The sequence below is a fragment of the Methylobacterium sp. 17Sr1-1 genome (assembly GCF_003173775.1).
Taxonomy (GTDB): domain Bacteria; phylum Pseudomonadota; class Alphaproteobacteria; order Rhizobiales; family Beijerinckiaceae; genus Methylobacterium.
This window is the reverse complement of the sequence record NZ_CP029552.1, coordinates 1,440,146-1,555,488: the sequence shown is the minus strand read 5'-3', so window position 1 is coordinate 1,555,488 and position 115,343 is coordinate 1,440,146. Positions and strand designations below refer to the sequence as shown.

Sequence of the window (115,343 nt, the reverse complement as noted above, 5' to 3'; positions counted from 1 at the left end):
TACCGGGCGCTGCGCGGCCTGTCCCTGACCCTGATGCCCGGCGAGATGCGGGCGATCATCGGTCCGAACGGCGCCGGCAAGACCACGATGATGGATTGCATCACCGGCAAGACCCGGCCCGATACCGGCCAGGTGATCTATGACGGCGTGCACGACCTCACCCGCATGGACGAGGCGGCCATCGCCGAGCTCGGCATCGGCCGCAAGTTCCAGAAGCCGACGGTGTTCGAGAGCCAGTCGGTCGCCGACAACATCCTGCTGGCGCTCAAAGGCCCCCGCGCCGCGACCGCCTCGCTGTTCGGCTGGCGCAACCGGGTCGAGCGGGCGCAGATCGACGCCATCCTGGAGACCGTCGGGCTGATCGCCCACCGGGGGCGGCCCGCCGCCGACCTCTCGCATGGCCAGAAGCAGTGGCTCGAGATCGGGATGCTGCTCGCCCAGGACCCGAAGCTCCTCCTCGTCGACGAGCCGGTCGCCGGCATGACCGACGCCGAGACCGAGGCGACCGCGACGCTCTTGCGCCGCATCGCCCGGGACCACGCGGTGATCGTGGTCGAGCACGACATGCACTTCGTGCGGGCGCTCCAGTGCCGCGTCACCTGCCTGCACGAGGGCGCGGTGCTGGCCGAGGGCTCGATCGATTCCGTCTCGGCCGACCCGCGGGTGGTCGAGGTCTATCTCGGCCGCTGAGGGCACGCGACGGCGCGAGCCGGCTACGCGCTCTCATCGACACCCCTCCGCGTCATCCCGGGGCCGCGAGAGCGGAACCCGGGATCCATAGCCGCCGACGGTTCAGGCACTGTCGGACCGCGTTCCGCTCCATCTTGCAGTGTCGGCGGTAATGGATCCCGGGTTCTCGCCTGAGGCGAGCCCCGGGATGACGCGGAGGGTGGCAACTCCGTCGGGCGAGCCGCACAGGCTCCGAGGAATTCTCCCATGCTCTCCGTCGAGACCATCGATCTCCATTACGGCGCGGCGCAGGCCCTGCGCGGCGTCTCGCTCCAGGCCGAGCTCGGCAAGGTCACCGCGGTGCTCGGCCGCAACGGCGTCGGCAAGACGTCGCTCATGCGCGCCATCGTCGGCCAGCAGCCGGTGTCGAAGGGCGCGGTCAAGCTCGACGGGCGCGACATCAGCCGGCTCGCCCCCTACGACCGCGCCCGCCAGGGCATCGCCTTCGTGCCGCAGGGGCGCGAGATCTTCCCGCTCCTCACCGTCAAGGAGAACCTCGAGACCGGCTTCGCGCCCTGCAAGCGCGCCGACCGCTACGTGCCGGCCGAGATCTACGACCTCTTCCCCGTCCTCAAGGACATGCTGGGCCGGCGCGGCGGCGACCTCTCGGGCGGCCAGCAGCAGCAGCTCGCCATCGGCCGTGCCCTCGTCACCCGCCCCCGCGTCCTCGTCCTCGACGAGCCGACGGAGGGCATCCAGCCCTCGATCATCAAGGATATCGGCCGCGCGATCGACTATCTCCGCGGCAAGGGCGACATGGCGATCGTGCTGGTCGAGCAGTACTTCGAGTGGGCCCGCGACCTGTGCGACACCTACGCGGTGATGGACCGCGGCCAGGTGGTCGAGGCGGGGCCGCGCTCAGGGATGGTCGAGGCGCAGGTGCGGCGGTGGCTGTCGGTGTGACGGGCGGCGACCTGAGTATGTGGCTTGAACGTCGGCGGCTGCATTTCTCAATACGTGTTTGATGTGAGCCGGCCAATGCGGCGACGCTCCGCATTGGCAAGAGATCCGGGGCAGGGGGCCAGGGTGCTCGCATCAGGACGCAACTGTTTTTCCATTCCGGTCGAGGCGACGTGATGTGGACCTCGGCGCAGATCACCATCACCATCGAGGAGGTATACGGGAATACGGTTCTGGTCAGGATCGCACTGCCGGTCGGTGTGCTGGAGGTGATCGGAGAGGCGGATTTCCGCGGCCGGGAACTCCGCGTTACAAATGCCCATATCCAGGGCCTCTCCCCCGGCGCGCTCGGCCGGGCGGGCCTCAACTCTCTCGGTCGCAAGATCTTGGAGATCTACGATGTCGACGTCGTCCACGTTGCGGGAGCGTCTCGGACTACCGGCCGAAACCCCGACCGACCGCCCCGCCCCTTCCGGTATCCTCGCCGCCGCTGAGTTCCATCCGCTTGGTCCCATCACGGAGCCGGTGAGTCTTGCCCGCGTGCTGCGAGAACTCGGTCTCGATCTGTCCCAAGCTCATGGCATCGTAACGGAACTCGTAGCGGGGCAAGCCGCCGGGGCCGCCGGCATTCTCGATCTGCGAGCCGATGTTCTGTCGTCTATCGTTCGTCTCGGTGCTTTGGTTGTGCTTCAGGTAGGCAAGACAGATACGTATGAAGTGTACCGGCTCAAGGAAATATCACATCCGGTCAAGATTCTATCGTAGCGAGGCGGGGTGCATCGCGGAAGGCTGGAGCGCCAGCCATCCAAGGCTAGCGGGAGAAGACACAGACGGCGTGCCCGGCGATGTCCCGCGTCCGCGAATTCGCGACAGTGAGGTCCGACAGGAACTCGCTCTTAAGAGAGCACAGCACGTCCGCGTAGACCCCCGACCCCCGTTGCGTTTCGTAGCCGAGCAGCGGATCGAGCAGGCGCTCGTCGGCATTGTCGGGCAGCACCACGAGGATGTCCCAATCATTGTCCGGATCCGCGGAACCCTTCGCCCGGCTGCCGAACAGCAGCACGTCCTCCAGGACGTAGACGGCCTCGATCCACTCCAGAAGCGTCTTCAGCGCGGGGTACTCGGCCGTGGCGGGCACGAGTTCCGCGACGGATGCCGGCGTGGTCATCGTTCGATCCCCACCTCCCCATTTTAGCAAGCGCACGGCCCGCCGTCATCGAGTCTCGACTCGGACGGGATGTCGGGCTGCGAAGGCCGAGGTGCACGCCGGGGCCGTGCTCCGACGAAGGTCCTGTCAAGCTTTCATATCCCGTACCTACCGTCCGACTCCGCTCACCAACCACCTTGCATTCCACCCGCACCCGGATTATCTCCCCGCTCAACAGTTCTGTTCGTGGCCGGTGAGGCTGCGGTGCGGGAGTGGGTCCCCCCGGGGCCCGCTCTTTTTTATTGCCGCGACGCCTCCCCCGGCGCGAGCCGAACGCCAGATTGCCTCCCCTCAAGGGCGCCCCTCGGGGGAGCCGCGGCACAGACACCCATGACCGACGCCCCAGACCAGAACCCGGCCGAGAAGCGCCTCATCACCGAGACCGGCATCGCCGCGCGCGTGGCGCAGATCATCGAGCCCGCGATCGAGGGCCTCGGCTTCCGCCTCGTGCGGGTGAAGGTCTCGAGCCAGAACGGCTGCACGGTGCAGATCATGGCCGAGCGGCCGGACGGCACCATGTCGGTCGACGAGTGCGAGACCGTCAGCCGCACGATCTCGCCGATCCTCGACGTCGACGATCCGATCGGCGGTGCCTACTACCTCGAGATCTCCTCGCCGGGGATCGACCGGCCGCTGGTCCGGGCGGGGGACTTCGCCCGCTGGGCCGGCTACGAGGCCAAGGTCGAGCTGGCGATGCCGCTCGACGGGCGCAAGCGCTTCCGCGGCATCATCCGGGCCCCGCAAGGAGACACGGTCCGCATCGACCTGCCCGACGTGAAGGAGGGCCTGCCGTCCTCCTACGACATTCCGCTGCGCGACATCGGCGAGGCCCACCTCGTCCTCACCGACGCCCTGGTGCGCGAATCCCTGCGGCGCGGCTCGGCCCCGCCGCAGGACGACGAGGAGGATGACGAGGACGAGGGCCACGGCCCCGCCGTCAGCCACTAAGCGGAGTTGCACGGGGCAACTCTGCTCAGATCCTTGTTTTGCATCATTTTTCCGCCGAACCGGTGACCACTTCGGCGAATGATGCGTAGAACCGCCCCAGACCCATCAACGAACGAGAAACCAGGAAGGACTGATCCGATGGCCGTCGTCAGCGCCAACAGGCTCGAACTCCTCCAGATCGCCGAGGCGGTCGCGCGCGAGAAGGTCATCGACCGCTCGATCGTGATCGGCGCCATGGAGGAGGCGATCGCCAAGGCCGCCCGCTCGCGCTACGGCGCCGAGACCGACGTCCACGCCGAGATCGACCCCCGCACGGGCGCCTTACGCCTGTCGCGCCACCTCCTGGTGGTGGACGAGGTCGAGAACGACGCCCGCGAGATCGACCTGCCGGCGGCCCGCCGCCACAACCCGGCCGCCCAGGTCGGCGACGTGATCTCCGACACCCTGCCGCCGTTCGATTTCGGCCGCGTCGCCGCCCAGTCGGCGAAGCAGGTCATCGTCCAGAAGGTCCGCGACGCCGAGCGCGACCGCCAGTACGACGAGTACAAGGACCGCATCGGCGAGGTCGTCAACGGCCTGGTCAAGCGCGTCGAGTACGGCAACGTCATCGTCGATCTCGGCCGCGGCGAGGGCATCGTGCGCCGCGACGAGTCGATCCCGCGCGAGACCTTCCGCCCCGGCGACCGCATCCGCGCCTACCTGTTCGACGTCCGCCGCGAGGTGCGCGGGCCGCAGATCTTCCTCTCGCGCTCGCACCCGCAATTCATGGCCAAGCTCTTCGGCCAGGAAGTGCCGGAGATCTACGACGGCATCGTCGAGGTGAAGGCGGTCGCCCGCGATCCGGGCTCGCGCGCCAAGATCGCGGTGATCTCGCGCGATTCCTCGATCGACCCGGTCGGCGCCTGCGTCGGCATGCGCGGCTCCCGCGTCCAGGCGGTGGTCGGCGAGTTGCAGGGCGAGAAGATCGACATCATTCCGTGGTCGCAGGACCAGGCGACCTTCATCGTCAACGCGCTCCAGCCGGCCGAGGTGGTCAAGGTGGTGCTCGACGAGGAGGCCGACCGCATCGAGGTGGTGGTCCCCGACGACCAGCTGTCGCTCGCCATCGGCCGGCGCGGCCAGAACGTCCGGCTCGCCTCGCAGCTCACCGGCTGGGACATCGACATCCTGACCGAGGCCGAGGAATCGGAGCGCCGGCAGAAGGAGTTCGTCGAGCGCACCAACACCTTCATGCAGGCCCTCGACGTCGACGAGACGGTCGGCCAGCTCCTCGCCGCGGAGGGCTTCCGCTCGGTCGAGGAGATCGCCTACGTCGAGCCGACGGAGCTCGCCAACATCCAGGGCCTCGACGAGGAGACCGGCGCCGAGATCCAGGCCCGGGCCCTCGACTACCTCAACCGCATCGAGGCCGAGAACGACGCCCGCCGCATCGAGCTCGGCGTCGCCGACGAGCTGCGCGAGATCGACGGCATCACCACCCCGATGATGGTCGCGCTCGGCGAGAACGACGTGAAGAGCGTCGAGGACCTCGCCGGCTGCGCCACCGACGACCTCGTCGGCTACACCGAAGGCCGCGGCCCCGAGGCGGTGCGCCATGCCGGCTATCTCGACGGGTTCGAGGTCTCCCGCACGGAAGCCGAGGCGATGATCATGGCCGCCCGCGTCCATGCCGGCTGGGTCGAGGCGCCCCCGCCGGAGGAGGTGCAGGAAGGCGAGGAGTCCGAGGGTGAGGAGGCCGAGGGCCAGGACGAGGCCGAGGAATCCGAGACCGTGCCGGTCGAGGAGGATGCCGCCGCGACCGCCGAGCGGCAGCCGACCTGAGGCTCGGCCCGAGGATGGACCCGACCATGCAGGACGACACCCAGGATGCGGACGCGCTGCCGCCGGACGTCCTCGACGCCGGCGCCGGGCGCGGCCGCGCCAATGCGGAGCGCACCTGCCTGGTCACGCGCGAGGCGGGCCATCCGGATCGGATGATCCGCTTCGCGCTCGGCCCCGACAACCAGGTGGTGCCGGACCTGCGCGCCCGGCTCCCCGGCCGCGGCGCCTGGGTCACGGCGACCCGGGCGGCGGTGCAGGAGGCGGTGAAGAAGCGGCTGTTCCAGCGCGCCTTCCGGCAGAAGGACGCCCGCGTGGCGCCCGATCTCGCCGATGTGATCGAAGCGGGGTTGCGCGAGGACCTGCGTCAGGGTTTCTCGCTCGCCAACAAGGCGGGCTGCGTCGTCACCGGCTTCACCAAGGTGGAGAGTGCCGTGGACAGCCCGACCGGGGTCAAGGCCCTGGTTCATGCCAGCGACGCGAGCCCGGACGGGCGCCGCAAGCTCGCCCAGGCATTGCGAAGGCGCTACGGCGATGCCATATCGAGGATCCCGGTGCTCGACGACCTGTCCGGTGAAGAATTGGACATGGCCTTGGGCCGGGATCATGTGATACACGCTGCCCTCGTCGCGGGAGCCGGTACTGCCGGCTTGCTCGCGCGTTGGCGTCGGCTCCACGTCTTCCGCGGCGGGACGGCGACGTCGGGAAGTGCCGGAACGGAGTCGTCAGACTCCGACGCGGCGCTCCCGGACGCTGTCCAGGATGGTGGACCATCGCTGCGGACCGGCCCCCCGGAGGCCGGTGGTTGAACGAATCGAATGGGATCGGCCCGGTTGCTGGGTGCGCTCCCGGGAACACGATGGGAGGCGGCCACCGGGAGGCCGGGTCCCGGGACGGACGAGAACCCCCAGGGTCTGAACTGAATGAGTGAGACGAAGAATCCGGGCGACAAGACGTTGCATACCGGTCCCGCCAAGACGCTGTCGATGAAGCGTCCGATCGAGCAGGGCACGGTGCGCCAGAGCTTCTCCCATGGCCGCTCCAAGTCGGTCGTGGTCGAGACGGTGAAACGTCGCCCCGGCGGCGCGCCGGCCCCGGCTGCGCCGAAGGAAGCCGCACCGAACCAGGCGCGCTCCGCTCCCCAGGGGCAGGGCGGCCGTCCGGGCGCCTCGCGCCAGGACCGTCCGGGTGCCGCGCGCTCCGGCGTCGTGCTGCGCACCCTGAGCGATCAGGAGCAGAGCGCCCGCATGGCCGCCCTCGTCGACGCCAAGCGTCGCGAGGAGGAGGAGCGCCGCCGCGCCGTCGAGGAGGCGCAGCGCCGCGCCGAGCGCGAGGCCGCCGAGATCCGCGAGCGTGAGGCCGCCGAGGCCCGCAAGCGCGAGGAGGAGGAGCGCCGCCGCCAGGAGGACGCGCGCAAGCGTCGTGCCGCCGAGGAGGCCGAGCGCCGCGCCCAGGAGGATGCGGTCGCCCGTGCGGCTCCGGCTCCGGCGCCCGCCCCGGCTGCCCCCGAGGCGCCTGCCGCCGCTCCGGCGGCTGCGGCTGCCGCCCCGCGTCCGGCGACCCCGGTCGCTTCCCGCCCGGCCGCTCCGGCCGGTGCCCGTCCTGCCGCCGCAGGGGCCCCCCGCCCCGCGGCTGCCGGCGCGCGTCCTGGCGCTCCGGCCGGCGTGCGTCCGGCGGCTCCCGCCGGCACCCGCCCGGCGACCCCGAGCACCGGGATCACCCGCCCGAGCGCCCCGGCCGAGCCGCGCCGCACGCTGACGGCCGATGCCCGCAAGCCGCGCGACCTGAACTTCATGGCCCGCCCGGCACCGAAGCCGGAGCCCGAGCCCGCCAAGCCCGAGCCCGCGGCCGCCAAGACCGCGGCAGCGGCCAAGCCCGCGACGGGCGCCGCCGCGACCGCGCGCCCCGCCACCGGCCGTCCGGCCGCGGCGGAGGAGGAGGCCGAGACCAAGCGGGTCATTCGCCGTCCCGGCATGCCGCTCAAGGTCATCACCCCGCCCAAGACGCCGAAGTCGCCGGGCGGCGACCGCAACCGCGGCCGCCTGACCATCGCGACCGCGACCTCGGGCGAGGACGAGCGCACCCGTTCGCTCGCCTCGTTCCGCCGCCGCAACCAGCGCCTGACCGGCCACCGCCAGGTGGAGCAGAAGGAGAAGCTGGCCCGCGAGGTGGTCATCCCGGAGACGATCACCATCCAGGAGCTCGCCAACCGGATGAGCGAGCGGGCGGTCGACGTCATCCGCATGCTGATGAAGCAGGGCCAGATCCACAAGATCACCGACGTGATCGACTCGGATTCGGCGCAGCTCATCGCCGAGGAGCTCGGCCACACCGTGCGCCGCGTCGCGGAGTCCGACGTCGAGGAGGGCCTGTTCGACGAGCCCGATACCGACGACGACACCCAGCCGCGCCCGCCGGTCGTGACCATCATGGGCCACGTCGACCACGGCAAGACCTCGCTGCTCGACGCGATCCGCAACGCCAACGTCGTCTCCGGCGAGGCGGGCGGCATCACGCAGCATATCGGCGCCTATCAGGTGACCTCGCCCTCCGGCGGCAAGATCACCTTCATCGACACCCCCGGCCACGCGGCCTTCACCTCGATGCGCGCCCGCGGCGCCCGGGTGACGGACATCGTGGTGCTGGTGGTGGCGGCCGATGACGGCGTCATGCCGCAGACGATCGAGGCGATCTCCCACGCCAAGGCGGCCGAGGTGCCGCTGATCGTGGCGATCAACAAGATCGACAAGCCCGACGCGAACCCGCAGCGGGTCCGCACCGAGCTGCTGCAGCACGACATCCAGGTCGAGTCGATGGGCGGCGAGACCCTCGAATTCGAGGTCTCGGCCAAGACCAAGGACGGCCTCGACGAGCTCCTGGAGGGCCTCGCCCTCCAGGCCGAGATCCTGGACCTGCGCGCCAACCCCGAGCGGTCGGCCGAGGGCACGGTGATCGAGGCCAAGCTCGACCGCGGCCGCGGCCCGGTGGCGACGGTGCTCGTCGAGCGCGGCACCCTGCGCACCGGCGACATCGTGGTGGCGGGCGCCGAGTGGGGCCGCGTGCGCGCCCTGGTCGACGATACCGGCCGCAACGTCAAGGAAGCGGCGCCGTCGGTTCCGGTCGAGGTGCTGGGCTTCAACGGCACGCCGGAGGCGGGCGACCGCGTCGCGGTGGTCGAGAACGAGGCCCGGGCCCGCGAGGTCACCGAGTACCGGGCCCGCGTGAAGCGCGAGCGCGCGGCGGCCACCGGCAGCGGTGCCGGCCGGACGCTGATGGACATGATGCGCGACCTCAAGGAGGGCGCCGGCCGCAAGGAGTTCCCGCTCGTCATCAAGGGCGACGTGCAGGGCTCGGTCGAGGCCATCGCCGGCTCGCTCGAGAAGCTCGGCAACGACGAGGTGGCGGCCCGCATCCTGCACACGGGTGTCGGCGGCATCACCGAATCGGACATCACCCTGGCCCAGGCCTCGGGTGCGGTCGTGGTCGGCTTCAACGTCCGCGCCCACAAGGAGGCGAGAGAGGCCGCCGAGCGGGCGGGCGTCGAGATCCGCTACTACAACATCATCTACGACCTCGTGGATGACGTGAAGGCGGCGATGTCGGGCCTGCTCCCGCCGACGCTCCGCGAGGAGCGCCTGGGCGAGGCGCGCATCCTCGAGATCTTCAACGTCTCGAAGGTGGGCAAGATCGCCGGTTGCCGGGTCGAGGATGGTCGCGTCGAGCGCGGCGCCCATGTCCGCCTCATCCGCGACAACGTGGTGGTGCACGAGGGCAAGCTCTCGCAGCTCAAGCGCTTCAAGGACGACGCCAAGGAAGTCTCGGCCGGCCAGGAATGCGGCATGGCCTTCGAGAACTACCAGGACATGCGTCCGCGCGACGTGATCGAGTGCTACATCGTGCACGAGGAGCGTCGCACGCTCTGACGCGACCCCGCTGCCATCGGCCGTCCGCCGTCATGGCGGCGGCCGCCAAGAAGACTGCGAGCCCGGGACGCCAGCGTCCCGGGCTCGTCGGTTCATAAGACGACAGCCGCGAGGGCCTGACGGCCGAGAAGGCCAGACCCGGATGACCGCCTCGCGGCCCGGTCCGAGCCCGGAGAGACGATGGTGCGCAAACCCCAGGAAACCGCAGGCCCCTCGCAGCGCCAGCAGCGCGTGGCCGAACTCGTGCGGCACGCTCTCGCCGAGGTGCTGAGCCGCGGCGACATCCAGGATCCGGTGCTGAGCCAGCACGTGATCACGGTGCCGGAGGTCCGCATGTCGCCGGACCTCAAGCTCGCCACCGCCTACATCATGCCGCTGGGCGGCCAGGACGAGCGCCCGGTGATCGAGGCGCTGGAGCGCAACAAGAAGGTGCTGCGCCAGGAGGTGGCCCGCCGGGTGGCGCTGAAATTCGCCCCCGACCTGCGCTTCCGCCGCGACGAGACGTTCGATGAGGCGGCGCGCATCGACGCGCTCCTGCGCAGCGACAAGGTCCAGCGCGATCTCGGCTCCGAATCGGAATCGGAAGAATAAGGCATCGCCCGGCGCGCCGAACCTGCGCCCGGCTGACGACTTGACCCATCAGGACCGGCATGGACGAACGCGGGCGGGAGTCCCGCGGCGACCGCCGTTCGAGAACGGACACAGGATGACGATGCACGAGGATCAGCCCGCAGAGCCCGCGCCGCAGGTGACCCGCCCCGCCCGCGAAGGCCGCGACGGAGCCCCCCGTCAGGACCGGCCCCGCGGCCGCGGGCGCCCGCCGGGCGACCGGCCCAAGCGCCGCGAGATCAGCGGTTGGGTGATCCTCGACAAGGGCGTCGGCATGACCTCGACCCACGCGGTCGCGGCGGTCAAGCGCGCCCTCAACGCCAAGAAGGCGGGGCACGCCGGTACCCTCGACCCGCTCGCCTCCGGCATCCTGCCGATCGCGCTGGGCGAGGCGACCAAGACCGTTCCCTTCGTGATGGACGGCCGCAAGGCCTACGTCTTCTCGGTCACCTGGGGCGTCGAGACCGACACCGACGACGCGGAGGGGCGCCCAGTCGCGACCTCCGACGACCGTCCGTCTCAGGAACAGGTCGAAGCGATGCTGCCGCGCTTCGTCGGCGCGATCGAGCAGGTGCCGCCGCGCTACTCAGCGATCAAGATCCAGGGCGAGCGCGCCTACGACCTCGCCCGCGACGGCGAGGTGGTGGAACTGGTCGCCCGGCCGGTGCAGATCGACCGGCTGGCCATCGTCGCCCATACGCCTGAGCGCACCGTGATCGAGGCCGAGTGCGGCAAGGGCACCTACGTGCGCGCCATCGCCCGCGACCTCGGCCGGGCGCTCGGCTGCTACGGCCACGTCTCGGCCCTGCGCCGCACCCGCGTCGGCCCCTTCGCCGAGGACCAGTCCTGCACCATCGGCGCGCTCGAGGCCGCCGAGGCCGAGGCCAACGCCGCGGTCCTGCGCCCGGTCGAGACGGCCCTCGACGCCGTGCCGCACGTGCCGGTCTCCCGCGACATGGCGATGCGGCTGATGCGCGGCCAGCCGGTGATCCTGCGCGGTCGCGACGCGCCGACCGAGGGCAAGGCCTACGCGACCTGCGGCGGCGTGCTCGTGGCGGTCGGCGACGTCGAGCGGGGCGAGCTCGTCCCGCACCGGGTGTTCCATCTCGGCGGCACTGCCCCGCGCAACGGCTGAACGAAGAGGGCAGGGGGCGATGACCGACGGGCTGATGGCCGATCCGCGGGTGCTGTGGAGCGAGGACGTCCTGCGCTACCGCGACACCGACGCCAACGGCCACGTCAACAACGCGGTCTTCGCCGCCTTCTGCGAGAGCGGCCGGGTGCAGTTCTTCGCAACCCACCTGACCCCGCTGCTCACCCCCGACACCTTCTTCGTCATCGCCCGCTTCGTCATCGATTACCGGGCGGAGCTGCACTATCCCGGCCGGGTCCGCACCGCGACCTGGCTCGCCCGCGCGGGCCGCACCTCGCTCGGCTTCCATCACCGCATCCTCACCGGGGACGTCGTGGCGGGCGAGGCGGAGTCGGTCTGCGTGCTTCTGTCGAAGGAGACGCGGCGGCCGGCGCCGCTCGGCCCGGCCGGCGAGGCGGCGGCGCGGCTGGTGATCGGGGGGGCTTGAGGGGACGCGCCGGCCGAATCCCTGCCGGGTGACGACATGTTCGGTCACCCCGATCGACGGCGCCGCCGCGCGATATCGACGGCAGGCGGAATGAACCTTGCCATGGGTCAGTCATCGCGTCGTCCCCGGACGGCCGCGCACCGACCCGGGGAGGCCCCACATGGACGATCGCATCGACATCGACCTGTCCATGGCGCAGGCCTCCGCCGAGCGTGTCCGGGCGGCGCTGATCAAGCTCCGCGCGACCCACGATCTCGGCCGCTACGAATACACGAGACGAATCAGGATCGCTCCGACCGGGCCGGCCTACAGCCACCCGGTGCTGACCTTGAACACCAGCCTCTGGGCCGAGCCGGCGATCCTGTGCACCTATCTGCACGAGCAGATGCACTGGTACGCGACGTGGTACTCGCACGCCAACCCGTCCGGCTGGCGCGAGGTCTGGCGGTCGATCCGGGAGGCGGTCCCCTCGATGCCGATCGGCTTCCCGGAAGGCGCGAACGACGAATTCTCCTCATATCTCCACGTCATCGTGAACTACCTCGAGATCGAGGCGGCCGGCTGCGTCCTGGGCCCGGACGTCGCCCGCGACCTGGCAGCCAAGAACTTCATCTATCGCGGCATCTACGCGATCGTGCTTCAGGACTGGGAGCCGCTGACGGCCCTCTATCGTCGGCACGGGCTGGTTCCCATCCGCCCGGCCAGGGAGATGTCCGAGCACGACCTGCAACTGGCGGCGAGGATGGACGAGGCGCCGCAGGACTGACGGGCGGCGGGCGTGGACGCCGGCCCTGCCGCACCGTACTCCATGAGGCGGGCCGCCGCGACGGCCTATCGACCGTCAGGATGGTGCGTGCCGTGCAGCTGCGGGCCCTGATCTACTTCAACGAGCTCGCCCGGCACGGCTCGATGCGGCGGGCGGCGGAAAAACTCGGCATCGCGCCGACCGCGATCAGCCGCCAGATCGAGAACCTCGAATACCATTTCGGCGCGCCCCTGGTGGAGCGCGACCCGACCGGGATCCGGCTCACCGCCGCCGGCGAGCTTCTGGCCGCCCGCTCGGCCCGGTCCTTGCGCGAGCTCGACCACGTCCGCACCCTGATCGACGACCTCAAGGGCCTGCGGGCGGGCCGCGTCACGGTCTATGCCAGCGGGGCGGCGGCCTCGGGCCTGCTGGTGCCGGCGCTGGCGGATTTCGCCGCGAGCTACCCGGACGTCCGCTTCGAGGTCGTGGTGGCGAGCGTCGGGCGCACCATGCAGGCGCTCGCCGACGGGGAGGCGGACCTCGCCGTCACCCTGTTCACGCCGCAGCAGGCCGAGATCGTCGTGCGCTGCCGCGCGCCGGTCGACCACGCCGTCGTGATGGCGCCCGATCATCCCCTCGCCGACCGCCTGCAGGTCGACCCGCGCGACCTCCTCGCCTACCCGGTCGCGGTGCCGGACGCGACCTTCGGGGTGCGCCAGGCCCTCGACGGGCAGATGCGCGAGGCCGGCCTGCCGGCCCTCGATCCGGTCTTCACCACCAGCGCCCTCGAGATCCAGCTCGAACTCGCCCGCCGCGGCCGGGCGGTGCTGGTCCTGCCGCCCTTCACCGTGCGCCGCGACGAGGCGGCGGGCACGCTGGCGACGCGGCCCTTTCGCGATCTGCGCGTGCGCACCCATCTCGACCTGTCGCACCTCAAGGACCGGCCGCTCTCCTTCGCCGCCGCCAGGCTGGTAGCGGTTCTGGAGCAGCATATGCCCGGTTTCCATGCAGACGGCGAGGTGTAGCGGTTTCGGCTACGGGGTGCGCAACAGATCGCTGTTGCGGCCACACCCGAAAGTCTGATCTCCTAGCGGAACCGACGAAGCCGCACGGGAGAGGCGGCCGGTTCCAACGCCAATCGAGGGGTTCCATGGTCTCACGCACGCGCTTCCCCCGTCGTTGCCTGCTGACGGGCGCCCTTCTCGCCGCGCTCGCCCTGCCGGGGCTCGCCGGTGCCGCCCTGGCCGCCCCGCGCACCGACCTCGTCCTCGGCATGCCGGTCGAGCCCCCGGGCCTCGACCCGACCAGTGCCGCCCCGACCGTGATCGGCCAGGTGGTGTGGCAGAACGTGTTCGAGGGCCTGACCCGGGTCGACCGCGACGGCAAGGTGCAGCCGCAGCTGGCGAAGAGCTGGACGATCTCGCCCGACGGCCTGACCTACACCTTCGCGCTCCAGCAGGGCGTGAAGTTCCACAACGGCGAGCCCTTCGACGCCAGCACCGCAAAATTCGCCCTCGACGCGATCCGGGCGCCGGGCTCGGTCAACCCGCAGAAGGCGCTCTACGCGGTCATCGCCGACGTCAAGGCGCCGGACCCCGCCACCCTGGTCCTGACGCTCTCCAAGCCCTCCGGCAACCTGCTGTTCTGGCTCGGCCTGCCGGCGGCGGTGATGGTCGAGCCGAAGTCGCGCGACGGGCTTAAAAGCAATCCGGTCGGCACCGGCCCGTTCCGCTTCGCCGCCTGGCGCAAGGGCGACCGGGTCGAGCTGGCGCGCAGCCCCGATCACTGGAACACGGCCCGCAAGGTCCATCTCGACAAGGTCACGTTCCGCTTCATCGGCGATCCGCAGGCCGCCGCCGCGGCGCTCCGTGCCGGCGACGTCGACGCCTTCCCGCTCCTGCCGGCGCCGGAGCTCTACGCCGCCTTCCAGAAGGACAAGGCGTTCAAGGCGGAGCCGGGCCTGACCGCGAGCAAGGTCGTGGCCGGCATGAACAATGCGGGCAAGCCCTTCGCCGAAAAGCGCGTGCGCCAGGCGCTGATGATGGCGGTCGACCGCAAGCTCCTGATCGAGGGCGCCTATTCGGGCTACGGTGCGCCGATCGGCAGCCACTACACGCCCAACGACCCGGGCTACAAAGACCTGACGGGGGTCTACCCCTACGACCCGAAGAAGGCGAAGGCGCTGCTGGCGGAAGCCGGCTACGCCAAGGGCCTGACCTTCACCTTCAAGTCGCCGCAGATGGCCTACGCCACCCGCACCGCCGAGATCCTGCAGGCGATGTTCTCCGAGGTCGGCGTCACGATGAACATCGTGCCGACCGAGTTCCCGGCGAAGTGGGTGCAGGAGGTGATGCGCGACCGCAGCTTCGACATGACGGTCATCGCCCATGCCGAGCCGCTCGACATCGCGATCTACTCGAACGACCCGTACTATTTCGGCTACAAGAACCCGGCCTTCAACGAGGTGGTGGCCCAAGCCGCGCAGGCGACCGACGAGGCGACCCGGCTGAAGCTCTACGGCGACGCGCAACAGATCCTGGCCGACGACGTGCCGGCCCTGTTCCTGTTCGTGCTGCCGAAGCTCAGCGTGTGGAAGGCCAAGCTCACGGGGTTCTGGAAAAACGAGCCGGTGCCGTCGAACGACCTGACGGACGTGCGCTGGACGGAGTAGGCACCGCGACTCCCCTCTCCCGTGTGGGAGAGGGGCCGGGGGTGAGGGTGCTACGGCTCCGCAGAAGACTCGGACCGTACCGCTGCCAGCACGACGGTCAGAGCTTTACACGGAAGCGTGTCACCCTCACCCCTACCCCTCTCCCACACGGGAGAGGGGATCCCGCGGCTAGTTCGTGCTGTGTACAGCACAGTAAAAGTCCGGTTTCTCCGATGCTGAGACCCACCCCATGTTGAGGCACCTCGCCCGCCGCGCCGCCGGCTTCGCGGTCACCTTCCTGCTGATCTCGGTCCTGGTCTTCTGCATGATGGAGATCGTGCCGGGAGACCCGGCTTCGGCGATGCTCGGCACCTCGGCCACGCCCGAGACGCTGGCGGCGCTCCGCGCCCAGATGGGCCTCGATGCCCCGGCCGTGATCCGCTACCTGCGCTGGCTCGGCGGCCTCGCGACCGGCGACATGGGGGTGTCCTACACCTACGGCGTGCCGGTGGGCGCGCTGATCCGGGAGCGGCTGGCGGTGACGCTGCCGCTCACCGGCTTCGCGGTGCTCCTCGCCGTCGGCATCGCCCTGCCGCTCGGGGTCACCGCGGCCTCGCGGCCCGGCGGCGTGGCCGACGGTGCCGCCACGCTCTACGCGCAAGGAGGGATCGCGGTGCCGAATTTCTGGATCGGGCTCCTGCTGATCATGGTGGTGGCGCTCGGCCTCGGCTGGCTGCCGGCCGGCGGCTTTCCGGGCTGGGATGCGCCGGGCTCGGCCCTGCGCGCCCTGCTCCTGCCGGCGCTGGCGCTCGCCATCCCGCAATCGGCGGTGCTGACCCGGGTGACGCGGGCCTCGGTGGTCGAGGTGATGAACGAGGATTTCGTGCGCACCGCCCGGGCCAAGGGCGCCTCGGTCTCCCGCGCCCTGTGGCGCCATGCCGTGCCGAACGCGCTGGTGCCGGTCATCACGATGCTCGGCCTGCAGATCTCGTTCCTGATCGGCGGCGCGGTGCTGGTCGAGAACGTGTTCACCCTGCCCGGCATGGGCCGGCTCGCCTGGCAGGCCCTGGCGCAGCGCGACCTGATCGTGATCCAGAACGTCGTGATGGTGTTCGCCACCATCGTCATCGTGGTCAATCTCGGGGTCGACCTGCTCTACACGGTCGTCGATCCCCGCCTGAGGAAGCGCGCATGACCGCCCTCGCCTTGAAGCTCCGGGGCGGCTGGCGCCCCGGCAGCGTCACCCTCCTCGTCGGCGGCGTCCTGACCGCTCTCCTCGTCGGGATCGCGCTCACCTCCCTGGTCTGGACCCCCGAGGATCCGGCCCGGATGCGCATCCTCCAGAAGCTCAAGGGGCCGCTGGTCTCGGGCCTGCTCGGCACCGACCATCTCGGGCGCGACGTCGCCTCGATGCTGATGCGCGGCGCCTTCAACTCGCTGACCACCGCCTTCGCGGCGGTGGCGGTCGGGGCGGTGCTCGGCACGCTCGCCGGCGTCGCGGCGGCCGCGAACCACACCTGCGACGCGATCCTGATGCGGGTCTGCGACGCACTGTTCGCCCTGCCGCCGATCCTGTCGGCGATCATGCTCGGCGCGCTGCTGGGTCCCGGCGCGCTCACCGCCATCGTGGCGATCGGGGTGTTCATGATCCCGGTCTTCGCCCGGGTCACTCGGGGCGCGGCGATGCAGATCTGGGCGCGAGACTACATCATGGCCGCCCGCATGGCCGGCAAGGGCATTCCGCGCATCACCCTGGAGCACGTCCTGCCCAACATCGCCGGCCAGGTCATCGTCCAGATCACGATCCAGCTCGCCATGGCGATCCTGACCGAGGCGGGCCTGAGCTTCCTCGGCCTCGGCCTGCCGCCGCCGGCCCCGACCTGGGGGCGGATGCTGGCGGAGTCGCAGACCTACCTGCTCCAGGCCCCCCACCTGGCGCTCGCCCCCGGCCTCGCCATCGCGGCCGCGGTGCTCGGCCTCAACCTCCTGGGCGACGGGCTCGCCGCCCGCCTCGACCCGCGCCGCCGGCAGGCCTCCTGATGCTCGCGATCCGCAACCTCTCCATCGCCTTCCCGCGGCCCGGCGGCCCGGTCCGCGTCGTCGACGACGTCTCGGTCGCGGTCGGCCGCGGCGAGAGCCTCGGCATCGTCGGCGAGTCGGGCTCCGGCAAGTCGATGCTGTCGCTCGCCACCATCGGGCTCCTGCCGAAGAGCGCCCGCACCTCCGGCGAGATCCTGCTCGAGGGCCGCGACATCCTGCAGATGAGCGAGCGCGAGCTGTGCTCCTTGCGCGGCCGGCGCATCGGCATGATCTTCCAGGAGCCGATGACGGCGCTCAACCCCGCGATGACCGCGGGCCAGCAGATCGCGGAAGGCATCCGCCTGCACCGCGACGTCGGCGGGCCTGAGGCCCGGGCGGAGGCGCTCCGCCTGCTGGAGCGGGTGCGGATCCCCGATCCGGCCCGGCGCATCGACAGCTACCCGCACGAGATGTCCGGCGGCCAGCGCCAGCGCGTCGGCATCGCCATCGCGCTCGCACTCAAGCCCGACCTCCTGATCGCCGACGAGCCGACCACGGCCCTCGACGTGACGGTGCAGAAGGAGATCCTCGACATCCTCGACGAGCTGGTGGCCGATCTCGGCCTGTCCCTGATCCTGATCAGCCACGACCTCGGGGTGATCGCCCGCAGCACCGACCGGACCCTGGTGATGTGCCGCGGGCGCGCGGTGGAGGAGGGGCCGACCGAGCAGGTGCTGCGCCACCCCACCGCGCAATACACGCGCGACCTGATCGCCGCCCTGCCGCGCCGGGCCCGGGCGGGACTGGGGGAGACAGGGTCGGGCGAGGACACGTCCGGCGGCGTGCCGCGCCGTGCCGCGGGAGGTGCCCGATGACCGCGCTCCTCTCGATCGAGAACCTGACCCGCGACTATGCGCTCAGGGGCAAGGGTGGCGTCACGCGGTCCTTGCGGGCCGTCGACGGCGTGAGCCTCGACGTCGAGGCCGGCAGCATCTTCGCGGTGGTGGGCGAATCGGGCTGCGGCAAGTCCACGCTCGCCCGCATCGTCATGGCCCTCGACCGGCCGACCGGCGGCGCGGTGCGGCTCGGCGGCGACGACCTGTTCGCGCTCGCGCCCAAGGCGCTGGCGCGCAAGCGCCGCGACTTCCAGATGGTGTTCCAGGACCCCTACGGCTCGCTCAACCCGCGCCATTCGGTCGGGCGCATCGTCGCCGAGCCGCTCCACCTCCTCGACGACGCGCCGCGGGGCCGCGACCGTGCCGCCCTGGTCGCCCGGGCGCTGGAGGATGTCGGGCTGCCGGCGAGCGCCGCCGAGCGCTATCCGCACGAATTCTCCGGCGGCCAGCGCCAGCGCATCGCCATCGCCCGGGCGCTGATCACCAACCCGAAGCTCGTCGTCGCCGACGAGGCGGTCTCGGCCCTCGACCTGTCGATCCAGGCCCAGATCCTGCGCCTGATCCTGTCCCTGCGCGACCGGCACGGCCTGACCGTCCTGTTCATCACCCACAATATCGGCGTCGTCGACGAGATCGCCGACCGGGTCGGGGTGATGCAGTCGGGCCGCCTGGTCGAGGAAGGCCCGGTGCGGGAGGTGCTGGACCACCCGCGCGAGGACTATACCCGCACCCTGCTCGCCGCCGAGCCGACCCTGGCGGTGCTGGGCCAGAGGCGGCGGCGGGCGTGAGGGGAGGGGCGGCCTAGAGCGCTTCACGATCGCGTTGCAATCGCGAAGCTCTCTAGGTCATTGATTTTACCGCATTTTCTACGACGAACCGGTATCCACTTCGTCGGAAAATGCTCTAGCGTCATGTGGTTGACGCATGGCGGGCCCTCCATTCCGGCGCTTGCGATCGGCGCCGCGATGTGTGAAATCGATTTCATGCACCGCGGCGATGGCGTCGCGGCGGTGCTGCCCTTCTTGGGCGTTTCCTCCCTAGACTTCGGGCCGCCTCGCAAGGGCGGCCTTTTTTCTGCCCGGGAGTCGCCTGCCGAGCTTCACGCCGCGAGGATCACCCGGTCCCGGCCGTCGCGCTTGGCGGCGTAGAGCGCGGCGTCGGCGCGGCGAAACAGGGATTCTCCGTCTTCCTCGGGCTGGCGCGTGGCGAAGCCGAGGCTGACGGTGGCGGCGACCGTGCGTCCGTCGCCGACCGACACCGCCATTGCGCCGACAGTGGCGCGCAAGGCGTCGGCCATCTCCGCCGCCTGGGCCGGATCGATCCGCGGCATGATGATCACGATCTCCTCGCCGCCGATCCGGCACACCGTGTCGGCGTTGCGCATCCCAGCCATCACCGTGTCGGCGACGTGCTTGAGCACCACGTCCCCGATCGCGTGGCCGTAGGTGTCGTTGACCCGCTTGAAATGGTCGATGTCGAGCACGACCAGCGACAGGGGCGCACCGGTCTCCCGGGCGCGGGCGGTCTCCTCCTCCAGCCGCTCGGTGAACAGGCGCCGGTTGCCGAGCCCGGTCAACCCGTCGGTGAGGGCCTGCGCCTCGAACCGCGCGAGCCGGACGACGTCGAGGGCCGTCCGGCGCGCCAGCTGGGCGAAGGTCGTGATGATCGCGGCGCCGACGAGCTGAAGGATCAGCTGCAGCGCGGTCGCGGTGTCGAGGGGGGGAGGGAGCCCCCGGACGGCCTTGACGGCGACGAGCAGGATGCAGAACGCCACCGCCGCCAGAAGGGCCTGCCAGGCCCGCTTCGCCGCCGGCTCGCGCGCCAGCCGCGCGACGTCCCGGAGCGGCGCGAGGGAGAGCAGCGCGACGCTCACAGCCAGAAGATCGAGAACCGGGCTGATGGAGACCATGAGGCGCGGATCCCGGATTCGGCAGAACGGTGAGCCAGTCCAGGTCCTGAACCAGGACCGGGCCGAGACGATGTCTGTCGTCCTCGACTTTCCCTTGGGGGATATATCGCGAACCTATTTTTCACACAAGACTATGGGCTGCGATATCGGCGAAATCGTAAAAATCAACGCCACAAGCCGGTCGGAGCATCGATCAATTAAAAAACGGGATCATCGGTCGGCGGTGGTATCCGGTGTTTGTTCTTGGACGCAATCGCACGATCACAGTGCAAAAAGACGCTGCGAAGACATGGCGGCGGATCGACGCAAATCGCTCGTTCGCGCGCGCCGCGAGCCCGGACCGGCCGTTTCCCGCGAGGCGCGCGCTCGCATCCCCGGCTGTCGCGGACGAAAAATGGGACCGCGCGGGGCGCGGTCCCTGGTTCGACCGATCTCGGGCGGGGCCGCCGGCCCCGCCCGTCCGCGCGTCGGTCAGCGCATGGTCGGCATCACGAACTCGGCGCCGGCGCGGATGCCGGTCGGCCAGCGGGTCGTGATGGTCTTGAGGCGCGTGTAGAACCGCACGCCTTCCGGACCGTGCATGTGGTGGTCGCCGAACAAGGACGCCTTCCAGCCGCCGAAGGAGTGGAACGCCATCGGCACCGGGATCGGCACGTTGATGCCGACCATCCCGACCTGGATCTGGTGCGCGAATTCCCGCGCCGCGTCGCCGTCGCGCGTGAAGATCGCCGTGCCGTTGCCGAATTCGTGCTCGTTGATCATCCGCGCGGCGGTGGCGTAGTCGGGGGCGCGCGCCACCGCCAGCACCGGCCCGAAGATCTCCTCCTTGTAGATCGTCATCTCGGGCGTCACCCGGTCGAACAGCGTGCCGCCGACGAAGTAGCCGTTCTCGTAGCCTTGCAGCGTCAGGCCGCGCCCGTCGACCACCAGCTCGGCGCCTTCCTCCACGCCGCGGTCGATGTAGCCCTTCACCTTGTCGCGGTGCTGCGCGGTGACGAGCGGGCCCATCTCGGCCTCCGGATCGGTGCCGGGGCCGACCTTGAGCGCGCGGACCTTCGGGATCAGCTTCTCCATCAGCCGGTCGGCGGTCTCCTCGCCGATCGGCACCGCCACCGAGATCGCCATGCAGCGCTCGCCGGCCGAGCCGTAGGCGGCGCCCATCAGGGCGTCGACCGCCTGGTCCATGTCGGCGTCGGGCATCACCACCATGTGGTTCTTGGCCCCGCCGAGGCACTGGGCGCGCTTTCCGGTGCGCGCCGCGGTCTCGTAGATGTACTTCGCGATCGGGGTCGAGCCGACGAAGGACACGGCGGAGATGTCGGGGTGGTGCAGGAGGGCGTCGACCGCCTCCTTGTCGCCCTGGACCACCGAGAACACGCCGTCGGGGAGCCCTGCTTCCTTCAGCCACTCGGCCATCACCAGGGCGGCGGAGGGGTCGCGCTCGGAGGGCTTGAGGATGAAGCAGTTGCCGCAGGCCAGCGCGACGGGGAACATCCACATCGGCACCATGGCGGGGAAGTTGAACGGCGTGATGCCGGCGACGACCCCGAGGGGCTGGCGGATGGCGCTGCTGTCGACGCGGGTGCCGACATTCTCGGTGATCTCGCCCTTGAGGAGCTGCGGCGCGCCGGTGGCGAACTCGACCACCTCCATGCCGCGCTGGATCTCGCCCTTGGCGTCGGACAGCACCTTGCCGTGCTCGGCGGTGATCACCGCGGCGAGCTCGTCGATGCGCTCTTCGAGGAAGCGCAGGAACTTGTTGAGGATGCGGGCGCGGCGCAGGGGCGGCGTGGCGGCCCAGGCCGGGAAGGCGGCGCGGGCGGCGGCGACGGCCGCCCCGACCTCGTCGGTGCTGGCGAGCGCGACGGTGCCCGATTGCTCGCCGGTGGCCGGGTTGAAGACTGGCGCGGTGCGGCCCGAGCGGCCGGCCGTCTGAGCGCCGCCGACGAAGTGTCCGATGGTGGTCATGGTGGTCATGGTTTTCCGGTCGTGAGTTGAGGCGAGCTTGCTCACACCCTCCATCGTCATTCCGGGGCTCGCCGCAGGCGAGAGCCCGGAGTGCCGGAGGCACGCCCAGAGCCGCAGAGGACTCAGAACGAAGCGGGATAGGGTCCGCCTCATTCTGATGGACCTGCGGTTCTGGATTCCGGGCTCCGCTTCGCGGCCCCGGAATGACCCTGTGGGTGACAGGACTGTCGGTTGATCCGAGGTGATGCTTACGCCGCCCGCCGCAGCGCCTCGCCCAGCATCGAGGCCATCGTGTCGATGTGCTCGGGCTCCGCGATCAGCGGCGGCGACAGGGCGATGATGTCGCCGGTGACGCGGATGAGCAGGCCCTTCTCGAAGCAGTCGGTGAAGACGTCGTAGGCCCGCGCCCCCGGCGCCCCGTCGCGGGATTTCAGCTCGATGCCGGCGATGAGGCCGATGGTGCGGATGTCGATCACGTTCGGGCAATCGCGAAGCGCGTGCATCGCCGCGTGCCACTGCGCCTGGACCTGGGTGGTGCGGGTGAGGAGGCCTTCCTCCTCGTAGATCTCCAGGGTGGCGAGGCCGGCCGCGCAGGCGACCGGATGGCCCGAATAGGTGTAGCCGTGGAAGAGCTCGATCGCGCCCTCCGGCCCGTGCATCAGCGCGTCGTGCACCTGACGCGTGGCGAAGACCGCGCCCATCGGGATCGTGCCGTTGGTGAGGCCCTTCGCGGTCGTGATGAGGTCGGGCGTCACGCCGAAATAATCGGTGGCGAAGGGCGCGCCGAGGCGGCCGAAGCCGGTGATGACCTCGTCGAAGATCAACAGGATGCCGTGGCGGGTCGCGATCTCGCGCAGGCGCTCGAGGTAGCCCTTCGGCGGCACCAGCACGCCGGTCGAGCCGGCCACCGGCTCGACGATCACCGCGGCGATGGTCTCGGCGCCGTGGAGCGCCACCAGCCGCTCGAGGTCGTCGGCCAGATCGGCGCCGTGCTCGGGCTGGCCCTGGACGAAGGCGTTCTGGCTAAGGTCGTGGGTGTGGCGCAGGTGGTCGACGCCCGGCAGGAGCGGGAACATCCGGCGGTTGTTGACGAGGCCGCCGACCGAGATGCCGCCGAAGCCGACGCCATGATAGCCGCGCTCGCGCCCGATCACCCGGGTCCGCGTGCCCTGGCCGATGGCGCGCTGGTAGGCGAGCGCGATCTTGAGCGCGGTGTCGACCGATTCCGAGCCCGAGCCGGTGAAGAACACCCGGTCGAGGGCGCCGCCCGGCGCGAGGCCGGCCAGGCGCTCGGCGAACTCGAAGGCGATCGGGTGGCCCATCTGGAACGAGGGCGCGTAGTCGAGGGTCGAGAGCTGGCGCTCGACGGCCTCGGCGATGCGCCGGCGGCCGTGGCCGGCATTGACGCACCACAGGCCGGCGGTGCCGTCGAGCACGGTGCGGCCGTCGTCGGCGGTGTAGTGCATGCCCTCGGCGGCGACGAGGAGGCGGGGTGCGGCCTTGAACTGGCGATTGGCCGTGAACGGCATCCAGTAGGCGTCGAGGCTCGGGCGGTTCAGGCGCGGCGGATGGGCGTTCATGATGGGGGTCTCTCGGCGGGGTCCGTCTGGGGCGCGATGGCCGAGAGACAAGCCCGTTCCGGCAAGCGCAACAAGTCCTTTTCTGTTCACCCGTAACCCGTTGACGGAGCAGGCCACCGGGATAGGGTGTTGCCCGATCCGCAACAGCCTCAACAGGGGAGCCGGCGTGACCAACGACGAGGTGGGGGCGCGCCTGCGCCACGTGCGCCTCCTGCACGGCCTGTCGCAGCGGGCGCTCGCCAAGCGCGCCGGGGTGGTCAATTCCACCATCTCGCTGATCGAATCGGGCCAGACCAACCCGTCGGTCGGCGCCCTCAAGCGCATCCTCGACGCGGTGCCGATCGGGCTCGCCGAGTTCTTCTCGCTCACCCCGGAGCGGTCCGAGAAGGCGTTCTACGCCAGCGAGGAGCTGGTCGAGATCGGCAAGGGCCGGATCTCCTACCGCCAGGTCGGCGACAACCTGTTCGGCCGCGCCCTGCAACTCCTCAAGGAGCGCTACGAGCCGGGTTCCGACACCGGCCGGGTACCGCTGGTCCATGACGGCGAGGAGGGCGGCATCGTGCTCTCGGGCCGGCTGGAGGTGACGGTGGACGACGAGCGCCGGGTGCTGGGACCGGGCGACGCCTACTACTTCTCCAGCCGCCGGCCGCACCGCTTCCGCTGCGTCGGGCCGAACCCGTGCGAGGTCGTCAGCGCCTGCACGCCGCCGACCTTCTGACGGCCTTGCAGCCCTCGATCGTATACAATATTCATCAGCGTGAACGAGTGGAGTCGAGAGCATGGCCGTGACGGCGCGCGCGCGGGGATCCCGATCCGTCGCCGGAGGGCTCGGCCACCGGACGGTCTCTGCGGCGGTGGCGGAGGCCCTGCGCCAGCGCATCCTCTCGGGCGCCCTGGCGCCGGGATTCCAGCTGCGCCAGGACGCGCTGGCCGAGGAATTCGGCATCAGCCGGATCCCGATCCGCGAGGCGCTGCTGCAGCTCGAAGCCTCCGGCCTGGTGAAGATCGCGCCGCATCGCGGCGCGGTGGTCACCGGGCTCTCGGTCGAGGAGATCGAGGACGTGTTTCAGCTCCGCGTCTCCCTGGAACCGCAATTGCTGATCCTCTCGGCCCGCCACCTGACGCGGGACGATTTTTCGGAACTACGCGCCCTGCGCGACGAGTACAGCGCCGCGCTCAAGGCTGGGACCGTCGAGACCTGGGGCGAGCTGAACCGGCGCTTCCATCTCGGCCTGCTGCGTCATGCCGGCCGGCCGCGCTCGCTCGCCATCGTCGCCGGCCTGCTCCAGGATTGCGACCGCCCGACCCGCCTCCAGCTCTCCGTCTCCGGCGACGTCGCCCGTGCCGACATGGAGCACACCACGATCCTCGACCTGTGCGAGGCCGGGGAGGTGGTGGCGGCGGCGAACCTGTTGCGGATCCATGTCGAGCATGCGGGGCATTCGCTGGTCGAGATCTATCGCAAGTCGGCGGTCGTGGAGTGAAGGTTGCCTGCAGGCAATCCTGGTCGGCAGTGTCGATCAAATCTTTTGTTTGCAAATTTCTCTGCGTCATGCCAAGTACAAACTTGGCGATGAACACGGATGTCGCTGAGCGTGTACTACGATGTTCAATTGATTGACTTCAAACATATAGAGCGCGGGATCCCCTCTCCCGTGTGGGAGAGGGGTAGGGGTGAGGGTAGCTCGGCTTCAGGATAAGCCGCCAAGAGTCGAGCTGCGCAGCTGTGCGCTCGGCGATCTATTCGGAACCCAAGCCACCCTCACGCGGGATCTTCGATCCCCACGGCCCCTCTCCCACTCGGGAGAGGGGAGGCGCGCTCTATCCTGAATGCGAACGGATCGAGCGGAAGCCGTGTGACACGCGCATCCCGGCGAGCGAATTACCGTAAGGTCGCTTGACCCGATCGCATATTTTATACAATCTACGAATCGAGGCAGCGCAGGGGATCGCACCGTGCCCGACACCGCACTCGAGACCAGGGGGCTGACCAAGGCGTTCGGCGGCTTCCGGGCCGTGCGGGGGCTCGACCTGAAGATCCGCCGCCACGCGATCCACGCGCTGATCGGCCCGAACGGCGCCGGCAAGACCACGGTGTTCAACCTGCTCACCAAGGTCCACGTGCCGACCGAGGGGCAGATCCTCTACGAGGGCGCCGACATCACCCGCGAGAGTTCGGCGGCGATCGCCAGACGCGGGCTGGTGCGCTCGTTCCAGATCTCGGCGATCTTCCCGAACCTCTCGGTGCGCGACAACGTCCGGGTCGCGCTGCAGCGCCGCCTCGGGACGCAGTTCCAGTTCTGGCGCTCCGGCCGCACGCTCCGGGTGCTCGACGAGGAGGCGATGCGGCTGCTCTCCGAGGTCGGCCTGGCTGAAGCCGCCGAGGCCCGGGCCGCCGACCTCTCCTACGGCCGCAAGCGCACGCTCGAGATCGCCACGACGCTCGCCCTCGACCCGCCCTTCCTGCTCCTCGACGAGCCGACGCAGGGCATGGCGATCGAGGATGTCGACCGCATCAAGCGGCTGATCCGGCGGATCGCCAAAGGCCGCACCATCCTGATGGTCGAGCACAACATGTCGGTGGTGGCCGACCTCTGCGACACGATCACGGTGCTCCAGCGCGGCGAGATCCTGGCCGAGGGACCTTACGCCGCCGTCTCGACCGATCCGGCGGTGCGCGCCGCCTATCTCGGAGGCGGGCATGCCTGAGACGGTCCTCGAGACGCGCGGCCTCCAGGCCTGGTACGGCGAGAGCCACGTGCTGCACGGCATCGACCTCACGGTGCGCGAGGGCGAGTGCGTCACGCTCATCGGCCGCAACGGCGCCGGACGCACCACGACGCTGCGCGCCATCCTCGGGCTCACCGACCGGCGCGCCGGTTCGGTGCGGGTGCGGGGTGCCGAGGCGATCCGGCTGCCGCCCCACCGCATCGCCCGCCTCGGCCTCGGCTACTGCCCGGAGGAACGCGGCGTCTACCGCACGCTGACCACCCGCGAGAACCTGACCCTGCTGCCGCGCCTCGGCGAGGGCGGCCTGCCGCTCGACGAGGTCCTGGCGCTGTTTCCCAACCTCGCCGAGCGGGCCGACAGCTATGGCGGTCGCCTCTCGGGCGGCGAGCAGCAGATGCTGGCGCTCGGGCGCATCCTGACGACCGGCGCCCGCATCCTGCTCCTCGACGAGATCACCGAGGGGCTGGCGCCGGTCATCGTCGAGGCCCTGGGGCGCGCCGTGGCGCTCCTGAAGAGCCGCGGCTTCACCATCGTGCTGGTCGAGCAGAACTTCCACTTCGCCCGCCACCTCGCCGACCGCCACTACGTCGTCGAGCACGGCCGCATCGCCGCGGAGATCGCGGCGCACGAGGTCGCGGCACGGGAGGAGGAGGTCGGGCGGCTGCTCGGGGTGTGACGGGAACACAGAACAGATAACTGGCCAATCCGTCTCCAACACACAGGGTCATCCCGGGGCTCGCCGAAGGCGAGAGCCCGGGATCCAGAACCGCGGATGGTCCAGGATCAAGCGGAATGCTCTGCGCCTCTTTCTGAACGGCCTGCGCGTCTGGATTCCGGGCTCCGCTGCGCGGCCCCGGAATGACGCGGAGAGTGCAGGAACTGGTGTTTGACGAGGGATATCGGACGAGTTCGGCAGGAGCCCGTCCCCGAAAACCAGGCGTCGTTCAGGCAAACAAGGAGGCGGGAATCATGCGGTCGCGTGTCATCGGGTGCACCCTCGGGCTGTCGCTCGCCGCTCTGGCGTCGGGGGCTCTCGCCGCCGAGAAGGTCAGCGACGGGGTGGTGAAGGTGGGCATCCTCAACGACCTGTCGGGGATCTATTCCGATTTCACCGGCCGCGGCTCGGCGGTGGCGGCGCAGATCGCCATCGACGAGATGGGCGCCAAGGTGCTCGGCGCGCCCGTCGAGCTCGTCGCCGCCGACCACCAGAACAAGCCCGACATCGCCGCCAACCTCGCCCGCGAGTGGTTCGACCAGGGCAAGGTCGACATGATCGCCGACTTCCCGACCTCCTCGACGGCGCTCGCCGTCATGGAGATCGCCAAGCAGAAGAACCGGGTGACGATGCTCTCGGCCGGTGTCGCCATGGCGGCGATCACCGACAAGTGCTCGCCGCTCAGCGCGCAATGGATGGTCAACACCTACGCGCTCGCCGCCGGCACCGCCAAGGCCTTGCTCAAGGCCGGCAAGAAGAGCTGGACCTTCGTCACCGCCGACTACACCTTCGGCCACTCGCTGGAGAAGGACGCCGCCGCGGTGGTCGAGGCCGAGGGCGGCAAGGTGCTGGGCGTCTCGCGCCATCCGTTCCCGGGCGGCGACTTCTCGTCCTACATGCTGAAGGCGCAAGCCACCGGCGCCCAGGTGATCGCGCTGGCGAACGCCGGCAGCGACACGATCAACGCCGTCAAGCAGGCCGCCGAGTACGGCATCGGCCGCAGCGACAAGCAGGTGATCGCGCCGCTCCTCACCTACATCACCGACGTGAAGAGCCTCGGCCTCGCCAAGGCCCAGGACATGTACCTCACGGAAGCGTTCTACTGGGATTACGACGACCGCTCGCGCGCCTTCGCGGAAAAATACTTCTCCAAGATGAAGCGGATGCCGAGCGCCTCGCAGGCCGCGATCTATTCGGCGGTGCTGAGCTACCTGAAGGCGATCGAGGCCGCCGGGACCGACGAGGCCGGGGCGGTGATGAGCCAGCTGCGCTCCATGACCATCGACGACGCGGTGATCCGCAACGGCAAGCTCCGGGCCGACGGGGCGCTGGTGCACGACCTGCTGCTGCTCCAGGTGAAGAAGCCGGCCGAGTCCAAGCGCGACTGGGATTTCTACCACGTCAAGGCGGTGCTCAAGGGCGACGAGGTCTACCCGAAGCCGAGCGACGCCTGCCCGCTCAACGCGAAGGGATAGCGCTGCTGCTGCTCGAACCCTCCCCCCCTCTGCGGGGGAGGGTGCCCGGCGGAGCCGGGCGGGAGAGGGGACCGCGACGCTGTTCCAGATCGCGTCCTTCATCACGGTCGCGCCCTCTCCGGAAGCGGCGTCCCCTCTCCCGGCCTACTCCGTAGGCCACCCTCCCCCGCAGAGGGGGGAGGGGACGAACTGAACCGTCCTGCCCTAGTCTTTCCCCGGTCCCCCCATGTCGGACATCACCCTCCAGGCCTTCATGGCCCAGCTCACCATCGGGCTCATCGGCGGTTGCTTCTACGCCATGCTGAGCATGGGGCTGGCGATCATCTTCGGGCTTCTCAACATCATCAACTTCACCCACGGGGCGCAGTTCATGATGGCGGCTTTCCTGGCCTGGATCGGCCTGACGCAGGTCGGCCCCTGGCTCGGCCAGCCGGACCTCCAGGTGAATTTCTGGCTCGCCCTGGTGCTGGCGCCGGCCCTCGTCGCGGTCTTCGGCATGGCGATCGAGCGCACGCTCCTGCGCCGGCTCTACCACCTCGATCACCTCTACGGCCTGCTCCTCACCTTCGGGGTGGCGCTGGTGATGGAGGGCGGCTTCCGCTACGTCTTCGGCGTCTCCGGCCAGGGCTACGAGCCGCCGGAGATTCTTCAGGGGCCGGTCGATGTCGGCTTCATGCTGCTGCCGAAGTACCGGGTGTTCGTGGTCGCGGCCTCGCTGCTGATCTGTCTCGCCACCTGGTACCTCTTCGAGCGCACCAAGCTCGGCGCCTATCTCCGCGCCGGCACCGAGAATCCGCGCCTGCTCCAGGCCTTCGGCATCAACGTGCCGGTGATGATCACCCTGACCTACGGCTTCGGGGTCGCGCTCGCCGGCATCGCCGGGGTGCTCGCCGCCCCCATCATGCAGATCACTCCGCTGATGGGCGGGAGCCTCCTCAACATCGTGTTCGCCGTGGTGGTGATCGGCGGCCTCGGCTCGATCCTCGGCGCGATGCTCACCGGCCTCGGCCTCGGGCTAATCGAGGGGCTGACCAAGGTGGTGTATCCGGAGGCCTCGACCGTGGTGGTCTTCGTCATCATGGCCCTGGCGCTGCTGCTGCGCCCGGCCGGCCTGTTCGGGCGCGAGGCGTGAGATGAACACGAAAGCACTCTTCGCCGCCCTCGTCGCGCTCTTCGTCCTGGTGCCGCTGGTGCCGGGGCTGATCTACCCGATCTTCGTCATGAAGGTGATGGCCTACGGGCTGTTCGCCTGCGCGTTCAACCTCTTGCTCGGCTTCACCGGCCTCGTCTCCTTCGCCCACGCCGCCTTCCTCGGCACCGCCGGCTACGTCACCGGCGCGCTGATGATCCGGTTCGGCGCCCACCCGCTCGGGGTGCCGGCGGCGTTCCTGGCCGGCGTCGCGGCCTCGGCCCTCGTCGGCTTCGCGATCGGCGGTCTCGCGATCCGCCGGCGCGGCATCTACTTCGCGATGATCACGCTCGCCCTGTCGCAGATCGTCTACTTCCTGGCGGTGCAGTTCCGCTGGACCGGCGGCGAGGACGGGCTCCAGGGCATCCCGCGCGGCACGCTGCTCGGTCTCGTCGACCTGTCGTCGGACACCGCGATGTACTACGTCGCGCTGGCGCTGTTCGCCGCCGGCTTCCTGTTCATCGACCGGGTGGTGCACTCGCCCTTCGGCCAGATCCTCCAGGCGGTGCGCGACAACGAGGCGCGGGCGGTCTCGCTCGGCTACGACGCGTCGCGCTTCCAGCTCCTCGCCTTCGTGCTCTCGGCGGCGCTCGCCGGCTATGCTGGCGCCCTCAAGGCCCTGGTCTTCGGTCTCGTCTCGCTCAACGACGTCTCGCTGCACACCTCGACCGAGGTGGTGCTGATGACGCTGCTCGGCGGCGTCGGCACCCTGTTCGGGCCCCTCGTCGGCGCCGCCCTGGTGGTCGGCCTGCAGAACTACCTCGCCACCATCGGCGACCTCGTCACGGTGGTGATCGGCCTGATCTTCATCCTCTGCGTCTCGTTCTTCCGCCGCGGCGTCGTCGGCGAGTGGCTGCACTGGCGCCACCGCCGCGCCGCCCGGGCGGCGCGTCCGCTGCCCGAAGCGGAGCATCCCCCGGTCGCCAAGGCGGCCTGACGTTCCAACCCGAAGAAAACCCTTGAAGGAGACAGACCCATGTGGACAGGCGTCATTCCCGCCGTCACCACCAAGTTCACCGCCGACGGCGCCCTCGACCACGCCGAGATGGAGCGCTGCTTCGCCCTCCAGATGAAGGCCGGCTGCGACGGCCTCATCGTCTGCGGCTCGCTCGGCGAGGGCCCGATGCTGTCGCAGGACGAGCGCCTCGACGTGCTGAAGACCGCCCTGTCGGTCGCAGGTCCCCATCCGGTGCTGCTCACCGTCTCGGAGGCCGGTACCCGCGAGGCCTGCGCGCTCGCCGCCCGTGCCGCCAAGGCGGGGGCGGCCGGCCTGATGGTGGTGCCGAGCCCGATCTATCACACCGACGAGGACGAGACCGTCGCCACCTTGACCGCGGTGGCCGCCGCCGGCGACCTGCCGGTGATGATCTACTCGAACCGCATCGCCTACCGGGTCGACGTGACGCCGCGGATCATGGAGCGGCTCGCCGCCGATTCCCGCTTCGTCGCGATCAAGGAATCCTCCGACGACATCCGCCGCACCACCGAGATCCTCAACCATTTCGGCGACCGCTTCGCGGTGCTGACCGGCGTCGACAACCTCGCCTTCGAGGCGCTCAGCGTCGGCGCCGTCGGCTGGGTCGCGGGCCTGGTCGTCGCCTTCCCGGAGGAGACGGTGGCGATCTACCGGCTGATGAAGCAGGGCCGGACCGCGGAAGCCCTCGAGATCTACCGCTGGTTCCGCCCGCTCCTCGATCTCGACGTCTCGACCTTCCTGGTCCAGAACATCAAGCTCGCCGAGGCGCTGGCGATCGGCTCGACCGAGCACGTCCGCATGCCGAGGAAGCCCCTCTCGGGCGAGCGTCGCGCGGCGGTCGAGGCGATCATCCGCACGGCTTTGGAGCGCCGCCCGTCCCTGAAGCTCGCCGCGTAACGGAGCCGCCTTGCCCCGCGAGGTCGCCATCGTCGGGGCCGGCATCGTCGGCCTCGCCATCGCCCATCACTGCCTCGCCGAGGGCTGGCGGGTGCGGCTGATCGAGCGCGGCGGCGTCGCGGAGGGCGCGAGCTTCGGCAATGCCGGGGCGCTCGCCTTCACCGACGTGCTGCCGCTCGCCTCGCCGGGCATCCTGCGCAAGGCTCCGCGCTGGGTGCTCGATCCCCTCGGGCCGCTGGCGCTGCCGCCGGCCTACCTGCCGCGGATCGCCCCCTGGCTCCTGCGCTTCTGGCGCGCGAGCCTGCCCGACCGCCACCGCCACGCGACGGAGGTCCAGTGCGGCCTGATGCGGCTCGCCGCGCCGGCGATGGAGGCGATGGTGGCCTCGGCCGGCCTCGCCGGGCGCTTGCGCCGCGACGGCAACCTCGAACTCTACGAGAGCGAGGCGGAGCTCTCCGCCTCCGAGCCCGGCTGGGCCGCCCGGGCGCGGGAGGGCATCGCCTTCGAGCATGTCCGCGGCACCCGCCTCGCCGAGCTGCAGCCCGGCCTGTCGCCCCGGTTCGTCGCCGGCACCTTCACGCCGAACTGGATGACGGTCGACGACCCCCACCGTTTCGCCCTGGCGCTCCACGCCGACGTCATGGCGAAGGGCGCGACGCTCGTGCGGGGCGAGGTGCGGGACATCGCGCCCGAGGGCGGGGCCGTGAACGTGGCGCTCGCCGACGGCACGGCGCTCAGAACGGATGCCTGCGTGCTCGCCGCCGGGGCCTGGTCCCGCGCTCTCGCCCGCCGCCTCGGCGACCGGGTGCCGCTCGACACCGAGCGCGGCTACAACACCACGCTGCCGCCCGGCGCCTTCGACCTTCGCCGCCAGCTCACCTTCGGCGGCCACGGCTTCGTGGTGACGCCCCTCGCGACCGGCCTGCGGGTCGGCGGCGCCGTCGAGTTCGGCGGCCTCCGCCGCCCGCCGAACTTCGCCCGCGCCGACGCGATGCTGCGCAAGGCCGCCGCCTTCCTGCCGGGCTTGCGGATCGAGGGCGGCCGACAATGGATGGGCTTCCGCCCCTCGCTCCCCGACAGCCTGCCGGTGATCGGCCCGTCGCGGGCGAGCCCGCGGATCCTCTACGCCTTCGGCCACGGCCATCTCGGGCTGACGCAGAGCGCCGCGACGGGGCGGATCGTGGCGGATCTGCTGGCGGGGCGGGGGCCGGGGGTGGATGTGGCGGCGCTGCGGGCGGGGCGGTTCGGGTAGTCACGGGCGCGCCCTCGAACCCTCCCCCCTCTGCGGGGGAGGGTGCCCTGCGAATGCAGGGCGGGAGAGGGGCAGCGCGACGCTGATTCAGCGCACGCCCTTCAGAACGGTTCAGATCTCTCCGGAAGCGGCGTCCCCTCTCCCGCCCGGCTCCGCCGGGCACCCTCCCCCGCAGAGGGAGGAGGGTTCAGAGGCGCTTCTCTCGGCGCCCCTCACGCCCCCCGCATCGCGTTCATCGTCAGCAACTCGTAGGTCGCCGCCGTCTCGCCCGCGGCCGTCTGGATCTCCACGTCCCAGCGCACCTCGCCGTACTGGGCGTTGCGCGGCGACTTCTCCTTGGCGGTGAGCCGCACCCGGATCGCCTCGCCGGGCTGGATCGGCTTGAGGAAGCGCAGGGAATCCAGGCCGTAATTCGCCAGGACCGGGCCCGGATCGGGATCGACGAACAGGCCGGCGGCGAAGGACAGGAGCAGGTAGCCGTGGGCCACCCGGCCGGGGAAGAACGGGTGGCCCTTCGTCGCCTCCTCGCTCATATGGGCGTAGAAGGTGTCGCCGGTGAAATGCGCGAAGTGCTCAATGTCCTGAAGCGTGATCACCCGCTCGGCCGAGTGGAAGCTGCGGCCGATCTCCAGGTCCTCGAAGTGGCAGCGGAACGGATGCTCGGGGACCACCGTCTCCGGCGCGCCCTTGATCCAGCTCTGCGTGATCCGGCTCAGCATCGCGGGCGAGCCCTGGAGCGCCGTGCGCTGCATGTAGTGGTGCAGCGCCCGCACGCCCCCCAGTTCCTCGCCGCCGCCGGCCCGGCCGGGGCCGCCATGCATCATGTGCGGCATCGGCGAGCCGTGGCCGGTCTGCTCCTTGGCACAGTCGCGGTCGAGGACGACGAGGCGGCCGTGATAGGCCCCGACCCCGAAGACCAGTTCCGCCGCCGCCGCCGGATCGTGGGTGTAGAGCGAGGCGACGAGGCTGCCCTCGCCGCGATTGGCGAGCACCGCCGCCTCCTCCAGCCCGTCATAGCCCATCACGGTGCAGACCGGGCCGAAGGCCTCGAGCTGGTGCACCTGCCGGGCCCGGAGCGGATCGGCGCAGTGGAGCAGCAGCGGCGGCAGGAAGGCGCCGGTCTCGGGATCGGCTCCCTCGACGGTGATCCGGCTCGGGTCGCCGAAAACCAACTCGGCTTCCGCCCGCAGCGCCTCGACCCGGGCGAGCACGTCGCGGCGCTGGGACAGGCCCACCACCGGCCCCATCCGTACGCCCTCGCGGGCGGGATCGCCGATCCGCACCGAAGCCAAACGCCGCTGCAACGCCTCGATCACCGCCGGGACGTGGGCGCGGGGCGCCAGCGCCCGGCGGATCGCGGTGCATTTCTGCCCGGCCTTGACCGTCATCTCCTTGGCGACCTCCTTGATGTAGAGGTCGAATTCCGGCGTGCCCGGCCCGGCCTCGGGGCCAAGGATCGCGGCGTTGAGCGAATCGCGCTCGGCGACGAAATGCACCGCCTCGCGGGCGATGACGGGATGACGCTGGAGCCTCTGCGCCGTCTCGGCCGAGCCGGTGAACGACACCACGTCCTGCCCGGTGAGGTGGTCGAACAGGTCGCCGGTCGGCCCGACCACGCATTGCAGCGCGCCGTCCGGCAGGATGCCGGATTCGGCGATCAGCCGCACCAGGGCGTGGGCGACGTAAGCCGTGATCGTGGCGGGCTTCGTCACCACCGGCACGCCGGCGAGGATCGCGGGCGCCAGCTTCTCGAGCAGGCCCCAGCACGGGAAGTTGAAGGCGTTGATGTGGACGGCGCAGCCGGTCCGCGCCGTCATCACGTGGCGCCCGACGAAGCTGCCGCCCCGCGACAGCGGCTCCACCGCCCCGTCGATCAGGAAGGTGGCGTTCGGCAATTCGCGCCGGCCCTTCGAGGCGTAGACGAACAGGGTGCCGATGCCGCCGTCGATGTCGATCAGGTTGTCGGTGCGGGTCGCGCCGGTCTGGTGCGAGAGGGCGTAGAGCCCGTCCCGGCGCTCGTTGAGGTAGGCCGCCAGCCGCTTCAGCATCTCGGCGCGCTGGTGGAAGGTGAGGCGCCGTAAGCCCGGACCGCCGACCCGGCGGGCATGGTCCAGCACCTCGGCCATCGCCACGCCGCCCTGGCCGATCTCGGCCACCACCGCGCCGGTCACGGCGCTGCGGATGCCGGTCCAGTCTCCCCCCGGCGCGATCCAGCGTCCCTGGACGTAGCTCTCCAGCCGCATGGCGTCCCTCCTATCGTTAGTTGGTCATTATTGACCGACCGGCCGGTTGGTCAAGCGGAGGAGTCTCGACAGGATCCTGCGGACGCGGCTATCGGAAGGCCACGTAAAACCAGCGCTGTCCGGACAACCCAGCGGACGAAGATGGCGCGGGATCCCCTCTCCCGAGTGGGAGAGGGGTAGGGGCGATCGAAGATCGCGCAGGGTGGCTCGGTCTCCGCAATAATCCTGAACCTTCGAGCTTCGCAGCTCGACGCTTGGCGACTTATTCTGAAACCGAGCCACCCTCACCCCCGACCCCTCTCCCACTCGGGAGAGGGGAGGTCCCTCGCATCGTTCGCGTCCGGACAGTCCGACGCTCCGCACAGGACCCGGATGCCCGATCTCCTCGCGCCGCTCATCGACCACTTCCACGCCCGCACGCCGATCCGCGCCGGCTCCCTGGTGGTCACGGTCTTCGGCGACGCGGTGGTGCCCCGCGGCGGGGTGCTGTCGCTGGAATCGCTGCTCGCGATCACCCGGGCCTTCCGCATCGGCGACGGGGTGGTGCGCACCGCCCTGTCGCGGCTGGTCGCCGACGGCTGGTTCGAGCGCTGGAAGCTCGGTCGCAACAGCTTCTACCGCCTGACCGGCTCCGGCGCCGCCGCCTTCGCCCGGGCGACCGCCCGGATCTACGGCCCGCCGGCCCCGGCCTGGTCCGGCACCTTCGACCTCCTGCTTCTCGACGGCACCAACGACCTCAGGGCCGAGCTCGCGGGCGCCGGCTACGGCAGCCTCGCGCCAGACCTGATGATCGGATCAAGGCCCGCTGCGGGCGCGGGGGAGGGGGCCGCGGGGGAGGGGGCGTTGCGCCTCGCCGCCCGGCCCGAGGATGCCGCCACCGCCCGCCGCCTCGCCGCCCGCGCCTGGCCGGTGGCGGAGGTGGCCGATCGCTACGCCCGCTTCGCCGCCACCTTCGCGGCGGCGGGGAGGGCCGTGGCGGCGCATCCGCCGGCGGGGCTCGACGCCCTGGTGCTGCGCATCCTCCTGATCCACGAGTACCGCCGCGCCGTGCTCAAGGACCCGCTGCTGCCGGCCGACCTCCTGCCGGAGGACTGGCCCGGCGCCGCGGCGCGGGATCTCTGCGCCGCGCTCTACCGCGCCGTCGCGCCGGCGGCGGAAGCCTGGCTCGACGCCAACGCCACCACCGATTCCGGCCCGCTGCCGCCGGCCGGCGCGGAATTCGCGGCGCGGTTCGCCGCCTGATCGCGGTCCTCCGGCGGGCGTGCCGCACCGCAACGTGTTACGAAAAATCTTGCAAATCAAAAATTCCGTGACATATTGAGATTCAGAACAGTGAGGGAGGCGCGGCCATGTACACGCAGGCCCTGAACGCCAAGGACAGCACGGCCGCGCTCGGCGGCCCCGAGGACGCGGACCGTGCGGCCCGGTTCCAGGCGCGGGTCGATGCCGAGGAGCGCATCGAGCCGAACGACTGGATGCCGGAGGCCTACCGCCGCACGCTGACCCGGCAGATCTCGCAGCACGCCCATTCCGAGATCGTCGGCATGCTGCCGGAGGGCAACTGGATCACCCGGGCGCCGACGCTGAAGCGCAAGGCGGCCCTTCTGGCCAAGGTTCAGGACGAGGCCGGCCACGGGCTCTACCTCTACTCGGCGGCCGAGACCCTCGGCACCAGCCGCGAGGAGATGTTCGAGCAGCTGCTCGCCGGTCGCGCCAAGTATTCCTCGATCTTCAACTACCCGACCCTGACCTGGGCCGATATCGGCGCGATCGGCTGGCTGGTCGATGGGGCGGCGATCATGAACCAGATCCCGCTCTGCCGCTGCTCCTACGGCCCCTACGCCCGCGCGATGATCCGCGTCTGCAAGGAGGAGAGCTTCCACCAGCGCCAGGGCTACGAGATCATGCTGACGCTCTGCCGCGGCACGCCCGAGCAGAAGGCGATGGCGCAGGACGCCCTGAACCGCTGGTGGTGGCCCTGCCTGATGATGTTCGGCCCGCCCGACGCCGAGAGCCAGCATTCCGACCAATCGACGAAGTGGAAGATCAAGCGCTTCTCGAACGACGAGCTGCGCCAGAAATTCGTCGACGCGACGGTGCCGCAGGGCCAGTATCTCGGCCTGACCTTCCCGGATCCCGATCTCGCCTACGACGAGGCGGCCGGCCACTGGCGCTACGGCGCGATCGACTGGGAGGAGTTCAAGCAGGTGCTCGCCGGCAACGGCCCCTGCAACCGCCAGCGCATGAAGCAGCGCCGCGACGCCCACGCCGCCGGCGCCTGGGTGCGCGAGGCGGCGATGGCGCATGCCGAGAAGCGCGCCCGGCGCGCGGCGCAGGCCGCCGCCCTGCCCGAAGCCGCGTGAGGGAGGGACCGATGCCCGAGCAGAAGATCCCGCTCTGGGAGGTGTTCATCCGCTCCCGCAACGGCTTGGCGCACAAGCATGTCGGTTCGCTCCACGCGACCGATCCCGCGATGGCGCTCCAGGCCGCCCGCGACGTCTATACGCGCCGCGGCGAGGGGCTGTCGCTCTGGGTCGTGCCCTCCGCGGCGATCGTCGCCTCGGATCCGGCCGACAAGGACGTGCTGTTCGAGCCCACCGCCTCGAAGATCTACCGGCATCCGACCTTCTACGAGGTGCCGGACGAGGTCGGGCATATGTGAGGGCGCTGTCCGCGCGCTCCAACGTCCAAGGATGGGGCGCGGGTTTCCCCTCTCCCCGCGGGCGGGGAGAGGCCTGAGATCCGAAGGGGCTCAGGGAGCCCGAAGGGCGAGGGTGAGGGGGTCTCGACGAGTGAGACTCCTCCGGAAATCCCCCCTCACCCTCGCTCCGGCTTCACCTCCGCTTGCCGTATCGCCTGAACGGCGACACGGCCCTCTCCCCGCCCGCGGGGAGAGGGGATTCCTGTGCCTCGTCCGTCACCGGCGCGATTGCTTATCCGAGGCCCCCGACTTCCCGAGGCCCCCATGCCCACCACCTCCCTCAGCCTCACCGACACCCCGCTGCTGGCCGGCATCCTGCGACGGGCCGACGACGCGCTGATCCTCGGGCACAGGCTCTCCGAGTGGTGCGGTCACGCGCCGATGCTGGAAGAGGACATCGCGCTCGCCAACATCGCCCTCGACTGCGTCGGCCAGGCCCGCTCCTTCTACGCCTACGCCGCCGAGGTCGCGGGCGACGGACTCTCCGAGGACGACTTCGCCTATCGCCGCGAGGTCGGGCAGTACCGCAACTGCCTGCTCGTCGAGCAGCCGAACGGCGACTTCGCCGGGACGATCGTGCGCCAGGTGCTGTTCTCGGCCTTCATCGATCCGTATTACCGCGCGCTCGCCGGCTCCCGCGACGCGACCCTCGCGGCCATCGCCGCGAAGGCCGAGAAGGAGACCGCCTACCACCTGCGCCATTCCGGCGAATGGCTGATCCGCTTCGGCGACGGCACCGACGAGAGCCATCAGCGCGCCCGCGCCGCCCTCGACGAGCTGTGGCCCTATACCGGCGAGCTGTTCGAGGTCGACCCGGCGGACGCCGCGCTGATCGAGACCGGCACGCTGCCCGACCCGCGCGGCTTACAGGCGGAGTTCGACGCCACCCTCGACCACATCCTGGCCGAGGCCACGCTCACCCGTCCCACGGGCGGCTGGATGCAGAGCGGCGGCCGGGCCGGGCGGCACAGCGAGCATCTCGGCTTCATCCTCTCCGACCTGCAATACCTGCAGCGGGCCCATCCGGGGGCGACCTGGTGACCCCCTCCGACGCCGACCTCGCCCGGCGCGCGCACGACGCGGCCGCGACCGTGTGCGACCCGGAGATCCCGGTCCTCACCATCGCGGATCTCGGCGTCCTGCGCGACGTGACGGTGGCGGGCGGCCGGGTCGAGGTCGCGATCACCCCGACCTATTCCGGCTGCCCGGCGATGGACGTGATCGGGATCGAGGTGCAGACGGCGCTGGCGCAGGCCGGCATCCCGGACGCGCGGGTGCGCCTGGTCCTGTCGCCGGCCTGGACCACCGACTGGATGACGGAGGCCGGCAAGGCCAAGCTCGCCGCCTACGGCATCGCCCCGCCGGCCGGCAAGGCGTCGCGTCGCGCCCTGTTCGGGGAGGAGCGGGTGGCCTGCCCGCATTGCGGCTCGGCCGCGACGGAAAAGGTCTCGGAATTCGGCTCCACCGCCTGCAAGTCGCTGTGGCGCTGCACGGCCTGCCGCGAGCCGTTCGATTACTTCAAGTGCATCTGAGGCGCCGATGACTCCCCGCTTCCATCGCCTGCGCGTCGCCGACATCCGCCGCGAGACCCCGGACGCCGTCTCGATCGCCTTCGCGGTGCCCGAGGATGCGCGCGACGCCTTCGGCTTCGCCTGCGGCCAGTACCTGACCCTGAAGGCGACGGTCGACGGCGAGGAGGTGCGGCGCTCCTACTCGATCTGCTCCGGCGTCGGCGAGACCGAGCTGCGGGTCGCGATCAAGCGCGTCGAGGGCGGGCTCTTTTCCGGCTTCGCCAACGAGGCGATCGCGCCCGGCGACGAGATCGAGGTGATGCCGCCGATGGGCCGCTTCGGCGTCGAGATCCGCCAAGGGAACGAGGGACAATCCGAGGCCCGCACCTTCGTGGGCTTCGCGGCGGGATCCGGGATCACCCCGATCCTGTCGATCATCCGCACCGTGCTCGCGGCCGAGCCGAAGAGCCGCTTCTTCCTCTTCTACGGCAACCGTGCCACCGGCTCGATCCTGTTCCGCGAGGCGCTGGAGAGCCTGAAGGACCGCTTCCTCGACCGGTTGTCCGTCTTCCACGTCCTGTCGCGCGAGACGCAGGACCTCTCGGTCCTCAACGGCCGCCTCGACGGCGAGAAGGCGGCCCTGTTCCTGCGCACCATCGTGCCGGCGTCCCTCGTCGACCACGCCTTCGTGTGCGGCCCGGGCGAGATGATCGACGCGGTCGAGGGCGCTCTGCTCGGTCTCGGCCTGCCGCGCGAGCGCGTCCATGTCGAGCGCTTCACGCCCTCGGAGCCGGGCCGGACCCGCGCCGCCCGCCCGGTCTCCGCGACGGCGGCGCCGGCCGCGCTCGCCACGGTGATCACCGACGGCATCGCCACCGAGGTGCCGGTCGCCGAGGGCGAGGCTGTGCTCGACGCGGCGATCCGCGCCGGCCTCGACCTGCCCTATTCGTGCCGGGGCGGGATGTGCTGCACCTGCCGCGCCAAGGTGGTGGACGGCAGCGTCGACATGGCGGTGAACTACTCGCTCGAACCCTGGGAGGTCGAGGCCGGCTTCGTCCTCACCTGCCAGGCCCGGCCGACCTCCGGGCGGGTGACGGTGGATTTCGATCAGGTGTGAGCCTTACCCCCGCGCCGTCACCCGCATCCGCAGCCCGTCCTGCGGCCGCAGCGTGACCCGGTGCAGCGGCACCACCGGCCCGGCCTCCGGCGCCCGGTCGAGGCGCACCGCGTGGAGCACGTGGGCGAGTACCAGGGTCGCCTCCATCAGGGAAAAGCTCGCGCCGATGCAGACCCGCGGCCCCGCCCCGAACGGCAGGTAGGCGTAGCGGTCGATGCGGGCGCGGTTCTCCGGCAGGAAGCGCTCGGGAATGAAGGCGTCGGGCTCGTCCCACAGCCGGCGATGGCGGTGCAGCACGTAAGGAGCCACCGTCACCAGCGAGCCGCGGGGGATCTTGATCCGCCCGATCCGGTCCTCGGCGAGCGCCTGCCGGCTCATGAACGGCACCGGCGGGAACAGGCGCATCGCCTCCTCCAGGGCCGCCTTGGCCCGGGGCAGGGCGTCCATGCCAGGGGCCGGATTCTCCGCGAAGGCGGCATCGACCTCGGCCTCGACCGCCTCGCGGGCGGCCTCGTCCTGCGACAGGCAGTAGAGCGTCCAGGTCAGCGCGTTGGCGGTGGTCTCGTGGCCCGCGCCGATGAAGGTGACGATGTTGGCCCGCACCTCCAGGTCGGACAGGCCGCGCCCGGTCTCCGGATCCTGCGCCTTGAGAAGGAGGGTGAGGAGGTCGTGAGGCGCCTCCTCGCCCGAGGTGACGAGCGCCCGGCGGCGCTCGATCAATTCGTCCACCACCTCGGCGAAGAAGCGGAGCGCCGGCCGCGCCTTGAGGCGGCCGATCCGCGGCAGCCAGTCCGGCATGCCGAACACGTCGAGGGGGTCGATCGGCCCGAGCGCCTCGAAGTAGCGGGTGATGGCGCGCCCGAGCGCGTCGGGCTCCCGCGCCAGGCCGTGGGTGAAGATGGTGCGCTCGAGCACGTCGAGGGTGACGCGGGTCATCTCGAGCGCCGCGTCGACGCTCTGGCCGTCGCGCTTCTTCAGCCGGCGGGCGAGGCGGGCGGCGGCCTCGCCCATCGGGGCCTCGAAGCGGGCGACGTGGCGGGGTGAGAAGATCGGCGCCAGCGTGCGCCGCTGGAGGCGCCACTCGTCGCCCTCGGCGGTGAGCAGCCCGTTGCCGAGACCCGGCGCCAGCACCCGGCGCTGCAGGTCGTCCTTGCGGTAATTGGCGGCGTTGTCGACCAGCACGTGGCGGATCGCCGCCGGCTCGCTCACCACCGTGACGCGGCCGAGCGCGCCCTCGCCGGTGACGATCGGCTGCTCGAAATGTTCCTCGTACCAGGTGGTCAGCGGGTTGGCGCGGGCGGCGCGCAGGAAGCTGAACAGTCCCATCGGCTCGGTGCGCGGGCGGGGCACGGCGGGACGGAAGGGGGCGGCCACGGCCGCCGCAGGCGAGGGCATCCGGACTCCTTCGAGGAACGGGCGCGATTTCGGGAGGGGTGATTCGATGCCCGCCAGGGCATCGCGCTTGGCCCGCTCTTGGCTTAAGTAGGCGCCGTTTCGCACCGCCAAAGAGGCCAAGATGTCGCCGACCGAGAAAGCCACCCGCACGGAATCCGACACGTTCGGGCCGATCGAAGTCCCGGCGGACCGCTACTGGGGCGCCCAGACCCAGCGCTCGATCCAGAATTTCCGCATCGGCACCGAGCGGATGCCCGCCCCCCTCGTCCACGCGCTCGGCCTCGTCAAGCAGGCCGCCGCGCTGGTGAACCGCGACCTCGGCGTGCTCGATCCGAAGGTCGCCGAGGCGGTCGCGGCGTCGGCCGCCGAGGTGGTCGAGGGCAAGCACGACGGCGAGTTCCCGCTGGTGGTCTGGCAGACCGGCTCGGGCACCCAGTCGAACATGAACGCCAACGAGGTCATCGGCAGCCTCGCCAACGAGCGGCTCGGCGGCAAGCGCGGCGGCAAGTCGCCGGTGCATCCGAACGACCACGTCAACCGCGGCCAGTCCTCGAACGACGTCTTCCCGACCGCGATGCACATCGCGGTGGCGCGCGAGATCAACGACCGTCTGATGCCGGCGCTCCGGCACCTGCACGGCGCCCTCGACGCCAAGGCCAAGGAATTTGGCGAGATCGTCAAGATCGGCCGCACCCACCTCCAGGATGCGACCCCGGTCACGCTCGGCCAGGAATTCTCCGGCTACGCCGCGCAGGTGGCGCTCGGCGGCGCCCGCGTCGGCGCGACGCTGCCGGGCGTGCTGGCGCTGGCGCAGGGCGGCACCGCCGTCGGCACCGGCCTCAACGCGCATCCCGAGTTCGCAGAGAAATTCGCCGCCAAGGTGGCGGAGCTGACCGGGCTGCCCTTCACCTCGGCCGAGAACAAGTTCGAGGCGCTGGCGACCCACGACGCCCTGGTCTTCACCCAAGGCGCGCTCAACGCGCTGGCGAGCGGCCTGTTCAAGATCGCCAACGACATCCGCCTGATGGGCTCCGGCCCGCGCTCGGGCCTCGGCGAGATCTCGCTGCCCGAGAACGAGCCCGGCTCCTCGATCATGCCCGGCAAGGTCAACCCGACCCAGGCCGAGGCGATGACGATGGTGTGCTGCCAGGTGATCGGCAACGGCACCACCGTGTCGATGGCCGGCAGCCAGGGCCACCTCGAGCTCAACGTCTACAAGCCGGTGATCGCCAACGCGGTGCTGCAATCGGTGCGGCTCATCGCCGACGCGGCGGTGAGCTTCGCCGACAATTGCGTCGTCGGCATCAAGCCGAACCACGACCGCATCGCCGACCTGATGAGCCGCTCGCTGATGCTCGTCACCGCGCTCGCGCCGACCATCGGCTACGACAAGGCCGCCGAGATCGCCAAGACCGCGCACAAGAACGGCACCACGCTCAAGCAGGAGGCGCTCCGCCTCGGCTACGTCACCGAGGCGCAGTTCGACGCGGTGGTGCGCCCGGAGGACATGCTGGCGCCGAGCGCGGAATAACCGCAAGCTGACATCCGCCCCGCGCAGCTTATCCCGGCGCGGGGCGTTGTCCCACTGGCGGGGGTGCGGAGGATCGGGTCATGGCCGAGATCATCAACCTGAAGCAGGTGCGCAAGGCCCGCGAGCGGGCCGCCAAGGAGGCGAAGGCGACCGAGAACCGGGTCGTCTTCGGCCGCCCGAAGGTGGCGAAGACCCGCGAGGAGGCCCGCAAGAGCCTGGAAACCGCCCGGCACGAGGGCCACCGGCTGAACACCCCCGACCCCGAGGCGTGAGCCCGGAGGACGGTCCGCCGCCGGGCCCTCTGCCCGAGGGCGGCCTGCTCAAGCGCTCGCTCGTCATCGCCGGCCACCGCACCAGCGTCTCCCTCGAGGCGGCGTTCTGGGAGGCCTTGCGTCGGCTCGCCCTGGCGCGCGGGCTCTCGGTCCAGGCGCTGGTCGGGCGGATCGACGCGGAACGGGGCGAGCAGAACCTGTCGTCGGCGATCCGGGTCTTCGTGCTGCGGGCGGTGTGGCCGGGGGAGGGAGCTGACGGCTCGGCTGAGGCCTGACCAAGCGCCCCCGCTTTTCATACCCTCCGCGTCATTCCGGGGCCGCGAAGCGGAGCCCGGAATCCAGACACTCAGGTTGTTCAGAAGGAAACGGAGAGCATTCCGCCTGATCCTGGACCATCCGCGGTTCTGGATCCCGGGCCCCGCGTCGCGGCCCCGGGATGACGCGGAGCATGTCAGGTACGTGGTAAGAGATTTTGGATTTCTGCCGGCTCACACCGGCCACGCGAAACTCGCGAAAGCCGGCTTCTCGACCGCCACCGCCCGCCCACCCGCGAGCACCGTCTCCCCCGCCGCCAGCGCTTCGCCGAGGCGATCGATGCGAAGCATCGCCAGCCCGCGCGATCCCGTGCCACTGCCGGTCTGGCCCAGGCTGCGCTCGCCGGCCGTGACCGGCTCGCCGCTCGGGGCCGCCTCGCCGTCGCGATAGGCGAGCGGGACGATGCGGGTGCGGGCGGTGCCGCGGTGCTGCATCCGCGACACCACCTCCTGGCCGACGTAGCAGCCCTTCTTGAAGTCGACGCCGCCGAGCTGGTCCATCAGCGCCTCGTGCGGGAAGGCGTCACCGAGCGCGAAGTCCACCCCGCCCTCCGGCACGCCGAGGCCGATGCGGTGGGCCGCGTAGGCCGCCGCGTCGGCATCCGCTGCGGGCGCTTCGCCCTCGGGCACGTGGAGGCGCCAGCCAAGATCGGGAAGACGCCCGTCGCGCAGCGCGGCGAAGGGCGCGTCCGCACCCCAGCCCGCCGCCACCGCGAGCGGCAGCGCCTGGACCGCGACCTGGGCCCGGAGCTTGTAGAGCGTCAGGCGCTTGACGAGGTCCGGCACCCGGTCGCGGGCAACGTCCAGGTGAAACCCGTCCGGCGCCCGGCTCGCCAGGAAGTCGAACAGGATCTTGCCCTGCGGGCTCAAGAGCGCGCCGAGGCGGGCCTCGCCCTCGGGCAGGGTCTCGACGTTGCAGGTCAGCAGACCCTGGAGGAAGCTCGACACGTCGGCGCCGGTGACGGCCACGACGGCACGGTCCGGCAGGAGGGCAAGCGGCATCGGGGGTCCTTTGCTTGAACCGCGGGCGGGGCTGACATAAGCCGCCTGCGCCCGGCCCTCAATCGGGGCACCGGGTGAACGCGGATCGCGCACGAGGAGAACCCGACGATGAGCCAGAGCTTCGACCTCCTCCTGCGCGGCGGCACCGTGGTCAACCACGACGGCGAGGGTCTGGCCGATATCGGGGTGACGGCCGGGCGCGTCGCCGCGATCGGCGACCTGTCGCGGGCTGACGCCGGCCGCACCCTGGATTGCCGCGGCCTCCACCTCCTGCCCGGCGTGATCGACAGCCAGGTCCATTTCCGCGAGCCGGGCCTCGACCACAAGGAGGACCTGGAGACCGGCTCGCGCGCCGCCGTGATGGGCGGCGTCACCACGGTGTTCGAGATGCCGAACACCGTGCCGCAGACCACGAGCCCCGACGCGCTCGACGACAAGCTGAAGCGCGCGCATCACCGGATGCATTGCGACTTCGCGTTCTGGGTCGGCGGCACGCACGAGAACGCGAAGGATGTCGCCGAGCTGGAGCGTCTGCCGGGCGCCGCCGGGATCAAGGTGTTCATCGGCTCCTCCACCGGCTCGCTCCTCGTCGAGGACGATGCCGGCATCACCGAGATCCTGAAGCGCACCCGCCGCCGCTCGGCCTTCCACGCCGAGGACGAGGCGATGCTGCGCGAGCGCAAGGGCCTGCGGGTGCCGGGCGATCCGTCCTCGCATCCGGTCTGGCGCTCGCCGGAAGCCGCGCTGAAGGCCACCGAGCGGTTGGTGCGCATCGCCCGCGAGACGGGAGCCCGCATCCACATCCTGCACATCTCGACCAAGGAGGAGATGCGCTACCTCAGCCAGCACAAGGACGTGGCGACCTGCGAGCTGACGCCGCACCACCTCACCCTCGACGGGGACGAGGCCTATGCCCGCCTCGGCACGCTGGTGCAGATGAACCCGCCGGTGCGCGACGTGAGCCATCGCGACGGGCTGTGGTGGGGCCTGTCGCAAGGCGTCGCCGACGTGCTCGGCTCCGACCACGCGCCGCACACGCTGGAAGAGAAGCGGAAGGCCTATCCGGATTCGCCCTCCGGCATGACCGGCGTGCAGACCCTGGTGCCGGTGATGCTCGACCACGTCGCCGCGGGCCGGCTGTCGCTCCAGCGCTTCGTCGACCTGACCAGCGCCGGCCCGAAACGCATCTTCGGCATCGCCCGAAAGGGGCGGCTGGCAGTGGGCTACGACGCCGACGTGACGGTGGTGGACCTCAAGCGCCGCGAGACCATCACCAACGCCTGGATCGCCTCGAAATGCGGCTGGACGCCCCATGACGGCCGCGCGGTCACCGGCTGGCCGGTCGGCACGGTGGTGCGCGGGCAGGCGGTGATGTGGGAGGGCACGCTCACCGAGCCGTCGCAGGGCGAGGCGGTGCGGTTCGAGGAGGGGTTCCCGGCGCGGGGGTGAGGCGCGACGCCCAACCCTCCCCCCTCTGCGGGGGAGGGTGGTCCCTGCGTCAGCAGGGGCCGGGAGAGGGGCAGCGCGACGCTGATCCAGCACGCGCCCTTCAGGACGGTTCAGTCCTCTCCGGAAGCGTCGTCCCCTCTCCCGGCCTGCTTCGCAGGCCACCCTCCCCCGCGGAGGGGGGAGGGTTCATCCCGCGCCTTCGCGAAGCCTCAATCCGCTCCCCACCCTTGGCGTCGGCGCACTTCTCGTATAGGAGCGCCCGGAATTGGAGGTCCGGACGCGTCCGCGTGCCGGCCGTTGCCACGTTGGCGGCCCGATGAGGGCCGGCCCGGAAGCCCGATGCAGACCGTCCTGATCGTCGTCCACCTGATCATCGTCCTCGCCCTGATCGGCGTGGTGCTGCTGCAGCGCTCCGAGGGCGGCCTCGGCCTCGGCGGTGGGGGCGGCACGCAGGGCTTCATGACCGGCCGCGGCCAGGCCAACGCGCTCACCCGCGCCACCGCGATCCTGGCGGCCCTGTTCTTCGCCACCAGCATGATCCTGGCCATCATGTCGCACCGGGGCGCCGGGCCGCGCTCGATCTTCGACGGGGCCGGCACCCGGGCCCCGGCGGGCCAGACCGGCACCCCGCCGGCCGGCAACGTCCTCGACCAGCTGCGCCAGCAGCAGGGCGACGCGCCCGCGACCCAAGGTTCCGCGCCGGCCACCCCGGCGGCGCCGGCCGCCCCCGCGGCGCCGCAGTCGCGCTGACATCGAGTCCGGCGGCGCGCTCGGCGCCGCCCCTCCGGTTTCGAAAATTCCTGTGAGTCCGGCCGGCCCTGCCGCCCGGACATGACCCCGTTGAGCTGACGGCGTTTGGCAACAAGGCCACGCCTGTGTATGGAGCGAGTCCCATGACGCGGTATGTCTTCATCACCGGCGGCGTGGTCTCCTCGCTCGGCAAGGGCCTCGCTTCCGCCGCCCTCGCGGCCCTGCTCCAGGCCCGCGGCTACAAGGTCCGCCTGCGCAAGCTGGACCCCTACCTCAACGTCGATCCGGGCACGATGAGCCCGACGCAGCACGGCGAGGTCTTCGTCACCGACGACGGCGCCGAGACCGATCTCGATCTCGGCCATTACGAGCGCTTCACCGGCGTGCCGGCGACGCGGGCCGACAACATCACCACCGGCCGGATCTACCTCGACATCATCACCAAGGAGCGCCGGGGCGACTATCTCGGCGCCACCATCCAGGTGATCCCGCACGTCACCAACGCCATCAAGGAATTCGTCCTCGACGGCAACGACGCCTACGACTTCGTGCTGGTCGAGATCGGCGGCACCGTCGGCGACATCGAGGGCCTGCCGTTCTTCGAGGCGATCCGCCAGCTCGGCCAGGAGCTGCCGCGGGGCACCTGCGCCTACGTCCACCTGACGCTCCTGCCCTACATCCCGTCCGCGGGCGAACTGAAGACCAAGCCGACCCAGCACTCGGTGGCGGAACTCCGCTCGATCGGCATCCAGCCCGACATCCTGCTCTGCCGCTGCGACCGGGCGATCCCGCGCGAGGAGCGCCGCAAGCTGGCCCAGTTCTGCAACGTGCGCGAATCGGCGGTGATCGAGGCGCGGGACGTCGGCACGATCTACGAGGTGCCGCTCTCCTACAAGGAGGAGGGCCTGGACCGCGAGGTGCTGGCGCATTTCGGCCTCGAGACCGGCCCCGAGCCGAAGCTCGACCGCTGGCGCGACATCGTCGGCCGGATCAAGAGCCCGGAGGGCGAGGTCTCGATCGCCATCGTCGGCAAGTACACGGGCCTCAAGGACGCCTACAAGTCGCTGATCGAGGCGCTGAGCCACGGCGGCATCGCCAACCGGGTCAAGGTCAACCTGGAATGGATCGAGGCCGAGGTGTTCGAGCGCGAGGATCCGGGCCCGTTCCTGGAGGGCCTCAACGGCATCCTGGTGCCGGGCGGCTTCGGCCAGCGCGGGGCGGAAGGAAAGATCCGCGCTGCCCGCTACGCCCGCGAGCGCAAGATCCCGTATTTCGGCATCTGCTTCGGCATGCAGATGGCGGTGGTCGAGGCGGCGCGCTCGCTTGCCGACATTCCCGACGCCAACTCGACCGAGTTCGGCCCGACGCCGGAGCCGGTGGTCGGTCTGCTGACCGAGTGGATGCGCGGCAACGAGCTCGAGCGCCGCATCGCCGAGGGTGATCTCGGCGGCACGATGCGGCTCGGCTCCTACACGGCGGCGCTGGCGCCCGATTCGCAGATCGCCAAGATCTACGGCGGCACCCGCATCGCCGAGCGCCACCGCCACCGCTACGAGGTCAACATGGCCTATCGCGAGCGGCTGGAGGCCAGGGGCATGCGCTTCGCCGGCCTGTCGCCGGACGGGCTCCTGCCGGAGACCGTCGAGGTGGTGGGCCACCCATGGTTCATCGGCGTGCAGTTCCACCCGGAGCTGAAGTCGCGGCCGTTCGAGCCGCACCCGCTGTTCCAGAGCTTCGTGGCGGCCGCGATCGAGCAGAGCCGGCTGGTCTGACGACCCGCATCCGGACGGGTCCGTCCGGACCAACATAGGTTGTCGCCGGGGCGCGAAGGCGCGCTCCGCGCCGCCGATCCCTCGCGACATCCATACCGACCCACGGTATAGGAGCCCCGATCGAGGCGCCCGCCGGCACGAAGCGGGATCCTGCGTGGGAGAGGTGGATCGGTGATGCGTGAGATACCCCTGGCGGCGATCCGGGCCCGCGCCTACGACATCTGGGAGCGCAACCACCGTCCGGACGGGTACGAGATCCAGTTCTGGCTCCTCGCCGAGCGCGAATTGCGGGCCGAGCAGGAGAGCCGACGCGATGAGGCGGCGGCCGCCGCGGCTCAGCCCGAGACACCCGCTCGGGGACCGGAGACCGAGACGGTCGGCGGATAGATCTCCGACGGATCAGCGGATCAGCGGATCAGCGCGCCGCCAGCCGGGCCCCCGCCCGCAGGAAGCGCTGCGGATCGACCGGCTCGCCGTCGATCCGGGTCTCGTAATGCAGGTGCGTGCCGGTCGAGCGGCCGGTGGAGCCGACCCGGCCGACCGTCTGGCCCGCCGCCACCGCCTGGCCGGGCGCCACTGCGATCGCCGACAGGTGGGCGTAGCGGGTGACGAGGCCGTGGCCGTGATCGACCTCGACCATGTTGCCGTAGCCGCCCGAGTATTCCGCCTGGGTCACCGTGCCGGCGGCGGTGGCCCGCGCCGGGGCGCCGTACTCGCCGCGCAGGTCGATGCCGGTATGGACGGCGAGGCCGCGGGTGAACGGGTCGGCCCGGTAGCCGAAGGTGCTGGAGAGGCCGTGATCGGTCGCCATCGGCCGCCGCAGCGGCAGTGCGCCGACGATCTTGCGCAAGCTGTCGCGCTCGCCGAGGTCGCGCTGCGCCAGCAGCACGGCGCTCTCGAACGGTCCGGCCTCGGCCGGCACCAGCGGGCCGCCGATGCCGCCGCCGCGGATCGCCGCGAAGCGCCGCGCGTCGAGCCCGGTCTCCGCCACCACCTCGCGCAGGCGCGCCGCCTCGCTGCGGCTGCTCGCGGCGAGACGGCCGACCGCCAGGCTCTGGCGTGCCTCGAGCCCGTCGAGGGCGTGGGCGAGCGTCGCCATCCGGAGGGTCACCCCGGGGGAGGGGGCGGCAGAGAGGGAGGGGCCGGGCGCGACCGTCTCCGCCTCCGTGCGCAGGCCCAGGGCCTCCGGCGTGGGCGGCGGTGCCGGGGCGGGAGCGGGCATCGGGGCATAGGGCATCGCGGAGGGCACGGCCCTGGCGTCCCGGGCCGGCCAGGCGCCGCCCCACCCGCCCGAGTCGTCGCCCGCGCCGCCGGCCTGCTCGGCGAGGCCCATCAGCATCGCCTGCCGGCTCTCCAGCGCGACCTGCCGCCCGGCGAGGTCGGCGAGGCGCGTCTCGACCCCGTCCTGCTCCAGGAGCTTCTGCGTCGCCACCCGGTCGAGCCGGGCGCGCAGGGCGCTGACCCGCTCCTCGTAGGCGTATTGCATCGCGCCCTGCCGCTCCATGAAGCGGGCGAGCGCCTCGTCGCGAAAGACGATGAACCACGTCGCCGCGCTCGCCCACAGGGACAGGACCGCGAAGGCCAGCGCCGCGATCATCAGGGTCCTGCGCCCCACCACCCACACCCGGTCCGGGCCGCCGCGCGTGAGCGCGGGCGACGCGAGGGGGGTGATGGGGGACGAGGGGCGGAGAGACAGCATCGCGACGGTCCATAACCTGACTGCGACCGTCGCGGGTCAAGGTTAAGAATGTTTCAAGGGCCCAGGCGAAAAGGGTGTGTTGCGGCAGTGTCGCGGCGGCGCTCACGCAGCGTCTGACCGGCGCCGTCAAATCAAGATCGGATCACAGGAAAATCGCGGGATCCCCTCTCGCCAGTGGGAGAGGGGTAGCGGTGAGGGTGGCGCGCTTCAGGATCGAGCACCATGCGTCGAGCTGCCCGCACAACGGTTCGGCCTTTACGCGGAAGCGCGCCACCCTCACCCCTGGCCCCTCTCCCGAACGGGAGAAGGGAACACCCCTCGACTTGCGAATGTCCGGATTACTTGACCGTCATGAAGTTGCGGAAAGCCTCACAACCCCTGCGCCGCCGCCAGCACCGCGTCGGCATGGCCCGGCACCTTCACCTTCTGCCACACCTTCGCGATCGTGCCGTCGCGGTCGATCAGGAAGGTCGTGCGCTCGACGCCCATGTACTTGCGGCCGTACATGCTCTTCTCGACCCAGACGCCGTAGGCCTCGATCATCGCCTTCGTCTCGTCCGAGGCGAGCGGGAACTCCAGCCCGTACTTCTCGCGGAACTTGTCGTGGCTCTTCATCGGGTCGGGCGAGACGCCGATCACCGCGGTGTCGGCCTCGGCGAAGGCCTCGCGGAGCCCGTTGAAGGCCTGCGCCTCCAGGGTGCAGCCGCTGGTATCGTCCTTGGGGTAGAAGTACAGGACGGCCTTGCGCCCCTTGAGGCCGGCGAGGCTCAGGGTCGCGCCGCCGGTCGCCGGCAGGGAGAAATCGGGGGCGGGGTCGCCCGGGTTCAGCGCCATCGTGCCTTCCTTTCGGCCGATTGATGGTGTGCCTCTCACGTGAGGCGGGCAGGGCGCGAGCCGCGGGCGAGGGACCGGGCGCGCCGCCCGACGGATAAGCGGCAGGACGTTACCCTCCGGTCACCGGAGCGGGCAATCATCGGCGGCGGCTTCGCGGCCCGGAGCGTGGCCCTCGCGCTCCGGGGACGAGAGGCCTTCAAGTGGCGGCGTCCCGGCAGGGCGCCCGGAGTGGCGACGCACGCGTGACGACAGGCCGAGCGACACCAGGACCAGACCCCGTGACGCAGCCGGGCCGCGAGGCGCCGGGCGGCGACGGCCCGGCCGCCTGCGCCGCGCGGATCAAGGCGGCGCCCCGGTCGCTGCTGCGGACCTGCGTCCGCGGTGTGCTCGTCCTCAAGCTCGCGGCCGTCATCCTGCTCAGCGTCGGCCTCGGCCTCGCGTACTTGCGCCTGTCGAGCGGCCCGGTGAGCTTCGCCTGGCTCGAGCCCCGGGTGGCGGCGGGGATCGCCGAGCGGCTCGGGCCCGGCTGGAGCGTCGACCTGCGCGACAGCGCCATCGAGATCGACCGCGACGGGGCGCTGGCGCTTCGCACCACCGGCCTCGACATCCGCAACCCGGAGGGCGACCTCGTGGTGCGGGCGCCGCTGGCCGTCGTCGCCATCGACCTGTGGTCGCTCCTCGGCCTGTCGGTCCAGGCCCGCTCGGTCGAGTTCCGCGACCTGCAATTGCGGGCGCTGCTGCACCATGACGGCTCGATCGCCTTCGCCGCGTCCAACGATCCCGCCGCGGCCAAGCCCCACACCCCGCCGGCGGTGGTGGCGGCCCGCGGCACCGTGTCGCCGGTCTCGGCCACGGTGGCGTCGATCCTGAGCCTGGTGCTCGATCCGGCCGGCGTGATCGGCAGCCTCGACCGGGCCCGCCTGACCAATGCCCGCCTGACGCTGCTCGACGAATCCGGCGCCGAGCGCGTGGTCTTCCCGAAGGTCGACGGGCTGTTCAACCGCGACGCGACGCGGCCGGCCCGAGTGTTCGAGATGCGCATCGTCGGCCCGCACGGGCCCTGGCGCTTCGGCGGCGACGTCGAGCAGGCGCCCGACGGCGGCCGCCACGGCGTGCTCACCCTCGACGATCTGCCGGTCCCCGACCTGCTGCTGCTCTCCGGCCAGTCGCGCCTGCCGCTGACCACCGACCTGAAGCTCTCCGGCCGCGCCCAGGTGGCGATGCACGGCGCCCGCCTCGACGGCATGACCCTGCGACTCGCCACCAGCGAGGGCAACCTCCTGATCGAGGAGAAGGACTTCAACCCGGTGACGATCGAGGCGGTGACGGTCGACGCCGCCTGGGACGAGGCCCGCCGCGCCCTCAGGGTCGACGCCCTCGATTACCGCGGCGCCGGCAACCGGGTGCGCCTCGCCGGCGAGTGGGTGGCGGGGCCGGACGGCGCCGGGCCGGGCTGGACGGCCGTCCTGTCGGGCACCAATGCGACCTTGCGCGGCGCGACCGCCGGCGACGCCCCGGTCAAGATCGCCACGGTCGATGCCCGCCTCTCGGGCCGCGACGACGGCGTGCAGATCGACGCCCTCACCCTGTCGGGCGACGCCGTGCACGGCACGGTCAGCGGCACGCTCGGCACCAGGGCCGACGAGGGCGGCCTCACCTTGCGCATCACCGCCGACCGCACCGACGGGCGCGCGGCCCTGCGGCTGTGGCCCGAGAACGTCGCGCCGCCGATCCGCACCTACCTCGTCGACAACCTGCGCGCCGGCCGGCTCGACAGCCTCGACGTCCTCGTCGACATGACCATGGCCGAGTTCGCCGCCGCCACCCGCGGCGAGCCGATGCCCGACGCCTCGGTGCGGATCGCCTTCGCGGTGAGCGAGGGCGGCCTCACCATCTCCAACGACGCGCCGCCGCTCTCCCGCGCCAGGGTGTCCGGGCTCGTCACCGGGCGCAACACCACCATCCGCGGCGCCACCGCCGAGATCCGCATGCCGGACGGCCGTGCGCTCGGTCTCCAGGACGGCTCCTTCGTCATCAAGGACGCGGTGCCGCACGACGTGACCGCCCAGATCGGCCTGCGCCTCGCCGGCGGGGCCGATGCCCTCGCGTCGCTGCTCCAGACCAGGCTCTTCCGCTCGCTGTCGGGCACCGAGCTCGACCCCAATAGCTTGCGCGGCCAGGCCGACCTGCGCATCGACTTCCCCCTCTCCCTCGAGGCGGTGCCCGACATCGGCGATCTGCCGGTGACCCTGAGCGGGACCCTCACCGACGTCGCGGCCGAGCGCATCGTCGGCAAGGAGAAGCTCGAGAACGGCCGCTTCGCCGTCGCCTACGACCGCAACGGCTTCAGCCTGAAGGGCGACGGGCGGCTCGCCGGCGCCCCCCTCACCGTCGATCTGCACCAGCCGAAGGCCGGGGCGCCGGGCGAGGCGGTGGTGACGCTCGCCCTCGACGACGCGGCGCGCGCCCGAAAGGGCCTGCCGACGGCGCCGCAGCTCGCGGGTCCCGTCAATGCCCGCTTCGTCGTGCCGGTCGGCCGGCCGGGCAAGAACCCGGTCCGGGTCGAGGCCGATCTCGCCCGCGCCAGCGTCGACGGGCTCCTGCCGGGCTGGACCAAGCCCGCCGGCAAGCCCGGCCGCCTGACGCTCGCCCTCACCGACACCGGCCAGGGCAGCGACCTGCGCGACATCGTGCTCGAGTCCGGCCCGGTGCAGCTGCGCGGCAGCGCGTCGCTCAACGCCGAGGGCGGCTTCGAGCGGGCCGACCTCACCAGCCTCAAGCTCTCCCCGGGAGACGACATCCGCGCCCAGGTCGAGCGCGCCGGCAACGGCTACCGGATCAGCGCCAAGGGCGGCGTCGCCGATGCGCGGCCGTTCCTGCGCGCGCTGACCGCGCCGCCGCGCAAAGGGGGCAAGGACGCGTCCGCCCGCGACGTCGAGGCGGATCTCAGCTTCGCGATCCTCACCGGCTTCAACGAGGAGGCGCTGACCAATGCCAACCTCAAGCTGTCCCTGCGCGGCGACGACCTGCGCCAGGCCCGGATCCAGGGCCGCCTGCGCTCGGCCGGGGTGAGCCTGGAGGTGGCCAAGGCCGACCGCGGCAGCCCGCCGGTGCTCAACGCCGAGACCAGCGACGCCGGCGCCGCCCTGCGCTTCCTCGACATCTACAAGCGCATGCAGGGCGGGTTCCTGTCGCTGCAGATGACCCTGAACGACGGGCCGCAATCGGGTCTGGTGCAGGTCCGCTCCTTCGCCCTGCGCAACGAGCCGGCGCTCGGCCGGATCATGGCCCAGGGCGAGAGCGAGGACCGGCGCAGCGACGCCAACGACGTCGGCTTCGACCGCCTGCGCGCCGCCTTCCAGCGCACCGGCACCCGCGTCGCCTTCGCGGAGGCCGCGATCTCCGGCCCGGCGATGGGCTTCACCCTGGGCGGCTGGATCGACTCGGCCAAGGACCGCACCGACGTCTCCGGCACCTTCGTGCCGCTCTACGGCCTCAACAACGTGGTCTCGCAGGTGCCGATCTTCGGTCCGCTCCTGGGCGGCGGCCACAACGAGGGCCTGTTCGGCATCAACTTCCGCGTCGCCGGCGCGATGAGCGCCCCCAGCATCAGCGTCAACCCGCTCTCGGCGATCGCCCCGGGCTTCCTGCGCAAGCTCTTCGGCGCCGGCGGCGGCGGCGACCCCAGCGCCCCGCAATCGGGGCGAACGGAACGCTGACCCGGAGCGTCCGTCGCGGAACGCCGGAAGGTCCGGCCAGCGCGGCATTTCGGGGTGGACAGCGCCGGGGCGACCCCGTATGACGATGACCACCGCGGGCGTAGTTCAGTGGTAGAACGTCAGCTTCCCAAGCTGAATGTCGTCGGTTCGATCCCGATCGCCCGCTCCAACTAACCGATTGAAGCGTCAGCCGTTTTGACGGTCTACCGCTGATCTCGCGTTCCCCATGTTCCCCATCGCGTTCCCCATGCCCGTTCAGGCGCTGTTCTTCACAGCCCTGTGGGCGAGACGCAGTTCCGCCACCGTTCGCGATTTCCCGACCGCGCCTCGTGAGTAGCGAGCCGTGGTTTTCGCATCCGTGTGGGCGGCGGTGGCTCGGATCGCGTCGAGGTCGGCCCCTGCATCCTCCGCCTCAGTGATAGCCCCGGCCCGCGCATCCATGTTCCAGATGTAGTCTGGGATGCCAGCCGCCCGAGCGACCTTCCGCCACTCGCGCTGGAACGCATCACCGGCTTAGGGCCGACCCTGCTGCTCATCGACGATTAGCGGACCGACGCGCCGCTCTGGCAGGACGTGTGCGGCGACCTGCTGCACGTGCGGGCAGAGCGAGAAGTCATGCGCGATCATCGCACCTGTCTTCGTGGTCGCCTTGCGGGTCACGCCATCGAGCACCACGCCGGCCCAGGTGAGACCGTTCACCCAGCGCCGGCCATTGAGCACGATGCCGCTTCGAGCCTCTCCTTCTGGGATCGGCTCCCACTCTCCCACGACGTCCTTCTGCCGCATCACGGCGTCGAACTGGATCGCCGTCGCGAGCGCCAGAGACACGCGCCCCATCTCGATCGCCTTCGGGATGAAGGCTTCGACGTGCTCCAGGTCAAGGGTGATGCGGCGCCGGGCCGGCTGCGGGAAGCGGATCTCGGCAAGGATGTCGCGTACCCTGACGCAGCCATCAAGTTCGGCAGCGACGCCGTAGGCGAACAACTCGCGCAGCTTCTTCATAATGCCCCAGGCGCGCCTGACGCGCTCAGGCTGGCCGGGCGCCTTTGGCTTCTTTGCTGCATCGTACCAGCGCCAGAAATCGGCGAGCTTCAGGGATAGTACGACGCGGTCGCCGAAGGCCTTCTCGATCAGGGTGAGGACGTGCGCATCCTTCTCGCGGATAGTGTGCTTGAGCCGGCGGTTGAAGGGGCTCTCCGGATCGGTCTGGTAGCGACGCGACAAGCTGCGGATCGTGCCATCGAAGCGGTTCGGATCGCGGAGATGCCCGGACGACCACTCCAGCATCTCGGCTTGCAATCGCAGGCAGGCCGCCGAGAGCAGCACTGCGTCGTCGGGCTCGTCGAGCCGATAGGGGAGGCGGACCGTCTTCGGTTCGTAGCCCTGCTTCACAAGGTCGGCGCGTGCCACCCAGACCGGCACGTCCGGCCTACCCTTCCGTGTTCGGCGCTTCAGGCCCGGGGTTGGGAAATCAGAGGACATCGAGGTTCTCCATGCCGTCGGGCGGAATCGCCTGGACGGTGGAGAGACCGTAGCGCCTCAGGAAGTAGGCCTGCACTGCCGGCCAAGGCCGTCCGCCCATTAGGGGATCGACCTTCGGCAGGCCGTCGCGCTCAAGGATCTTCGCCTTCGCCGCCCACTCTGTCGGGCTCTGGCTGAGGCGCCGTGCCACCTCGGACTCGCAGGGGAACAGCCCCTGATTGCGCGGAGAGGGGCGTGGCATCACACCGCCTTCCGCTTGAGCTTCCGCACGTGCGAGGTGGCCCGCTCCTCGCCTTCGAGGCTTGCGACATCCCGGTAGTCCTCAATCAGGTCGTCCGGCACCCAAGCCGGGATGGTGATCCCGCCCTTCGCAGCGCGTGACGGTGACCGGGCTTCGGTGCGTGGCACCTTCTTCCGCGCAGCCTTGAACCAGACCGCGGCGATGCCCCGCCACAGCGGGACGCAGTGGACCGCGGCGTGTTCCTTCGCTTCTTGGTCCACCAGCCGGGCCGGGGTGGCACGAATCGTCTGCGTGAGCCCTGCCCGGTCGAGGTCCGTGAATTGCGAGTCCGTGCAGAGATGATGCGCGGCCTTGATCTGCGCTGCCGTGATCGGGCCCAACCCGGCCTCGGTTAGGACGCGCAGGATCTCGATGGCGCGCTCCTCACCTTCGAGGGTGATCAGACCGCGCACGGCCGCAACGGCAATCGTCTCGCGGGGTTTGTAGACCGCTCGCGCCGGTGGGAGGCGCAGGAGCGTCAGGCCGGCGGCGGCGGCCACACGGGCGACCGATTGCGCCGCTGGATCGCCGGCCGCGACCGCCGCGACGTGCATCTGCGCCGCCGTCACCGCGATCCGGTCCCGGTTGTGACCGACGAAAGCCTCCGCGCGATCGGACCGGGCCGTGGCCTCCACCACCACGACCGGGATCACGTCGATGCCCGGATGCGAGGCTGCGGCGATGGCGGAGTGCTGGCCGTCGATCACTTCGAGGCCGTCATCCGTCCAGGCGACGATCGGCGGCTTGAACCGGCGCCAGTCCCACCGCTCGATGATACGGCGGATCAGGCGCAGGGATGGGTCGGAGAGGTCGCGCTGGTAGGCGGCGTCCACCAGCAGCTCGGTAGGCTTGATCCACGTCACCTCGGGCTTCGAGGTTGCCGGCTGGCCCGGGTGGATCTCGGCGAGGGAGAGGGCGGTGATCGGGCGGCGGTTCATCACTGCGCCCTCGTCGAGATGAAGGCCTGCGCGACCGTCCGCGGAATCAGGCAGGCAAGCCGTTGATTGGATGCAGGTTTTGACGGCAAAAGGTCTGAAATCGGGGCTGCGGAATCACCCACCCTCAGTGCGGCCGCGAGATGCTGCAGGTACTGCCCGCCCATGCACATCGGCTCGAACTCCTCGCTCTCCCGGGCATAGAACTCGGCCAAGGCGAACAGTCCCGCCCGGGTAGTGGGCGTCACCGCGGTCAGCGCCTCGAACGCTGCCGAGCTTGCATCTGCCGCAGCGTTGGCGCGGCGCATCTGCACGTCATTGCTCTCGTCGAGGTCCGACAGCGCCGCACTGTGTGCCGCCTCGGCGGTCTCAGCCGTGGCGATCGCGGGGAAGATCGGGTCCGGCCCAACCGCGGCGACCGGCCAGCAGGTGCAGGCCAGTACCGAGAGATCGGCGACGCGGACCTGGGCGGCGCCGTAGGTCGGCTGGTGAGCCTCCGCGAACGCGGCCTCTTCGGCGAGCCACCAGCGCAGGTGCTCGAGGAGCTTCAGCGCGCCGTTGGCCGTGGTGCAAGCTGTCGTAACCAAGACGTCACCAGCCCCGCGATATGCCTCCTCGGCGAGGACAGAGGCCTCGCCCTCGGGCGCGATCTGGAAGGCGTCGTAGGCCGTGCGATGAGCGGCGATAGCTTCGAGGATGGGGTCGATCTGAATCATAGCGCCTCATCCACCTCCCGCGCATCGGCAAGCCGATGGTTTGTCGCCACGATCAGCCGGGAGTAGACCGGCTCGGCCAGCATCTCCCGGGCGGTTTTCATGAAGACCCGGGCGAAGGTCTCGCGCTGCTCGGAGTTCACCACCTCGTGCGCACGGGCGGCCAGAACCTTGGCGCCGGCCAGCTGCACCTCGATGTCCTGTAACTCGGCGACGAGCGCGGCCCTGCGCTCCGTCCATTCCAACCACTCCTTGCGCGGCGCGTAGCGGCCGGTACGCTGGCGGGAGGCATCGGCGGCGGCCAACCGCCAGCGTTTCCTGCGCCTGCACGCGACCTCGTCCTATGCGGCGCTCGGCATCCACAACAACGTCGCGTGGACGCGACCGAGCGAGACGCTGATCGAGGACAGCCAGCTCTCAGGCACAGGCATCGACGGCCGATCGCTCGTGCTGACCAGCTCGGGCGCTGGCATCGTCTCGCCCGTCATCGCGCGTGGCACCGTATTCAGCGGGCACATCAGGCTCGATAGCCTGTTTCTGCCTGGCGCTCCGCTGAGCGCGCATCGCGCCAACCGGTTCGAGTACGGTCTGATCGTTCAGGGCGGATCGCCGGTCGACGTCGTGGGCGTCTGCCCCGTGCTGGCGCTGACCCTCGCCTCGGCACCGGGCCCATCGTCGGCCGTCGTCGTCGGCGGGCGGGATGTCGCCATCCTGCTCGGCGCGCGGCCCGACATTCGCGTGGGTGCGGCCGATCTCGCGGCGCGCGCGATCAGCGGCGACGCGGCGACGGTCCCGCCGGGCGAGTTCGAGCCCCGCGTGTACCTCCCGGCTCGCTTCGGCGACCGGAGCGGCAACCCGTTGACGTTCACGGTCGCATTCGACGGGCAGCAGCCGGTGACGGTCAGTGCCGCCGTCAACTTCAGCGGCATGAGCAACGATGGCGTCGTCTCCGCGCTAAACACCGCTCTGGCCTCTGCGATGGGCGGCAGTACCGGCGGGCGAGGCTTCTCCCTCACCGCGCCCTACGATAACCGGCCGCCCGTTTTCCAACCCGACCGCGAGGGCCGCGGGCTCAACGTCGGCTCGACCACCATCCTCCACGGCATGGCCCTGGCCTGGTCCGGGCACGACGTGCGGGCGATGACCTCGACGGATGCCACGTCGCTGTTCGCTGGGTTCGCGATCGGCGATGCGGTCCCGGGCCGGCCGGCGCGGTTCCTGCGCACGGGCTGGATCGGGCAGGCGCAGTTGCGGTTCGACGGCACGCCGAGCATCCAGCCGGGCGACCGGTTCCAGGTGTCGGCCTCGGTCCCCGGCGCGCTCGTCGAGGGCACCGACCTGCCGCTGCTCGTCGTCCGCTCGGTCGAGCCGCATGGTGCCTGTCTCGAAATCATCGAGAGCGTGCTGTTCACGGGCGACACGCAGCAGGCGGTTCGGGATGCGTTCGCGAGCGTCACGATAGACGACATCCCCGGGGTACGTGACGCGATCAACGGCAAGGCCGCGGTGACCTACGTGGACAGCAAGGTCGCCGATCTCCAATCCCAGATCGCGGCCCTGCGCGATCAGCTCTCCGGCACGTTCTGAGGCTCGTATGACCCGCACACAGTTCGCCGCACGGTTCGCTCTGCTCTTTGCTGCCGCTGTGCCGGCCGCGCCTGCCGCAGCGCTCGACATGCGGTTCTCGCCGAACTCGGGCAATCTGCCGGGCGTCGGTCAGGGGCAGGCGCCAATCAAGGACGACACGCTCGCCATCAACCGCGCTGACGGCAAGCTGTTCTGGCGGAGGCCGGATGGCACGCTCGGGACCTCGACGCTGCTCAACGCCCTACCCTCGGGCCGGAGCGCGGTGGAGCAGGGTCGGGCGGACGACCTCCTGTCCGCGCCGAGCGGCCTGACGATCCTGCGCTCGCTCGCGGCCCGGTTCGCCGAGCGCCCCTCGGTGATCGACTACGGCGTCGACATGACGGGCGTGGCCGACAGCACGGCAGCGCTGACTGCAGCGCTGAATTCGGGCAAGCCGATCTCAGCGCCGTGCGGCACGATCCGCGTCCTGTCTACCGTGGCGGTGACCACCCGGCCGTCATTCCTGGGGGCGGGTCCTTGCACTTCGATCAAGTACGATGCGCCCTCAGGATCGGCCGTCAAGCCGGTCATTGACATCCAGCCCGCCGCCGCTGGCGGTCGGCTCGACAATTTCTCGGTAGACCATCAGGCGAATACCAAGAATTTCACCCCCAACACCGTCTACGGCGGCAATATCATTGCCAGCTCTGCGATCCTGGTGCAGGCCGATGATACGGCCTTGAACGGAGTGACGGTCCGCAACGGCTATGACAACTGCATCGCCGTGGTGCAGTTTGCGGGGAACACGGCGACAGCCGTGCCCGGATCGCCGAAGAGATACAGCATCCAAGGCGCGCGCACCAATGCCTGCGGCGTCGGCTCGACCCCCAAGGCCGGCGCCGGCATCGATGTCGGAACCGGCTCTCGGGGCGTCGTCAACGACCTGGTTGATGTGGGGAGTTACGGCGCCTTCATTTTGGACGTTGGCGCCGGCGGGCAGGGCACTTTCAGCAATATGGTCGGGATCGACACCGCGCTCGACCCCGCGCTTGGCTACAGTTACACCTTTTACATCGGCTCCACGGACAGTACGTTCACGAACCTAACGTCCATTGGCGCAAAATATTCGGGTCTTTGGCACGATGGTTTTGCCACAAACACGACGATTAATAACGTCTACATCAAAGCCTCGGCGGCGGTCGGCGCGAAGCTCAAGGCTGGCGCGTCTACAATTTCGAACCTGATCGTCAACTCCGCCGGGTTTGGTTCGGCCAGCGGCACCGTGGACGCGGTGGAGCTGGACAGCACCGCGGGATCGCTGGTCGGCCTGACGGTCGTCGGTCTCAAAGTCCAGGACGAGTTCAACAAGGCTCGATATGGCGTCAACAAGCTCGGGAGCGGCGTCGCGACCGGCTCTATCATCGGGGCTGATCTCTCTGGCGCCGTGACGGCGATCAACAACGTCCCTGGGACATTCGGGGTAATTGACGGTCAGGCGCTCGGCGGAGCTTGGACCGCGTATACCCCAACCGTATCCTGCGCGACCGGCGGACAGTCGCTCGGAAGCGCCACCGCCTCGGCGACCTACAGACGCGTCGGCAAGACGGTGACCGTCAATTTCTCAACTATCAGCATCGCCAACGCGGGAACCTGCGCTGGGGCTGTCAATGTCAATGTACCGTCCACCGCCGCGACGCGGACCGCATTCGTCGGCGCCGAGACAGCCGTGGTCGGCACCGCCTTGGCAGGGGCTCTCTACGAGGGGGCGAATACGGTGCAAATCAAGCGCGCCGACGGCAACTCCCCCTCGGTCAGCGGCTACGTTCTGACCGGGACTGTGCAGTACGAAGAGCCCTGATCGTCGCCGATCTTGCGCGATGACGCCACGCGGCGCCGCACCACCCCTGACAATCCGGAGATCCTGATGACCGCGAGCACATTCGAGCGGGCGCTTCCGCTCATCCGGAAGCACGAGGACGGCTACGTGGACGACCCAGCCAACCCGGGCGGCGCCACCAACCTCGGCGTCACCATCGGCACGCTGAGCTTGTGGCTCGGCCGGCCGGCGACCAAGGCGGAGGTGCGGGCGCTGACGGTCGCGACCGTGGCGCCGATCTACCGTCGGAACTACTGGGACGCGGTCCGGGCCGACGAACTCCCGCCCGGCCTGGCCTACGCGCTGTTCGACTTCGCCGTGAACAGCGGGAACAAGCGGGCGGTGATCGGGCTGCAGCGGGCGCTCGGAATCGCCGACGACGGCGCGCTTGGGCCGATCACCCTGGCGGCTGTGGCGAAGCACAAGCCGGCCGACCTGATCGACGCCCTATGCGACGGGCGGCTGGCGTTCCTGCGGCAGCTGTCGATCTGGGCGCGGTTCGGCAAGGGCTGGTCGCGGCGCGTCGAGGAGGTGCGCAAGGCGGCACTCGCCATGGCGGCCGAGCCCGCACCCGCGGCGCCGGCGAAGTGCCCAGCCTGCGGCAAGCTGCTGGCTGCCTGAAGACCACCCGAGCCGGCCGGGCGCGCCGCGCGGAACTCCCCTCCTTACGGGGCAACTCCCCTCACAAGGTCACCTCCTATGATCCGCAAGCTCCTGCTCGCGGCGCTGGCGCTCGCCTGCCTCGCCGTCTTCCTCGTTCTGCCGCTCGCGGCCTTCGCCACCGAGGCCATCGCCAGCGACACCGCCCTGCCGCTCCCCTGGGGCCAGTGGCTCGGCGATCTCGCCCAGGCGGGCTTTAACGTGTTCCTGATCATCCTGCCGCCGCTCGCAGCATGGGCGGCGCAGGCGATCCGGAAGCGCTACGTCTGGGCCGGGCTCGTGCTCACCCAGACGCGCCTCGAGCAGCTGGCGACGGCGCTCGCCGAGCACGGCCTGAGCGCGGTGAAAGGGGCCGTGAAGGGCAAGCAGCTGAACGTCGAACTCGGCTCGCGCGTCGTCGCCGCCGGCCTCGGCCGAGGCGCCGAGGCGGTGCCGCGGATTGTCTGGGAGCAGGCCGGCGGTGCGGAAGGCGTCGCCAAGCTGATCCTCCGCAAGCTGGATCTCGATGAGGAGGCAGACGAGCGGAGCGTGCTCGGCCCGGCGCTGGCCTCCTTCGAGGCATCCGGCGCGCCGCGGTCGGCGTCGCGTTAGGGGCCCGCCGCCATGCTGTTCCCGGCCGGCCCGAGCACGCCCGCCCACCCGGCGGGCGCCTACAGCTTCAACCGCCTGTTCGAGTGGGCTATGGCGGTCATGATGCTGCTGATCGCCGTGACGCTCGCGATGCCGGGCGACACCATGGAGCGAGCCTCGCTGAAGCCTCTCGCAGAGCACGGATTCAGCGAGGGCAACATGGCCTTCTTCTTCGGGGCGGTGGGCGTGCTGCGCGTCACCGCCCTCTGGCTGAACGGCCACATCAACAACGGGGTGACACGGCCGAACGGCGCCAACATCCGGGCGGTGTGCTCCGGGCTCGGCGCCCTGGTGATGGCGCAGCTGACCCTTGCCCTGGTGGTCGACGCCTTCACCGCCGAGGCGCCGTCCTTCGTCATCCCGGTCTTCGGCACCCTGACCCTGTTCGAGGCCATCTCCTGCTACGTGGCGCGCCTCGACGCGGTCGATCGCCGGTCACGGCTCGGCAGGGCCCTCGCTGCGCTGGAGCGCGTGAAGTAGCATGGAGCACCTGATCGCACTGCTCCCCCTGCTGTCGTCGATGCCGGCGCTGCAGGTCTTCGTCGGTGGCGCCGTGGCTGCAACGTGCGTCGCCATGGTACTGAGGGCGAACAAGGAGAAGCACGAGGTGCCACCCCCGGCGCCTGGTACGGTGGGTGACGCCATGGTGCATCTGCAAGGACCGGCCGAGGTGCTGACCATCCTGCGGGATCTGCGCGAGATCGGCCGGCAGCAGGTCGAGCACCTGGCCCGGATCGCGGAATGCGTGCGGGTCACGCGGGAAGAGGCGAAGGCCCAGACCGATCTGCTGCGCAGCATCGACCGGGAGCAGGTCATCCATAACCGGACCGTCGACCGCCACGAGTAGTGCACCGGAACCGGCCCCACCGCCGGCCCGTTGACCGGCGACTTCATCGGACCCCCGAGACCTCACCTTCAGCCCCGCCGGCAGCCGCCGAGCGGGGCTTTTTCGTATTGACCAAACTAAACAAATTTAAGTGCCACGGGCCCGAAATTGCATACTGCTAATGAAGCAAAACGCGACGCATGTACGTCAAATGAATTAAACAAATTTTGGGGGGATAGCCGATGAAACCTTCGTGGAAAACCGTGGCTGAGGTAGCCGTCGCGCTGAAGATTGATCTAAGAGCAGCTCGCGCTTTGGTGGAGGCCTCAAACTGTCCAAAAGTGTTCGGACCGCACGGCACCACCTACCTGATCTGACTTTCACTCCTGCGAAGAGCCCGGCAGCCTAATGGTTACCAGGCTCGTCTGTTTTTAAACTCCTCACATTCAGCCACGGCCGCGGGTCCATCTTCCACCCGGTCTCAGTGGTGAGGCGCGCGTAGTGCGCGGCCATGTCCATCATCACGCCGATGCGCTTGCTCTGGCAGGCCGAGCAGCGCAGCCGGAGCGCGATGTCGGGGATCGGCAGGTCGGCCGAGAAGCGATCCGTCGCGACGATCGCGTGATGCCCGCAGTCGTGGCAGTGGGCCGCGATCGTGGTCTCGCCCTGGGCGCGGGCGCTCCCGACGGTTGGCGGGGCGATCTCGCGGCCGTCCTCGTCGTAGGCTCGGCGGGGGTTGCGGCTGCGCCTCACCCCCTCGTCCCCGCCGTTCATCTCCATCCACGCTCGCGCTCGGTCATAGGCTCCCTGGATCAGCCCCTCGTCGAGCGGGTCGCTCGGGTCAAGGTCTGCCCATGCCGGACACCACGTGTGCCGCTCGCGAGCGTGGTAGGAGTTGTATCCGATTGGTTTCTAAGCATTGCGAGGAAACAAGGAGCCGGATCCATCTGGTGAACTAAGCCTCAGCAATTTATCTCCAGCCGGGCCTAGACCTGGCGCCTAAGTTGACCGAAAGCGAGCCATGGCGTACCCAGCGGCATCCGATATGTTTGCCCTTTCGGATCGCCTCACAACCTGCCAGCCCAGTGCTGGCGGGTTTTTTGTGTTTGTCCAGCCGGTCACGACACATTCCGACTGATGACGAGGGGCGACGGCACATCCCTTAGGGTCAAGACCCAATCAGCTTGGCTATGCGAAGGTCTGCACTCGACTGGCGCCGGCCACTACCGGCAGAGACGAGTACGGTCACCACCATAATCGCAAAAGATTAAGACGTATATCAGGCTTCATCTAAGGGGTTTTTTGGGCGAATGCTTGAAACGGCGCTGCTTCGGTGCGCATCCCCCCAGAGCCGAGCAACGCCACGCGTAATGGTTGCTCACTCAAGGAGGCATCCGATGAAAAAGATCCTGCTTTCGGCCGTGACCATGCTCGCGCTCGTTGGTCTTCCCTCGGCCAGCTACGCCACGGGGATCGGTGGCTTCGGCAGTATCGGGAGTGGCAATGGGAACGGCAACGGCAATACCGGTGTTGGAAACGGCAACTACAACGGCAATTTCAACACCGGCGCTTTCAACGGCAACTTCAACGGCAACAATAACTTGGGGTACTTCAACGGTAACGGCAACGGCAACTATAACTGGGGTGCGCTCAACGGGAACTACAACGGTAACAACAATCGCTGACCGCGATCGGCGGAGCGGCCTCGGTCGCTCCGCTCCCTAGGTTGGTCAACTACAAGAGAATGACAGTCGCGCGCTGGCCTCGCTCCCCCTCTACAAGCCTCGCCGGAGAGCGAATGGTCCTGATCCGAACCACTCGGGCAGGGACCGTCACAAATCCGAGAGCCTGCGGCGCTGTATGTGCAAAGGATGTTCGGCACCTCATGCGCCGCTGACCTGCTCCGCAAAGTCCTCCGGCACCTCGCCGAACTGCCCCAGGATCGTCGCGCTTTCGAGTTCGCCCGTCTCGTCGTCCGCGACGATCCGCAGGGCCGCAGCGCCCGGCATCCGGCCGGCGATCGCCTCGGCACGCTTCAGCGCTCCGCTCTCCGTCGGCGCCACGTCCCGGTTGCCCGGTCGCAGCCGCTTCCGGTGGATCTCGAACGTCTGCACCACGAAGGTGGTCCGCATCCCCATCACGATCTCCTGATCCCGCCGTCCCCGCTCCGCACAGGCCCGAAGCGGGGCCTTGACCGGGAACCTCCGGCCTGTTTGTTCTCTTTCCGTTCTAGCGCGGAGGGCGCGCGTGAGTCTCTATCGGGTCGGTGCGGAGGCGGCGGATGCGGGCGGGCTCGTGCGGATCCCGTTCATGCTCCCGACGTTCTGCGCCGGGTTCCCGAGTCCTGCCGAGGACTTCATCGAGGGGGCCTTGGAGCTCCCGCGCTGGCTGGTGCCGAACCCACTCGCCACGTTCATCTGGCGTGTGCGCGGCTGGTGCATGAAGGGCGCCGGCATCCACGACGAGGATCTGGCCGTGGTCGACCGCTCGCTGTCGCCTGCCTCCGGCGCGGTGGTGGTCGCGGTGGTCAACGGCGAGATGAGCCTGAAGCGCCTGATCATGACCGGCAACCGGCTGTCGCTCACGTTCGACAACCCGGAGATGGACGAGGAATTCGCCCTGGATGACCTGGAGGAAGGTCTGCTCTGGGGCGTGCTGCTGTTCTCAGTTCGCTGGCACCATGTGAAGGCCTACGGCCTTGACGGAAATGGTTCGGCGTCTGTGAGTTGGGCGTCTTTGCGGTTCAGCGAGGACAACCGATGCGAGGCTTTGGATCGGGCGACGTACGCACCGAGGCCCGGGGGGCGTGGCTGTTTGAGCGGATCGTCACCACCGGCAGCGTGGTGCTGAGCACGGTGGGCGGCAGCGAAGCCGGTACGGCGGCCGCCCATCGCTACCTTTCCTCGCCCTGCGCTGACTGGCAGGGCATCCTGCAGGCTTTTGCAGCCCGCACGGCCCAGGCCTGCGCCGGGCGTCCGATCGTGGCCGTCCAGGACACGAGCGAGATCAACTTCACCCCAGCTGCTGCTGGCCGCCATGGCCTGGGGCCGGCCGGCAACGGCCGCAATCCCGGCTTCTTCCTGCACCCGGTCATCGCCGTCGATGCCGAGGACGAGGCGGTGCTGGGCTTGGTCGACGCCCAGCTCTGGACCCGCGCCGCCCGCCAGACGGCGCCACGTCACCGGCGGCCAGTCGAGGACAAGGAGAGCCAGCGCTGGATCACCGGAGCGGCCGCTGCCGCGACGGCTTTGGCCGACACGGCCCGGAGCTTGATCGTGGTCGCCGACCAGGAGGGCGACATCTACAGCCACTTCGCCCGTCGGCCCGCGGGCAGCGATCTTCTGGTGCGGGCACGCCATGACCGGCCACTGGTTGAAGGGGGCAGCCTTCAGGACAAGGCGTCATGGCCCGTCGCGACAACCGGCACCGTGGAGGTGCCGGCTCGCCCTGGGGTGCCGGCCCGCATCGCCAAGGTGAGGCTGCAGGCCGGACCGGTCGAGGTGGTCCGTCCCTCCGGCCCAGGCGCCCGCGAGCCGGCCAGCCTGAGGCTGCATGGCGTCTGCGTGCAGGAACTCGAGCCGCCTGTGGGCGTGACGCCCTTGTGCTGGCGGCTTCTGACGACGCGGGCGGTGCCGGATGCCGCCGCCGCGCAGGACATGGTGCGGCTGTACCGGTTGAGGTGGCGGATCGAGGAGGTGTTCCGCGCTCTCAAGCGCGACGGGCTCGGCCTGGACGAGACACAGGTGCGGGTGCCAGACAAGCTGTTCCGGCTGAGTGCCTTGGCGCTGGGAGCCGCCGTGCGGATCCTGCAGTTGGTCGATGCCCGCGACGGCAGCCGACGACCGATGCAGGACGTTCTGGATAAGGCGGCTCTGCCAGTGGTCGCGGAACTGGGGCGGGCCTGCGAGGGCAGCACGGACCGCCTGCGCAACCCTCACCCCGTCGGCAACCTGAGCTGGTTAGAGTGGATCGTGGCCCGCCACGGCGGCTGGAACGCTCCCAACTCGCCACCCGGTCCCAAGGTCGTCGCGCGCGGATGGGAGCGCTTCTCGGCCATGCTCGCCGGTGCCCTCCTCGCGAGAGACTCACTTCCGTCAAGGCCGTAGATGTGAAGGCCCGTGCGAGCCTCGTTCGATGAGCCGGGCGATCGCGCTGATCGACGGCAACTCCTTCTACTGCTCCTGCGAGCGCGTGTTCGACCCGAAGCTTACCGGCGTGCCGGTGATCGTGCTCTCGAACAACGACGGCTGCGCCATCGCCCGCACCGCCGAGGCCAAGGCGCTCGGGATCCGCATGGGCGAGCCATTCTTTAAAATCCGCAACCTGTGCCGCCAGAAGAACGTGCGGGTGTTCTCCTCGAACTATGCCCTCTACGGGGACATGAGCGCCCGGGCGAACACGGTCTATCGGCAGTTCGCGCCGGACGTGGAGATCTACTCCATCGACGAGAGCTTCCTCGACCTGTCCGACGTGCGCGAGCGCGACCGCGTGGCGCTCGCGCGCGACCTTCGCTCAACGGTACGCCAGTGGACCGGCCTGCCCACCTGCGTCGGGATCGGGCCGACGAAGACCCTCGCCAAGCTCGCCAACCACATCGCCAAGACCGTGCCTGAGCTCGGAGGCGTGTGCGACCTGTCCGACGAGGCGGAGCGCGCGGCCTGGATGGTTGGGATTTCGGTCGGCGAGGTCTGGGGCATCGGGCGGGCCTCGCTCGCCCGCCTGGAGGCCATGGGCGTCGACACGGTGGCGGATCTGCGCGACCTCGATCCCCGGCCGGCGCGACAGTCGCTGACGGTGGTGGGCGAGCGCATCATCCACGAACTGCGCGGCCGCGCCTGCCTGCCGCTCGAGATCGTGCCGGCTCGGCGCAAGGGCTGCGCCGTCACCCGCTCGTTCTCATCCCGGATCACCGATCGAACGGTGCTGGAGCAGGCGGTGGCGGCGCACGCCACGCGGCTCGGAGAGAAGCTGCGGCGCGATGGGCTCGCGGTCTCCGCCGTCACGGTTTTCTACCACACCAGCGAGCACGACCGCGGCGACCCGATGCGCTCGGTCTCGAAGGTGGTGCATCTCCCAGAGGCGACGAACGACACCCGCCACCTGATCGACGCGGCGATCCGCGGTGTGGCGATGACCTAGCGCGAGCAGAGCCCGACGCCCTGGCGCTACAGCAAGGCGGGGCTGGTGACGACTGACCTCGTGCCGCTCGACGAGGCGCCACGCCCGCTGTTCGATGCGCTCGACCGGGAGAAGTCCGGCAAGCTGATGGCGGCGATGGATGCCTGCAACAGCCGGTTCGGGCGAGGTGCCGTGGTGCCGGCGCGGGCGGGGCTCGTCGAAAAGCGCACCTGGTCGACGAAGTTCGAGATGCGCTCGCCGCGGTTCACGACGCGGTTGAGCGAGGTACCGAGTGTATCAGCGGTGCTGTAGATCTCGCAAGCAACAGTCGTACAAAGCTCCCCGATTGAAAGCCTATCTGTTAGTAAGCAGCGCATCTCATCTATAGATGCCGCGCTGCAGGGCACGAAATCGTAAAATTAATACAACGTAAATTTGTACCGATCTCACCGAAGTAGTCGCGACTGCCGTTGTCAGAGATCGTATTGGCGTTCGGCGTGGCTTACGATATGGTCTGTCGCAGTTTCTTGTTGTGCTGGGTTTTCAAGGATAGCCTATGGTTAGCTTGTTCGAGCGTCGGATCGTATATCGTAATATGCGATCCGTTCGTTCCTAGATTGAACTTACAATCGTAGCGACAGTTATTCCAGCAGATCATAATACTAATCAGCAAAGAGCGGCGACAAGATATGAGTTTCGTGGATTTTTATACCCCAGCCGGACAGCAATCTCTTAATGGCGGCGGCGGGTCATATGCACCCTATCGAGCGCTATATGACGTTTATTACGCGGGTGGCTTCGTTGCTGTTGGCAGCGCAAATACGCAGGAAAGTACTCAGACTGTTACAATAGGCCCGGATAACGTATTGCTATCGGACCTTAGGAATTACAGTGTAGGTGGCAGTTTTGGGCTTGGAGCGCCGTCTATAAGCATCGATAGCAAATATGAGGCAGGCATAAACACGGGTATCGTTACAATAACTATAGGTTCGCAGATAACAGGATTTAGGGGTGGGCCATATTTTCAACCTAGATACAGTTTCGAAGCACGACAGACTGGATTTCAAACAAGTTCTGCAATTTCATTCGAAGATATAAATAGCGGTCAGGTCTATGTCTTGTCCAATGATACAAATATACAACAAGGAAGTCATCTGACGCTAAAGAGTGATAACGGAGGGGATGAATTTATTACTACATCTATAAATTTTTCCAAAACGATAAATGGTACAGCAAAGAGCGAGTCGCTGTCTGCTCCTGCGTACATTTCAAATTCCGAGAATTTCTTGATATTTTCCGGGGGAGGAAATGACACTCTCGTTGGTAGCCAAGCGACAGATACACTGGTTTCGACCAATGGCGGAAACAGCCTGCTTATAGCTGGCACAGGCAGGAATTATCTCGAAGGAGGCGGGGGGCAGGACACCCTTATTGGTGGAGGAAATAGTCGCCTCACGGCAGGGGCCGGCGGGAGCTTCCTGTTCACAGATGCCCATGGCCATGACGTTCTCATTGGCGGCATAGGAAACGACATACTAGTCGCTCGCTCCGGCGCGAACCAGCTAACTGGGCTCGGCAGCGGATCCGACCAACTGTATGGCGGATCTGGCTCCGATACGCTCACAGCCCTCACCGGTGATAATCTGCTCTACGCAGGAAGTGGCCAAAATTTTCTCCAGGGCGGCGCCGGTCACGACACTCTGTTTGGTGGCGGGCTGACTAATATGCGGGCTGGCCAAGGTGGGAGCTTCCTCTTCACAGACGTTGGAGGAAGAAATACACTCGTCGGCGGTGCCGGCAATGACACCTTGGTTGCTGTCTCAGGCGAGAATAAGCTTGTTGCGCTCGGATTTGGTTCCGACCAATTATACGGCGGATCAGGATCTGATACTTTAGAGGCTGGAGGAGGAAACAACTCATTGCTGGCAGGGTCTGGTGCCAACATTCTCCAGGGGGGCGTTGGTCGTGACACTCTCTACGGTGGTGGCAGATCAAGTCTCACAGCGGGATCCGGTGGCAACTCCCTGATATCCAGCGGCAACTCCGACGGACATGATACCCTCACAGGAGGAGCCGGCTCAGATACCCTAACTGCTATTTCCGGAGAAAATATATTAGTCTCTGTAGGAGCATTCGATACCCTCTATGCTGGAAACGGCGCAGACTCAATGTATGGTGGTCTTGGAGGGACAACGTTTGTTGATACGAAGAACGGCAACACACAAATTTTCGGTACGAATGGTGATGATTTATTTTATATATCCAAATTTACGGGATCGGATACTATCATAGGCGGAGGAGGCAGCGATATATTGGCTGTGTCTGGATACACCAGCGCAGATGCCACCATAAGCAGCGGCGCAAGCTCCACGATAGTCGATCTGAAAAATGAACTTGGGGGTCAAGCCCTAATTAGCGTATCAGGCATCGATGTATTACATTTTAGCGATGGGTCGACCTTGCGCATCGGCTAGAATGTCGTCTAGAGCGCTTCACGATCGCTCCGCAATCGCGAAGCTTCTCTAGGTCTTTGGTTTTGCCGCATTTTCTGCGACGAACCGGTATCCACTTCGTCGGAAAATGCTCTAGGCGCCGCGCCGCCCGCCTCGACCACAACACCGCACCTCAGGCGCAGGATAGGAGCATGGCGAAGGTGAGGGCGACGTAGGCGGCCGGGCTCAATGCGCCACGCTGTACATGACGATGCGCTCCAGCGCCTCCTCGAAGGTCGCGTGCGTGCCCGCGATCGGCTCGTAGAAGGCGCCCTTCTTTCGCTCGGCCGTGAACCATTCCCGGATCAAGCCGGCGTCCTCGTCCTGCCAGCGGCGCACGCGACCGATCGACTCCTCGCCGCGGTAAACCTGCCCGACGCGGGAGCGGCCATCGGGGTCGGGGATCCATGCTTCAGGGTAGGTGATCGACATCGCTCACTCCTCCCAGGCCGCAGGCTACGCCCACTCGGAAAGGTGCAGCAAGCGCAGAAGGGCCTGCGAGAAACGGGGCATCTGACCCTTGCCAGCAGGATCACCATCCTCGAGGCGCTCGCCGCGGTTCACGACGCGGTTGAGCGAGGTGCCGAGGGTGTCGGCAGTACAGTGAGCCCCGCCAACAACAGCCGGCGGGGATTTTACCAGTCCGGGCTACGCGGCGATCCAGGCGAAGCGCCCGGCCTCATCCCAGGCGCAGGCCTCTCCTAGCGAGGCGGCGAATACGGTCGACAGTCGCGCCCGCTCCGCCTCTACCGCCGGTCCGTCCACCGCCACCGGCCGGCAGCGGGCGGAAAGGCCCGGCACGACGAAGTCGGGGTTGTGTAGGGCGTGGTCAGAGGCTTCCTCGAAGAATGGTCGGTTCCCCCAGTCGAGGTAGCTCTCGGCAGGCAGGCCCTCAGCCAGCAGGATGTCGTGGGCATCGAGTTCAACGTGCCAGTAGGTGACCAAGGTCACTGGCTCGCGGATGATGCTGGTGCCGTTGATCAGGCACATGATCGGGACGAGGTAGCCGCCGGTGCCGTCCTCGTCGGCGCCGACTAGCACCGGATGTCCGGGGGACAGGCGCAGGTCGCGGACGGGGAGCCCGGGCCCGAAGGCTTCAGCGCGGATGCGGATCGGCTGCTGATCGTCTATGAGGACCACGCCAGCGCCGTCGATGGCGCGATGGCCGATCCAGACGATCGGCCGCAGGGCACCGGAGGCAGTCACCGCTTGATCGCCGATCCGCAGATCTTCCACCGCGACGTTGCCACGCATGGTGCTGATCTGTGTCCCCGCAACAAAACATAGAAGATAGAGAAATAACATATCTGAATTGGTTGTGCCGACTATCTGTGAATTTTCTGACCCATTGATAGTGGCAGTTTGATTTTGTAATTGACCATTTCCGGTAATATTATAATTGAAACCGCCTGCTGAAATACTGATATTTTTGAAATTATATGCGTATTATACCGTTCCATGGGATTCGAACCGATAAGACTCGTAAACTGTATTGCTGGAATTCAGATAGTCCGATAATCCGTCGATAGACTTTTCGTATATAGTTCCTGATGCCCCGATAACATTTCCATTTTCATTATTGATTTCGAGTTTTATTTTAGCAGTATCTTGCCCAGAGGTCTGACGAGTTATGGTAAAATTGTCAGTCACCGTCGCCATGATACTACCTCTAACCGCCATACACGTGACCGCGGCGGTCGAACGTAACAAAAGGCGAAGCTTATGCCACCGCTTTCAGTGGTGCTGCGCTATGACGCAACCCGGAGTAGCATTAAAGTCATAGTGGCGCGCAGGTCATGCCAGCTAGGCGGTGAGGTTCACCCGACCGGCGCCAGCAAGATCGCCGTCTTCACCGCATGCCGCCGCTGCGGCCCCGTCACGCCCTCCCGCGCCAGCACCTCCGTGCTGTAGGCGTTCGCCAGGACGGCCGCGGCGACGTCGAGGCGCTTGTCGCCGATCTCGATGATGGCTGGCGCCGACGGGTCGGCGAGGTAGGCCGAGATCGCCGCGTCGAGCGCGTCGTCGGTGAGGAGCTTCTGCTTGTAGGCGTCGCCGCCGGTCATCGCTTCGTCCCCCAGATCGGGATCATGCCCGGCTGCTTGATCGGGTGCGCCCGGTACGCTCGCCCGTTCCCGATCCGGATCCACTCATCCGTCGCCTCGGTCACGTCGCGTGTGCACGGGATCAGGACACCGCAGAAATCGCCGCGGATCGCGCCGAGGTCCGGGCTCACCCCGAACAGCCGCAGCGTGTCCCATCCGGTCGCGTGCGCCTGCATTCCCCAGCGCTCGACGAACTCCTGGCAGCGCCGGTGCGTCTCGGCCCATTCCGCCTCGCGCAGGCCGCGGCACGGGACGACGCCCGGCGACGTGCTGGCAAGGCCGCTGGTCCATCTCGAGGACGGAAGCGGGGAGGGGAGTTGGCATCCTGAGCATCTAACTAATCGCCAACTCCCCGACCAGACGCGGACCATAACTTCCACATGGGGAGAGGTCGCGAAGGGGAACACATTTCAATGAAATCAGACAGTTGCCACGGCTTCCCAAGCTGAATGTCGTCGGTTCGATCCCGATCGCCCGCCACAAAGCTTTTGCGCTCCGCCATCAGGCGGTTACGCGGACTTCCTCAAGCGCTTCCGAAGCCATTCTGGTATCAGTTTCTTGCCTGATACTGGCATGATACCTCGACTAGCTGCCGGACGGCTGGATGGACGCCACCCGCCGGTACGGCAAAGCCGCGCGGGGGTGGCCCATCCGTCCCGGCAAGGTCCGGCACAAGCTCCGCCAGCGCATCGCGGAGGGACGCCCGTTCGCGGAGCTCAACGACCGTCGGTTCGCAGTGACCGGACCCCGGCCTTCGAGAGGAACGTACGACGATGAGGAGGCGGCCCGACGAAAGGCCTGGCCGCACCGGACGTGCCGCCTCATGACGTCGTATCCTTGGCCGGCCTCGGCGCTGTTTGGCTGCCGATGAGCTTTCTGCCGGATCGGACATCCTGGAAGGGGAAGATCGCCCGTTGAGCCACCGGGTCCGCCGTAGGCCGGCCCTGGTGGAGATGCAATCGCCCGCGCGGCGCCTCGGCAAGGACCTGTCAGGTGGACGCGGCGACGGTGTCGGCCATGCGGGCCTGGCGGGCGCCGAGCGGCTTGTCGCCGTCCACCGTGCTGTCGCGCGCGGTCTGGTGCTCCATCTCGGCGTTGAGCTCGGCCCCGAGCAGCACCACCGTCGTGGATAGCCAGATCCAGGTCATGAAGCCGATGGCCGCGCCCAGCGAGCCGTAGGTCTCGTTGTAGCTGCCGAAGTTCGCCACGTACCAGGAGAACAGTCCCGACGCGACCAGCCACAGGGTGCCGGCCACCGCGCTGCCCCATGTCACCCAGCGCCACCGGGGCTTCCGGCGGCTCGGGCCGAAGCGGTAGAGCACCGCCAGGCTGGCGATGACGAGGACGAGCAGGGCAGGGAAGCGCAGGAGCGCGATGTACCAGGCCTTCTGGTCGAGCCCGAGCACCTGCAACGCGGCCGGCACGACCACGATGCCGGTGAGCGCCAGCACCACGAACAGCAGCGCCCCGACGGTGAATGCCAGCGACTGCAGGTTGAGCATCACGAAGGAGCGCCTCTCCTTCTCCTCGTAGGCGATGTTGAGCGCGTCAAAGACCGCCTTCATCCCGCCGTTCGCGCTCCAGAGCGAGATCAGGATGCTGATCACCGCGGTGAGGCCCAGCGCCTTGTCGCCCTTGTCGACCAGCCGCTTCACCTGGCCGCCGACGATGTCGAGGGCCCCGTCCGGCAGGATGCCGCGCAACTCGTTCAGGTGATGGGCGATGGTGCTCGGGTCGGCGACCGCGCCGTAGATGGAGACGAGCGCCGCGATAGCCGGGAACAGGGCCAGGATGGCGTAGAAGGTCACTCCCGCCGCGACCAGCAGGATGCGGTCGTTGCTGAACTCCTGGTAGAGGCGGAGCGCGATGTCCTTCCAGCCCTTGGCAGGGATCTCGGAGGGCGTGTCCGCCTTGCGCCCGCGCTCCGGCTCGGCGTCCGCCAAACGCTCGGCCGCGGCGCCCTCGTGCGAGACGGGTCCATCCCCGGTACCGAGCGTCCGGTCCTCTTTCCCCGGACCGCCGGACGCAATCGGCAAGGAACCTCCGCGCCGCCTCGGTAAGGCGACCAGACCGACGAGGGCCACGCCCAGGCACGCGGTCCACAAGGCCGGCGAGGTCCGCTCGGGTCGGGCGGAAGGAGGCGGCGGGGCAGGCTGGTCCGTCATGGCTCACCGGGAAGCAGGGCTCACGGTCGGCCCTGGGGCATCTTCACAACGGCAGTGGACGCGCTTTGGTGCCCGCGGGCCGCCGATGTCGTGCTCATCGGCCGTTCTCCATTCAGGCGGCCGCGACGACGCAGCCCCCCAAGGGAGCAGTCGTGCGCGTGAACCCGCACTATCTAGGGCCCAGACCGACCGAGCGTGGCGGGCCAGGGCGCCCTGCCACGCCGAAGCGACAGGTGACGCGGCCGCCATGCCAAGCAGGACTTCCCGTTGCGCGACATCCCAGGCCGGCCGGGGCCGTCGGAGGACCACGAGCGACGCGGCGAAGGGTTGCGGGCGACATGCCTGACGCGTTCCCGTTCCTGCCGCCCGGGGGTGTGACCGGTGCGGAGATCCGTGCCCGCGATTGGTCGGCAACGTCGCTCGGGCCTCCGGAAACCTGGCCGACGGCCCTGCGCTCCACCCTCTCGCTGATGCTCTCCTGTCCCACGGCGATGTTCCTCGCCTGGGGACCGGACCTGCTCTGCTTCTACAACGACGCCTACCGGCCGATCCTCGGCTACCGCCTGCCCACGGCCCTCGGCAGGCCTTTCCGCGAGGTCTGGGCGAGCATCTGGGGCGAGATCGGGCCGCTCGTCGACGCCACGATGGCCGGCGAGAGCCGGAAGATGACGGACGTCATGCTCGACCTCTCGCGCGAGGGAGAACCCGAGCGGAGTTGGTGGTCCTTCACCTACTCGCCGGTCCTCGACGATGCCGGCGGCATCGGCGGCCTGTTCTGCGTCACCGCCGAGACCACCGACCGCGTGCTCGCCGAGGCCGCCTTGCGCGAGAGCGAGGACCACTTCCGGCACACGGTCGAGCTCAACCCGCAGGTGCCCTGGACCTGCGACGCGGACGGCAACATCACCTCGTACTCGAACCGCTGGCTCGAACTCACCGGGCAAGCCGCCGGCGAACCGGACGGGGCGGGCTGGGCCAAGGCGCTGCACCCCGATGACCTGCCGGGGACGATGACGGTCTTCGCGGCCTCGCTGAGTTCGGGCGAACCGGTTGACGTCGACTACCGCATCCGCGTCGCGGGCGTCGGGGAGTACCGCTGGATGCGCGCCCGGGCGCGGCCGCGCTGGGACGAGGGCGGCGGCATCGTCCGCTGGTACGGCGTGGTCGAGGACATCCACGACCGGAGGGTCGCGGAGGAGCGGCTGCGCGAGATGAATGCGACGCTCGAACGCCGGGTCGAGGAAGCGCTCGCGCAGCGCAAGCTCTGGGCCGACGTGTTCGAGACGACCGACGCCCTGGTCGCGGCGCTCGACCCCGATTACCGCGTGCTGGCCTTGAACCGCGCCTTCGCCAACGAGTTCGAGGCCACGTACGGCGTGCGGCCCAAGGTCGGCGACGACCTCCTCGGTCTCCTGGACGGCGTTCCCGAGCAGCGGGAACTGGTTCGCTCGGTCTGGGGGCGGGCGCTCGCCGGCGAGGAGTTCGTGATCGTCGAGGAGTTCGGCGGCCCCGGTCGGTCGCGGTCCTGCTACGAGATCCGGTTCACGACGCTGCGGGACGCGCAGGGGCGGCGGATCGGCGCCTTCCAGTACGGCGTGGACGCCACCGAACGGGTGCGCGGGCAGGAGCAGCTCGCGCGGGCCGAGGAGGCGCTGCGCCACGCCCAGAAGATGGAGGCGGTGGGCCAGCTCACCGGCGGCGTCGCGCATGATTTCAACAACCTGCTGACCATCATCCGCTCGTCGGTCGAGTTCCTGCGCCGGCCGACCCTGCCGGAGGAGCGCCGGGTCCGCTACCTGGAGGCGGTGGCCGACACGGTCGACCGCGCCGCCAAGCTGACCAGCCAGCTCCTCGCCTTCGCCCGCCGCCAGGCCCTCAAGCCGGAGGTGTTCGAAATCGGCGAGCGCGTGCGGGCCACCGCGGAGATGCTGAACGCGGTGACCGGCGCGCGCATCCGCATCGTGACGGAGGTGCCCGCCGAACCCTGCCACGTGCGGGCCGATACGAGCCAGTTCGAGACCGCGCTGGTGAACCTCGCCGTGAACGCACGCGACGCCATGGACGGCGAGGGCACGCTGACGCTCCGGCTCACCTGCGGCGAAGCGCTGCCCTCCATTCGCGGGCACGCGGGCGCCCCCGGCCCCTTTGCCGTCGTACGGGTCTCGGACGAGGGCGCCGGCATCGCGCCGGAGTTCCTCGCGCGCATCTTCGAGCCGTTCTTCACCACCAAGGAGGTGGGGAAGGGAACCGGGTTGGGCCTGAGCCAGGTGATCGGGTTCGCCAAGCAGTCGGGCGGCGACGTCGAGGTGGCGAGCGAGGTGGGGCGCGGGACGACCTTCACGCTCTACCTGCCCCATGTCGGCCCACCCCTCCATGTCGAGGAGGATGGCGACGACGAAGCCGGCGAGCAGGACGGGGGACGCGCCCTGTCCGTGCTGGTGGTGGAGGACAACCTCGACGTCGGGCGCTTCTGCACGCAACTCCTGGAGGATCTCGGCCACACGACGGTCTGGGCGCACAACGCGGAAGCGGCGCTCGACGAGCTGGGAAGGGTGCCGTCGCGGTTCGACGCCGTGTTCTCGGACGTGGTGATGCCCGGCATCGGGGGGGTCGAGCTTGCCCGGCGGCTGCGGGTCAGCCACCCGGACCTGCCGGTGATCCTGACCACCGGTTACAGCGACGTGCTGGCGCGTGACGACGCGCACGGCTTCGAGCTCGTGCGCAAACCCTACTCGGCCGAACAGGTCGCGCGGGCGCTACGCGGTGTCCTGGCCCGTCAGCGGAAGCGGACGCCGGCCTGAGGCCTCGCATCGGTGACGCCCCGGAAGGCTTTGCGCGCCAACCCCCCGTCGCTTAGGCGTTGCGGTTCGCCTCGGCGTCAGCGCTCGGAAGCGGCATCCGCACGGAGACCCGAAGCCCATCGGGCGCGAAGGCGACGTCCACCTCGGCGCCGGTCTGGGCAGCCAGGACCTTGTTCAGGAGGCGATGGCCGAAGCCCTCGCGCGTGGGGTGCTTGGTGGGGGGGCCGTCGTGCTCGGCCCAATCCCAGCGGAGGGCTCGCCCAGCATGCCCGTCCTCGACCCACCAAGTCACTTGGAGCCGCCCGTTCGGATCGGCCAGGGAACCATGCCTGAGGGCGTTCGTGGTCAACTCGTGCAGGGCCATGCCGACCGGCACCGCGAGTTCCGACGGCAGGATGACGTCGGGTCCCTCCAGGGTCAGCCGTCCACGCCCGCCATAGGGCGAGAGTTCGGCCCGCAGCAGCCCCTCGAACGAGGCGGCCTGGGCGAGGGCCTCGGTGATCAACGCGTGCGTTCGCGCCAGCGAGCCGATCCGGCCCGTGAACGCCTGGGTGAACTCGTTGACCGTCAGCGAGGATCGAGCGGTGGCATTCACCACGGCCTGAACGGTGGCGAGCGTGTTCTTCACCCGGTGGTGCAACTCGCGCACCATCAGCGCCTGGCGGTCCTCGCCGCGGCGCCGCTCGGTGACGTCCCTCTGGACCGAAACCCAGTGCGATATGCGGCCATCCCCGTCGCGAACCGGCGTGATCAGCCACTCGACGATGTATGCGGAGCCGTCCTTGCGGTAGTTCACCGCCTCGCCCTGGAACTCCTCACCGGCGACCAGGGTGGCCCGCATGCGGTCGAGGACGGCACGCTCGGTCCCAGAGCCCTGAAGGAGGCGAGGCGTCCGGCCGAGAACCTCGTCGGCACCATAGCCGGTCATGCGCGTAAAGGCGGGGTTCACGTACTCGATGGAGGGTCCCGGTTCGTCGAGGTCCGCCGAGGTGATGACGACGGCCTCGCCCGAGGCTTCGACGGCGGCCTGCAGGAGCCTGGTGTCCGGTTCCCTCCTCCTCGCGATGTCCTGGCCCGCCAACGCCACCTCCCGACCCGGCCCCGATCTATAGAGGCTGCCAATTAATCCATGATGTGCCTCTCAGGTTTCCGCCCTGCATCGTCGGTGCAACGGCCGACCAGGGTGAAGCGCGGATGCGAGCGTCGACGCGCTCCTCCGGGCAGGACCCCAGGCATGCGGAAACGGCGCCGCGCGCAAGCCTTTCCCGGTACGCAAGGGGTCCATCGGGGTACAGGCCGAATCAGCTGGGATGCGCGACCCGTTCGAGGCGCTCAGGCCCATCCGAAGAATGCGCTCCCGATGTGGACAAGCAGGACGAGGCGGCGGCTGCGCGGAACGCGGACCGGACATCGCCGTTGCCCGATCCCGTGGCATCCTTGCCGGTGCCGCGGGCAATCGTGAGACCGACGTGCCGAGTTAAGATGCAGCTACCCCGAGACGACACCCACCACCCGAGGGCCGAAGCATTCCGTGCCTTCATCCGCGATGCGGGTTTCCCGTGCGTCGGCGCCAAGTCGGCCCTGACCAAGGGCCAGATGCGGGTCCTGGTCGCCCGCGACATCACCTCGGCGTGGGATGACATGCGCATCTACCCGGCGCTGATGGCCTTCGCCGCGCGCTACGGGCGACAGCCCGACCTCTTCCAGAGCTTTGCCGTCATCTTCGAGGGGCCGGGCACCCTCGACGAAGTGGGCTTCGAACGGCACCTTTGGGATCGGGTGCAGTCGCTCGCCGACAAGGACGCCTGGCTCGGCCATCCCTGGGACGAGCGCGTGGCGCGGGAGCCGGACAACCCGCACTTCTCGCTGAGCTTTGCCGGCGAGGCGTTCTTCGTCGTCGGCCTGCACCCGAACGCCAGTCGGCCCGCGCGCCGGTTTTCCTCGCCGGCCCTGGTCTTCAACCTGCACGCCCAGTTCGAGCAGCTCCGAGAGGCGGGCCGCTACGAGAAGCTGCGCTCCTCCATCCTGCAGCGGGACAAGGCGCTCGCCGGCTCGGTCAACCCGATGCTGGCGCGGCACGGCGAGGCTTCGGAGGCGCGCCAATACAGCGGCCGGGTCGTCGGCGAGAAGTGGCGCTGCCCCTTCCGTCCGCGCGGCACCAACTCGGGGGGCGCCGATGTGCGCTGACGCCGCCACCCACGAGATCGCCCCGCGCTCGGGCGTGGCCTTCACCCTCGACAAGGGCGACCGCCTCACCGTCATCGACCCGCGCGGCGAACAGGTCGCCGACCTCCTGGCCTTCAACCGTCACGACCTCGACGAGGTGATCTCATCCGGTCGCACACTCGACTATGCGAGCCGGATTTATCTGACGACCGGCGACCCGCTCTACTCGAACCGCTCGAACGTGCTGCTGCGCATCGTCGAGGACACGGTGGGCCGCCACGACTTCCTGCTGACGCCGTGCTCGGCCGACACGTTCCGCATCATCTACGGCGACGAGAACCCGCACCGGGGCTGCTTCGGCAACCTCGTCCACGCTCTGGCGCCGTTCGGGGTCGCCCCCGACCGCATCCCGGTGGCGTTCAACTGCTTCATGAACGTGCCGGTCGACGGTGCGACGGGGACCCTCACGGTCGAGCCGCCGCTCAGCCGGGCCGGCGACCACATCACCTTCGAGGCGGAGGCAGACCTTCTCATCGGCCTGACCGCCTGCTCGGCGCTCCAGTCGAACAACGGCAGCTTCAAGCCGATCCACTACCGGATCGAGCGCGCCCGCGGGCGAGCGCACGTCGGCACGAACCCGAGCGGTTACGATGCCGACCGCAACGCGTCGGCGTCTGGCGCGTAGCACCTGCAAGCAACGGGGTCCGCCCGCCGGCGGTCCCTGCCGGACGCCCGGGGTTCGGCGCGGCACGGGCGGTCGCGGGACGCGCGATGCGACAACGGGCTTGTGCCGGGTGCGGCATTCCTCCCACACCGGAGCTCCTGACCGAAGCGGACACAACCGCGGGATGGACGATACGCTGGCTGCACCCCTGAACCTGTTCCCGGGCGACGGCGAGATGGCCGCCCGCATGCGCGAGCATGACTGGTCCGCCACAGCACTCGGGCCGACGGAAGGCTGGCCGGCCGCGCTCGCCGTCACGGTCGGCATCGTGCTGCAGGCCGCCACCCCGATGGTGGCCTGTTGGGGACCCGACCTCCTCATCCTCTACAACGATGCTTGGGCTGCCCTCGTCGGCGACAAGCACCCGTCGGCTCTGGGACGGCCGGCGCGTGAGGTCTTCCCGGAGGTCTGGGAGACGCTCGGCCCCTTGTTCTCACGGGTTCTCAGTGGCGAGGGAGCCGTCGAGGTGCAGGACCAGCACCTCGTGCTGGACCGGAACGGCACGCCCGAGGACGCGTGGTTCACCCACAGCCTCGACCCGGTCACGGGCGCGGACGGTCCCCGCCCTCGGCGGCCCAGGCGGCCGGGCAACCCCGGGGCCGTCGCGGCGTTTCCGGCACGGTGCCGCAAACCCGCCATCACCACGCATCATGGCCGACCGGAACCGGCGAGCGGCGGGGAGTTCCTCCCGCTTGCCACACCCCACCGTCCAAACTCGACCGCAGAACATGTCCGAAAGTGCCCCGTCCTTGACCGTCGCATGTCTGTCGGGAGGTGGTGAGATGGGAGCGCGCATGCGCGCCCACGACTGGTCAGCCTCGCCGCTCGGCGCGCCGGAGACCTGGCCGCAGGCGCTGAGCTCGGTCGTGAGCCTGATGTTGGGCTCCAGGTTCCCGATGTTCGCCGCCTGGGGGCCGGAGCTCGGCTTCCTCTACAACGACGCCTATGCGGAGATCCTCGGCGACAAGCACCCGGCTGCCCTGGGCCGCCGCTTTTGCGACATCTGGCACGAGATCTGGGATGCCATCACGCCCTACGTCAACAGCGCCATGGCGGGCGAGGCGACCTGGGCCGAGAACCTGCCGCTTACGATGAACCGGCACGGGTATGACGAGGGGACCTACTTCACCTTCTCCTACTCGCCGATCCGCGACGAAGCCGCCATCGTCCGCGGGATATTTTGCGCCTGTACCGAGACGACAGCCAAGGTGAAGGCCGAAGAGGCTCTGCGCGCAAGCGAGGCCCGCGCCTCGGGCGTGCTGGAGGGCATGGGCGAGGGCTTCATGCTCCTCGACCACGACTTTCGCATCCTGCAGATGAACGCCGAGGGTTTACGGCTTGAGGAAAGGCCGCCCGACCAGGTCGTGGGCCGCTCGCACTGGGAGGTCTACCCGGGCTCCGACGTCATGCCCATCGGTCAGATGTACCTGCGCGCGATGCAGGAGCGCACCCCCCTGACGCTCGAGCACCGCTACGTCTGGCCGGACGGGCACGCCGCCTGGCTGGAGGTTCGCGCCTACCCGCACCCGGAAGGCCTTGCCTTGTTTTACCGCGACGTGACGGAGCGGCGCGGGCGCGAGGACGCGCTTCGCGAGGCGGAGGCGAGGTTTCAGACCATTGCCAACTCCATCGACCAGATGGTCTGGTCGGCGAGGGCTGACGGCTACCACGACTACTACAACCAGCGTTGGTACGACTTCACCGGCGTGCCGCCTGGCTCGACCGACGGCGAGGAGTGGGAGGACATCGTCCACCCCGGCGACCGGGAGCGGACCTGGAAGGTCTGGGGCGAGTCCCTCGCGACGGGCGAGCCCTACCGTATCGAGTACCGGCTGCGCCACCACTCCGGACAATACCGCTGGACGCTCGGCCGGGCCCTCCCGATGCGTGACGGAGCCGGGCTGATCACCCGCTGGTTCGGCACCTGCACCGACATCCAGGACATCGTCGAGGCGCGCGAGGTGCTCGCGCGCTCTCGCGAGGAACTCGAAGCCCTGGTGGCGGAGCGGACCGCCGACCGCGACCGCATGTGGCGGCTCTCGACCGACATCATGCTGGTCGCCCGCTACGACGCAACCATCGAGGCGGTGAACCCGGCTTGGACATCGCTGCTCGGCTGGGGCGAGCGCGATCTCGTCGGCGGCGCCTTCATGGACCTCGTCCACCCGGACGACGTGGCGGCAACGCTTGCCGAGGTCGGCAAACTCTCGGATGGCCTGACGACCTTGCGCTTCGTGAACCGCTACCGCCACAAGGACGGCAGTTACCGCTGGCTCTCGTGGACGGCGGTCCCGGCCGAGGACCTCATCCACGCGGTCGGTCGGGACATCACGGCCGAGAAGGAAGCCGCGCAAGCCCTCGCTGACACCGAGGAGGCGCTGCGGCAATCCCAGAAGATGGAAGCGGTCGGCCAATTGACCGGCGGCATCGCGCACGACTTCAACAACCTGCTCACCGGCATCACGGGATCACTGGAGCTGATGCAAACCCGTATGAGCCAGGGGCGGCTGACCGATCTCGACCGATACATGGCGGCGGCGCAGGGTGCGTCGAAGCGGGCAGCGGCGCTGACTCACCGCCTGCTCGCCTTCTCTCGACGCCAGACACTCGACCCAAGGCCGACCGACGTGAATGCGTTGATCCACGGCATGGAGGAACTCATCCGCCGAACGGTCGGCCCGTCGGTGCACATCGAGGTGGTGGGCTCAGCCGGCCTGTGGTCGGCGCTGGTCGACCCTAGCCAGCTTGAGAACGCGCTGCTGAACCTGTGCATCAACGCCCGCGACGCCATGCCGGACGGGGGACGGATCACCGTCGAGACCGCCAACCGCTGGCTCGACGACCGCATCGCGCGCGAGCGGGACATGCCCTCGGGACAGTACCTGTCGCTCTGCGTCACGGACACCGGCACGGGCATGACGCCCGACGTCATCGCAAGGGCGTTCGAGCCGTTCTTCACCACCAAGCCCATCGGCCAAGGCACCGGCCTCGGCCTGTCGATGATCTATGGTTTCGTCCGCCAGTCCGGCGGTCAGGTCCGCATCTACTCGGAAGTCGGCCAGGGCACGACGGTGTGCCTCTACCTGCCCCGCCACCACGGCGACGCCCCGGGCTCCGAGCGGATGCCGGACCTCGCCGGTGCGCCCCGGGCCGAGCGGGGCGAGACGGTGCTGGTCATCGACGACGAGCCCTCGATCCGCATGCTCGTCACGGAAGTGCTGGAGGATCTGGGCTACACGGCCATCGAGGCGGCGGACGGACCTTCCGGGCTGAGGGTGCTGCAATCCGATGCGCGGATCGACCTCCTGGTCACCGACGTCGGCTTGCCGGGTGGCATGAACGGGCGGCAGGTCGCGGACGCGGCCCGCGTTGACCGGCCCGACTTGAAGGTGCTATTCATCACCGGCTACGCGGAGAACGCGGCGGTCGGCAACGGCTACCTCGACGGCGGAATGCAGGTGCTCACCAAGCCCTTCGCGATGGAGGCGCTGGCGTCGCGCATCCGGGACCTGATCGAGTCGCGGCCCGTGCGGTCGGGCCGGGGGCCGGAGACGGACCAATGAGCGTCGCGGGGCTCGGCGATGCCGCAGAGACGCTTTTCCGTGGTCCCGGCGAGGTTCGCGCGCTTGCCCGCGCCCTCGACTGGGCACGGACGCCGCTCGGTCCCGTTGCCGCCTGGCCGCAGAGCCTGCGCTCCACCGTGCGCACCCTCCTGTCCTCGCAGTACCCGATGATCCTGACCTGGGGGGGCGAGTTCACCCAGGTCTACAACGACGCCTACGCCAAGCTCATCGGTGCCGGGCACCCGGACGCGCTCGGTGGCGACATCCGCGTCACGCTGGCGGCGTCATGGGACACGCTCGGCCCGATGATCGCCCGTGTGATGCAGACCGGCGAGGCCAATTGGACGGCGGCCCTGCCGCTCCTGATGGAACGGGCCAGCTACCGGGAGGAGGCGTATTTCAGCGTCTCGCACGCCCCGGCCGAGGACGACGAAGGCCGCATCGTCGGCATGCTGGCGGTGTGCAGCGAAGTGACCGCCCAGGTCGTGGGCGAGCGTCGTCTCGGCCTGCTGCGCGACCTTGCGGCCAGGGCGGGGGAGACGCGCAGCGTCGAGGCGACCTGCGCCGACGTCGCCGGTGCCCTGTCCGGCGAGAAGCTCGACGTGCCTTTCGCACTCCTCTTCCTGCGGGGTGCCGGGGGCCGCCTGAGCCTGGGCGCGGCCGTGGGCATCGACGGCGCCCATCCGCTGGCCTCTCCAGAGGCGGAAGCGACGTGGCCATTCGAGCGCGCGCTCGCGGGCGCGACCGTGTCGGTGGGCGGCCTGGGCGCGGTCATCGGCATGGCAGGCGGGCTGTGGGGGGACCTCGTCGAGCACGCGCTGGTCATGCCGCTCGCGGGCGAGGCGGGCTCGGAGCCGCTCGGCGTGCTCGTTCTCGGCATCAGTCCGAGCCGGGCGCTGGACGAAGGCTACAGGAGCTTTCTCGACCTCGTCACGGGCCAAGTCTCGACGGCCCTGCGCAACGCGCGCGCCTACGAGGAGGAGCGACGCCGCGCCGAGGCCCTGGCCGAGCTCGACCGCGCCAAGACGCGGTTCTTCTCCAATGTCAGCCATGAGTTCCGCACGCCGTTGACCCTGATGCTCGGCCCCCTCGAGGAGGCCCTGCGGGACCCCGGCGTCGCGCCCGAGAGCCGCGCAGAGCTCGAGGTGGCCCACCGGAACGCCCTCCGGCTACTTCGGCTCGTCAACACCTTGCTCGACTTCTCGCGCGTCGAGGCCGGACGTGCCGAGGCCACCTTCGCGCCGGCCGACCTCGCGGCCCTGACGGCGGACCTGGCAAGCACCTTCCGCTCGGCGGTCGAGCGGGGCGGACTGGCCCTTCGGGTCGAGTGCACGCCCCTTCCAGAGCCTGTCTTCGTCGACCGCGACATGTGGGAGAAGGTCGTCCTGAACCTGCTGTCCAACGCCTTCAAGTTCACCTTCCACGGCGGCATCGACGTCCGACTCGGGCCGGTCCCGGAAGGCGTTCGCCTCACGGTGGCCGACACGGGGGTCGGAATCCCCGCTGAGGCATTGCCGCACGTCTTCGACCGCTTTCATCGCATCGAGGGCACCCGCAGCCGCTCGCACGAAGGCTCAGGGATCGGCCTCGCGCTCGTGCACGACCTCGTCTCCCTCCATGGCGGGGACATCGAGGTTCGAAGCACGGTCGGTGAAGGAACGACCTTCACGGTGACCATTCCCTTCGGGCGCTCTCACCTGCCGGCTGAAAGGGTCGTCGAGGCTGTGGCGGCACCCGTCGATAGCCAGGCCCGCGGATACATCGAGGAAGCCCTGCGATGGCTGCCCGATGAGCCGTCCAACGTCGTTCCCCTTCGCGGCCCGTTCGAAGCGGCGCCCTCCGGGGATGGGCGGCGTCGCATCGTCCTGGCCGACGACAACGCCGACATGCGTGCCTATGTCGAGCGCTTGCTCGGGCAGGACCACCGGGTCGTGGCCGTCGCCGACGGCGCGGCCGCCCTGGACGCGTTGCGCGCGGCGCCGTCGGACCTACTGCTCACCGACGTCATGATGCCGGTGCTCGACGGCATCGCGCTGACCCGGGCCGTCCGGGCCGATCCTGCGCTGCGCACGGTGCCGGTGATCATGCTCTCCGCCCGCGCCGGCGCCGAGGCCGGCGTCGAGGGACTTGAGGCCGGGGCGGACGACTACCTCGTGAAGCCGTTCTCGGCGCGCGAACTCCAAGCGCGCATCCGGGCCAACCTGGAGCTTTCGCGGCTCCGCGCCGAGGCACAGGAACAGGCCGTGCAAGCGCGGAAGATGGAGGCCATCGAGCAGCTGACCGGTGGCGTGGCCCACGACTTCAACAACCTGCTTGCCGCCGTGATGGGATCGGTCGAGCTCGCCGAGCGCAAGGTCACGGACGAGCGCGCCCTGCGTCTCCTGCGCAACGCCACGCAGGCTGCGCAGCGCGGGGCCAGGCTCACCGAGCAACTGCTCGCCTTCTCGCTCCGGCAGCCCCTTGAGGCGCGCCCCATCGATCTCAACGGCGTGCTCTCCGCCATGGCCGAGCAGTTGCACCGAACCCTCGGCGGCGGCACCGCCGTCGTGACGCGCCTGGCAGCCGACCTGTGGCCGGCGGTGGCGGACGGGCATCGCGTCGAGTTGGCCGTGCTCAACCTGGCGATGAACGCCCGCGACGCCTTGCAGGGCGGCGGCGAGGTTCGGATCGAGACCGAGAACCTGCCCGCCGGCGCGGCACGGCCCGGGACGGTACCGGCGGGGGATCTCGTGGTGCTCACGGTCGCCGATACCGGCGAGGGAATGCCGCCCGAGGTCCTCGCCCGCGCGTTCGAGCCCTTCTTCACGACCAAGCCCCAGGGCAAGGGGACGGGCCTCGGGCTCGCGCAGGTCTACGGCACGGCGCGGCAGCTCGGCGGCGCCATCACGTTGCGAAGCCGACCCGGCGAGGGCACCACGGCGTCGGTCTATCTCCCCCGGGCCGAAGGTGTCGCCGTCGCGGATGTCGCCCGGACGCATGGGCGGGGGCACGGGACGGACGCGACGCGCATCCTCGTCGTCGACGACGACCCCCAAGTCCGCGCCGTCGCCGTCACCCTGTTGGAGGAGCTCGGGTACGGCGTCGTCGAGGCGGGCGGTGGTGCCGAGGCGCTGCGCGTGCTGCGCGAGGAGGACCGCATCGACCTGCTGCTGACCGACTACGCCATGCCCGGGATGACGGGAACCGAGCTTGCGGGCCGGGCGCTGGCGGTCAACCCCGCGCTCGGCGTGCTCATGATGACGGGCTATGCGGATGCGGCCGCGCTACCCTCGGAGGGCGTGCCCGTGCTGCGCAAGCCCTTCGCCCTCGACGGCCTGCGGGCGGCCGTCGAGGGTCTCGTCGCCGAGAGGCCGGGCCGCGTCCTGCCGTTCCGTCGACCGGACGAGGCGGACGGCGAGGGCGGACAGCTTGCCTGAAACGTCGGGCCGCAATCCTCGTCCCGCTCCGGATTGGCCGGGAAAGCCCTCGGGTAGGCCTCGTCCGGTGGCGGCGTGTCGACTCCGCGGACGCCGCGTGACGGGAGGCGCCCTCCGTTACGCGTTGCACCCCAGGGGGCTCGACGATGGCGCGGGACATCGACCGGGCCGGGCGACCCGTGCCGGTCAGGGCTGACCGCAGAGCAGCGAAGGGCTCGCCCGACTGCTCCGCACCGTGCCGGGGGAACGCCGACGATCGACGGCTACGGCGGCGCCGGCACGCCTGCGACGCGGGGTGCCGCGCCTCCCGCGGGTTCGGGCCATCGCGACCGGGGTGCCTGCCGGAGCCGCCCGGTGCGGGTATGCCGGGTCGAAGTCCGCGACCGCATCCAGCGCGGCCACGTCCCGGAGGTCGATGCTTCTGCTCATCCCCCGATCAGCGCGCGTTGGCGCAGCGCCCGCAGGGACCGGTTCACGTGGACGGAGGTCATGCCGGTCGCATCGGCGCGGGCGACCTGGGCCAGGGGGAGACGGTCTTCGGCGTCGGAGGCCAGTCCCACCGACCGGATCCTGCTGACGCATGGGACATGTAGCCGGCCCTGCGATGGACCGTGCCGGACGGCATCGTCGCCAGGACGTCGAACCGTCCGTTCGACCGTTCCCTCACGCGACACCTTGGAGCCCGTACCGGTCTTCGGATCACGCGGAACACCTCCGCCCGGGACGGATGTCCCAACCGGTCCAGGAATGCGTCGACGCTCCGGTGATTTCGCAACCTTCCGGGGATGCCGGACGGGCCTGCCGCGGAGGCCGCTGCCGTTTCGAGCCGCCGGATCCGAGGAGGAAGGCATGGCCGGCGACCTCCCCCGTGGGGGAGCCGGCCACGGCTAAGTCGGCGTTGAACTCGCTTTCGTAGGCCCATGCTGGGTGATCGAACGAACTTCGGTCTGGCGAAGGCCCCCTTCAGACCCGAGTAGACGCCGGGTCCGCCCGGGGTGCCCCGGGACAGCCGAGCGGGCGTAGGCCTGCGGGGCAGGTGGCGAATCTTACCGCTCAGGCCTTGGCGTGCCCGAAATCGGAGGTCGTTCGCCCCGGCCCTGTGCGCGCTCCCCTTCGCAAGGCCGCCTGGACACGGTCGATCAGCTCGCTGCGCCGATACGGCTTGCCGAGTACGTCCATCGCGTCCGGCTGGGGACCATTGATGGCCATCTCGTCGTTGTAACCTGTCGTGAGCAGGACCGGCACGGTCGGGTCGCGGTCGGCGACATGCTTGGCCAGGACCAGGCCGTTCGCGCCGCCGGGCATGATGACGTCCGAGAAGACCAGCTTGAACGCGTCACCGCTGTCACGCGCCTCGTCGAAGCGTTGCAGAGCCTCCTCGGCGCTGTGTGCGACGACGACGCGGTAACCAATGTCCTGCAAGGCCTCGCCAGCCATCGCGGCAGCCTCGCGACTGTCGTCGACGACGAGGACCAAGGGAGGCGCCGTCAGGTTGTCGAGCGGGCGTGCTTGGTAGCCTGTTGGAGCCGCCCCCGGCCCAGGTTCCTCCGCCTGTCGCCCGAGGACTGGAAACAGCATACGGACCGTCGTGCCGCGCCCGACCCCGCTGTCGATCTCCAGCCGACCGCCCGATTGCTGCACGAAGCCTGACGCCATGGCGAGTCCCAAGCCCGTTCCCTCGCCGCGTGGCTTGGTGGTGAAGAAGGGCTCTGTCGCCCGCGCCACGATGTGCGGCGCCATCCCGGTGCCCTCGTCTGAGACGCAGAGCAGCGCGTAATCACCCGGCTCCAGCTGCCGCGAGGCGGCGTCGCCGTTGAGCTGGACCCGCTTCGTGGTGACCGTGATCGCGCCGCCATTCGGCGATGCGTCGCGCGCATTCACCACGACGTTCAGAAGCGCCATCTCCAGGTGCGTGGCGTCCACCCGCACCTGCGGCAGTCGCCGCTGCAAGTTGAGATGCAGCGTGGCCTTGCTGCCGACCGAGCTCTCCAGCAACTCGGCAATCGAGTTGACGAGCTCGCTAAGGTCGACACCTTTCGGCTCCAGGCGGCCGCGCCGCGCGAAGGCGAGAAGCTGGTGGGTGAGCTTGGCGCCCCGGTCAGCCGCCGCCGTGGCGGCCGTGAGATAGCGCTCGAAGGCTTGCTCATCATGCCGCTTGGCCGCCAGCCGTTCCAGGCTTCCGTTGATCACGTGCAGCAGGTTGTTGAAGTCGTGGGCTAGCCCCGCCGTGAGCTGGCCGATGGCTTCCATCTTCTGCGCCTGTCGAAACTGCTGCTCGCTCTCGCGCCGGTTCGTTACGTCGAGTTGGCTGGCGAAGTAGTAGATGATCTCGCCTTCGGGGTTGTGCACCGGACCCATGAACACCGCATTCCAGAACGGCGTGCCGTCGCGGCGATAGTTCAGGATCTCCAACGCGGTGGCCCTGCCTTCGGTGAGGGCCTCCCGGAGCTGTCGAACGTGATCCGGGTCGGTGCCCGCGCCCTGCAGGAAGCGGCAGTTGCGGCCAAGGACCTCGCCTTCCTCGTAGCCGGTCAGGTCGAGGAAGGCGTTGTTAGCGAAGACGATGGGGGTGTCGTCCTGGCGCGGGTCGGCCAGGATCATCGGCATCCGGGTCATCTCCACGGCGGCAAAGAAGACGCCGCCGCGGTCGTTCAGGTCCGGGTCGGTGATGGTGCTCTGCTGCCAATGGCGCAGACCGGGACGGCCAAGGGGCTCAAGAGCCCCCTGGTCCATGCTGCCGCATGCCGGCTCGCCCGAGCTCTCATGTCCATCGCCGGCGTGTTCCGGCGGTCCCTGGTCATCGTTGATGTGCGCCATGAAGTCAGTAACGCTTGCCTTCGCAGGAGGGTCCGCAGCCTGGGCGGGCCGGCTGAGGACTGCAACGCCCGGGCTCCCATACCTGCTGACAGTATCGCCTTCGCACGGTGTCGGACTTGCGCATCAGTCGGGTTGAGCAGTCCCTGGACGTTCCGGCAGGCCCTCAGCTCTCGTCGTCCCGCGCGATGGGGCAGCTCTCGTCCTTCGCCCGGTCGGAGACGCTGAGATAAGAGGTGTCCACCCGGGTGAACCCCGCCTGCACCGCGGCAAGCGCCCCAGTGCCGCGCGACCGCCTCCGTTCGCAATGGGTGACGATCCGCTCTCCCGGGCTGAGCTCGGCGCCCTCCAGCATGGCGCGCAACTCCTGCGGCTGCCTCAAGTGGCCTCCGGCGGTCAGCAGGTCGGTGTGGCCCACCCGTCGGGCCCCGGGGCGGTGCCAGCCGCAGGCGTTCTTGCGTGTGGCTGCGTCGGAAGCCACGCGACCAAGGGCAGCGGTGGCTGTCGAGCCGACTCGGCTCGACAGCGGGGGGAGGGTTGCGCCGGGCCGGCGCTGGTGAGCCCGAGGGGCAAACAAGGGGAATCCTCACGTTCGAAGGACCGATCTCGACGACGCGCTGGGGGAGTATACGGAACGGTCCAGGACGACGGGGGAGGGCGGGCCGTGCGCCGGGGCCGCCCTGCCCCCGGCGGCACGAAAAGGGTTCGTCTTAGACCGGGCGGCTCGGTGGACGTGGCCCGGGCATGCGGCGTCCGGGCCGGGCAGGAGCCGGGCTAGGCGGCGGCCGCATCGCGCTGCTCCTGCATGGAGGACAGGGGTGCCTCCAGGCGGCACACGAGACCGGTCGGCGCGTAGGTCATCTTGACCTCGCCCCCGACCTCGGCGGCGAAGCTGCGCTCGATCAGGCGCGAGCCGAAGCCGCGACGCGCTGGTCGGGCCAGGATCGGCGGTCCGCCATGCTCGGACCAAGTCAGGCAGAAGCGGGGCGCATCGCCCTCGTGAACGACGTGCCAGCGCAGGTCCACGATGCCGTCCCCGTTCGAGAGGGCACCGTACTTGGCCGCGTTGGTCGCAAGCTCGTGCAGCGCCAGCGCCAGCGAGAGCGCGGGCTTGGCGCCCAGCGAGACGTTCGGGCCGCCGGTACGGATGCGCGTGCCCGCCGCGTCCCGGTGGACCGCCAGGGCTCCCTCCACGACCTCGGCAATGGGCGCTTCGGTCCAGCTCGACCGGGTCAGGATGTCGTGCGCCCGACCCAGCGAGATCAGGCGCGCGGCGAAGGCCTCTCGCGTGGCGTCGATGTCGGTGGCGTTACGAAAGGTCTGGCTGGCAATCGCCTGGACAAGGGCCAGGGTGTTCTTGACGCGGTGCTGCAACTCGCCCGTGAGCAGCCGCTGGTGCTCTTCCGCCCGCTTGCGCTCGGTGATGTCGAGCATGGCGCCGATCATCCGCACGCCCTTGCCCTGCGCGTCCCGGAGCACGTAGCCCCGGTCGAAGATGTGGGCGTAGGTGCCGTCCGCCCGCAGGAAGCGGTACTCGTCCGCCCAGCTCGTGTCGGTTCCTTCAATGACCGCGTGGATGCCGGACTTCACCCGCTCGCGGTCCTCGGGGTGGATGTGCGACTTCCACCAGGCGCCGCTCGCGCCGACCTCGTCCTCGGCGTAGCCGAACAGGGTCTGCACCGCTTCGTTCCAGCGGATGTGGTCGTTCGCCAGGTTCCAGTCCCAGATCGCGTCGTTCGTGGCCCGCGCCGCCAGCCTGTAGCGCTCCTCCGTCTCGCGGACCTCCTGCTCGGCGCGGCGGGTGTCCGTGATGTCGCGGACCGTGCCGAGGAAGCGCACGGGCCGGCCTTGCTCGACGAGCGTCCGTCCCTTGGCCGCGACCCAACGCTCCGCCCCGTCCCGCAGGCCGACGGTGCGGTAGGCGATGTCATAGGAGCCGTCACCCGAGGGATCGAGCGCGGCCTTGACCGCCTCGTCGACCCAGGTCCGGTCGTCCGGATGCAGGCCGGCCAGGAAGGTGTCGTAGGTCACGGGCGCGTCCGGCGGCAGCCCGAAGAGGGCGCGGACCCGCGCGTCCCATCCCAGGTCGCCCGTGATCAGGTCGTAGTCGAAGATGCCGATGTCGGCCGCCTCCACGGCGAGGCGCAACTGCTCGCGTGCCCTGTGCAGGGCCTGCTCCGCAGCCTTGCGGTCGTGGATGTCGCTGTCGCTCCCGAGCCAACCGAAGGTCCGGCCGCTCTCGTCGCGCAGGGGCTCGGCCCGTATCAGGAACCAGCGGTATTCCCCGTCGTGGCGGCGCAGGCGGGCCTCGGTGTCGTAGAGGACGCCTTGCTCGCGTGCGTCCTCCCAGGCCGCCAGCAAGCCGGGCAAGTCATCCGGGTGGATCACCTCGGCCCAGCCGAGCGGCAGGGCCTGCTCGGGTGTCTGGCCGGTGTAAGCGTACCAACGGTTGTTCAGGTAGCTGAGGCTGCCGTCCGGGTTGCCGAACCAGACGATGGCCGGCGCAAGTTCGGTGAGAGCCTCGAAGCGTCCTTCGGCGACCTTGCGCTCGTGGATGTCGAGCGTGATGCCGATCCAGCTGAGAAGGGAGCCCGTCTCGTCCCGGACGGGCTGCCCGCGCGAGAGGAACCACCGGTATTCCCCGTCGGCGCGCCGCAGCGGGAACTCGACCTCGTAGGCGCCCTCGGTCTCCGCCGCGGCGAGCCAGGCTTCCCTGACCCGTGCGCGATGGTCGGGATGGATCACGCCCATCCAGCTCGCCTCGCCGGTCTCGCCGGGCGGCAGGCCGGTATAGGCGTACCAGTAGGGACTGCAGTAGGTGACGTTGCCGGCGGCATCGCCGAACCAGACCACCTGGGAGCTGACCTCGACGAGCGAGCGGAAGCGCTGCTCGCTCCGCTCCAGCGCCACCCCTGCTTCGCGCTGCTCCGTGCGGTCGCGCAGGATCTTGACGAAGCCGATGACCGCATCCGTCCCGTCGCGCAGGGCCATCATCTCGCCCGAGGCCCAGAAGCGGGTGCCGTCCATGCGGACGTGCCAGCGCTCGTCGAGACCGCGCCCTTCGGTGAGTGCGCTGTGCATCTCCTGTCGCGGGATGCCCTCCTCTCGGTCCTCGGGCGTGAAGAACAGGTCGGCCGGCTTGCCGCACATCTCCTCGGGCGTCCAACCGAGGATCTTGGTGGCGCCCTCGTTCCAGTCCGTGACGTTGCCGTCGAGGTCCATCACCACGATGGCGTAATCGCGCGCGCTGTCGAATACCGCCTGGCGACGACGCTCGCTCTCCCGCGCCTCGCGCATCGCCCGTGCCTCGCCGGCCTCGGCAAGCCCCGCCGAGACGGTGCCGGCGAAGACCTGGGCGAGCCGGAGGTCGGCTTCCGAGAAGGCGTCCGGCCGGCTCGACTGGAGCAGGAGCACGCCGGCCGGCTCGCCCCAGCGCATCACCGGGACGACGAGGCAGGAGCGCCGCCGTAACCGCGCTGCGAGCCCCTGGTCGATGCGTGCGTCGGCGAGGACGTCCGCCGTCCGGAGAGGCTCGATGGCGAGGAGGCAGCGTCCCCCCGAGCTGTCGTGAAGCGGCACCCGCAGTCCGGCGTGTCCCGCGAGCGTCCCCCGGGGAGCGTGGAAGACGAGTTCGTTGCCTTCGCGCAGCTCGATGACGCCGCCGTCGGCCTGGGGAATGGCCTGCATCGCGCCCGACACCAGGGCGTCGAGGACCGTGTCGACGTCGCCGCGCGAAGCAGCCACCGCGAGCTGCGCCTGGATCACGGCCTCGCGCTCGTCGAGCATCCGGCGCTGCTCGCGGAGCGAGCGGCGCAGGGTCATCTGTGACATGACTTGGTCGGCGAGCGCCCGAAGGGACTCGGCCTGGACGTCGGTGAGGCCGTCCGGCCGTGGCTGGTGGCCGATGACGCACAGGCTGCCCAGCGCCTCGCCTTCGGGCGTTCGCAGCGGAGCGCCGGCGTAGAAGCGGATGTGGGGCTCGCCGGTGACGAGCGGGTTGGCCCTGGTGCGAGGGTCCACCGCGAGGTCCGGGATGACGAGCAGGTCCGGCTCCGTCAGGACGTGGGCGCAGACCGAGCGGCTGAGGTCGGTCTCGCAGGCGGGGAAGCCGGCACGCGCCTTGAACCACTGCCGGTCCGCGGCGACGAAGCTGACGAGCGCCACCGGCGTGCCGCAAACGTTGCGGGCGAGCAGCACGATGTCGTCGAAGCCCTTCTCGGGCGGGGTATCCAGGATGGCCTGCGCGGCCAGGGCTGTCAGGCGCTTGGCGTCTGATACCGCGGCGCTCGGATCGGTTTCGACGGTCATGCGGTTGTCAACGTGCAGGAAGCGCAAAGGTGCAGCATGGAACGCAAGGCTGCCGGCGCACGGCGGGAACCGAGCCAGCAATCGTGGTCTGGACGGAAGCGGACGCCTTCGACGAGAGCGGCGAGGACTACCAGCCCCTCGGCGGTGTGACCACGACCTGGGTCGCATGAACGCTCCCGGCCGGCGGAGGGCCAGGGGGGGACTTGCATTCGGACAGGCCGGCACCCCTTCCGACGGACAGCGGAGGTGTTTGGTGGAAGTCGGGGCGGCGCCATGCGGGGCACGCAAGGTAGCGAGCAGGTGTCGATCCGGCTCCGATCGAGCGTGGTCAAATCCACCTGCCGCCATGAGGTCAGGTACCTGCGGCACTGCCGCCTCCATGCCGGTATGCGGGCCACCCGACAGGTACCCGTCAGGGTATGGGCGCAGCATCCCTGCGCGCCCTCAGGACGAGCGGGTGCACGTGCCAGAGCCAGACCAGCAGCGCGAGGGAGGCGAGAGCCGCGGTCAGCCCGGCCATGTCCGACGAGACGACCTTCGCGACCACGACGCCGATGTCGGCCGAGATGCCGAGCGCGAGCGTCACGCTTGCGGCGAGCAGGAAGCGGGTGCCCAGGGCATGGAACTCCTGCGTGTCCTCGCCCGCGTAGACGATGCGGTGGAAGGCCGCCGGGGCCATCAGCCAGATCACCGTCAAGGCCAGCAGACCCAACGCGGCAAGGTGCACAACCTTCGCAGTGAGCGGCAGCTTCTCGAACGACTCCGAGAAGGTGATGACGAGTTGGAAGCCGAGGAGAGCCTGGGCGCCGGGTAGCACCACGCGCGCCTCGGTCAGCATCTGCTCGATCTTGGTCTCCAGCGAGGTGTGCTCGTGCTCGGGCTCCCGACTGGTCATGGTGCGCTCCCGTTCTCCGACGGTTCGTGCCTTCAGCGCCTCCAGGCCGTACCAGAACAGGAGCGCGAGGCCGCTGAAGAAGAGGCCGGCGGCAATGCCGGTGCCGAGCCCCAGAACCGGTTCGACGGCGAGGTACAGGTCGGCCCCGAGCGCCAGCGCGAAGGGCGCGAGCGCGAGCCCGGCATGGCGCCCGATCACGCCGAGCAGGCGCTTCGTGTCCCGCCCGCCCTCGACCATGCGGTGTTGGACCGATGGGGTGATGAGGAGTGCGATGGTCAGGGAGACGAAGGCCAGCGCTGCAACCCAGACCACGCGGTCACGGAACGGCAGGTGCTCGAAGGCCGGGCGGAAGACGCCCTGGAACTGGAAACCCAGCAGGATCTGAGAGCCGAGGATGAGGATGCGGGTCTCGTCGAGACCGACCTTCACCTTCTTTGACAGGGACATGCGCGACACCGGTGCCGAACCGACGGCCATCCGGAACGGAGCAATAGCCGGCTAGGTTCCGGCTGCGGTGTGAGGTCTGCCCAAGCGCAAGGGCCAGGGTCGTGGGTCCGGACGGCCGCCGAGAATGTACCGCGACCGCTTGGCCAGGACCATCCAGGTGTCCGATGCGGTTGCGGCGCAATCCCGCCACGGGCGTGAGGCGCCGGCCCTGATCGAGGACCGGCGCACAGCACGTGCTAGTCGTACGGGTCGAAGGCCGGTCCGTAGCCGTAGCCGACCGGCCGCGGGCCGAAGCGGCGCGGGCCATGGAAGCCGTCGCGCTCCACGATGACCTCACGGACCACGGGACGAGGCCGGTACACGACGGGCCGTTCCTCGACGACTTCCCGGATCACGCGACGGGGGCGGACCACCGGACGCTCGACCACCACCTCACGAACGATCTCGCGCGGCGGGGCCACGACCCGGCGCTCCACGACCGTGCGGCGGGTCACCACGGTCTCGGGCGCGTCGTAGGCATCGTAGCCGTAACCACCTGCCTGGGCAGCGGTGCTGCCGAGGAGTCCACCGGTTCCGAGCGCGGCGGCCAACGCCGCCAGTGCGATGTTCCTCATGCTCTTGTTCACCCTCTCACACGAACAGGGCCGCACGGAGCGGCTTGAGGGGTAAACGCCTCGGGAGCGAGTTTGGCTGAGTCCGCGATGGTCGCGGGGCTGACGCATCCACCTTGGCGCGAGGCTTGACCGCGCCAGCTGGGCGGCATGCAAGATGCGCGTCTCGGCTCACCGGCGCTTGAGGACATCGCCCACATCATCCGGGTCGCGCGCCGAGGCCGCTCGGCTTCGGGGCGTCGCGGGGGCTGTCCGGGCCCGTGACGAGGCGGCCCAGGAATTCACCGGCAAGCACGCCGGCTTGGCCGCGCAGGGTAAGCGGGCCGCGCTTTACGTGGAGCGACGCTTCGTCGAGCTCTGCGAGCGGGCCGGGTTCGAGAAGCCGGTCGAACTGGGCGAGGAGATCAACCTGCTGTTCCAGGGAGCCCTGCTGCTGCCGCAGGTCTACGGCGACAGTTCGCCTTTCGTGTCCGCGAAGCGCGCGATCGTCGCGCTCCTGGAGGCCGCCGACGGGCCTGTGGCGTCGGGCCGTCCCCCGGACCGGTCATGAGGCCGCGTTCGCGGTGACGAGCAGCCCGCATCGATCGGGCCGCTCGCTTCGTCCCGAAGGCCTGTCGGAGCGCCTGCCCGCAGTGACCGGTGCGCCCTCACCGGTGCTCTGCCTGAGAAGGTCTCCCGGCCGCGCAGGGCTGTCCGGGACACAGGAGAGGCTTGGATTCCTCCCCCCGCAGAGGGGTGAACCCGCGCCACTCGTTTCCCCGGACAGCCCTGCCAGCCGCGGAGGCAGCCCGCTCGCCCGTTGTTCGTCATGCTCGGCCTCGCAGCCATGTGCGATCCGGCACGGCGGCCATCCCATCGGGCAACGGCGGCATTGACGGTCGTTCCATCGCAAAATAAATGTCGAACGTCATGAAAGAGGTGGTTGGGAACGACCGCCGAGGAGCGGTGCGATGGACGCCAAGGCCTTCCTGCTGCTGACCCCGCTGGCCCTGGCCGCGTGCTCGCCGGCCGAGACCGCGGTTTCCCCGGAGCCGCCGCTGGTGCAGATCATCGCGGTCGCCCCGGGGACGGCCGGCTTCGCGCGCTACACCGGCGTCGTCCGCGCCCGGACGGAGAGCAACCTGGGTTTTCGCGTCGGCGGCAAGATCTCCGAGCGCCTCGTCGACCCGGGGGATCACGTCCGCCTCGGGCAGCCGCTGATGCGCCTCGACCGGACCGACTTCACCCTCGCGCTCAACGCCGCCCGCGCCTCCGTCGAGGCGGCCCGGGCGCAGATGATCAAGGCCAAGGCCGACGACGAGCGCAGCCGCAAGCTCGTCGGCGAAGGCTGGACCTCGAAGCAGACCTACGATCAGAACAAGGCCGCGGCGGATGCGGCCGTCGCCCAATTGGCGAACGCGGAGGCCCAGGCGAGCCAGGTCTCCAACCAGGCCGGGTATTCCGAACTCCAGGCCGATGCCGACGGCGTCGTGATGGAGGTGCCGACCGAGCCGGGGCAGGTGGTCGCCGCCGGCCAGACGGTGGTGAAGCTCGCCCGGGACGGCGCCCGCGAGGCGGAGGTCTTTCTGCCGGAGGGCAGCCGGCACCTCGCGAAGGGAGCAGCGTCGGCGACCCTCTATGCCGCAGGCGAGGCGACCTACCCGGCCAGGCTCCGGGAACTCTCCGCCACGGCCGATCCGGCGACGCGCACCTATCGCGCCCGCTACATCCTGTCCGGCGGCGGCGAGGCCGCGCCGCTTGGGGCGACCGTGACGCTGCGGCTCACGCCGCTGGAGACGGGGCGCGGGGCTTCGGTCGACGTGCCGCTCGGCGCCCTGTTCGACAGCGGGCGGGGCTCGGCGGTCTGGAAGTTCGACGCCGATACCGGGACCGTCACCGCGCAAGCCGTCTCCGTCGCCCGCCTGTCGGAGGAGAGCGCCCAGGTCGTGTCGGGCCTCAACCCGGGCGACCGGATCGTCGCGCTCGGCGCCCACCTGCTCAAGGCCGGCCAGGCGGTGCGTCAGGCCCCCTCTCGCCTCACGGGAGTCGCCCGATGACCGGCTTCAACCTCTCCGCCCTGGCGGTCCGCGAGCGCGCCGTCACGCTCTTCCTGATCATCGCGGTGACCGCCGCCGGATTCTTCGCCTTCCAGAGGCTCGGCCGCGCCGAGGACCCAGCCTTCACCGTCAAGACGATGGCGGTCTCCGCCGCCTGGCCCGGGGCGACGACCTCGGAGATCCAGCGTCAGGTGGCCGACCCCCTCGAGAAGCGCCTGCAGGAGCTCGTCTACTACGACCGGGTCGAGACCACGGTCCGGCCCGGCATCATGCTGATGAAGGTCTACTTCAAGGACAGCATGCCGCCGGCGCGGCTGCAGGCGGAATTCTACCAAACGCGCAAGAAGCTCTCCGACCAGGCCTCCACCCTGCCGCGCGGCGTCCTCGGGCCGCTGTTCAACGACGAGTTCTCGGACGTCTACTTCGCCCTCTACGCGCTCCAGGCCAAGGTCCTGCCGCACCGGCACCTCGTGCTGCGCGCCGAGGATCTGCGCCAGCGCCTGCTGCGCGTGCCCGGCGTCGAGAAGATCAACATCCTCGGCGAGCAGAACCAGAAGATCTACGTCGAGATCTCCTACCAGCGTCTCGCAACCCTGGGCATCACCGGGCAGCAATTGCTCGCGGCACTGGCCAACCAGAACGACGTGACCCCGGCGGGCTTCGTCGAGACCTCCGGCCCGCGGGTGTATCTCCGGCTCGACGGCGCCATCGACGGCCTCGACACGATCCGCAACCTGCCGGTCGCGGCGGGCGAGCGCAGCCTCAAGCTCGGCGACATCGCCGAGGTGAAGCGCGGCTACGAGGACCCGAAGGTCTTCGCGATCCGCAACGACGGCGAGCCGGCGCTGATGCTCGGCCTCGTGATGAAGCCGGGCTTCAACGGCCTGGCGCTCGGTGCGGCGCTCGCCGCCGAGGAGGCGGCGATCCACGGCGAGCTCCCGGCCGGCATCGCCGTCACCAAGATCACCGACCAGGCGAAGGTCATCGACGACGCCATCCACGAGTTCATGGTGAAGTTCTTCACCGCCCTCTCGGTGGTCATCGTCGTCAGCCTCGTGGCGCTGGGCTTCCGGGTCGGCATCGTCGTGGCGCTCGCGGTGCCGATCACGCTCGCGGCCGTGTTCGTGGTGATGATGGTGACCGGGCGCGACTTCGACCGCATCACGCTGGGGGCCCTGATCATCTCGCTGGGCCTGCTCGTGGACGATGCGATCATCGCCATCGAGATGATGGTGGTGCGCATGGAGGAGGGCGTCGACCGCGTCGAGGCCGCGACCCATGCCTGGAGCGCGACCGCGGCGCCGATGCTGACCGGCACCCTCGTCACCATCGCGGGATTCCTTCCCGTGGGCTTCGCGGCCTCGACGGCGGGCGAATACGCCGGCAACATCTTCTGGGTGGTCGGCTTCTCGCTGATCGTCTCATGGATCGTGGCGGTGACCTTCACGCCCTATCTCGGCGTCAAGCTCCTGCCCGACATCAAGAAAGTGGCGGGCGGCCACGAGGCGATCTACGCCACGAGGAACTACCGGCGCCTGCGCCGCGTGGTGCGCGCCTCCGTCGACCACAAGTGGCTGGCGGCCGGGATCACGGTCGGGCTGTTCGCCCTCGCGGTCGTCGGCATGGGCCGGGTCGAGAAGCAGTTCTTTCCGAATTCCGAGCGCCCCGAACTGATCGTCGAGGTGACGCTGCCGACCGGCTCGGCTTTTGCTGCGACCGAGGCGAGCGTCAAGCGGGTCGAGGCGGCCATCCGTGAGCTTCCCGAGGCGCGGGAGATCACGAGCTACATCGGTCAGGGCATGCCGCGCTTCGTGCTCTCCTTCGACCCCGAGCTGCCCGACCCGGCCTTCGCGCAGATCGTCGTCCAGACCGCCGACGCCGCGTCCCGCGACGCGCTCCGGATCAAGCTCCGCACGCTCGTGAGCGACGGGCTCTTCCCCGAGGCGCGCGTGCGCGTGCTGCAGATCGTGTTCGGCCCGCCGATCCGCTTCCCCGTGGCCTTCCGCGTCATGGGCCCCGACCCCGACGTCATTCGCGGCATCGCCGCGGAGGTCAGGGACGTGATGATGGCCAACCCGAACATGAGGCTCGTGCACCTCGACTGGGGCGACAAGACCCCGAGCCTGCACCTCGTCCTCGACCAGGAGCGTCTTCGCCTGATCGGCCTGACGCCGAAGGAGGCCGGCCAGCAGCTGCAGAGCTACCTCAACGGGACGCCCGCGACGCAAATGCGCGAGAACCTGCGCGCGGTGGACGTGCTCCTGCGCAGCCCGGGCCCGGAGCGGCGCTCGCTCGGGGAGATCGGCGATTTGACCCTGACCACGCATGACGGGCGGCAGGTGCCGGTCTCGCAGGTCGCCCACCTGGAGAGCCGCAACGAGGACGCGGTGCTCAAGCGCTACAACCGCGAGACCTATATCCGCGTGCAGGGCGACGTGCTCGACGGCAAGCAGCCGCCGGACATCCACGCGCAGGTCTTTCCGCTCCTCGATCCGATCAAGGCGAAGCTGCCGCCCGGCTACCGCATCGACACGGCCGGCGCGGTGGAGGAGAGCGCCAAGGCGATGAATGCCCTGGTCGCGGTCTTCCCGCTGATGCTGATCGCGACGCTGACGGTCATCATGCTGCAGGTGCGCTCGTTCACCACGATGGTCATGGTGTTCGCCACCGCGCCGCTCGGGCTCGTGGGCGCCGCACCGACGCTGCTGCTCTTCCACCAGCCGTTCGGCTTCAACGCGATCCTCGGCCTGATCGCCCTGTCGGGCATCCTGATGCGCAACACGCTGATCCTCGTCGACCAGATCCATCACGACCGCGCGGCCGGTCTGTCGGACTACGAGGCCATCGTCGAGTCCACGGTGCGCCGGGCCCGTCCGGTGATCCTGACGGCCGCCGCCGCGATGCTCGCCTTCATCCCGCTCACCCACTCGGTGTTCTGGGGCGCGCTGGCCTACGTGCTGATCGGTGGCGTCGGCGTCGGGACCCTGCTGACCCTCCTGTTCCTGCCGGCCCTCTACGCTCTCTGGTTCCGGGTCGGTCGAGAGCCCGTCGCGGCGGGCGTCGCACCCGGGCTGCACGCGGTCCCGATCCGGGCCGAGCCTTGATCGGGAGACACGGGGTCATGCCCCGACGACGGGACATTCCGGAATCGGCCGGCCTCGCAGGAGGGAAGGCGCGTCGTTAGATGATGGAGCACATCCATACACGCATCGGGAACGCCGGAGGATCAGGCCATGCCCAGGGTCTCGCAGGAACAGGCCAAGCTCAACCGTCAACGCGTCGTCGAGGTCGCCGCTTCCCTGTTCCGGGAGCGCGGGCTCCACGGCGTCGGCGTCGCCGACATCATGGCCTCGGCCGGCCTGACCCATGGCGGCTTCTACGGCCAGTTCGCCAACAAGGAAGCCCTCGCCGCCGAGGCGTTCGACATTGCGCTTGGCGAGGAGAACCGCGGCGACCTCGACACCCTCGTGGCGAACTACCTGTCCCTCGGCCATGTCCGGTCGCCCGGGCGGGGATGTCCCCTGGCGGCGCTCGCCAACGACGTCGCGCGGGAGCCGCCGGGCAGTCCCGTCAGGACGCGGTTCACCCGGGGCGTCGAGCGCCTGGCCGCCCTCCTCTCGGATCTCTCGCCCCGGGCCGCCAAGGAGCGCCGCAGGCAACGGTCCCTGGCGACGCTGTCGACCCTCGTCGGGGCCGTCGTCCTGGCTCGGGCCGTCGACGACGAGGCTCTGGCGCAAGACCTGATCAAGGCGGCGCAGGCATCCCTCACCCCGTGACCTCCGCGGGGACGGCACGCCCCCGCGGCTGCTCCACCAGAAACCCGATCGACCGGTTCGCGGCAGGGATGGCGGAACCCGCCTCCGCCACGTCCAAGGAGAGGATTCCCATGCGAGAACGGATCGTGGTCACCGGGATGGGCGTCGTGTCCCCGCTCGGTTGCAGCGTCGAGGGCCTGTGGCGCCGGCTCGTCGCATCCGGGTCCGGCCTGCGCCGCCTGCCCGACGACCTCGTCCCCGACATCGACGCGAAGGTCGGCGGGCTCGTACCGTCGAGGGAGGAGGATCCGGACGGGTTCGATCCGGACGCCCTCATCCCGGCGAAGGACCGCCGCAAGATGGACCGCTTCATCCAGTTCACGCTGGCGGCGGCGGATCAGGCGCTTCGACAGGCGGGCTGGACGCCCGCCAGCGAGGCCGAGCGCGTCCGCACCGCGACCGTCGTCGCGTCCGGCATCGGGGGATTCCAGAGCATCACGGACGCGGTGGAGACCGTGCGCGCCCGCGGCGCGCAGCGCCTGTCGCCGTTCACGGTGCCGTCCTTCCTGGTCAACCTGGCCGCCGGCCACGTCTCCATCCGGTATGGCTTCAAGGGCCCGCTGGGCGCGCCCGTCACCGCCTGCGCGGCGAGCGTCCAGGCCATCGGCGACGGCATGCGCCTCATCCGCAGCGGCGAGGCGGACGTCGTCGTCTGCGGCGGCGCGGAGGCCTGCGTCACGCGGGTCGCGCTCGGCGGTTTCGCCGCGGCGCGCAGCCTCTCGACGGCCTACAACGACACGCCCGCGGCGGCCTCCCGTCCCTTCGACCGCGGCCGCGACGGCTTCGTCATGGGCGAGGGCGCCGGCATCCTCGTGCTGGAGACCCTGGACCATGCGCGTGCCCGCGGTGCCGTCCCGCTGGCCGAGCTGGTGGGGTACGGCACCAGCGCCGACGCCTACCACCTCACCGCCGGTCCGGCGGATGGCAGGGGGGCGCGCCAGGCGATCACCACGGCCTTGGGCATGGCCGGGCTCGACCCCGCCGCCATCGGCTACGTCAACGCCCACGCGACCGCGACCTCGGTCGGCGACGCGGGCGAACTGGCGGCGCTCAGGTCCGTGTTCGGCACCACCGGTCCGGCGATCTCCTCGACCAAGTCCGCGACCGGGCACCTCCTCGGGGCGGCGGGCGGTCTGGAGGCGATCATCACCGTGCAGGCGCTGCGCGAGGGCGTCCTGCCCCCCACGCTCAACCTCGTCGATCCCGACGATGCCGCGGCCGGCCTGGACCTGATCGGTCCGACGGCGCGGCCGGCATCCGTGGACTACGCGCTGTCGAACGGATTCGGGTTCGGGGGCGTGAACGCGAGCATCGTCCTGAGACGGATGCCCGAGGAGCGCGAGGCCTCCGCGCCCGGACGGTAATCCGTCGCGACCGGAACCTCGCCGCGATCGACGCACGATCGGCGCTTGAATAAATGTTGATCATCATATTAAATCCGGATGTCGGTCGTGACCGGGCTCGGTCCTGCCGGCCCCGGCACGGGAGTTCGCACCCGATGGACGGCGCCGACCCGGCCGACGACCGGCCTCGTCATCGGGAGATTCCACGAAGGCTCCCCGGCAAAACCGGACCGGACGTGGGCTGTCTCCAACCGGTTCGCGAGCTCCCGACACCCCGCTGCCCACCCACCTGGAGGCCTGACCATGCGTGACATCGTCCTGTGCAACCCTGTTCGGACCGCCATCGGCAGCTTTGGCGGCAGCCTGAAGGGGACGGCTGCGACGGAACTCGGCGCGACCGCGATCCGAGAGACGCTTCGCCGGTCGGGGCTCGACGCCGCCAGGCTCGGGAGCGTCACGATGGGCAACGTCGTACAGGCCGGGAACCGCATGAACCCGGCTCGCCAAGCGGCGGTGCACGGGGGCGTCCCGGTCTCGGTGCCGGCCCTGACGGTGAACCGCGTCTGCGGGTCCGGCGCCCAGGCCATCGCGACGGCGGCGGACGAGATCCTGCTCGGCCGCCACGACGTCGCGGTCGCGGGCGGCATGGAGAACATGGACCGCGCGCCGTACCTCATGGAGGGCGGTCGCTGGGGCCATCGCATGGGCCATGCCCAGATCCTCGACAGCCTGTTGAGCGACGGGCTCAACGACGCCTTTTCCGGCGAGCACTCGGGATGGCACACCGAGGACCTGGCGACGCGCACCCGGATCGGCCGCGAGGCCCAGGATGCCTGGGCGGCTCGCTCCCAGGCGCGATTCGCGAAGGCGCGGGCCGCGGGCGCGTTCGACGCCGAGATCGCACCCGTCGCCATCAAGGGCCGCAAGGGGGTGGAGACCTTCGCCCGGGACGAGGCGCCGCGGCCGGAGACCACGCTCGACACGTTGTCGACGCTCAAGCCGGCCTTCCGCAAGGACGGGACGATCACGGCGGGCAACGCGCCGGGCCTGAATTCCGGTGCGGCGGCGATGCTCGTGGCCGAGCGGGGTTTCGCCGACGCCGCGGGCCTGGACGCGTTCGGGCGGCTCGTCGCCCACGGCATCGCCGCCTGCGAGCCGGGCCTGTTCGGCCTGGGGCCCGTACCCGCCATCCGCCAGGCGCTGGAGCGCGCCGGATGGTCGCTCGGCGACCTTGAGCGCGTCGAGATCAACGAGGCCTTCGCGGTCGTCCCGCTCGCCGTCGCCAGGGAGATCGGCCTGCCCGAGGACATCGTCAACGTCGAGGGCGGCGCCATCGCGCACGGCCACCCCATCGGCGCGACGGGCGCGGTGCTGACCACCCGCCTTCTCCATTCGATGCGCCGCGACGGCATCCGGCGCGGTCTGGTCACCCTCTGCATCGGCGGGGGACAGGGCATCGCGCTGGCGGTCGAGGCGACCTGACGCGCGCCTGCCCCGGACGGTTCCTGCTCTTCCCCGCGGCCGCGCACCGACCGGGCACTTGGTGAACGAAGAGGTCGCGTCATGAGAAGCATCGAGACGGTTCGGCACGGGATCAGGCTTTCGGCGCTGTCGCTGGCGATGACCGGGGCGGACTTGCCCGCGGCCGCCACGGACAGCCAACGGCGGTAAGCCTGCCGAAAACCGGCCGTTTCCCGGAGAGCGTGGCGTCGCCCGCAGACGGCACGCTCTTCGTCATCAGCATCGCCGACGGCGGCGTCCTCAGGATCGAGGGTGGAGGGGCAGTCATGACGCCCTTCCTGAAACCCGGCGAACAGGGGACGCGGTCGGCCTTCGACTTGCGGCCTTCTGGCCGACGGGCACCGGGGTATTCTATGGGTCGCCTCGAACGACGCCACGGCCATCGGGCACCCGGACCGACCGCCACCGAGACGCCCACTCCGGCGACCGCGACGGTGGGGCGAGGGCCACGTCAGGTCGGCCGGCACAAGCAGGACGAGGAAACCCTCCTGCAGCAGCGCCTATTCCATCCGATCGGAAAGTATGCCAGCGGGTAGCGCCAGCGCTCACTCGAAGCTTACGGGCCTGTACTCACCACAGATTGCACGACAGGGGATAAGGTAAACGGATGCGAGAGGCGACGACGGCCCCAATGTGTCGAAATGGTATCGCGCTATTACCGCGCCTTACCCCAAGGTGATCTTGCGCGCCGAGATACTCCACCCTACTAGCACGGGTCGCCGCCTGTGAGAGGGCCGACAATCAGCACCGTGCCCCGTCGGATACCGACGGCGTAGGTAGGCTGAGGTCGTTCCCCGGTGCGGTAGGTTTTTGTCGCCCGCAGGTGTGTCCGTATGACGCCAGTGCTCTCGCAGCTCGAGCCGAAGCTTCTCCTCAAGAGCCTGCGGGCCTTCCGGAAGGGGGACTTCTCGGCGCGCCTGCCCCTCGACCTGACGGGGATCGACGGCGAGATCGCCGAGGCGTTCAACGACATCGTCGAGCTGAACCAGGGGCTCGCGCGCGAGCTCGACCGCGTGGCGCGCACCGTCGGCAAGGACGGGCGGATCGGCGAGCGCGGCAAGCTTCCGGCGGCGACGGGCGGCTGGGTCGAGTGCGTCGACTCGGTCAACGCCATGATCGGCGATCTCGTCCAGCCGACCACGGAGGTCGCGCGGGTCATCGGCGCGGTGGCCAAGGGCGATCTCGGCCAGACCATGCAGCTCGAGATCGAAGGCCGCCCGCTCCGGGGCGAGTTCCTGCGGATCGGCAAGGTCGTCAACACGATGGTCGATCAGCTCAACTCCTTCGCCTCGGAGGTGACGCGCGTCGCCCGCGAGGTCGGCTCGGAGGGCAAGCTCGGCGGGCAGGCCGAGGTGAAGGGCGTCGGCGGCACCTGGAAGGACCTCACCGACAACGTGAACCTGATGGCGGCGAACCTGACGGGACAGGTGCGCAACATCGCCGACGTCACCACGGCGGTGGCCCGCGGCGACCTGTCGAAGAAGATCACCGTCGACGTCAAGGGCGAGATCCTGGAGCTCAAGAACACCATCAACACGATGGTGGACCAGCTCAACTCCTTCGCCTCGGAGGTGACCCGCGTCGCCAAGGAGGTCGGCACGGAAGGCAAGCTCGGCGGCCAGGCGCAGGTGAAGGGCGTCGGCGGCGTCTGGAAGGATCTCACCGACAACGTCAACATGATGGCCGAGAACCTGACCGGCCAGGTCCGCAACATCGCCGAGGTCACGACCGCGGTCGCCCGCGGCGACCTGTCGAAGAAGATCACGGTCGACGTCAAGGGCGAGATCCTGGCCCTCAAGCTGACCATCAACACGATGGTGGACCAGCTGAACTCTTTTGCCAGCGAGGTCACGCGCGTCGCCCGCGAGGTCGGCACCGAGGGCAAGCTCGGGGGTCAGGCGCAGGTCGAGGGCGTCGGCGGCACCTGGGCCGATCTGACCAACAACGTGAACCTGATGGCGGCGAACCTGACCGGACAGGTGCGCAACATCGCCGACGTGACGACCGCGGTGGCGAACGGCGACCTGTCGAAGAAGATCACCGTCGACGTCAAGGGCGAGATCCTCGAGCTCAAGAACACCATCAACACGATGGTGGACCAGCTGAACTCCTTCGCCAGCGAGGTCACGCGCGTCGCCCGCGAGGTGGGCTCCGAAGGCAAGCTCGGTGGGCAGGCGCAGGTCAAGGGTGTGGCCGGTACATGGGCCGACCTCACCGACAACGTGAACCTGATGGCGGCGAACCTGACCGGACAGGTGCGCAACATCGCCGACGTGACGACCGCGGTGGCGAACGGCGACCTGTCGAAGAAGATCACCGTCGACGTCAAGGGCGAGATCCTGGAGCTCAAGAACACCATCAACACGATGGTGGACCAGCTCAACTCCTTCGCCTCGGAGGTCACCCGCGTCGCCAAGGAAGTGGGCTCCGAGGGCAAGCTCGGGGGCCAGGCCCGCGTCGAGGGCGTGGCCGGCACCTGGGCCGATCTGACCAACAACGTGAACCTGATGGCGGCGAACCTGACCGGACAGGTCCGCAACATCGCCGACGTGACGACCGCGGTGGCGAACGGCGACCTGTCGAAGAAGATCACCGTCGACGTCAAGGGCGAGATCCTGGAGCTGAAATCGACCATCAACACGATGGTGGACCAGCTGAACTCTTTTGCCAGCGAGGTGACGCGCGTCGCCCGCGAGGTCGGCACCGAGGGCAAGCTCGGCGGACAGGCCCAGGTCAAGGGCGTCGGCGGCGTCTGGAAGGGCCTGACCGACAACGTGAACATGATGGCGGCGAACCTCACCGGTCAGGTCCGCAACATCGCCGAGGTCACGACCGCGGTCGCCAACGGCGATTTGTCGAAGAAGATCACCGTCGCGGTCGAGGGCGAGATCCTGGAGCTGAAATCGACCATCAACACGATGGTGGACCAGCTCAACTCCTTCGCCTCGGAGGTCACGCGCGTCGCCCGCGAGGTCGGCATCGAGGGCAAGCTCGGCGGACAGGCCCAGGTCAAGGGCGTCGGCGGCACCTGGAAGGACCTCACCGACAACGTCAACATGATGGCCGAGAACCTGACCGGCCAGGTCCGCAACATCGCCGAGGTCACGACCGCGGTCGCCAACGGCGATTTGTCGAAGAAGATCACCGTCGACGTGCGCGGCGAGATCCTGGAGCTGAAATCGACCATCAACACGATGGTGGACCAGCTGAACTCCTTCGCCTCGGAGGTCACCCGCGTCGCCCGCGAGGTCGGCACCGAGGGCAAGCTCGGCGGCCAGGCCCAGGTCAAGGGTGTCGGCGGCACCTGGAAGGACCTCACCGACAACGTCAACATGATGGCGGCCAACCTCACCGGCCAGGTACGCGGCATCGCCAGCGTCGTCACGGCGGTGGCGCAGGGCGATCTCAAGCGCAAGCTCTCGGTCGACGCCAAGGGCGAGATCGCGGCGCTCGCCAACACCGTCAACGAGATGATCGAGACGCTGGCGACCTTCGCCGATCAGGTCACGAACGTCGCTCGCGAGGTCGGTGTCGAGGGCAAGCTCGGCGGCCAGGCGCGGGTGCCCGGCGCCGCCGGCCTGTGGCGCGACCTCACCGACAACGTGAACCAGCTGGCGGCCAACCTCACGACCCAGGTGCGCGCCATCGCGGAAGTGGCGACCGCGGTGACGAAGGGCGATCTCGCCCGCTCGATCGCCGTCGAGGCCTCGGGCGAGGTCGCGGCGCTGAAGGACACCATCAACGAGATGATCCGCAACCTGCGGGACACGACGTTGAAGAACGCCGAGCAGGACTGGCTGAAGACCAACCTCGCCAAGTTCACCCGCATGCTGCAGGGCGAGCGCGACCTCGCCACCGTCTCGAACCTGATCCTGTCCGAGATCGCCCCGCTGGTGAACGCCCAGCGCGGGGTGTTCTACATGGTCGAGGACGAGGCGGGCGAGCCGATCCTCGACCTCGTGGCGAGCTACGCCTTCACCGAGCGCAAGAACCTCTCGAACCGCTACCGCCTGCGCCAGGGCCTCGTCGGGCAATGCGCCTACGAGAAGAAGCGCATCCTGCTCACCAACGTGCCGGGCGACTACGTCACCATCGGCTCGGCGCTCGGCGAGGCGACGCCGCTCAACATCATCGTGCTGCCGGTGCTGTTCGAGCAGGAGGTGCGCGCGGTGATCGAGCTCGCCTCGTTCAACCGGTTCAGCGAGACGCACCAGTCCTTCCTCGACCAGCTCACCGAGTCGATCGGCATCGTGCTGAACACGATCGCCGCCAACATGCGCACGGAAGGCCTCCTCAAGCAGTCCCAGCTGCTGACCGGCGAGCTGCAGAGCCGCCAGGAGGAACTGAAGAAGACCAACGACCGCCTGGAGCTCCAGGCCGCCTCGCTCCAGCAATCCGAGGACCTGCTCAAGAGCCAGCGCGAGCGCCTGCAGCAGACCAACGAGGAACTGGAGGAGAAGGCGCGGCTGCTCGAGATCCAGAAGCGCGAGGTCGAGGGCAAGAACCGCGAGGTCTCGGTCGCCAAGACGGCGTTGGAGGAGAAGGCCGAGCAGCTGAGCCTGACCTCGCGCTACAAGTCGCAGTTCCTGGCCAACATGAGCCACGAGCTGCGCACGCCGCTCAACAGCCTGCTGATCCTCTCCAAGCTCCTGTCCGAGAACCGTGACGGCAACCTGACGGACAAGCAGCGGGAATTCGCCAAGACCATCAACGCGGCCGGCACCGACCTGCTGTCGCTGATCAACGACATCCTCGATTTGTCGAAAATCGAATCCGGCACGGTGTCGCTCGAGATCGGCGACGTCGCCTTGCCCGACCTCGTCGAGAACCTCGACCGGACCTTCCGCCAGGTCGCCGAGGAGCGTCACCTCGCCTTCGAGATCGCGGTTCAGCCCGGCCTGCCGCGCTCGGTGCGCACGGATTCGAAGCGGCTGCAGCAGGTCCTGCGCAACCTCCTCTCCAATGCCTTCAAGTTCACCGAGAAGGGCCGCGTGTCCTTGACGATCGGCACGGCCGAGGGCTCGCCGCTCCGCGCCGGGAGCCGGTGGATGGCGCTCTCCGTCACCGATACCGGGATCGGCATCGCCGAGGACAAGCAGCGCATCATCTTCGAGGCGTTCCAGCAGGCGGACGGAACCACGAGCCGCAAGTACGGCGGCACGGGCCTGGGCCTCGCGATCAGCCGCGAGATCGCGCGCCTGCTCGGCGGCGAGATCGTGGTGGAGAGCCGGCTCGGCGCGGGCAGCACCTTCACGCTGTTCCTGCCCTGCGAGCCGCCGGTCCAGGCGGTCACGGGCCGCGCGCCGGACGGAGCCGAAGCGAACGGAGCCTCGACCCCGTTGGGGCGCCAGCCCAACGCCGCGATGGCGCTCTCGGCGTCCGCCGACGACCGGCACGCGATCCATGCGGGCGATCACATCGTGCTCATCGTCGAGGACGACGCGATGTTCGCCTCGGTGCTGCTGGAGCTCGCCCGCGAGCGCGGGTTCAAGGGGCTCATCGCGCAGGACGGCGCCAGCGCGCTGAGCCTCGCCCACCGCTTCACGCCGCACGCCATCACCCTCGATATCGGCCTGCCCGACATGGACGGCTGGGCGCTTCTCGACCTCCTGAAGAACGATTCCCGCACCCGGCACATCCCGATCCACGTGATCTCCGTCAACGACGAGAAGAAGCGCGGCCTGCGCGCGGGCGCCTTCGGCTTCCTGGAGAAGCCGGTCGACCGCGAGGGTCTGCTGCGCGCCCTCGAACGGTCGAAGGAGTTCATCACCCGGCCGGTGCGCAACCTCCTGCTCGTCGAGGACGACGAGAACCAGCGCGCGAGCATGACGGCGCTTCTCGGCGAGGAGGACGTCAGGATCTTCGCCGTCGGCACCGCCGCCGCAGCCCTCGAGGCGGTGACGGGCGGGCGCTTCGATTGCGCGATCGTCGATCTCGGCCTGCCCGATCTCGGCGGGGCCGAGCTGATCGAGCAGATCCGCGCCTCGCAGGACGGCGAGGAACTGCCGATCATCGTCTATACCGGGCGGGAGCTGACGCCGGCCGAGGAGCAGCAGCTGCGCCACACCGCCTCGACGATCATCCTCAAGGACACGCGCTCGTCGGAGCGGCTCCTCGACGAGACCGCCCTGTTCCTGCACCGGGCGATCGGCAGCGCGGGGCCGGAAGACCCGATCATCGTCGCGGGCGCCGACACCGCGACCCTGCAGGGCTGCCAGGTCATCCTGGTCGACGACGACCTGCGCAACATCTTCTCGCTGACGAGCGCCCTGGAGGAGCACGGGCTCGCGGTCCTGTTCGCTGAAAACGGGCAGGACGGCATCGACCTCCTCACCGCCAACCCGACCGTCGACGCGATGCTGATCGACATCATGATGCCGGGGATGGACGGCTACGAGACGATCCGGGCCATCCGGGCGATGCCCGCCTTCCGCCGCCTGCCGCTCATCGCCGTCACCGCGAAGGCGATGAAGGGCGACCGCGAGAAGTGCATCGAGGCGGGCGCCTCCGACTACGTCTCGAAGCCCGTCGACGTCGACCAGCTCCTCGCCGCGCTCCGGGTCCAGCTGGAGCGGCGCGGCGCCCAGAACGGCGCGGCCGTGATCAGGGAGGGCGTGCGGGCACCGGCGCAGACGGCGCTGTGACGTCGCGGCCTGACATTCCGACTCCGATGAGTTCCGACGCCGGGCACTGCCCGGGCACCGCGTCCCCGGACCCGCTCGCGATCCGGGCCGAGATCCCGGCCAAAATCCTGATCGTCGACGACGACCGGCGCAACCTGCTCGCCGCGTCCGAGATCCTGGCCGATCCGGCGGTCGATCTCGTGCTGGCGGACTCGCCCGAGGAGGCCCTGCGCCGAACCCTGCGGGAGGAGTTCGCCCTCATCCTGCTCGACGTGCAGATGCCGCGCATGGACGGCTACGAGGTCGCCGCCCTGATCCGCAGCCGCCCGCGCACCTCCTGCGTCCCGATCCTGTTCCTCACCGCGCACAACAAGGAGGACATGCACATCTTCCGCGGCTACTCGGCCGGCGCGGTGGACTACGTCTTCAAGCCGATCCAGCCGCTCGTGCTGAAATCGAAGGTCGATGTCTTCGTCGATCTCTACCGCAAGACCGAGGAGATCAAGCGCAAGGCGGCGGCCGAGAAACAGCTTCTCCTCGAGAACCTGCGCGTGCGGGGCGAAAAGCTGGAAGCCGAGCAGGCCCTGCGCCGGCGCGAGGAGCACCAGGCCGCCGTCCTGCGGGGCCTGCCGATCGCGCTCTACACCTCGCCGGTCGGGCTCGAGGATCGGCGGCTCCACTTCACCAACGACAGCATCGAGCGCATCACCGGCTTCTCGCGCGGCAGCTTCGCGGATTCCGGTCTCTGGGAATCCCGTCTCGACCCCGAGGACAGCGAGCGCGTCCTCCGGGAGCTGCGCACCCTGGCCGAGACGGGCGCTGCCGCCCTCGAATATCGCTGGCGCAACGCCGACGGCACCGAGCGGCACATCCTCGACCAGGTCGTGGTCAACCGGGCTGAGGACGGCACGGCGGCCGAGCTGTTCGGGATGTGGTTCGACGTGACCGAGCGCAAGGAACTCGAACTCAGCCTGCAGCATGCCTCGAAACTGGAGGCCGTCGGCCGCCTGACCGGCGGCATCGCGCACGACTTCAACAACATGCTGAGCATCGTGATCGGCAATCTCGATCTCGCGAAGGGATCGCTGCAGGACAACGAGAAGGCGCTGCGCCGGGTCGAGAACGCCATCGAGGGCGCGCATCGCTGCGCGGAGCTGACCAGCCGGCTGCTCGCCTTCTCGCGGCGCTCGCCGCTGCAGCCCCGGGCGCTGGACTTCGCCAGCTTCATCCCCGGCCTGACCAAGCTCCTCGCGCGGACGCTCGGCGAGCGGATCACCATCTCGGCCGATCTCGGCGACGGGCTCCCGGAGATCTGCGTCGATCACGCCCAGTTCGAGGCGGCCCTCATCAACCTCGCGGTCAACGCGCGGGACGCCATGCCGGAGGGCGGGACGCTCGGCATCCGCGTCGAGGGCCGCGACGTCCCCGCATCCGAGGACGCCGAGGGCACACGCTGCGTCGACATCACCGTCGCCGACACGGGGACCGGGATGCCGCCCGCGATCCTCGCCCGGGTGTTCGAGCCGTTCTTCACCACCAAGGAGGTCGGCAAGGGCACAGGTCTCGGTCTCAGCATGGTGTACGGCTTCGTGCAGCAGAGCGGCGGCACCATCACGGTCGACAGCAATCCGGGCCAGGGCACGCGCTTCGTGGTCACGCTGCCCGCGCTCGACAGGACGATCATCCCGTCGGAGAGCGCCGAGCGGCCCGCGTCCGATGTTGCGGCGAACGCCGTGAACGGTGCGGGCAAGGTCGTGCTGGTGGTCGAGGACGACGCCGATGTCCGCTCGACCATCATCTCGACGCTCGAGGCGCTCGCGTTCACGGTGCTGAGCGCGCAGGACGGCAGCGAGGCTCTCGGCATCCTGGAGCGCGAGCGGGACATCGCTCTCGTCTTCAGCGACGTGAACATGCCGGGCACGATGTCCGGCATCGATCTCGGGCACGTGATCCGCCGGCAATGGCCGCAGATGCCGATTCTGCTGACCTCCGGCTATCTCGAAGAAGATCAGGATGCGAGCGACTTCGACCTGCTGTTCAAGCCTTATCGCACCGACGAGTTGATAGAGACCCTGAGGGTGTCGCTGTGCGGCATCCGCGCGGCGTGACGCCGCTCGGATGCCGACCCCGCCACGGCCTCCGCCGCCTAGGAGCCCGGCAGGCTGCACCACAGGCCGATCCGCTGCCGGCCCTCGCGCACCGCGCGCTTGAAGCGGTTCGCGATCATCGCAAGCCTCAGACGAAGGAGACGCCGATGGCGCCGAGCGGGCCGTAATCGGCCTGGATCACGTCGCCCTTCCTGATGTCGACCGGACGCGTGAACGAGCCGCCGAGCACGATCTGCCCCTTCTTCAATCCCGCATCGACCGCCGCGAGCTTGTTGACGAGCCA

93 protein-coding genes, 1 tRNA gene and 2 pseudogenes (2 of these 96 running past the window's edge) are annotated in these 115,343 nt (G+C 69.6%); 67 read left to right on the top strand and 29 right to left on the bottom strand.

Features of this window, described 5'->3' with window-relative positions; genetic code table 11:
- Together urtD and urtE are read left to right on the top strand one after the other, a co-directional pair.
- Positions 1-690, top strand: the 3' portion of a protein-coding gene (urtD, locus tag DK412_RS07005) for an urea ABC transporter ATP-binding protein UrtD (RefSeq protein WP_162596352.1). Its footprint begins 90 nt before the window's first position; only the last 690 of its 780 coding nucleotides appear in the window; its start codon lies off the left edge, out of view; it ends in the stop codon at positions 688-690.
- Positions 691-936: 246 nt separating this feature from the next.
- Complete coding sequence (urtE, locus tag DK412_RS07000) at positions 937-1,632, top strand: urea ABC transporter ATP-binding subunit UrtE (protein ID WP_109971356.1); 696 nt, start codon at positions 937-939, stop codon at positions 1,630-1,632.
- A 47-nt stretch (positions 1,633-1,679) separates the two neighbouring features.
- On the opposite strand, the gene DK412_RS30075 is transcribed toward urtE, so the two are convergent.
- Positions 1,680-2,045 (bottom strand): hypothetical protein, encoded by a 366-nt coding sequence (locus DK412_RS30075; RefSeq protein WP_162596140.1) that lies wholly within the window; start codon positions 2,043-2,045, stop codon positions 1,680-1,682.
- Here DK412_RS30075 and DK412_RS30070 point away from each other — a divergent pair.
- A complete protein-coding gene (locus tag DK412_RS30070; protein ID WP_162596139.1) occupies positions 2,029-2,394 on the top strand; it encodes a hypothetical protein in 366 nt (121 codons plus the stop codon). The genes DK412_RS30075 and DK412_RS30070 overlap by 17 nt on opposite strands.
- Positions 2,395-2,440: 46 nt before the next feature.
- On the opposite strand, the gene DK412_RS06990 is transcribed toward DK412_RS30070, so the two are convergent.
- Positions 2,441-2,797, bottom strand: a complete 357-nt coding sequence (locus tag DK412_RS06990) for a nucleotidyltransferase domain-containing protein (RefSeq protein WP_109971354.1) — start codon at positions 2,795-2,797, stop codon at positions 2,441-2,443.
- A 369-nt stretch (positions 2,798-3,166) separates the two neighbouring features.
- Between DK412_RS06990 and rimP the strand changes: the two genes are divergently transcribed.
- The 14 genes from rimP (at position 3,167) to DK412_RS06920 (ending at position 18,812) form a co-directional block, all read left to right on the top strand.
- Positions 3,167-3,784 (top strand): ribosome maturation factor RimP, encoded by a 618-nt coding sequence (rimP, locus tag DK412_RS06985; RefSeq protein WP_109971353.1) that lies wholly within the window; start codon positions 3,167-3,169, stop codon positions 3,782-3,784.
- A 138-nt stretch (positions 3,785-3,922) separates the two neighbouring features.
- On the top strand, positions 3,923-5,605 hold the full coding sequence (gene nusA, locus DK412_RS06980) for a transcription termination factor NusA (RefSeq protein ID WP_109971352.1): 1,683 nt from the start codon (positions 3,923-3,925) through the stop codon (positions 5,603-5,605).
- Positions 5,606-5,631: 26 nt separating this feature from the next.
- Positions 5,632-6,411 (top strand): RNA-binding protein, encoded by a 780-nt coding sequence (locus tag DK412_RS06975; RefSeq protein ID WP_109971351.1) that lies wholly within the window; start codon positions 5,632-5,634, stop codon positions 6,409-6,411.
- A gap of 114 nt (positions 6,412-6,525) precedes the next feature.
- The gene (infB, locus tag DK412_RS06970; RefSeq protein ID WP_109971350.1) at positions 6,526-9,525 is read left to right on the top strand and encodes a translation initiation factor IF-2; all 3,000 of its coding nucleotides are present in this window, start codon (positions 6,526-6,528) and stop codon (positions 9,523-9,525) included.
- Between the two features lie 180 nt (positions 9,526-9,705).
- Positions 9,706-10,116: a 30S ribosome-binding factor RbfA gene (rbfA, locus tag DK412_RS06965; RefSeq protein WP_109971349.1), complete on the top strand. Its 411-nt coding sequence runs from the start codon at positions 9,706-9,708 to the stop codon at positions 10,114-10,116.
- Between the two features lie 121 nt (positions 10,117-10,237).
- Positions 10,238-11,269: a tRNA pseudouridine(55) synthase TruB gene (gene truB / locus DK412_RS06960; protein WP_109975111.1), complete on the top strand. Its 1,032-nt coding sequence runs from the start codon at positions 10,238-10,240 to the stop codon at positions 11,267-11,269.
- A 19-nt stretch (positions 11,270-11,288) separates the two neighbouring features.
- Complete coding sequence (locus DK412_RS06955) at positions 11,289-11,714, top strand: thioesterase family protein (protein WP_109971348.1); 426 nt, start codon at positions 11,289-11,291, stop codon at positions 11,712-11,714.
- A gap of 160 nt (positions 11,715-11,874) precedes the next feature.
- Positions 11,875-12,480 (top strand): hypothetical protein, encoded by a 606-nt coding sequence (locus tag DK412_RS06950; protein WP_109971347.1) that lies wholly within the window; start codon positions 11,875-11,877, stop codon positions 12,478-12,480.
- 92 nt (positions 12,481-12,572) lie between these two features.
- Entirely contained in the window at positions 12,573-13,484 is a 912-nt protein-coding gene (locus tag DK412_RS06945) for a LysR family transcriptional regulator (RefSeq protein WP_109975110.1), read from the top strand.
- 125 nt (positions 13,485-13,609) lie between these two features.
- Positions 13,610-15,130 carry an ABC transporter substrate-binding protein gene (locus DK412_RS06940; RefSeq protein ID WP_109971346.1) on the top strand — a complete coding sequence of 507 codons (1,521 nt, stop codon included), beginning with the start codon at positions 13,610-13,612 and terminating at the stop codon, positions 15,128-15,130.
- Between the two features lie 229 nt (positions 15,131-15,359).
- Positions 15,360-16,304, top strand: coding sequence for an ABC transporter permease (locus tag DK412_RS06935; protein WP_109971345.1), 945 nt, complete (start codon positions 15,360-15,362; stop codon positions 16,302-16,304).
- On the top strand, positions 16,301-17,149 hold the full coding sequence (locus DK412_RS06930) for an ABC transporter permease (protein WP_109971344.1): 849 nt from the start codon (positions 16,301-16,303) through the stop codon (positions 17,147-17,149). The genes DK412_RS06935 and DK412_RS06930 overlap by 4 nt, the downstream gene beginning before the upstream one ends.
- On the top strand, positions 17,149-18,003 hold the full coding sequence (locus DK412_RS06925) for an ABC transporter ATP-binding protein (protein ID WP_204165516.1): 855 nt from the start codon (positions 17,149-17,151) through the stop codon (positions 18,001-18,003). Before DK412_RS06930 ends, DK412_RS06925 begins: the two co-directional genes overlap by 1 nt.
- Positions 18,000-18,812 (top strand): ATP-binding cassette domain-containing protein, encoded by an 813-nt coding sequence (locus DK412_RS06920; protein WP_109971342.1) that lies wholly within the window; start codon positions 18,000-18,002, stop codon positions 18,810-18,812. The genes DK412_RS06925 and DK412_RS06920 overlap by 4 nt, the downstream gene beginning before the upstream one ends.
- Positions 18,813-19,123: 311 nt before the next feature.
- Here the strand turns inward: DK412_RS06920 and DK412_RS06915 are convergent, their stop codons facing one another.
- The 3 genes from DK412_RS06915 to DK412_RS06905 form a co-directional block, all read right to left on the bottom strand.
- The gene (locus DK412_RS06915) at positions 19,124-19,933 is read right to left on the bottom strand and encodes a GGDEF domain-containing protein (RefSeq protein ID WP_109971341.1); all 810 of its coding nucleotides are present in this window, start codon (positions 19,931-19,933) and stop codon (positions 19,124-19,126) included.
- A 471-nt stretch (positions 19,934-20,404) separates the two neighbouring features.
- Positions 20,405-21,901: a CoA-acylating methylmalonate-semialdehyde dehydrogenase gene (locus tag DK412_RS06910; RefSeq protein WP_109975109.1), complete on the bottom strand. Its 1,497-nt coding sequence runs from the start codon at positions 21,899-21,901 to the stop codon at positions 20,405-20,407.
- Between the two features lie 248 nt (positions 21,902-22,149).
- Positions 22,150-23,481 (bottom strand): aspartate aminotransferase family protein, encoded by a 1,332-nt coding sequence (locus tag DK412_RS06905; protein WP_109971340.1) that lies wholly within the window; start codon positions 23,479-23,481, stop codon positions 22,150-22,152.
- Between the two features lie 166 nt (positions 23,482-23,647).
- On the opposite strand from DK412_RS06905, the gene DK412_RS06900 reads away from it, so the two are divergent.
- The 9 genes from DK412_RS06900 (at position 23,648) to DK412_RS06860 (ending at position 32,715) form a co-directional block, all read left to right on the top strand.
- Positions 23,648-24,199, top strand: a complete 552-nt coding sequence (locus DK412_RS06900; protein WP_093569332.1) for a cupin domain-containing protein — start codon at positions 23,648-23,650, stop codon at positions 24,197-24,199.
- Positions 24,200-24,260: 61 nt separating this feature from the next.
- Entirely contained in the window at positions 24,261-24,965 is a 705-nt protein-coding gene (locus DK412_RS06895) for a GntR family transcriptional regulator (protein WP_109971339.1), read from the top strand.
- Between the two features lie 472 nt (positions 24,966-25,437).
- Positions 25,438-26,190: an ABC transporter ATP-binding protein gene (locus DK412_RS06890; RefSeq protein ID WP_109971338.1), complete on the top strand. Its 753-nt coding sequence runs from the start codon at positions 25,438-25,440 to the stop codon at positions 26,188-26,190.
- Positions 26,183-26,887, top strand: a complete 705-nt coding sequence (locus DK412_RS06885; protein ID WP_109971337.1) for an ABC transporter ATP-binding protein — start codon at positions 26,183-26,185, stop codon at positions 26,885-26,887. The genes DK412_RS06890 and DK412_RS06885 overlap by 8 nt, the downstream gene beginning before the upstream one ends.
- A 293-nt stretch (positions 26,888-27,180) precedes the next feature.
- Positions 27,181-28,401, top strand: a complete 1,221-nt coding sequence (locus DK412_RS06880; RefSeq protein WP_109971336.1) for an ABC transporter substrate-binding protein — start codon at positions 27,181-27,183, stop codon at positions 28,399-28,401.
- 226 nt (positions 28,402-28,627) lie between these two features.
- Positions 28,628-29,533, top strand: coding sequence for a branched-chain amino acid ABC transporter permease (locus DK412_RS06875; RefSeq protein ID WP_093569327.1), 906 nt, complete (start codon positions 28,628-28,630; stop codon positions 29,531-29,533).
- Position 29,534: 1 nt separating this feature from the next.
- On the top strand, positions 29,535-30,527 hold the full coding sequence (locus DK412_RS06870) for a branched-chain amino acid ABC transporter permease (RefSeq protein WP_109971335.1): 993 nt from the start codon (positions 29,535-29,537) through the stop codon (positions 30,525-30,527).
- A 39-nt stretch (positions 30,528-30,566) separates the two neighbouring features.
- Positions 30,567-31,463 (top strand): dihydrodipicolinate synthase family protein, encoded by an 897-nt coding sequence (locus DK412_RS06865; protein WP_109971334.1) that lies wholly within the window; start codon positions 30,567-30,569, stop codon positions 31,461-31,463.
- Positions 31,464-31,473: 10 nt separating this feature from the next.
- Complete coding sequence (locus DK412_RS06860; RefSeq protein ID WP_109971333.1) at positions 31,474-32,715, top strand: FAD-dependent oxidoreductase; 1,242 nt, start codon at positions 31,474-31,476, stop codon at positions 32,713-32,715.
- Between the two features lie 212 nt (positions 32,716-32,927).
- Here DK412_RS06860 and paaZ read toward each other — a convergent pair whose 3' ends face one another.
- Entirely contained in the window at positions 32,928-34,958 is a 2,031-nt protein-coding gene (gene paaZ / locus DK412_RS06855; protein WP_109971332.1) for a phenylacetic acid degradation bifunctional protein PaaZ, read from the bottom strand.
- 372 nt (positions 34,959-35,330) lie between these two features.
- Here paaZ and DK412_RS06850 point away from each other — a divergent pair, with 372 nt between their 5' ends.
- From DK412_RS06850 to paaE, 6 genes are all read left to right on the top strand, one after another.
- Positions 35,331-36,200: a PaaX family transcriptional regulator C-terminal domain-containing protein gene (locus DK412_RS06850; RefSeq protein WP_109971331.1), complete on the top strand. Its 870-nt coding sequence runs from the start codon at positions 35,331-35,333 to the stop codon at positions 36,198-36,200.
- Between the two features lie 107 nt (positions 36,201-36,307).
- A complete protein-coding gene (paaA, locus tag DK412_RS06845) occupies positions 36,308-37,321 on the top strand; it encodes a 1,2-phenylacetyl-CoA epoxidase subunit PaaA (protein WP_109971330.1) in 1,014 nt (337 codons plus the stop codon).
- 11 nt (positions 37,322-37,332) lie between these two features.
- Complete coding sequence (gene paaB, locus DK412_RS06840; protein WP_109971329.1) at positions 37,333-37,620, top strand: 1,2-phenylacetyl-CoA epoxidase subunit PaaB; 288 nt, start codon at positions 37,333-37,335, stop codon at positions 37,618-37,620.
- 303 nt (positions 37,621-37,923) lie between these two features.
- A complete protein-coding gene (gene paaC / locus DK412_RS30890) occupies positions 37,924-38,700 on the top strand; it encodes a 1,2-phenylacetyl-CoA epoxidase subunit PaaC (RefSeq protein ID WP_109971328.1) in 777 nt (258 codons plus the stop codon).
- Positions 38,694-39,191 carry a 1,2-phenylacetyl-CoA epoxidase subunit PaaD gene (paaD, locus tag DK412_RS30885; protein ID WP_109975108.1) on the top strand — a complete coding sequence of 166 codons (498 nt, stop codon included), beginning with the start codon at positions 38,694-38,696 and terminating at the stop codon, positions 39,189-39,191. The genes paaC and paaD overlap by 7 nt, the downstream gene beginning before the upstream one ends.
- 7 nt (positions 39,192-39,198) lie before the next feature.
- Positions 39,199-40,287, top strand: coding sequence for a 1,2-phenylacetyl-CoA epoxidase subunit PaaE (gene paaE / locus DK412_RS06825; RefSeq protein WP_109971327.1), 1,089 nt, complete (start codon positions 39,199-39,201; stop codon positions 40,285-40,287).
- Positions 40,288-40,290: 3 nt separating this feature from the next.
- Here the strand turns inward: paaE and DK412_RS06820 are convergent, their stop codons facing one another.
- Positions 40,291-41,682, bottom strand: a complete 1,392-nt coding sequence (locus DK412_RS06820) for a cytochrome P450 (RefSeq protein WP_109975107.1) — start codon at positions 41,680-41,682, stop codon at positions 40,291-40,293.
- Between the two features lie 121 nt (positions 41,683-41,803).
- Between DK412_RS06820 and fumC the strand changes: the two genes are divergently transcribed.
- The 3 genes from fumC (at position 41,804) to DK412_RS06805 (ending at position 43,760) form a co-directional block, all read left to right on the top strand.
- Positions 41,804-43,213 (top strand): class II fumarate hydratase, encoded by a 1,410-nt coding sequence (gene fumC / locus DK412_RS06815; RefSeq protein ID WP_109971326.1) that lies wholly within the window; start codon positions 41,804-41,806, stop codon positions 43,211-43,213.
- A gap of 80 nt (positions 43,214-43,293) precedes the next feature.
- On the top strand, positions 43,294-43,485 hold the full coding sequence (locus DK412_RS06810) for a DUF4169 family protein (protein WP_109971325.1): 192 nt from the start codon (positions 43,294-43,296) through the stop codon (positions 43,483-43,485).
- Positions 43,482-43,760, top strand: a complete 279-nt coding sequence (locus DK412_RS06805) for a ribbon-helix-helix domain-containing protein (RefSeq protein WP_245447458.1) — start codon at positions 43,482-43,484, stop codon at positions 43,758-43,760. Before DK412_RS06810 ends, DK412_RS06805 begins: the two co-directional genes overlap by 4 nt.
- A gap of 213 nt (positions 43,761-43,973) precedes the next feature.
- Here DK412_RS06805 and DK412_RS06800 read toward each other — a convergent pair whose 3' ends face one another.
- A complete protein-coding gene (locus DK412_RS06800; protein ID WP_109971324.1) occupies positions 43,974-44,801 on the bottom strand; it encodes a folate-binding protein YgfZ in 828 nt (275 codons plus the stop codon).
- 108 nt (positions 44,802-44,909) lie between these two features.
- Here DK412_RS06800 and DK412_RS06795 point away from each other — a divergent pair, with 108 nt between their 5' ends.
- The 4 genes from DK412_RS06795 (at position 44,910) to DK412_RS06780 (ending at position 49,159) form a co-directional block, all read left to right on the top strand.
- Positions 44,910-46,250 (top strand): dihydroorotase, encoded by a 1,341-nt coding sequence (locus tag DK412_RS06795; protein ID WP_109971323.1) that lies wholly within the window; start codon positions 44,910-44,912, stop codon positions 46,248-46,250.
- A gap of 339 nt (positions 46,251-46,589) precedes the next feature.
- Positions 46,590-47,000, top strand: coding sequence for a preprotein translocase subunit SecG (secG, locus tag DK412_RS06790; protein ID WP_109971322.1), 411 nt, complete (start codon positions 46,590-46,592; stop codon positions 46,998-47,000).
- Positions 47,001-47,143: 143 nt separating this feature from the next.
- Positions 47,144-48,772 (top strand): CTP synthase, encoded by a 1,629-nt coding sequence (locus DK412_RS06785; RefSeq protein WP_109971321.1) that lies wholly within the window; start codon positions 47,144-47,146, stop codon positions 48,770-48,772.
- Positions 48,773-48,946: 174 nt separating this feature from the next.
- Positions 48,947-49,159: a DUF2934 domain-containing protein gene (locus DK412_RS06780; protein WP_109971320.1), complete on the top strand. Its 213-nt coding sequence runs from the start codon at positions 48,947-48,949 to the stop codon at positions 49,157-49,159.
- Between the two features lie 28 nt (positions 49,160-49,187).
- On the opposite strand, the gene DK412_RS31350 is transcribed toward DK412_RS06780, so the two are convergent.
- Complete coding sequence (locus tag DK412_RS31350) at positions 49,188-50,471, bottom strand: M23 family metallopeptidase (RefSeq protein ID WP_109971319.1); 1,284 nt, start codon at positions 50,469-50,471, stop codon at positions 49,188-49,190.
- Positions 50,472-50,840: 369 nt separating this feature from the next.
- A complete protein-coding gene (locus DK412_RS06770) occupies positions 50,841-51,305 on the bottom strand; it encodes a peroxiredoxin (RefSeq protein WP_109971318.1) in 465 nt (154 codons plus the stop codon).
- Positions 51,306-51,688: 383 nt separating this feature from the next.
- On the opposite strand from DK412_RS06770, the gene DK412_RS06765 reads away from it, so the two are divergent.
- Both DK412_RS06765 and DK412_RS06760 read left to right on the top strand, forming a co-directional pair.
- Positions 51,689-55,024 carry a DUF3971 domain-containing protein gene (locus tag DK412_RS06765; RefSeq protein WP_109975105.1) on the top strand — a complete coding sequence of 1,112 codons (3,336 nt, stop codon included), beginning with the start codon at positions 51,689-51,691 and terminating at the stop codon, positions 55,022-55,024.
- 94 nt (positions 55,025-55,118) lie between these two features.
- Positions 55,119-55,193: transfer RNA gene (locus tag DK412_RS06760), tRNA-Gly, on the top strand.
- A 344-nt stretch (positions 55,194-55,537) separates the two neighbouring features.
- Here the strand turns inward: DK412_RS06760 and DK412_RS06755 are convergent.
- The 5 genes from DK412_RS06755 to DK412_RS06735 all read right to left on the bottom strand — a co-directional run bounded on the left by DK412_RS06755 (position 55,538) and on the right by DK412_RS06735 (position 58,739).
- Positions 55,538-56,434, bottom strand: a complete 897-nt coding sequence (locus DK412_RS06755; RefSeq protein WP_245447457.1) for an integrase — start codon at positions 56,432-56,434, stop codon at positions 55,538-55,540.
- Positions 56,435-56,495: 61 nt separating this feature from the next.
- Complete coding sequence (locus DK412_RS06750; RefSeq protein ID WP_109971317.1) at positions 56,496-56,747, bottom strand: hypothetical protein; 252 nt, start codon at positions 56,745-56,747, stop codon at positions 56,496-56,498.
- On the bottom strand, positions 56,747-57,724 hold the full coding sequence (locus DK412_RS06745; RefSeq protein ID WP_109971316.1) for a DUF6551 family protein: 978 nt from the start codon (positions 57,722-57,724) through the stop codon (positions 56,747-56,749). The genes DK412_RS06750 and DK412_RS06745 overlap by 1 nt, the downstream gene beginning before the upstream one ends.
- A complete protein-coding gene (locus DK412_RS06740; protein WP_109971315.1) occupies positions 57,724-58,437 on the bottom strand; it encodes a hypothetical protein in 714 nt (237 codons plus the stop codon). The genes DK412_RS06745 and DK412_RS06740 overlap by 1 nt, the downstream gene beginning before the upstream one ends.
- Positions 58,434-58,739, bottom strand: coding sequence for a hypothetical protein (locus DK412_RS06735; RefSeq protein ID WP_109971314.1), 306 nt, complete (start codon positions 58,737-58,739; stop codon positions 58,434-58,436). Before DK412_RS06735 ends, DK412_RS06740 begins: the two co-directional genes overlap by 4 nt.
- Before the next feature lie 142 nt (positions 58,740-58,881).
- Between DK412_RS06735 and DK412_RS06730 the strand changes: the two genes are divergently transcribed.
- The 6 genes from DK412_RS06730 to DK412_RS06705 all read left to right on the top strand — a co-directional run bounded on the left by DK412_RS06730 (position 58,882) and on the right by DK412_RS06705 (position 64,013).
- The gene (locus tag DK412_RS06730) at positions 58,882-60,021 is read left to right on the top strand and encodes a hypothetical protein (protein WP_109971313.1); all 1,140 of its coding nucleotides are present in this window, start codon (positions 58,882-58,884) and stop codon (positions 60,019-60,021) included.
- 7 nt (positions 60,022-60,028) lie between these two features.
- Complete coding sequence (locus DK412_RS06725; RefSeq protein ID WP_109971312.1) at positions 60,029-61,858, top strand: hypothetical protein; 1,830 nt, start codon at positions 60,029-60,031, stop codon at positions 61,856-61,858.
- A gap of 66 nt (positions 61,859-61,924) precedes the next feature.
- Positions 61,925-62,497 (top strand): glycoside hydrolase family 108 protein, encoded by a 573-nt coding sequence (locus DK412_RS06720; protein ID WP_109975104.1) that lies wholly within the window; start codon positions 61,925-61,927, stop codon positions 62,495-62,497.
- A 78-nt stretch (positions 62,498-62,575) separates the two neighbouring features.
- Positions 62,576-63,127 (top strand): hypothetical protein, encoded by a 552-nt coding sequence (locus tag DK412_RS06715; protein ID WP_109971311.1) that lies wholly within the window; start codon positions 62,576-62,578, stop codon positions 63,125-63,127.
- Between the two features lie 12 nt (positions 63,128-63,139).
- Positions 63,140-63,646, top strand: coding sequence for a hypothetical protein (locus tag DK412_RS06710; protein WP_109971310.1), 507 nt, complete (start codon positions 63,140-63,142; stop codon positions 63,644-63,646).
- Position 63,647: 1 nt separating this feature from the next.
- Positions 63,648-64,013 carry a hypothetical protein gene (locus tag DK412_RS06705; RefSeq protein WP_109971309.1) on the top strand — a complete coding sequence of 122 codons (366 nt, stop codon included), beginning with the start codon at positions 63,648-63,650 and terminating at the stop codon, positions 64,011-64,013.
- Between the two features lie 384 nt (positions 64,014-64,397).
- On the opposite strand, the gene DK412_RS06700 is transcribed toward DK412_RS06705, so the two are convergent.
- Positions 64,398-64,772, bottom strand: a complete 375-nt coding sequence (locus tag DK412_RS06700; protein WP_245447456.1) for a hypothetical protein — start codon at positions 64,770-64,772, stop codon at positions 64,398-64,400.
- 617 nt (positions 64,773-65,389) lie between these two features.
- On the opposite strand from DK412_RS06700, the gene DK412_RS30060 reads away from it, so the two are divergent.
- Positions 65,390-65,677: a hypothetical protein gene (locus DK412_RS30060; RefSeq protein ID WP_162596137.1), complete on the top strand. Its 288-nt coding sequence runs from the start codon at positions 65,390-65,392 to the stop codon at positions 65,675-65,677.
- A gap of 198 nt (positions 65,678-65,875) precedes the next feature.
- Here the strand turns inward: DK412_RS30060 and DK412_RS06695 are convergent, their stop codons facing one another.
- Entirely contained in the window at positions 65,876-66,130 is a 255-nt protein-coding gene (locus DK412_RS06695; RefSeq protein WP_109971308.1) for a hypothetical protein, read from the bottom strand.
- 109 nt (positions 66,131-66,239) lie between these two features.
- Here DK412_RS06695 and DK412_RS06690 point away from each other — a divergent pair.
- The 4 genes and pseudogenes from DK412_RS06690 to DK412_RS30055 all read left to right on the top strand — a co-directional run.
- Positions 66,240-66,671 (top strand): annotated as a pseudogene (locus DK412_RS06690) (S24 family peptidase); the annotation flags it as partial.
- Between the two features lie 80 nt (positions 66,672-66,751).
- Complete coding sequence (locus DK412_RS06685) at positions 66,752-68,098, top strand: IS4 family transposase (RefSeq protein WP_109971307.1); 1,347 nt, start codon at positions 66,752-66,754, stop codon at positions 68,096-68,098.
- Positions 68,099-68,126: 28 nt separating this feature from the next.
- A pseudogene (locus tag DK412_RS06680) lies at positions 68,127-69,422 on the top strand (Y-family DNA polymerase).
- Positions 69,423-69,808: 386 nt separating this feature from the next.
- Positions 69,809-71,584 carry a calcium-binding protein gene (locus DK412_RS30055; RefSeq protein WP_162596136.1) on the top strand — a complete coding sequence of 592 codons (1,776 nt, stop codon included), beginning with the start codon at positions 69,809-69,811 and terminating at the stop codon, positions 71,582-71,584.
- A 204-nt stretch (positions 71,585-71,788) separates the two neighbouring features.
- Here DK412_RS30055 and DK412_RS06650 read toward each other — a convergent pair whose 3' ends face one another.
- The 5 genes from DK412_RS06650 to DK412_RS06630 all read right to left on the bottom strand — a co-directional run bounded on the left by DK412_RS06650 (position 71,789) and on the right by DK412_RS06630 (position 75,869).
- Positions 71,789-72,034, bottom strand: a complete 246-nt coding sequence (locus tag DK412_RS06650; protein ID WP_109971306.1) for a hypothetical protein — start codon at positions 72,032-72,034, stop codon at positions 71,789-71,791.
- A gap of 216 nt (positions 72,035-72,250) precedes the next feature.
- On the bottom strand, positions 72,251-72,907 hold the full coding sequence (locus DK412_RS06645; protein WP_109971305.1) for a Hint domain-containing protein: 657 nt from the start codon (positions 72,905-72,907) through the stop codon (positions 72,251-72,253).
- 512 nt (positions 72,908-73,419) lie between these two features.
- Positions 73,420-73,665: a hypothetical protein gene (locus tag DK412_RS06640; protein ID WP_109971304.1), complete on the bottom strand. Its 246-nt coding sequence runs from the start codon at positions 73,663-73,665 to the stop codon at positions 73,420-73,422.
- Positions 73,662-73,880, bottom strand: coding sequence for a hypothetical protein (locus DK412_RS30575; RefSeq protein ID WP_204165514.1), 219 nt, complete (start codon positions 73,878-73,880; stop codon positions 73,662-73,664). Before DK412_RS30575 ends, DK412_RS06640 begins: the two co-directional genes overlap by 4 nt.
- An 813-nt stretch (positions 73,881-74,693) precedes the next feature.
- Positions 74,694-75,869, bottom strand: a complete 1,176-nt coding sequence (locus DK412_RS06630) for a YihY/virulence factor BrkB family protein (RefSeq protein WP_109971303.1) — start codon at positions 75,867-75,869, stop codon at positions 74,694-74,696.
- 338 nt (positions 75,870-76,207) lie between these two features.
- On the opposite strand from DK412_RS06630, the gene DK412_RS06625 reads away from it, so the two are divergent.
- A complete protein-coding gene (locus DK412_RS06625; RefSeq protein WP_109971302.1) occupies positions 76,208-78,670 on the top strand; it encodes a PAS domain-containing protein in 2,463 nt (820 codons plus the stop codon).
- A 52-nt stretch (positions 78,671-78,722) separates the two neighbouring features.
- Here the strand turns inward: DK412_RS06625 and DK412_RS06620 are convergent, their stop codons facing one another.
- Complete coding sequence (locus tag DK412_RS06620) at positions 78,723-79,751, bottom strand: HWE histidine kinase domain-containing protein (protein ID WP_109971301.1); 1,029 nt, start codon at positions 79,749-79,751, stop codon at positions 78,723-78,725.
- Positions 79,752-80,152: 401 nt separating this feature from the next.
- On the opposite strand from DK412_RS06620, the gene gntA reads away from it, so the two are divergent.
- The 5 genes from gntA (at position 80,153) to DK412_RS06595 (ending at position 88,539) form a co-directional block, all read left to right on the top strand.
- Positions 80,153-80,857, top strand: coding sequence for a guanitoxin biosynthesis heme-dependent pre-guanitoxin N-hydroxylase GntA (gene gntA / locus DK412_RS06615; RefSeq protein ID WP_109971300.1), 705 nt, complete (start codon positions 80,153-80,155; stop codon positions 80,855-80,857).
- Complete coding sequence (locus tag DK412_RS06610; RefSeq protein ID WP_245447454.1) at positions 80,847-81,521, top strand: urea carboxylase-associated family protein; 675 nt, start codon at positions 80,847-80,849, stop codon at positions 81,519-81,521. The genes gntA and DK412_RS06610 overlap by 11 nt, the downstream gene beginning before the upstream one ends.
- A gap of 163 nt (positions 81,522-81,684) precedes the next feature.
- Positions 81,685-82,341 carry a PAS domain-containing protein gene (locus DK412_RS06605; RefSeq protein ID WP_162596135.1) on the top strand — a complete coding sequence of 219 codons (657 nt, stop codon included), beginning with the start codon at positions 81,685-81,687 and terminating at the stop codon, positions 82,339-82,341.
- The gene (locus DK412_RS06600) at positions 82,289-85,123 is read left to right on the top strand and encodes a hybrid sensor histidine kinase/response regulator (protein ID WP_109971298.1); all 2,835 of its coding nucleotides are present in this window, start codon (positions 82,289-82,291) and stop codon (positions 85,121-85,123) included. The genes DK412_RS06605 and DK412_RS06600 overlap by 53 nt, the downstream gene beginning before the upstream one ends.
- Entirely contained in the window at positions 85,120-88,539 is a 3,420-nt protein-coding gene (locus tag DK412_RS06595; RefSeq protein ID WP_109971297.1) for an ATP-binding protein, read from the top strand. The genes DK412_RS06600 and DK412_RS06595 overlap by 4 nt, the downstream gene beginning before the upstream one ends.
- A 1,053-nt stretch (positions 88,540-89,592) precedes the next feature.
- On the opposite strand, the gene DK412_RS06590 is transcribed toward DK412_RS06595, so the two are convergent.
- From DK412_RS06590 to DK412_RS06580, 3 genes are all read right to left on the bottom strand, one after another.
- On the bottom strand, positions 89,593-91,356 hold the full coding sequence (locus DK412_RS06590; RefSeq protein WP_245447453.1) for a PAS domain-containing protein: 1,764 nt from the start codon (positions 91,354-91,356) through the stop codon (positions 89,593-89,595).
- A 163-nt stretch (positions 91,357-91,519) separates the two neighbouring features.
- Complete coding sequence (locus tag DK412_RS06585; RefSeq protein WP_204165513.1) at positions 91,520-91,708, bottom strand: hypothetical protein; 189 nt, start codon at positions 91,706-91,708, stop codon at positions 91,520-91,522.
- Between the two features lie 419 nt (positions 91,709-92,127).
- The gene (locus tag DK412_RS06580; RefSeq protein ID WP_162596133.1) at positions 92,128-95,661 is read right to left on the bottom strand and encodes a PAS domain S-box protein; all 3,534 of its coding nucleotides are present in this window, start codon (positions 95,659-95,661) and stop codon (positions 92,128-92,130) included.
- 29 nt (positions 95,662-95,690) lie between these two features.
- Here DK412_RS06580 and DK412_RS30050 point away from each other — a divergent pair, with 29 nt between their 5' ends.
- Complete coding sequence (locus DK412_RS30050) at positions 95,691-95,831, top strand: hypothetical protein (RefSeq protein WP_162596132.1); 141 nt, start codon at positions 95,691-95,693, stop codon at positions 95,829-95,831.
- 242 nt (positions 95,832-96,073) lie between these two features.
- On the opposite strand, the gene DK412_RS06575 is transcribed toward DK412_RS30050, so the two are convergent.
- Positions 96,074-97,003 (bottom strand): DUF6328 family protein, encoded by a 930-nt coding sequence (locus DK412_RS06575; protein WP_109975100.1) that lies wholly within the window; start codon positions 97,001-97,003, stop codon positions 96,074-96,076.
- A gap of 236 nt (positions 97,004-97,239) precedes the next feature.
- The gene (locus DK412_RS06570; RefSeq protein WP_109975099.1) at positions 97,240-97,617 is read right to left on the bottom strand and encodes a hypothetical protein; all 378 of its coding nucleotides are present in this window, start codon (positions 97,615-97,617) and stop codon (positions 97,240-97,242) included.
- A 298-nt stretch (positions 97,618-97,915) separates the two neighbouring features.
- On the opposite strand from DK412_RS06570, the gene DK412_RS30570 reads away from it, so the two are divergent.
- The 8 genes from DK412_RS30570 (at position 97,916) to DK412_RS06530 (ending at position 115,060) form a co-directional block, all read left to right on the top strand.
- Positions 97,916-98,164 carry a hypothetical protein gene (locus DK412_RS30570; RefSeq protein WP_204165512.1) on the top strand — a complete coding sequence of 83 codons (249 nt, stop codon included), beginning with the start codon at positions 97,916-97,918 and terminating at the stop codon, positions 98,162-98,164.
- Between the two features lie 400 nt (positions 98,165-98,564).
- Entirely contained in the window at positions 98,565-99,650 is a 1,086-nt protein-coding gene (locus DK412_RS06560) for an efflux RND transporter periplasmic adaptor subunit (protein WP_109971292.1), read from the top strand.
- Entirely contained in the window at positions 99,647-102,754 is a 3,108-nt protein-coding gene (locus tag DK412_RS06555) for an efflux RND transporter permease subunit (RefSeq protein WP_109971291.1), read from the top strand. Before DK412_RS06560 ends, DK412_RS06555 begins: the two co-directional genes overlap by 4 nt.
- A 129-nt stretch (positions 102,755-102,883) precedes the next feature.
- Positions 102,884-103,426, top strand: coding sequence for a TetR family transcriptional regulator (locus DK412_RS06550; RefSeq protein WP_109971290.1), 543 nt, complete (start codon positions 102,884-102,886; stop codon positions 103,424-103,426).
- Positions 103,427-103,536: 110 nt separating this feature from the next.
- Positions 103,537-104,829, top strand: a complete 1,293-nt coding sequence (gene fabF, locus DK412_RS06545; protein ID WP_109971289.1) for a beta-ketoacyl-ACP synthase II — start codon at positions 103,537-103,539, stop codon at positions 104,827-104,829.
- Between the two features lie 276 nt (positions 104,830-105,105).
- Complete coding sequence (locus DK412_RS06540; protein WP_109975098.1) at positions 105,106-106,290, top strand: thiolase family protein; 1,185 nt, start codon at positions 105,106-105,108, stop codon at positions 106,288-106,290.
- 872 nt (positions 106,291-107,162) lie between these two features.
- Positions 107,163-112,973 carry a HAMP domain-containing protein gene (locus DK412_RS06535; RefSeq protein ID WP_204165511.1) on the top strand — a complete coding sequence of 1,937 codons (5,811 nt, stop codon included), beginning with the start codon at positions 107,163-107,165 and terminating at the stop codon, positions 112,971-112,973.
- A 26-nt stretch (positions 112,974-112,999) separates the two neighbouring features.
- On the top strand, positions 113,000-115,060 hold the full coding sequence (locus DK412_RS06530; protein ID WP_109971288.1) for a response regulator: 2,061 nt from the start codon (positions 113,000-113,002) through the stop codon (positions 115,058-115,060).
- Between the two features lie 127 nt (positions 115,061-115,187).
- Here the strand turns inward: DK412_RS06530 and hpaH are convergent, their stop codons facing one another.
- On the bottom strand, positions 115,188-115,343 hold the final stretch of the coding sequence (hpaH, locus tag DK412_RS06520) for a 2-oxo-hept-4-ene-1,7-dioate hydratase (protein WP_109971287.1). 627 nt of this gene lie beyond the right edge of the window; only the last 156 of its 783 coding nucleotides appear in the window; its start codon lies off the right edge, out of view — the gene reads right to left on this strand; the stop codon is at positions 115,188-115,190.

What these genes read in the sequence shown, in the direction of transcription:
- urtE (WP_109971356.1), top strand. Translation starts at nt 937, where the DNA reads ATGCTCTCCGTCGAGACCATCGATCTCCATTACGGCGCGGCGCAGGCC.
- DK412_RS30070 (WP_162596139.1), top strand. Translation starts at nt 2,029, where the DNA reads ATGTCGACGTCGTCCACGTTGCGGGAGCGTCTCGGACTACCGGCCGAA.
- DK412_RS06990 (WP_109971354.1), bottom strand. Translation starts at nt 2,797, where the DNA reads ATGACCACGCCGGCATCCGTCGCGGAACTCGTGCCCGCCACGGCCGAG.
- rimP (WP_109971353.1), top strand. Translation starts at nt 3,167, where the DNA reads ATGACCGACGCCCCAGACCAGAACCCGGCCGAGAAGCGCCTCATCACC.
- nusA (WP_109971352.1), top strand. Translation starts at nt 3,923, where the DNA reads ATGGCCGTCGTCAGCGCCAACAGGCTCGAACTCCTCCAGATCGCCGAG.
- DK412_RS06975 (WP_109971351.1), top strand. Translation starts at nt 5,632, where the DNA reads ATGCAGGACGACACCCAGGATGCGGACGCGCTGCCGCCGGACGTCCTC.
- infB (WP_109971350.1), top strand. Translation starts at nt 6,526, where the DNA reads ATGAGTGAGACGAAGAATCCGGGCGACAAGACGTTGCATACCGGTCCC.
- rbfA (WP_109971349.1), top strand. Translation starts at nt 9,706, where the DNA reads ATGGTGCGCAAACCCCAGGAAACCGCAGGCCCCTCGCAGCGCCAGCAG.
- truB (WP_109975111.1), top strand. Translation starts at nt 10,238, where the DNA reads ATGCACGAGGATCAGCCCGCAGAGCCCGCGCCGCAGGTGACCCGCCCC.
- DK412_RS06955 (WP_109971348.1), top strand. Translation starts at nt 11,289, where the DNA reads ATGACCGACGGGCTGATGGCCGATCCGCGGGTGCTGTGGAGCGAGGAC.
- DK412_RS06950 (WP_109971347.1), top strand. Translation starts at nt 11,875, where the DNA reads ATGGACGATCGCATCGACATCGACCTGTCCATGGCGCAGGCCTCCGCC.
- DK412_RS06940 (WP_109971346.1), top strand. Translation starts at nt 13,610, where the DNA reads ATGGTCTCACGCACGCGCTTCCCCCGTCGTTGCCTGCTGACGGGCGCC.
- DK412_RS06935 (WP_109971345.1), top strand. Translation starts at nt 15,360, where the DNA reads ATGTTGAGGCACCTCGCCCGCCGCGCCGCCGGCTTCGCGGTCACCTTC.
- DK412_RS06930 (WP_109971344.1), top strand. Translation starts at nt 16,301, where the DNA reads ATGACCGCCCTCGCCTTGAAGCTCCGGGGCGGCTGGCGCCCCGGCAGC.
- DK412_RS06925 (WP_204165516.1), top strand. Translation starts at nt 17,149, where the DNA reads ATGCTCGCGATCCGCAACCTCTCCATCGCCTTCCCGCGGCCCGGCGGC.
- DK412_RS06920 (WP_109971342.1), top strand. Translation starts at nt 18,000, where the DNA reads ATGACCGCGCTCCTCTCGATCGAGAACCTGACCCGCGACTATGCGCTC.
- DK412_RS06915 (WP_109971341.1), bottom strand. Translation starts at nt 19,933, where the DNA reads ATGGTCTCCATCAGCCCGGTTCTCGATCTTCTGGCTGTGAGCGTCGCG.
- DK412_RS06910 (WP_109975109.1), bottom strand. Translation starts at nt 21,901, where the DNA reads ATGACCACCATCGGACACTTCGTCGGCGGCGCTCAGACGGCCGGCCGC.
- DK412_RS06905 (WP_109971340.1), bottom strand. Translation starts at nt 23,481, where the DNA reads ATGAACGCCCATCCGCCGCGCCTGAACCGCCCGAGCCTCGACGCCTAC.
- DK412_RS06895 (WP_109971339.1), top strand. Translation starts at nt 24,261, where the DNA reads ATGGCCGTGACGGCGCGCGCGCGGGGATCCCGATCCGTCGCCGGAGGG.
- DK412_RS06885 (WP_109971337.1), top strand. Translation starts at nt 26,183, where the DNA reads ATGCCTGAGACGGTCCTCGAGACGCGCGGCCTCCAGGCCTGGTACGGC.
- DK412_RS06880 (WP_109971336.1), top strand. Translation starts at nt 27,181, where the DNA reads ATGCGGTCGCGTGTCATCGGGTGCACCCTCGGGCTGTCGCTCGCCGCT.
- DK412_RS06875 (WP_093569327.1), top strand. Translation starts at nt 28,628, where the DNA reads ATGTCGGACATCACCCTCCAGGCCTTCATGGCCCAGCTCACCATCGGG.
- DK412_RS06870 (WP_109971335.1), top strand. Translation starts at nt 29,535, where the DNA reads ATGAACACGAAAGCACTCTTCGCCGCCCTCGTCGCGCTCTTCGTCCTG.
- DK412_RS06865 (WP_109971334.1), top strand. Translation starts at nt 30,567, where the DNA reads ATGTGGACAGGCGTCATTCCCGCCGTCACCACCAAGTTCACCGCCGAC.
- paaZ (WP_109971332.1), bottom strand. Translation starts at nt 34,958, where the DNA reads ATGCGGCTGGAGAGCTACGTCCAGGGACGCTGGATCGCGCCGGGGGGA.
- DK412_RS06850 (WP_109971331.1), top strand. Translation starts at nt 35,331, where the DNA reads ATGCCCGATCTCCTCGCGCCGCTCATCGACCACTTCCACGCCCGCACG.
- paaA (WP_109971330.1), top strand. Translation starts at nt 36,308, where the DNA reads ATGTACACGCAGGCCCTGAACGCCAAGGACAGCACGGCCGCGCTCGGC.
- paaB (WP_109971329.1), top strand. Translation starts at nt 37,333, where the DNA reads ATGCCCGAGCAGAAGATCCCGCTCTGGGAGGTGTTCATCCGCTCCCGC.
- paaC (WP_109971328.1), top strand. Translation starts at nt 37,924, where the DNA reads ATGCCCACCACCTCCCTCAGCCTCACCGACACCCCGCTGCTGGCCGGC.
- paaE (WP_109971327.1), top strand. Translation starts at nt 39,199, where the DNA reads ATGACTCCCCGCTTCCATCGCCTGCGCGTCGCCGACATCCGCCGCGAG.
- DK412_RS06820 (WP_109975107.1), bottom strand. Translation starts at nt 41,682, where the DNA reads ATGCCCTCGCCTGCGGCGGCCGTGGCCGCCCCCTTCCGTCCCGCCGTG.
- fumC (WP_109971326.1), top strand. Translation starts at nt 41,804, where the DNA reads ATGTCGCCGACCGAGAAAGCCACCCGCACGGAATCCGACACGTTCGGG.
- DK412_RS06810 (WP_109971325.1), top strand. Translation starts at nt 43,294, where the DNA reads ATGGCCGAGATCATCAACCTGAAGCAGGTGCGCAAGGCCCGCGAGCGG.
- DK412_RS06800 (WP_109971324.1), bottom strand. Translation starts at nt 44,801, where the DNA reads ATGCCGCTTGCCCTCCTGCCGGACCGTGCCGTCGTGGCCGTCACCGGC.
- DK412_RS06795 (WP_109971323.1), top strand. Translation starts at nt 44,910, where the DNA reads ATGAGCCAGAGCTTCGACCTCCTCCTGCGCGGCGGCACCGTGGTCAAC.
- secG (WP_109971322.1), top strand. Translation starts at nt 46,590, where the DNA reads ATGCAGACCGTCCTGATCGTCGTCCACCTGATCATCGTCCTCGCCCTG.
- DK412_RS06785 (WP_109971321.1), top strand. Translation starts at nt 47,144, where the DNA reads ATGACGCGGTATGTCTTCATCACCGGCGGCGTGGTCTCCTCGCTCGGC.
- DK412_RS06780 (WP_109971320.1), top strand. Translation starts at nt 48,947, where the DNA reads ATGCGTGAGATACCCCTGGCGGCGATCCGGGCCCGCGCCTACGACATC.
- DK412_RS31350 (WP_109971319.1), bottom strand. Translation starts at nt 50,471, where the DNA reads ATGCTGTCTCTCCGCCCCTCGTCCCCCATCACCCCCCTCGCGTCGCCC.
- DK412_RS06770 (WP_109971318.1), bottom strand. Translation starts at nt 51,305, where the DNA reads ATGGCGCTGAACCCGGGCGACCCCGCCCCCGATTTCTCCCTGCCGGCG.
- DK412_RS06750 (WP_109971317.1), bottom strand. Translation starts at nt 56,747, where the DNA reads ATGCCACGCCCCTCTCCGCGCAATCAGGGGCTGTTCCCCTGCGAGTCC.
- DK412_RS06745 (WP_109971316.1), bottom strand. Translation starts at nt 57,724, where the DNA reads ATGAACCGCCGCCCGATCACCGCCCTCTCCCTCGCCGAGATCCACCCG.
- DK412_RS06740 (WP_109971315.1), bottom strand. Translation starts at nt 58,437, where the DNA reads ATGATTCAGATCGACCCCATCCTCGAAGCTATCGCCGCTCATCGCACG.
- DK412_RS06725 (WP_109971312.1), top strand. Translation starts at nt 60,029, where the DNA reads ATGACCCGCACACAGTTCGCCGCACGGTTCGCTCTGCTCTTTGCTGCC.
- DK412_RS06720 (WP_109975104.1), top strand. Translation starts at nt 61,925, where the DNA reads ATGACCGCGAGCACATTCGAGCGGGCGCTTCCGCTCATCCGGAAGCAC.
- DK412_RS06715 (WP_109971311.1), top strand. Translation starts at nt 62,576, where the DNA reads ATGATCCGCAAGCTCCTGCTCGCGGCGCTGGCGCTCGCCTGCCTCGCC.
- DK412_RS06710 (WP_109971310.1), top strand. Translation starts at nt 63,140, where the DNA reads ATGCTGTTCCCGGCCGGCCCGAGCACGCCCGCCCACCCGGCGGGCGCC.
- DK412_RS06705 (WP_109971309.1), top strand. Translation starts at nt 63,648, where the DNA reads ATGGAGCACCTGATCGCACTGCTCCCCCTGCTGTCGTCGATGCCGGCG.
- DK412_RS06700 (WP_245447456.1), bottom strand. Translation starts at nt 64,772, where the DNA reads ATGGAGATGAACGGCGGGGACGAGGGGGTGAGGCGCAGCCGCAACCCC.
- DK412_RS30060 (WP_162596137.1), top strand. Translation starts at nt 65,390, where the DNA reads ATGAAAAAGATCCTGCTTTCGGCCGTGACCATGCTCGCGCTCGTTGGT.
- DK412_RS06695 (WP_109971308.1), bottom strand. Translation starts at nt 66,130, where the DNA reads ATGGGGATGCGGACCACCTTCGTGGTGCAGACGTTCGAGATCCACCGG.
- DK412_RS06685 (WP_109971307.1), top strand. Translation starts at nt 66,752, where the DNA reads ATGCGAGGCTTTGGATCGGGCGACGTACGCACCGAGGCCCGGGGGGCG.
- DK412_RS06650 (WP_109971306.1), bottom strand. Translation starts at nt 72,034, where the DNA reads ATGTCGATCACCTACCCTGAAGCATGGATCCCCGACCCCGATGGCCGC.
- DK412_RS06645 (WP_109971305.1), bottom strand. Translation starts at nt 72,907, where the DNA reads ATGTTATTTCTCTATCTTCTATGTTTTGTTGCGGGGACACAGATCAGC.
- DK412_RS06640 (WP_109971304.1), bottom strand. Translation starts at nt 73,665, where the DNA reads ATGACCGGCGGCGACGCCTACAAGCAGAAGCTCCTCACCGACGACGCG.
- DK412_RS30575 (WP_204165514.1), bottom strand. Translation starts at nt 73,880, where the DNA reads ATGCAGGCGCACGCGACCGGATGGGACACGCTGCGGCTGTTCGGGGTG.
- DK412_RS06630 (WP_109971303.1), bottom strand. Translation starts at nt 75,869, where the DNA reads ATGACGGACCAGCCTGCCCCGCCGCCTCCTTCCGCCCGACCCGAGCGG.
- DK412_RS06625 (WP_109971302.1), top strand. Translation starts at nt 76,208, where the DNA reads ATGCCTGACGCGTTCCCGTTCCTGCCGCCCGGGGGTGTGACCGGTGCG.
- gntA (WP_109971300.1), top strand. Translation starts at nt 80,153, where the DNA reads ATGCAGCTACCCCGAGACGACACCCACCACCCGAGGGCCGAAGCATTC.
- DK412_RS06610 (WP_245447454.1), top strand. Translation starts at nt 80,847, where the DNA reads ATGTGCGCTGACGCCGCCACCCACGAGATCGCCCCGCGCTCGGGCGTG.
- DK412_RS06605 (WP_162596135.1), top strand. Translation starts at nt 81,685, where the DNA reads ATGGACGATACGCTGGCTGCACCCCTGAACCTGTTCCCGGGCGACGGC.
- DK412_RS06600 (WP_109971298.1), top strand. Translation starts at nt 82,289, where the DNA reads ATGTCCGAAAGTGCCCCGTCCTTGACCGTCGCATGTCTGTCGGGAGGT.
- DK412_RS06595 (WP_109971297.1), top strand. Translation starts at nt 85,120, where the DNA reads ATGAGCGTCGCGGGGCTCGGCGATGCCGCAGAGACGCTTTTCCGTGGT.
- DK412_RS06590 (WP_245447453.1), bottom strand. Translation starts at nt 91,356, where the DNA reads ATGGCGCACATCAACGATGACCAGGGACCGCCGGAACACGCCGGCGAT.
- DK412_RS06585 (WP_204165513.1), bottom strand. Translation starts at nt 91,708, where the DNA reads ATGCTGGAGGGCGCCGAGCTCAGCCCGGGAGAGCGGATCGTCACCCAT.
- DK412_RS06580 (WP_162596133.1), bottom strand. Translation starts at nt 95,661, where the DNA reads ATGACCGTCGAAACCGATCCGAGCGCCGCGGTATCAGACGCCAAGCGC.
- DK412_RS06575 (WP_109975100.1), bottom strand. Translation starts at nt 97,003, where the DNA reads ATGTCCCTGTCAAAGAAGGTGAAGGTCGGTCTCGACGAGACCCGCATC.
- DK412_RS06570 (WP_109975099.1), bottom strand. Translation starts at nt 97,617, where the DNA reads ATGAGGAACATCGCACTGGCGGCGTTGGCCGCCGCGCTCGGAACCGGT.
- DK412_RS06560 (WP_109971292.1), top strand. Translation starts at nt 98,565, where the DNA reads ATGGACGCCAAGGCCTTCCTGCTGCTGACCCCGCTGGCCCTGGCCGCG.
- DK412_RS06555 (WP_109971291.1), top strand. Translation starts at nt 99,647, where the DNA reads ATGACCGGCTTCAACCTCTCCGCCCTGGCGGTCCGCGAGCGCGCCGTC.
- DK412_RS06550 (WP_109971290.1), top strand. Translation starts at nt 102,884, where the DNA reads ATGCCCAGGGTCTCGCAGGAACAGGCCAAGCTCAACCGTCAACGCGTC.
- fabF (WP_109971289.1), top strand. Translation starts at nt 103,537, where the DNA reads ATGCGAGAACGGATCGTGGTCACCGGGATGGGCGTCGTGTCCCCGCTC.
- DK412_RS06535 (WP_204165511.1), top strand. Translation starts at nt 107,163, where the DNA reads ATGACGCCAGTGCTCTCGCAGCTCGAGCCGAAGCTTCTCCTCAAGAGC.
- DK412_RS06530 (WP_109971288.1), top strand. Translation starts at nt 113,000, where the DNA reads ATGAGTTCCGACGCCGGGCACTGCCCGGGCACCGCGTCCCCGGACCCG.